This is a genomic window from Candidatus Nitrohelix vancouverensis (assembly GCA_015698305.1).
Classification (GTDB): Bacteria; Nitrospinota; Nitrospinia; order Nitrospinales; family VA-1; genus Nitrohelix; species Nitrohelix vancouverensis.
Window position 1 is genome coordinate 929,926 of record CP048620.1, and the last position, 115,343, is coordinate 1,045,268.

A 115,343-nucleotide genomic window follows, 5' to 3' on the forward strand; every position below is an offset into this window, starting at 1 on the left:
AGCGGGCAACTTGAGGATCTGGTCAAGACCCGTACGGAAGAACTAATCCTTGAGAAGGATCGAGCTGAAAAAGCCAATCAGGCGAAATCAGATTTCTTATCGCGAATGAGTCATGAGCTGAGAACTCCGATGAACGCGATATTGGGTTTCACGCAGTTATTGGAGATGGACACCAAGCATCCTCTGGCGGATTATCAAATGAATGATTTGGCCAGAATTTCAGCGGCAGGAGAGCATCTTCTGCAACTCATCAACGAGGTACTGGATCTTTCAAAAATTGAATCAGGAAACCTGGATCTGGAACAAGAGACCGTCGACATGAACGGAATTGTGGAAGATGTGCTTGCTCTCTCGCAACCGCTGGCAGACAAAGGGCATATCGTTCTGGATTATCTAAAACCGGCAGAGAGGCATATCTATGTTGAAGGCGATGCTCTGCGACTGCGGCAGGTGGCGTTGAACCTGATTTCAAACGCCATCAAATATAACAAGCCTGCGGGTCGCGTGACAGTGGCCTTCGAGACCCCGCAGGCGGGGAACCAGGTTCGTCTCGGTATACGCGACGAGGGCATGGGGATTCCGGAAGAAAAGCGAAGCGAACTATTTAAGCCCTTTTGCCGGTTTGATGAAGATGCAAATCAGATTGAAGGTACGGGCATTGGTTTGACGATCTCGCGTCAATTGATCGAGCTGATGCACGGAGCGATCGGTTATGAAAGCCTGGTGGGTAAGGGCAGTTATTTTTATATTGATATTCCGGTCGCCCATGATTCGCCAAGGCCAGGCGGAGCGGTCGGAGAATCAATCCCGGCTGTCGCGACGATGCAGAGTCATAAGAAGGCGCTTTATATCGAAGACATCACAGCGAACATGGAACTGGTGAAGAAAATATTGAAGACCCGGGCAGATGTCGAACTGATATGGGCCGACAATGCGGTCACCGGTATTGAACTGGCGAAGTTGCATCGGCCGGACCTGATCCTGATGGATATTCACCTGCCCGGGAGGGATGGCTTGACCGCCTTCAAAAAACTGAGAGAGGATGCCGCAACCAAAGACATTCCGGTGATCGCCGTAACGGCGGATGCAATGAGCGGTGATTTGAAGCGGGCGATGGATATGGGATTCAAAGCTTATGTCACGAAACCGATTCATATCCCCACGTTTCTGAAAATCATTAATGAAGTGTTGGATTAAAAAAAGCCGCTCTGGATCGACCATGCGACTGAGAAGTCGTTGGTCGGTCCGAGCGGCCTGTCTTCAGGAAATCATTCGGGGCGGGACAGGAAAGGATCTAACATCGCGAATGATTCCCTTCAGACCTTTCCGAATTAAAACGATTCACTAATCAACCGCAATCAATGACCAAATGGCCTTCGCCGCCAGAGACGTTAACCACTCGAGCGTCTGAAATTTTAACGCCTTTGCCATTTTCCCATCCGCTGGACATATAGTCTGCAGTCAGAGAATATTCCCGGGTTTCTTTGGGTTCCAGTTGATCGAAGGAATAATGAACTCCGTTTCCTAGAATCACCTGCACGCTTGCCAAATCATCCGAAGGATTTTGGATTCGCATGCTGTTGCTACAGATAGTTGTGTCGCCCGGTTTCAACAATGTCATTCCATTTTCCGGCGAAGAGAAAAACCAGGACGGCATTTCGGCCGACGCCGTTTGCGCCGAACCAAGTACAAGCGCAAATGCAAGGGCTACGAACCCTGCGAAATAACTCCCCCGTTTTGCAGACGCTCCCCTCCCGTTTTCTACCAGTCTGTTAGTTTTTGAAGCGACTACATTAATGTTTTTCATTTAAAAAACCCCCAAAAAATATAAATTAGTAATTTGAAACCGAGCTCCGCGAAGCCCGGTTCAATCAATGTGTATAAAGGGAGGATTAGTCTCGCTATGAATTGCTGTCAATAGATTGCAAAATTAATTTTGATTTATTACAAAAAATTAATCATCCCGCGTTGTAACGAAGGCGGTAACGGGTTTGGGTGGGCGTTGAGAACAAGGCGCAATGCGCGATTGAAATAATGCTACCGGGCGCTGCGTTGACTGGGGGGCGTGCGAGGAGGCGCGCTTTGACGCTGAGCGCGGGCTCCGTTTCGATCATTGAAAGGGCGGCGCTGTTGAAACCGTTCTGGCTCCTGGCGGTTGTTGCGTCGCTCGCGCAATTGCCGGCGAAACTGTTTGCGCTCGGCTGGCGAAAGGGAACGGAATTTTTCCCTGATTTGTTCGCGGCGTTCCACAGGCAGTTGTTGAAAGCGCTCGCGCGAGGCGCGCAGGCGTTGTCGTTCTTCTTTTGGGAGTTTGCGAAATTGTTCGAAGCGTTCTCGGATTCTTTTTTTTTCGTCAGGCGTTTTATTCTTCCAGGACTGGAATCGTTCCTTCGCCGCCTTCCTTTCTCCATCGCTCAATGCGCTCCATCGTTCCGCGCCTTTCAACAAGCGTTCGCGTTTCTCCTGCGGGAGCAGGCTCCATTTGTTTTTCATGGGCGCCAGTAACTGTTGTTGCTGAGGGGTTAGCGCCTGCCAGGCGCGGGTCGATTCCTGCGCGCCCAGAGAGAGCGGAAAGAACAGAGCGATCAGGAAGATTGTAAGAAACATTTTATTTAGATTCATCATTGCTTTCTTTTTCATCAGTCAATGGCAGAGATGCGAGTTCTGCGGGGTCGAGCCAGTCGCCTTCTTCGGTCTGCCACTCGCCCAGAAAATCCAGAAACTCGATGGAAGGTTCCTCCGTCGGGTCCGTTTCGGGCGGCGCCGCGTCGACGCTCTCCTGGGCGTTTGCCGGGCTTGAGAGAAACAGCCATATTCCCATCGAGAGAAGACATAAGCGCTTAGCCCGCATCGACCTGTTCATCCGCAACCCATGCGTAAAATTCAAGATCCTCATACAAATCCAGCGAATCTTCAGACGCCAGCAGGTCCAGATCTTCAATGCCGGTCATCGACGTTTGCGGCTGTTGCCAGTACAGAACGCCGACCAGCAAGGCCAGAGCCGTCGCCCAGCCGGTCGCCTGAACCGGTTGCCAGCGGAGCCAGCGCCAGGGCGATGCGCTTTGTTTCACCGCATTGCGACGAACGGCGCTGAGCCGCGAGCGCGTATCGGCGTCCATAGTGTCGACGCCTTCGTTCAGCGCGTTCTGAATCTGTTTCAATAATTTGGAATCTTGTGAGTCGTTCATCTTATTGATGATCCTTCAATAATGATCTCAATTTTTCCGTGGCGCGGGAGTAATGCGTTTTCACGGAACCCTCAGAAATTTTCATAGCCCGCGCCGTTTCTGCGATGCTGAGTTCTTCCCAGGCGCGTAGCAAAAAAACCTGTTGCTGGCGCAAGGGCAACTGGCGTAAGGCGTGATGAACCGCTTCGACCGAAGCCGCTCCCATCAAGGCATCGCCGGGGTCGCGCGCTTCGGGATCGGCATACTGTGCAATGGGGTCTTCGCTTGCCGTTTCGCGCTTCCAGCCAGAAAACAGGGAAATGATTCCGTTGCGGACTTTGGCGCGTCGATGCCAGTCGCGTATACCATTTTGCAATATGGTGAAAAATAACGGTCTCCATTCCTGCTCCGATTTTTCTGCATAGCGCCTTGCCAGGGCGATCATGGCGTCCTGCACGATATCCAGCGCCTCTTCTGAATTGCCCGTCGCTATCTCCGCGATTCTGAATGCCCGCCGCTCTACCGATGCTAGGAATTGTTCCATTCGTATCCTGATTTAATAGAGAGCGGCTTGAGCTGGCGTCGCTCCCTGCGCCTGTGAAACGCGCCAGACCCATCGACCTTAACGACGATTTGCCCGACGATTCTGCCGCGCTTCGCGTCGATTTTCCCGTCGATCCTGACGGTTTTCCTGAAGCTGATCGCGTCGATCCCCGCGTCGTTCCTGCCTTGCTTCGCGTCGGTTTTCCCGCCGATCCTGACGGTTTTCCTGAGCGTGTTCGCGTCGATCTCCGCGTCGTTCCTGCCTTGCTTCGCGGCGGTCGTTGATGCGTTCGCCTTTATTGTCCAGGCGTTCATCTATGCGGTCGCCTCGTTGATCCAGTCGATCCGCGCGCGCGTCCCTGCCCGCTTCCCGCGCCTGGTCGGCTCTACGGTCCAGCCGTTCGTTGATTCGGTCGCCCCTGTTGTCGAGGCGATTTTCAATGCGGTCTCCCCTGTCGACCGTTTCGCCGGTTTGCGCGTAGGCGGAGTTTGCAAAGACCAGCGCCAGACTTGTGATCACGATCATTTTTTTCATTAGCTGTCTCCCTGTCAAATTGGAAATTGCGTTCATACCCTGTACAACGCAAGACGCCGCCTTCAGGTTGACAGAAAAGCAGATTTGTTCTGGTTCTTTTTGCCAATGCTATTGAAAAACCACGATCTTTAGCCAGACAAGGACTAGCCCTTGCTTTGCAGAAGGCTCGCCGCTCGGGCCTCAGCGATTTTTGCAAGTTGGGTCGCTTTAAGGTATAAATAAAATTTTAATCCTACAAAAATTCATCGAAACGGTTTCTATGAAAACAGGCGTTCTGTTCACAATATGTTTCTTCCTTTTTATTGTCGTTAGCGCCTGTACGGAAAACCGTTCTGCGCCCGCTCTGTTCAATGTTCCTTCCGCCTATTCCGTAGGCAAGAAACCGTCTTCGCTGGTTGCGGAGGATTTTAACAGCGACGGCTACCCGGATTTGATGGTTTCCAATTCCGCAGGCGATTCGCTGACCTATCTGGCGGGTACTGGCGACGGCACCTTCATGGCTCCTGTAACCATGAAAACGGGACGCGAGCCCATGGCCCTGGCGACCGGCGACTTTAATGGAGACGGCTTGCCGGATGTCGCCGTCAGCAATTATGGCGACGGCGAGGTTTCGATCATCCTCAGCCAGAAAGACGGCATGTTCCGCAAGAAGACAAACGTCGAGGTCGGACGCCTGCCCATCGCGCTCGCATCGGGCGATTTCAACAACGATAAAATAGCGGACCTGGCGGTGACTCTGCGTTTTGATAAATTACTCATCCTGCTTGGCGTGGGGGACGGAACTTTCAAATTAGCGGAGTCCTATCAGGCAAGCGGGACGCCCGCCTACATAACGGTCGGCGATTTCGATAACGACAAGAATATGGATATCGCCGTCGCTCTCAATTCGGTGAAGGCCGGTCATATTAAAGTTTTTTACGGCAAAGGCGACGGAACGTTTTTGAGTCCGCGTAAATTGAAGGGCGGCAAACAATCGTCTTTCATCACCCAGGCCGACGTCAACCGAGACGGTTATCTGGACCTGATGATCTCCAACACCATGTTCGACAGCCTGACGCTTTTCCTCGGCGGCGATAACCGACACTTTACGCGCGTGGAAGATTTCGCCGGAGAAAAGGGCCCGGAGTTTATCGTGCCCGGCGAATTCACCGGCGACGACAAACTGGACATGGTGGTGTGCAACAAGCGCGACGGTTCGATTTCCGTAGTCGAAGGTCGCGGCGACGGCTCCTTCGTTTATCCGCACTTCAACTATGCGGTGGGAAGCAGTCCGCGCGCAATGGTGGGGGCGGACTTCAATCAGGACGGTCTCACCGATCTGGCCGTACTGCTTTATGACACGCAAGTCCTGCAAGTCATCATGCGCAGCGCCGAAGGCGTTTCCAGAATAGACGGCACGGAAGACACTTGATCTGCACAGCGGTGTTTCGGCAAGCCAGGATGGCTGTTTGTGAATCTATAGATGGTTTTTTCAATCGGGGATGCCGTCATTCCTGTCCCGGTTTTCTCAGTCCGGAAGACTTTGACAAAATGAATACGGCTTTATTCATAGCCCGCTCCTAACAAGAAGATCAACGGGCCAACAATAGGATGAATCCAGTGAATCAGAAATCGCTTTACGAACGCCTTGGGGGTTACGATGGTCTCACTGTTTTTGCAAATGATTTGCTCCCACGTTTGCAAACAGACGCTCAATTAGGCCGCTTTTGGCAAAATCGCGGGGACGATGGCATCGCCAGGGAAAAACAATTACTGATCGATTATTTATGTGCAGTGACCGGCGGACCCATGTATTACACGGGCCGGGATATGAAGACAACGCATAAAGGGATGAAAATCAGCGAAAATGATTGGGCCCTATTCCTAGAGCACGCCGGAGAGACGATGAAGAACTTAAAGGTTCCAGCGCAAGAATGTGATGAGGTCGTCTCCTTCGTACTGAGTCTGAAACCAGATATCGTTGAATCATAATCTGGACCCACAAATAAAATTAATCTGACTCATGCGGGCATCGCCCGCAGGATAAAAGCCGAAACGTTTCGATTGCGCTCTGGATGGGTGCATAGCAAAGAGAAGTTGAGCGCTAGAAACCCCTCTCATTCACTATCAATCCCCATACGTTCCGACATCTTAGAAACTTGCTGTAGTCTGGTAATTTAACGGTTCGATAATACCGTTGAATAATGAATTCTAGGGTGATACGGATAATATTTTGATATTATTAGAGGGGTATGTGTCTTAAACAACCGGGGCCCGGTGAATGGATTATTGATCTGCTCGTTTGAATTAAACTGTCCAAAAAAGTAAATGAATAATGGGATTGCCGATTTAATCTCAAAGAATATTAAAATGCCAAAAATAAATCAGGAAATATTAATATGGGCACGGGAAACCAGTGGGCTCACTGTCGAGGAGGCAGCTAAAAAACTACAACTTAAAGACACCAGTGCGGCTACAGGTGTTGAAAAGTTGCTAGAGTATGAGAGCGGGAAAGAGCCGTCTCGTTCCCTGCTGGTAAAAATGTCCAAGCAATATAGAAAACCTCTTTTAGCATTTTATTTAGAAAAACCGCCTAGAAAGGGAGATCGGGGTGAAGACTTTCGAACTCTTCGTGAAGGTTATAAACAAGAAGAGAATGTATTGGTGGATGTTTTAATCAGAGATATTAAGGCGCGGCAAAGTGTGTTACGAGAAATTCTCATAGAGGAGGACGAAGCCGAAGCTCTTCCATTTATTGGTTGTACTAATCGTCAGCAGGGGATTTCCAACATTGCGAATATGATTAGGCAAACATTAAACTTTAACTTAGGAGAATTTCGAGGTAATAGGGATCCTGACGATGCATTTAAATATCTCCGAAATATTGCTGAGGAGATAGGTATATTTGTTCTACTGGCAGGGAATCTCGGATCCCACCATTCTAATATAGATACCGAGATATTTAGAGGCTTTGTTCTTGCTGATAAAATTGCTCCTTTTATTGTAATTAATGATCAAGATTCAAAATCGGCTTGGTCTTTCACTCTTCTGCATGAGATTGCTCATTTATTGTTAGGTCAGACTGGTGTGAGCGGTTCCTTTTCTGAAAACATGGTAGAGCAATTTTGCAATGATGTTGCCAGCGAGATTTTACTTCCCTCTGATGAATTAAATGATTTTAAACCAGATATTTTAGATTTTGAAAAATTGACTCAGCAAATTTCTTCTTTTTCTAAAGAACGTAATATCAGCAGTAGTCTTGTTTCGTATCGTCTGCTGAGAAAGAGTTACATTAACCAAAGACTATGGACTGAGTTATCTAAATTTTATGAAGCATATTGGCGTGATTTAAAAACAAAAGAAAGAAAACGCAATAAGCAGCAAAAAGGTGGGCCAAGCTATTTTGTTTTGCAAAGAAAAAAACTAGGTAATGCTTTGGTTCGAATTGCTGAGCGTATGATGCTTTCCGGAGCTCTTACGACAACGAAGGCCGGGTTGTTGCTAGGAGTCAGACCAATAAAAGTTCACAAACTCTTCCATTCTGGTAGGGCAGTATAGGGGATAGTCATTGCTATATCTGCTAGATGCAAACACATTGATTGATGCAAAAAACCAATATTATCCTGTGAAACGGGTGCCAGAATTTTGGGATTGGCTAGTGTATCAAGGACAACGATTTCGAATAAAGATTCCAATCGAGATTTATGAAGAATTCAAAGATACAGAGACAAGAGAAGGACAAAAGGACGATCTTGCCCAATGGGCAGGAATAACTGAAGTAAAAAAGGCGCTACTATTTAACGAAGAGTCAGAACCAGACCTTGTTTCTCGCGTTGTTTATGGGGGATACTTTCCAAATCCTGGTGATGATGAAATAGAGAAACTCGGGCGTGATCCTTTTCTCATCTCTTATGCCCTTAAAGATAGTAATAACCGTTGTATTGTTACCACTGAAGTATCCAAACCAAAACGAAAAGGGGTGAATAAAAAGATACCCGACGTGTGTGATACTTTGGGTGTTCGGTGTATTAATAACTTTCAATTGATCCAAGAGTTGGATTTCAGTACTGCTTGGAATGCCGATACATAGCGTTTGTAATTATAAATATTACCAGATGAACGCTTCCCGTCTCAATTCAACATCTGCTATAGACGAATACGTCCCTCACAGCTCATCTTTCTCTCCGGCTTCCACATCCCAGTCCGTGGCGGTTCCTCCCGCGATGCGATAGTCTCCGTCGATCCATTTTCCCAGATCAATCAGCTTGCAACGCTCGCTACAAAATGGAAAAAAGGCGCTGTCCTTGGCGGCGTATTCCTTTTTGCAAATGGGGCAGGGCGCTGAATTTTCCGGTCGAACACTCATCTCGTCTATCCTGAAAAAATCTGTTTGCGCAATCATAGCATAAGCCGGGCAGACTAAAAATAGCCTCGTAACTAGTTGATTTTTATTTACTTTATGGCTAAATATTTGTATATTAAGGCGTTATTTTACATGTCCTGAATAGATCAAATAATCATTGATTTTACAATAAGTTATGAAGACTCTCGCTCGCCATCCCGACCTCTACGAAATTCTGAACGTTGCGCCCAATGCCACGCAAAAGCAGATCAGTATCGCTTATTCCCGGCTCATCAAGCGATTGGATACGGGAGAAGGCGGCGAAGCTGAGGGCGCTCCTGCGCTCAAGGAAAAAATCGCGCTCTTGCAGGAGGCTTTCGACATTCTCTCCGATGAGAGGAAGCGCAAGGCTTACAATTTGTTGAGAGAAGATGAGGGCGGCGGCATCGATGAAGCGGTCAAGCAGGCGCGAACGACTCTCAATCAATCGCGTAACAGTCGGAGCGATGAGCGCAAGCCTTTGAACGTTTACGAGGATTATTACGGCTTTTCAGAAAAGCCGTTCGATCTGACTCCCGACCCGAAATACCTCTACCTCAGCCCGAAGCATAAGGAAGTGCTGGCGCATCTGGTTTATGGTCTGCAGGAGAACAACGGCTTCCTGAAAATCATCGGCGAGGTGGGCACGGGCAAGACTACCATTTGCCGCAGTTTCCTCAAGGAGCTGTACGCCGATTTCAGCATCGCTTATATTTTCAATCCCTGCATCAACCAACTGGAGTTATTGCAATCTATCAACGCCGAACTGGGTCTGCCCTCGGAAAGCACGAGTCGCAAGCAGTTGATCGATACCCTCAATCGCTTTTTGTTTGCGGAGCGCGAAAAGGGTCATCGCGTTGTGGTCATCATCGACGAAGCCCAGGACTTGCAGGCGGATGTGCTGGAGCAATTGCGTCTGCTATCCAATCTGGAAACGGAGACGGAAAAACTCATTCAAATCGTATTGATCGGGCAACCGGAGCTGGATGACTTGCTGGCGGAAGATCGTTTGCGGCAGTTGCGCCAACGCATCACCATCAGCTGGGAATTGCTTCCCCTGAATCTTGAAGAGACGCGCGGCTATATTCACCACCGCCTCAACGTCGCGCTGGGCAAGGGCAAGGTCAAATTCCTTCGTCCGGCGGCGGAATGGATTTTCCGTTACTCGCACGGCATCCCGCGCATGATCAACGTTATCGCCGACCGCGCGCTTCTCATCGCCTACACGCTGAACACCAAGACCATCACGCCCAAAGTGGTGAAGATGGCGATCAAGGACATCGGCAACCTCAAACCGCTGACGACGAAAAGCGATTTTTTCTGGCGGACCCTGGCGCCGATCGGACTGGGCTTTGCGGCGCTGGCGATGGGACTGCATTATTTTGTCTTGCCCGATTTCAATCAAACACCGGAAGACGCCGACCTGAAAAAAATCGTCGCGCAAAATCCCCTGCCGTTGAAAAGTCCTGTGCAGTCTCGCATTCCTGTAGCCGCGCCGCAGACGCAAACGCCTGCGCTCGCCAACGACTCCAGCGATGAAACGCCGGAGCCGACTGCTTTGCAGGCGCGTCGTATTCCCAGCGCCGGACCTTTATACATCACGCAGGAGGACAAGCTGGTGACCTATCTTTCCAGTCTGTCCCTCGGCGAAAGCAAAATGGAAGCGGTCAAGTGGATGGTGAAAACCTGGGAGATCGACGCCGACACTTTTTCCGCGTTTGGCGATTCGGCTCTTGAACGGGCGCGCGACGAATACGGATTGCGATCCTACGCGCTGACCGCCAATTTCGAAAAACTGGCGTCTCTGAATTATCCGGCGATCATTGAACTGGCCCTGCCCAATGCGCAAGGCACCAAGTATCTGGCGCTGATGTCTCTGCAAGGCGACCGCGGCGTTTTCGGTTCCGTCGACCAGATGGAGATTCCCTTATCTCTGCTCGATTCAATGTGGACGCGCAAGGCGATCATTCTGTGGAAAGATTTTGAAACGCTTCCGGAAGATTTCGCTTCCGGCTTTCGCGGCAAAGAGTCCATCTGGTTGCAAAAGAATTTAAGATTGCTCGGATTGTTCAAAGGACGCGAGGCCTTGACCTACGGACCCAAGACGATCAACGCGGTGATGGAATTCCAGCGCAAGAATCAGATCCCGGACGACGGACGTTTTGACGACGAAAGCAAAATGGCGCTCTACAATCTTCTCGATATCTACCCGACGCCGAAGTTGATCCCGCAAGGCGCGCCCGGTCTGGACCGGACCGATCAGGGCTGAGGGCTGTCATGAGCACCATCCTGAAAACGCTGAAGAAACTCGAAAAAGACAAGAGCGAGTTGCAAAAGGATCTGGACCTGAAGGAGATGGTCATTCATAGCGAAGGTCCGTCTTACCTGCGCATGCAGGAAAAGGAATTGAAGAAGGCCTGTTATTTCGCGGGTCTCGGCGTGTGCGGCGCCTTGATGGGCGCCAGCATCATTTACCTTTTTACGCAAGGTTCCTCAGAAGCGCCGGATCTGCGCGACCCCGCGCCCATCGACCGTCCGGCGGCGCAGAAAACTTCCCTGACCTCAGCTCCTCAGGTGTTCCAGCCGGGCTTTTCTCTCTCGGATATACCCGAAGATTCGCGATTTCAGGAGCGCGAAGATGATGCATTTTCGACTGCGCCCCCGGCGCAATCAGAGGCTCCGCGACCCAAACCGATTTCAAAAAAACCGGCTGTGCCGGAACCGACCGCGCCAGACCGGGCCGCGCCAGACCCGGCTCCGGCAAAAGAGATTCAGGCTCATTTGAATCCAGCGCCCAGGCCGGAAGCGCGGCGCCCGGCAAGCCCCGCTCCAACTCAGGCGACTCAGCAAACGCCTTCTGCTGCTGGCGCGCCGAGCGCTGGAAGCATCAGCGGTCTCAAGATCAAGGGTATCATCTTCTTCAGCGCGGGCAATCGCGCCAATCATATCTTTGTGTCGACGCAACAGGACAGCAATAAAAAATTGCGCCTGGGCGATACGGTGCAGGGTGCGGTGTTGGAGAGCATCGAACCGAGCCGGGCGATTTTTTCCTACGGCAATCGCTCCATCGTGGTCGGCCTCGGCGAATAATTTTCTAAGAGCAAACGGGGCTTTACAAAAAAAATCAACGCCGATAGTTTTCCCATTATAGCTGGGTAGCGCGAATAATTTTCCAAGAGCAAACGGGGCTTTACAAAAAAGATCAACGCCGACAATCTTTCCATTGCGATTGAGCAGAACGACTCAATTTGAAAGGGCCTGTCAGGGCCTTATTCGCTGATCGACAGTTCGATAGAAAAATAGGCGCTGTCCCCCGGCGCCAGTAGAAGCGGCCAGCTTGCGAACAGGCAGGAGCCTTGATAGGAACTTTCAAAACCGTCTTCAGACTGCGACACGGTCTCCACAGGGTAGCGCCACAGCCGCGCGGGCGAACCCAGCGCCAGATTCACCTGAAAGCCCGACCAGTCGTCGCGCATGCCGAAGGATTCCACGTCCTTTAAATCCTCTGAGCTTATCAGTCGCGCATCCTGCAAGCGTCGTCCGGGGCAGACGTAGTATCGGTCCGGCGCGTCTCCCGCCAGCAAGGTCAGATTCAATTCCACGCCCCAGCGCAAATCAATCTTCTCGTCGCCGTCATTGCTCAGCAGATAATGCGCAGAGAGGAAGGCGCCTTCGTTCGGAACAAAAAAAGTTTTCTGCAAGACGACCTGTGTTTGCTTGCCCTGAGGCAGACTCAGGCGAGCCGTTCGTTCCAGTTGCAGAGACAGGGCGTTTGGTTTTTTGGGCTGAATCGTATAAGGACGCCCTGCAAAATCGCCCAGCTCTTCATAGCGACAGGTCTTGAAGTTTTCAAGGTCGACTGTGGGATCAAGGAATCGGTCGAGAAACGAATAGCGTCGCCAGGGATCATAGATCAGCTTGTCTTGCAGATTATCTTCCTTGCATCGCACGCGGTCGTGAATGGATTGAGGCGTGGCGTCGGCGTCGGAGCTGTCATGCCCGATCTTGGCAATAGCATGATGATAGCTTTCGGGTCGACGACGCAAAACATCAGACAAATTAAAACAGCCCTTGCGGTGATCCAGTTCAAACAAGGCGCCGCCGTAAGTCGGAGAGAAGTAAGCGCTCAGGGACTGCTGGCGCATGAGAATTTCCGCTCGCCCGTCCAGATCATAATCCCTAGTTTCCAGAGCGGGTCCTTCGCCCATAACCTGATCGACGAGGGTCTCCGCCGCGATCAAATGCCGGTAAAGAGCGTGGCGCAGATAGTTCAGGTACAAACCGCCAAACAGTCCGTGCCACAAGGCGCAATTGCATTGACCCTGATACAGTTCGCGCAGGGCCTCAGCTTTTTCCGGAGCGTCCGCCGGAAGCGCGGCGACGCGTTGACTGACGTAGAGGATTTTTTTGTGCAGGAGATTGCTCTCGTCGTATTTGGTCAAAAAATTATTCCAGATACCGCCGCGCAGGAAAGGCAGGGCGGCGGAGCAGGAGTCGTCGGTGCGACCCTGCAAATCTTCTTTAACCGCATGCAATCGCTGGCTCGCAGATACGGGCAAGGCCCATTCCATCATTTCATCGTAAGAGGCCGGAGGAAGATAGACCCGGTCGGTCGGCGGGCCGGCGTCGAGGCGTTCGGAGAAGGTCGCGGTCTGCAACCAGTCCTGATTGTCTTCGAGAGCCGTAAAGAAACGCTTGAGCCATTCTTCTTCGTAGACCCATTGATAAGTCTCCGGCCAGACGCCAAATTTTTCTCCATCGTCGGCATAGACCAGCGCCGTTTTACCGCGCTCTACAGCTTCGCGAAACAGCGCCAGGGTTTCTTCCGGCTGTTTGAAGGGGATGGCGTAGCGAAGATATTTCTGAATCGGGAAGACCTTGAGAGCGACGCCCTTATGCTCGGTGATGTAGTAACCGTCGAGACTTCCCTCTTCCAGTCCGGCGTAATGAAAATGCGCGTCGTCCACAACCGTGTATTCCAGACCCGCCGCCGACAGGATTTCGGGAATCTCCGGTTCCCAGATGCGTTCCGTCAGCCATGCCCCGCGCGGTTTTGCGCCGATGTTCCGTTCGAGAAAATCATTCATCATTTGCAATTGGCCGACGGCGTCGCGGGTCGGAAGGATGGAAAGGATCGGTTCGTAAAAACCGCCCCCGAGCAATTCCAGTCGCCCGGCCTGAACCAGTTCGCGCAGGAGGTCGAGAAAGTCGGGTTGGTTTTTTTGTATCCATTCCAGCAGAGGGCCGGAAAAATGCGCCGCTGTTTTCAGCGCTGGAAAGGTTTTCAATATCTGAAAATAAGGTTCATAGGCGTTGCGAAAGCAGGCTTCGAAGACATGATCGAAATTGCCGACCGGCTGATGATTATGGACGCAGAAACTGAATTTTATGGGCGACATTTTTTTAATAAAGTTTGTGGTGGAAAGCAAGTTCCCGGCAGGCCGGGAAGCGTTTTCATGATGCGCTAAATCAGTTGTGTTGGCAAGGGGATCGGCGGCGCTGAACGTCGCTACTTTCTAACCGTATTCGAAACGTGGGGAGGATGCGTTGCGCCTACGTCTTTATTCCGCGATATCCGCTTCCAGTTGTTTGGTGGCGTAGAGGTGGTAGTAGAGATTTTCGTTCGCCATCAGGGACTGATGGTTGCCGACTTCGACCACATGGCCCTTGTCGATCACGACGATCTTGTCGGCGTGGTGGACGGCGCTCAGGCGATGCGCGATGACGACGGTGGTTCGTCCCGCTGTCAGCGTTTCGAGAGCTTCCTTGATCAAGGCTTCGGACTGGTTGTCGAGGGAAGAAGTTGCTTCGTCGAGCACCAGAATTTTTGGATTCTTCAAAAAGGCGCGGGCGATGGAGATGCGTTGGCGTTCTCCGCCGGAGAGTTTCACGCCTTTTTCGCCAACGAGGTGATCGTAGCCGTCTTCGAGATTCATGATGAAATCATGCGCGTTCGCTTGTTTCGCGGCGTGGATCAATTCCTCTTCTGTCGCGTCCAGTTTGCCATAGAGAATATTTTCGCGAATGGTGCCGCCGAACAGATGCGTCTCCTGCGGAACCAGAGCGAACTGATCGAGAAAAAATTTAAGATCGATTTGTTTGATGTCGGTTCCATCGAGTTTTACTGCGCCGCTGTCCGGGTCAAAAAACCGGAGCAGGAGTTGCACGATGGTGGTTTTCCCGGCGCCGCTGGGGCCAACCAGGGCCACGTTTTGCCCCGGCTTTATATCGAAGTCGACGCCTTTGAGGATGGGAGCGTCTTTATCGTAACCGAATTGAACGTTTTCAAATTGAAGGCCGCCGTGGACCACGGCGGGCGTAATCGGATTCTCGCAATTGCGGACTTCCGTTTCAGAATCGAAGATTTCATAAACGCGACGCACCGCGCCGAGGGCTTCCTGCGATTGCGTGTAGATGCGAACGAAGGTGCCGATGGGACCGGCGATCACCAGCGCATAAAGAAAAAACGCGGCGAGTTCGCCGGGCGTGGTGGCGCCTTGCATGACCTGCGTTCCTCCGTACCAGATGAGCAGGGCGGACAAAAGAAAAGTCATGCACAGGATGATGGGACCGAAAGAAGCGGATATTTTCAGTTTGCCCAGTGAAATATCGAAACCGTCGTTGATCTCTTTTTGGAAGCGCTGGTTTTCGTAAGGCTCGCGACCGTAGGATTTCACCACTTTAATGGAAGACATGGTCTCTTCGAGGACAACAGAGGCTTTCGCCATTTGGTCCTGCACGCCAGCGGCGAGTCCGCGCAGACGACGTCCAAAGATGCGCGCGCCAATCATCAAAGGCGGTAATACGAGCAGGATCAGGCCGGTCAGTTTCCAGTTCAGATAGAGAATGATAATCAATGCGCCGAACAGGGTGATGGTCTGGCGCAGTACGGCGACGGGAATCGCGACGAGCGCGTTTTCGATGGTGGTGATGTCGCCGCTCATTCGGGAAAGGATTTCTCCGACCCGGCGCGATTGAAAAAATCGCAGGGACAGCGTTTGCAGATGCGAGAAAAACTTGATGCGAAAATCGGCGGTGATGCGTTGACCGACAAAGCCGAATATATAGTTATGCGTTACAGAAAAAGCCGCCTGCAGAAGAATGATGGCGCCCAGCTGAAAAGTCAGCGTGTTCAGGACCTCGGAGTCTTTCAGAACAAGCACGGCGTTGATCATGTTTTTGACGATCAAGGGGAGTAGCAGATTGATCGCCGAGGTCAAGGTCAGACAGAAAAACGCAAAGGCGATGATTTTTTTATAGGGTTTGGCGAAGGCCAGAATTTTCGCAAAATCTTTCATTTATAGGTATCCGGCGCAGACGACGCTTGTTTGATCAAGAAACGCCGTAGTGCGTCTGCAAGGTTGCTTTTTCAGATTAAAAAATTATCCATCTTACCGGTTCCCCTGGGCCAATTCAAACTTTTAATCTGCAAAAAAGTTGATTTTCTTGTAGTTACCGGAAAAACAGGGGGATTTGGGGAAGTGGATTTTTGTAAAAAAATATTTTTTATTTCCTAAAGTTTTGCCGGGGCTCACCGTTAAGAAGGAAGCATAAAGTGCCTAAAAATCAGATCGGCAATAAAAGCGCCATAGAATCGCTTGGTTCGCCGACAGGTTTATTAATAACTTAGGCAATCGAGGGAGATCATGGACATTGAAGTAACAAAAACAACTGGAAACGCGCCTGTAGAGGCGCCTCGGCTCAGTTCGTCCACTGCAAAGCCCGCTCCGGCAAAGGCTCCTGCGGTGAATGTCCAAACTTCCGAAGTGGAAGACTCAGTATCTTTGTCTAAAGAAGCAAAAAATGCGTTGACCCAATCGGAAGTTAACAGGGCTGGGAAACAAGGTTCAAAAGAAGCGGTAAACACCGAATCAGGCAGTTCGAACACCCCCTCTTCGGTGGAGAGGAAACTTTCAGTCACGGATGACAATCAGGTCGTTTTAAAAATCATCGACGGCAAGACACAGAAGTTGGTCCGTCAAATTCCAGCTGAAGAAGTGGTGCGTCTTAAAGACGCGATGCGGAATTTTATCGATAGATTGTAGGCGGGAGCCGGTTCTGTCATTCAATCCAATGAAAGGGGTTTGTTATGGAAATCAATAGTTTGGGAAATTCCGCGTCGTTTTCGCGAACCAGCGCTGATGCGGCGAAAGTGGAAAGCGGCGAAGCCAAAAGTCTGAACTCTAACGTCAGCGAAACAAGCGGCGGCAACCGGGAAGCGGAGACCAGTCCGATTCCTCCGGTCAACCCAACGGCGAGCGCGCCCTCCGATGAAAGTTCGGTATCCAGTGAACAGGGCGGCAATGGCGGATTGATAGATATATCGGCCTGAAGAGCGCCGAAGCAGAAAAGCCCCCGCCGATTGGCGGGGGCTTTTTCATTTTCAGCAGGAATACTGAATCCCTGACGTTACCAGTTCTGAACGTTGCGGTCTCCGCCATACTTGGACTGCAGGTCAAAGATCAGCTTGATGTATTCTTTGATGCCTTCCTTACCCTGGAACTCGACACCCAGATCCTTGGCGGCCTGAGAACTCATCGGCACGCCCGCCTCGCCGCGAATGCCCTCGATCTCGCCGAAGGAATCGACAATCTCCACGATCATTTCGCCCAATTCCATGTTCTGGATATGACCGTCAATGAGGTGGTAGATCTTGCCCGAGGCTTCGGGGTTGCCCAAAACCTTGCAGATCGCCTGGCAGACCGAGTCGACGGATACGTATTTGGTGCTTCCTTTCAAATCCACGTTGTAGTTCGTCGCCAGATAATCCACGGTCTGGAACCATTCCGACTTGTCGATTTGTGGGCGCACCCCGTAGACCGTTACCGGACGCAGGATATTGATGTCGAACGCGCGGCTTCGGTAATAATGGAAGCAAAAGGATTCGATGGATGATTTGATGGAGCCGTAAAGCGATGCAGGTCGGACCGGATGGGTCTCGTCCAGCGGGTTCTCTTCGCTGACCGTCGGCAGAATATCGCCGAAGACGGCGCAAGCGCTCATGAAGACAACCTGTCGCACGCGCGCACGTTTGGCCTCTTCGAGCAGATCAAAACTGCCGTTGACGTTGACGCGCACCAGCTCGTCCGCCGTTTGCACCGGACCGGGGAAATGCGCCAGATGGATCAGCGCATCGACGCCGTCGACCAGTTTGGTGAGCGATTCGCGATCTTCCAGCCCGCCGATGACGTAGTCCACATCTTCATAAGGTTTCAAATGGTCGAGCAGGCTTTCCTCGCGGATGAGAGCGCGGATTTCGTGGGGTTCCCCTTCGCCTTCCGTCAACTGCTTGATCAGATGTGAACCCACCATGCCGGTGATTCCCGTTAAAGCGATTTTCATTCCTTCATCTCCCTAGAAATATGATGGTATTCCGCAATGTTCCGGTCGTCTGGAATCTGGAAAATACAATGTCTCAGCGAATTCCCTGTTTGCGTCGCATCTGCAATTGCATGACAACGACGAAAATTTAATGAATAGAGCATTATGAAAACAGGGGCAGGGGAAGTCAAGGCCTTTGACCATTATTTCAGCGAACTTCCGGCAATTCCTGTATCTGTTCCATTCTGGCGCGTTCCCTATACTCACGGGCCTGTTCGAGAGAGGGGTTGAGATCGAGAGCGGCTTGAAACTCTTTCTCAGCGAGTTCCCACTCCCCCACAGTGTAGTAATAGCCGCCCAGACTCAGGCGTCCTTTGGCGTAATAGGGGTTGATGCGCACCGATTCGCGAAACTGTTCGCCCGCTTCCTCAAAGCGTTCTTCGCGGAAATAGGCGACGCCGAGATAGTCGTGCATCAGATAATTGTTCTGAGTGACCGCCAGGGCTCTTTGAAACAGGCTTTCGCTGTTCTTCCAATAGCTCGCCTGCTTCTGCGCCATCAGCGTCAGGCACAGGAGGATCGAGAGACTGAACGCGGCGATCCATTTTTTAGATCGCGCTTCGAGTTCCGCCAGACGACCGAGCGACCAGCACAAGGGGATGGACAGGCCGATATAGGCGAGGTAGCTGTAACGGTCGGCGATGGAGTGAGCGCCGATTTTCACCAGACCGACGACGGGAAGCAGGGCGATCAGAAACCAGAGCCATCCCGCCAGTGCCCAGGGAAATGCGCGGGCATAACGAAATGCGGCGAAGGTGATCGCGGTCAAAGCGGCGAGCGCAAGCAGGGCCAGCGGCGCCGAGTATCCGGCCCGAAAGGGATAGAGCGGGGCGAGTTGCAGGGGCCAGAAAAACTTTTCAATATAGTCGGCGTAGTTGAGAAGCACATGCGCGAGGCGACCGACCAGGGGCAGATCGGTCACCGCTCCGGCATGGCTCTGGGCGTACATGGCGAGCGCGGAGCCGATGATCGAAAGAATGAAGAGAGGAATTTTTTCTACGAGACATTTGAGAAAGAAACGGCGCATCTCCGGCGACTTCCACGATCTGTCCGGGTAACGGTTCAGGGGCCAGAAGTCGAGAATCAATAAGATCAAAGGAAGAGCGATCAAGGTCGCTTTGGCCATCAAGCCAAGCGTCATGCAAAAAAAGACGACGGCTTGCATCCCTCTGTTCGGCTGACGGGCGTATCGCGCATGGGCGATCATGGCGAGTATCCAGAAAAAGGAACTCAATAAATCTTTGCGCTCCGAAGCCCAGGCGACGGATTCCACATGCATGGGGTGGACGGCGAATAGTATGGCGACACCGAGGCTTTCGTAAAAGCGGCGCGTGGCGGAATAGAAAAACAGGAAGAGCAACGAACAGTTGAACGAATGCAGGGCCAGGTTGACGGCGTGCGTCGCGCCGGGTTCCAAGCCGAATAATTGCGTGTCCAGCATATGCGACCACCAGGTCAGCGGGTGCCAGTTGCCCTGCTCGAAGGCGTTCCAGCCCCAGCTGAAACCTTCCCAGGTCAGACCCTGCGCGACGAAAATATTTCCATAAACATAGACGGGATCGTCCCAGCCGACAAAATCGTGTTGAACGATTTGAAGGAAAACGATGAGCGTGAGGGCGAGTAGAATGCTGAGAGCGCGGATCACGGGGGAATCCTGCATGGGCGGAGAAATTTTCTCTGCCGTCGTTAAGGGGGCGTTGTTACAAAATCAAATACGGAAGATCGTGAACTTTAAATGATAGCTCGCTTCCTGCCGATTATTTTCGGAGGCCCTTGACCTTGTCGAGTCGGGCTTTGTTGAAACTGGCGCCCAGGGTATTGGCCGCAGTGAAATCGGCTCCGGTGAGATCGGCTCCAAAAAAAGAAGCCGCTCCCAGTTCGGCGGCGCCCAAATTTGCCTGCTTCAGATTGGCGAAGGACAGGCTGGCTTTTTTAAGGTCCGCGTCGTAGAGGCTGGCGCCGGTCAAATTCGCCTTGCTGAGATTGGCGTTCCTCAGGCAAGTCCGGTTGAGCTGGGCGTTTTTCAAATTCGATTCGGAAAGATCGGCGCCGGTCATGTCGGCCCGGTCGAAACAGGTCTCCGACAAAAAGGCTTTATTGAATTTTGCGTTGACCAGGGAAGTGTCCTTGAAATTCATGCGGTGCAGGGTCATTCCGCTGAAATCAAATCCATCGAGGTCGAGGCCGGAAAAATCCTTGCCCACCATATGTGGACGCTCGCCGCGCAACATTTCGCGGACTTGAGCTACTGATACGCTTGCCATGTCTAAATTTATCTATTGAAGGTCAGTAGTGACAAAAACAGGTCATTAATTTAACAAGGCTTGCAGGCAAAAACAACTTTATTGCAAATCGCCCTTGAGGCCTGTCTTCTGTCTCTGGCGCCATTCCCAAATGAGAACGCAATAAAAGGGCAGGTACTCGAACCAGGGAATCCAGGCGACATAGGCGTCGAGATTCTGATAGTCGAAATAAAAATCCAGATAATAAAAACCGACCAGACCGGTGAGAAGGAGTCCCGAACGCAAGGGATAAAAGCACAGGAAAGGAACCGACCAGCACAGGTACCAGGGGTTTTGCACCGGACTCAAAAGGAACACCAGCGCCATGATAACGAACAGGGATTGCAGGCTCGCTTCGGTCGAGGTTTTTCCCCTTTTGAAAAAATAATATCCAACGGCCGATAGCAGAAGGATGGCGACGGTGAGCTTGGCGGCGAATTCCGGGAGTCGGTATTTTTCGAAGAGCAGGAGCTTCGGGTCGAGTTGGATTGCGTCGCTGTAAAACCATGCGATCAGCGCGAAGATGCTGTCGTTGTTTTGCCAGTAGGCGGTGAAGGTGTTCAAGCCGGTGAACATCTTCATGCCAATGTCCATGAAGGGCAGATAGCCGAGCAGGACGATGAAGCCGAACAGACTTGTGAGACCGATAACGCGTTTCCAGTCGACCGTCTCGCTCCATGCGAATCGTTTGAGGTAAAGCGGCAGTAAGATCACCGGGTAAAGTTTGCCGAGTACGCTGAGACTGAGAAAGGCGATGGATGAGTATGCGCGCCGGGCGATGAAAAAATAAACCGAGCCGCAGAGAAAGGCGATGCCGATGATGTCGAGATGCGTCGAATTGAAGGTTTCTTTAATCACCAGAGGGCACCAGAAATAGACGGCGCACCAGTTGACGTTGCGTCCCAGCGCCTGCAGGGTGCGGATGATGAAGAACAGGGCCATGAGATCGAAGATCAGAAAGGCGCCGCGCAGAAGATAGATAGAATCTTCTTTCAGCATGGCGACGCCGCTGAAAACGAATTGCGCCAGCGGCGGGTAAATCGTCGGCACATCGGGATGGTTGATGCGATCAAAGTAAATCAGCGCGGTTTCGTTCGACCAGCGCAGAGTGTTGAGAAACTCCAGCTCCTTGCGGCTCGTTTCGTCGTAAGTGTTGCGGAAGGCGATGGGGTGACGGATGCGAAACTCAGTCGCGTAGCTGATATCTTCAGGCGAAAACTTGAAAGGGTTGATCTGATTGGCGAAGACCTTGCCGTCCCAGAGATAGCGATAGACGTCGTCCTCCTGAATCTGCTGGGCGGGAAAAATCGCGGCGCGAAAGATCAGACCGAAAGCGATGATGAGGCCCAGCATGCGCGCGTTGCCCGCCTCTTCGCGCAGACGCAGACAGGCGGCGGCGTAGAGCGCGAACAGCGTGAAATAAATCGCAAGGTAAGCGAGGATGGGTCGATCGGCATAACCCTCGCCCCAATTGAATTGCAGGGAAAGATACCAGACGGCGAGATACAGCAGGGTCGATGCGAAGCCGATCGCCAGGAAAAAGCGCGGGGTCTTCATGAGATCACGGAAGATGGATGGGGGACTTGTCAACGCTGGCGTCAGGGATTTTTCTGGGCCAGAGTGCCCTGACGTTCAATTTGCTCCACTTGCTGTTTTTCATTTTCAGCCAGCCGCTGGTAAATCTCAAGCAGACTTCGATGCACCTGAGGTTCGTCGTCGTTGATTGAAAGCGCGGTCCAGTAGCGGGTCAACGCTTCCTGATACATCTGAGTTTTTTTGTATAAATCGCCGAGGCGAATATACATATCCTTGCGATCCGGTTGCAAGGCCGAAGCGGCTTCGAGCAAATTGATCGCTTCCATGAGTTCATCGCGGCGTTCGTATTCGAGCGCCAGAGATTCCAGAAACGCCGGTTCCTGCGGGTCCAGCTCCACGGATTTGAGCAGGGCGGCATAGGCGTCGTCGTGGTTGGCGTTGCGCGCATGCAGGAGTCCCAGCCGGTTCCAGTTCCAGGCATGGTTGGGTTCCCGTTGCAAGGCGGCCTTGAATTTTTCTTCAGCCTCTTTGAGTTTGTTCTCGCGCGTCAGGTAATCGCCCCAAATGCCGAGCGGGTTGGGATTGTGCGGATTGCTGTCAGCGGCGGTTTCCAGTTCCTTGAAGGCACCGTCGACGTCTCCGCGCGCATAGAGGATTCCGGCGATGTTGATGCGCGAATTGGCGTCTTCGCCTTTAGCGAGAATGTTCCGATACTGTTCCAGCGCGGCCTCGGGTTTACCCGCATCCTGATAAGCGACGGCGAGGTTGTATTGCGCGAAGTAATTTTCGGGGTCGTCCTTCAGCGCAAGTTGGTATTCGGCGATGGCGTCGGTGTATTTTTGCTCGTCGTACAATTGCACGCCGCGGTTGTAATGGCTTTCGATGGGCGCGGGCACAACGACGCAGGCGTTCAGCGTCAGCGCCAGTCCTGCGCAAAGCATGTAATTTGAAAACTTTTGTTTCATCATATTACAAAATCATTCGTCCGTGGATGCGGATCAATTTGCAGGCGTTTTATCCAGTCGACGCATGCGAAGTTCTTTCTGTCCGGTAACCGGCGGAACGTAAGGCGCGGCCTTGGGCGGCGCTTCGTCGCCCTTGCGCACCAGTTTCCAGGGATTGCGTTGCAATTCGTCCGTCAGCTCTTTCATGTTCACCGATGTGGCCCGCAGATTATTCAACAGCTCTTTCAGGTTGCGTCGATTCTCCACCACCACGTGATTGCTTTGCTGAAGGGTTTCTTCCAGACTCGCCGTGGCCGAACTGATGTTCATGCTGATCTCATGCGTGTCGGTTTCCATGGTGCGGATGAGCCGGGTCACGCCGGGTCGATTGTCAGCCAGAAAGACCTGCATTTCGCGGGTCAGCTCCAGCGTTTGCTTGATGATGGCTTCCAGATTCTTGCCATTGTCGGACAGAATTTGTTTGGCGCCGGTCGAAGCCGAAGCCATTTCGGTGATGATGTGCTGTATATCTTTTTCGTTGTTGGTGAGCAGACGTGACAGGTCGTCGGAGGCCCGCGAAATGTTTTGCAGACTGCTACGAATCGCCGGACGGTTTTCGCGCACCACTTGATTGACGCTGTCCACGGATTTCTGCACGGCCTCCAGCGTCTTGCGCGAATCGCTGGCAAGCGCGTCGGTGATCTCGATGAAGCGAGCGACCTGCAGAACCACGTCGCCCATCATATCGCCGATCTTTGTGAACTCGAAAGATTCGACGCCGTTGAGGTATTCCTTGTCGCTCAGCGGCGGAGAACTTCTGGTTCCCGAACGGATGTCGATGTACATGCCGCCCATCAGGCCGGAAGTCTTGATCGAGGCGGTGGAATTTTTCTTGATGATGATTTTGGGGTCGATCTCCGCCACCACCATGACCCGGTCCTCGCCTTTTTCATCGGCGGTGTTGAACAGGTCGATATCGACGACCTTGCCCACGTCCAGACCGGAATAGCGCACCGGGGCGCCGAGCGCCAGCCCGCCGGTGAAGGGGAAGCGAATGCGCAGGGTTTTCTTTTCATGAAACATGTCCTGCAGGTTGCCCAGCGCAAAGATCATGGCGATGAGCGCAAGAATGCTGATGAAGATGAACAAGCCCGCTTTAACTTCGGATGATTTGTATTCCATATCTCAGGATCAGGTGAATTCCATTTCTTTCAGTTCTGCGCCGTAATCTTTCTGCGATTTGCTGAAGGGAATGGGGCCGTCGGGACTGCCGTTAATGAATTGCTGGACGCGCGGGTCCTCGCTTTGTCGTATGTCTTCCGGCGTTCCGGAAGCGATGATCTTTCCTTTGTACAGCATGATGATCTTGTCGGAGATACGCATCGCGCTGGGTATCTCGTGCGTGATGACCACGGAGGTGATGCGCATCTTCTTGCTGAGGTCCATGATGAGCTTGTCGATGACGCCGATGGAGATCGGGTCGAGTCCGGCGGACGGCTCGTCGTAGAAAACGATTTTTGGGTCCAGCGCGATCGCCCTCGCCAAAGCGATGCGCTTGATCATTCCGCCGGACAACTGCGCCGGTTTCAAATGATCCGCCCCCCGCAACCCCACCATCTCCAGCTTCATCTTGACCATGATCTGTATCGTGCTCTCGTTCAACTGCGTGTGTTCGCGCAGGGGCAGAGCGACGTTGTCCTCGACGGTGAGCGAATTGAACAGGGCGCCGCTCTGGAACATGATGCCGAATTTTTTTCGCACCCGGCTCAGGCCCTCGTGGTTCAGTTTAGTGATGTCCTCGCCGTCGATGATGATCTCGCCCTGATCCGGCTTGTAAACGCCGATGAGGTGCTTGAGAACGGTGCTTTTGCCGCTTCCGCTTCCGCCAATGATCGAGGTGGTTTTTCCCGTCTCAAAATGCGCGCTGAAATCGTCGAGAACGACCAGTTTCTTGTCGCCTTCGCCAAACGATTTATGTAAATGATTGACTGTAATCATAGAAGAGCGCGCCCGTCAGGTAAAGAAAAAGAATAATGCGGTGAAAATCAGGTCCGCGATGATGATTAAGATCATCGAAATGACCACTGCGGTGCGGGTGTTTTGTCCGACTTTTTCCGCGCCGCCTTCGATGATGAAGGCCATGTAACTGCCGATCATCACGATGATGATTGCAAAGACGCCGCTTTTCACCAGCCCGGTGACGACGTCCTTGACCTGCATGGCTTCCAGCGAGCGGTCGTAATACGCTATCGGGTCGATGCCCAGCGTGGTGACGCCAACGACGAAACCGCCGAGAATGCCCATCACGTCCGCCATGATCGTCAGACAAGGCAACATGATGAGGATGGCCAGAAAGCGTGGGGTGATGAGGAACTTGACGGGATTCAACGCCATCGTTTCGAGGGCGAGAATTTCGTCGGACACTTTCATGGTGCCCATCTCTGCGGTGAACGCCGCGCCCACCCGCCCGGCCATGACCAGCGCCGTCATCAAGGGGCCGAGTTCGCGCGTGACGGAAACGCCGACCAGCGCTCCGACGTAATCCAGAGCGCCCAGGCGTTCCAACTGCGACGCGGTTTGAAAGGCCAGGATCACGCCGATCAAAAAGGAGACGAGAAAGACGATGGTGGTGGACTTGACGCCCACCTCTTCCATCTGGGTCCAGACCGGTCGCCATTTATTCGGCTTGCCGCGAAACGGTTCGATGAAGGTGCAGTAAACTGTGGAACGGGTCAGATAATAGACCCCGCTGATTTCTTTAAAAAATTCTTCTGCCGCGCCCCAGCTACGGAATGCGCTCCGTCCAATATAACCAAAAAACGCTTTCACAATGATCGCCCTTCAAAAATTTGCAAACTCCCCTGGCTCAAGCTCCCTGCAGGGCCTCCTCCTTGGAGTCAAACACTTCAAAAACCGTCAACAGTCGGGCAATTTCAAAAACATCTTTTACGGTGGGACTCAGATTGGACAGGCGAAACTTTTTACTGCTGTTGTGGCTCCATTGCAATCCTTCGACCAGCGTCGCGATGCCGGAGCTGTCAATATAGGGGACTTTGGACAAGTCAACGATGATGGAGCGATCCATTTTGAACAGCGGCGCCAGAAAGTCGCGAACCTTGGGCGAGGCGCTCATGTCGATCTCTCCTTCGATGGAGACGGTGATGACGCCGTTGGTCTCTTCCTGCTCAAGCTGTAGACTCATGAAGCTAAACCACCCTTTCCCGTGTAGCGGACATTTCTTTTTTCATGTCTTTGGTCATTGTCAATAAGGTTCCCTTTTCCCGATTGGTGCAATAAGTCACGTTGTCCATGATTTGGTTGATGAAGAAAGTGCCGAGTCCCCCCGGTTTGACGTCGTCCAGACACCTGGGTTTGAACTCGGAGGCGTCGCATTGCTTGCCATAGTCGCGGATGCTGACCTCAAACACATCGTCTTCAATTTTGTAGCATATCTCGATGGAGTGACCGGTCTCCCCTTCGTAGCTATATTTGATGACATTGGAGCAGGCTTCGTCGACGCAGAGCGCCAACTTGCCAGCCAGTTCTTCAGGCGCTTCATAGCATTTGAGAATTTGCTGGAGCGCCTTTCGATTGACGCATAAAAAGCGCGGATCGCTTGGGATGGTGAGTCGTATGGGTTGTTTCATAACCATTCCTGAGAGATGGGAGTCCTGATTGATAGGGACTCCTTTCCGATAATTTTAAATTATTTGCGCGCCCTAAAAGTTTAATTTTTTCAAATAGTTATGTCAATCATTTTCGGGGAATCGTCAGCGGGCGGTTTTCAGCAGACCCACAGCCGCAAGGGCCAGCATGATGAATCCTGAAAAGGTATAAAGGTACAATCCCGTTGTGGTGTCCCCCAAAATATCGACAAAATAGGAGCGATTGAAGACAAAGCCCCAATAATAAACAAACATATACGATATCAGCAGGCCCAGGCGAAACCTCATGAACAGCATGCACAGGCAGATCAGAATAACAAAGATCAGAGCCTGTCCCATCGGCACCGACATGGTTTTATCCGCCAGAAACGCGGTGAGCGGGTCTCGAAAATCAATTTCATCCACATTGTTCACAGGCCGACTCCTTTGAACGGGTTTATGGTAATTCTACAAGCGTCGGTTCAATCGCTTCGCCTTCCAAAGCCTTCATAAATTCGACCAGGTCCGCTTTTTCCTGTTTGGACAGTCCCAGCGGGGTCATCATCGGCGAGCGGTTGGTCTCGACGTCGCCGCCGCGATTGTAAAAATCAATCACGTCCTCCAGCGTCGCCAGACTGCCGTCGTGCATGTAAGGGGCCGAGCGGGAGACGTGACGCAGTCCCGGCGTTTTGAAGGCGCCCTTGTCGTCTGGATTTTTAGTGACGTTGAAGCGACCCAGGTCTTCTTTCAACGGACCCTGATTTTTGATGCCAAGATTATGAAAGCCGCTGTCGGTGAAGTTCGGGCCATTATGGCAGAAGGTGCATCGGGCCTTGCCAAAATACAACTCCATTCCGCGCACGGCAGACTTCGACATGGCTTTCTTGTCGCCCTTCCAGTATTTATCGTAGGGAGAATTTTTTGAAATGATGGAGCGTTCATAGGTGGCGATGGCTTTTCCTATATTCGTCGGCGTGATTCCGGTTTTGCCGAACACGGTGTTGAATTTCTTCACATAGCCGGGGATCGCTTTCAATTCCTTGATCAACTCATCCATATTCTGATTCATCTCGACCTTGGAAACAATGGGACCCAAAGCTTGTTCTTCGAGCGTTTTTGCTCGACCATCCCAGAACTGAAAGTCAAAATAAGCGCTGTTGATGATGGTGGGACTGTGTCGCCCCAATTCTTTTTGCATGTCGCCAAGGGCGCGAGGCAGGCCGTCGCCCCAGCCCAAGCCCGGATTGTGGCAGGTGGCGCAACTGATCCAGTTGCTTCCAGAAAGTCGGGGGTCGAAATAAAGAGCCTTGCCAAGATTTTCTTTTTCCTGCGACCATGCGTTGTCGGCAGGGTGCGTCACTTCGGGTAGCGCTTGATAAACAGAATCCTCTGCGAATGCAAAGTTGGGCGCGATCAGGCAAATGACGAAGACAAAAATACTTTTCAGGTTCATTATTTTAACTCCAGAATGGATTTATATCTTTGTATTAGCGATGCTGATTTAGATTTATGTATGCTTTTATTCTAACAATTATTATGATGGACTTTAACGATTAATTTACCGCTTGCAGTGAATAATTTCACTCAACGGATTCGAGTCAGGAAATTTGAGCATGTCGTCTGAACCCCCATTTGAACCCCCATTTGAACCGGAATTTGAACCGGAATTTGAACCGGAATTTGATTCCATGAAGGATTTGCTTCTGGATATGGCTCAGGAGCGAAACTGGGACTCCTTGAGACGTTTGATTGAGCGACGTTTGTTAGAGAGACCCAAGGTGGCGATGGTGCGCCTGTGGCGACTGAAACCGGGCGATGATTGCGAGCGTTGCGCCTTGCGCGACGAGTGTCCGCAACATGTAGATTGCCTGCAACTGGAATCGTCTGCTGAAACATCTTCGCTGGAATCCGAGTGCGCGAAGGTCCCGGAGTTCTGCGAAGATTTGTATCGCCGCGTGCCCCTGGGGCGCCGGATGGTTGGGCGGGCGGGAGAGAGTCAACAGCTCCAGAAACTCATCAACATGCAAAACGACGCGCGCTGCGAAGACAGTCGCAACTGGGCGCGTGAAAAAAACGTTAAAGGGATGCTGGCCTTTCCTCTGGTTTTCAAGGATCGGCTGTTGGGCGTGTTTGCCATATTTCTTGAAATCGAACCCGAAGCGGACGGTTTGTCTGAAGGGCAGGTCTGGGGCCGCATTCTGGCGGATCATCTGGCCGCGGCGATTGCAAATGCCGAAGCCTTTCAGAAAATTGAAAGCCTGTCCCGCTTTGTTTCGGACAACCCCAACCCGGTATTTCGGGCGAATCAGGACGGCGCATTGATCTACGCCAATAGCGCGGCGCAAGCCTTGTTCGACAACTGGCAGGGCGAGTGCAATGATTTGCCGAGCGGCTTCTGTGAACCGCTGTCGAAAGCGTTGAAGTCTGGCAGGCAGGTGGAGCTGGAGTCGCGCAACCGGGGACGCATCTACAGTTTCGATATGACGCCGATTCAGGAGGAAGGCTACGTCAACGTTTACGGCAAGGATATTACCGAAGCCAAATTGGCGGAAGAGAAGTTGAGAATCATCACCGCCGAAAAAGAAAGCATGGAAAGTGAATTGCGTCTGGCGAGTCGCGTTCAGAATGATTTTCTTCCACAACATCCGCCATCGTCTCCGAATTATCGCTTTGCGGCGCGAATGACTTCGGCAAAATTCATCGGCGGCGATTTTTACGATTTCATTCGCCTGGGCACGCGTCTGGGAATCGTTATTGGCGATGTGGCGGGTAAAGGCGCCTCGGCGGCGCTGACAATGGCGAAGCTGTTGAGCGATCTGCGTTATGTTTCCGGCTCCGAAGACCCGTCGGATGCCTTGAATGCAGTGAACAAGGTCATGCTGGAGCGCTCCAGTCACGGCGTGTTTGCCACCCTGATTTTTCTGTATCTGAATCTGGAAACGGGAGCGATGAGGATTTCCAGCGCCGGGCACCTGCCTTTATTATTGAAGCGCGCCGGGCAAGGCAATATCGAAGAGTTTCCCGCGCGCGAGGTTCCCGTTGGCGTTTTGCCGGACACGGTCTACACAGTTCAGGAAACTGAATTGAGACCGGGCGATATGGCATTTCTTTTTACCGATGGCGCGATTGAAATCCAGAATCCCGCGGGCAAGCAATTTGGTATGAGTCGGCTTTCCGAATTGATGCATGGAAGCGTGGCGGATCCAGAAAGTTTTCTGGATTTGGTGAGCCTGCGTTTGAAAGAATATTCACGCGGAGGCGTCGCTCGCGACGACCAGACGCTGTTGGCGTTTCAGCGCCTGGCCAACTGACACTCAAGGTTGGCTGGTGTTGATGCCGCGCACGCTGTCGTGCGTGTCCCCGATAAATTCCATAGCAAAGCCGTTATTGCCCCCGGTTTCCGGGATGACGATGGCGCCCCAGATGCTGAGCAGGGTGACGTCGGGAAAGCCGCGTCCAGAAACGCCCGAGCTTCCGAGAAGCGATTTGGGGTTGGTTGCGATCGGGTGAACCAGAACCTGACCGCTCCCGTCGGACGTGCCGATCACAAAAGCGCCGGAGCTAATTTGCGTGGCGTTGACCGAGCTGTTGTTCGATCCGGTGATAAAGACTTGCTGGGTTTGCCCCGCCGATACTGTGAACTCCGCCGCCGCGCCATAGGCGCTTCCATCCCTCAAAACGGCGTGTACCTTGACGCCGATTACAGAATTCATTGAGTCGAGCGAAGGGTGCGAGACGGCGATGAAGGAGTAAGAGCTGTCGCTGGCCTGCCAGTAAGGCGAGATGACTTTGGCGTCGGGTCCCGCATCGTTAAAAAATTCAGTGGAGATGACGGAATCTCGAAACGCCGCCGTATTGGCCGCTGTCTGGTTGAGCGTTTTGCGATTGTCTGCGGCGCTGGCGTTGCCTTCGGCGACGCCCAGCACGGCGCCATTGTAGGTGGCGTCGGGGTTGGACCAGTATTGTATGCGCGTACAGGTGGAGCAACCGGTTTGCGTGCCCATGATGGTGCGGAAGTTATTGCTGGTGTCGATGTATCCATGATTGAAAGTGAACGGTGAGTTGTCCGTATTGTCGTTGGCCCGGTCGTGGCGCGCTCCCAAATTGTGGCCGATTTCATGCGTGAATGTGTGGTTGCTGATGCAGTCGTGATCGGTGACGGAGTAACCGAAGCTGGCGAAGGAACTGGACACGTTGGATTGCAGATAGGCCAGCCCGCACAGACTGTTGTCCCCCTGTATGAGAACGGCGACAAGGTCTGCGCCGAACTGGTTGCGAAGAGTGTGCAGGTTGCTGATGTTTCCCGCTTGCGCGTCGCTGAGTATGGTTGAAAAACTGGCTCCGTTTTCGTTGTAACTGAGTTCGGATTTGGCGACGACGCGAAGCCGAGGGACAATGCCGCTGTTAGATAATGAAGTATTGGCGAGGGATTCTGCCAGGTCGATCGCATTTTCCATCGCGGTGGTTCCGCCTGCATCGGCGCGGGCTTCCGGAGTGTAGACGACGAGAACGTCGATGATGGTGCCGTCGTCTTTTGCTGTCGATGGGGCGGCGTCTCCTGAAGATGCCGTGATGTGAATGGGTTCGCCGTCGCCGGAAAATCCATCCGCTCTCAGTTCTTCCACCCAGTGATTGGCGCCGTCATACTTGATTCGGTAAGAGCCTTGGGATGTTTCAATGTGCCCGATGGCAACGGAATCCTTGGCGACCATAGAGATCAGGCTTTTGGAATCGCCAGGCACATGCCCTCTCCAGGTCACGCTTCCGGACAGGTTCTCGTAAACGGAATCCAAAGCGCAGAGGATGGAGGTGTCGTCGAACAGGTTCAGGGTGACGTCGTCCATCGCATCCGACGAGGTTCCCGGCGGGGTCATGAGTTCCCAGTTGATCGAGACCGCGCGTGCGCGAGCGACTTCCGCCCCCATTTCTGGAAAGTCTCCGGAAATGTTGACGGCGGAAAATAAATCCGGTTGCCCGTGAGCAAGACTTGCCTGCGGAGCGGCGCCTGCCAGAAGAAACAGGCCGATTAAAATAAAATGTCTGAAAACAGAGGCTTTCGCGGCCATATCCGAATAAGTCAACAATAGAATAAAGAGATCTTATCTCTGTTATCGGATAAAAACTTCAGAAATGAACTGCTGGGGTGAAATTTTTTTCAGGGCGCGGGGATGGGCGCGCTGTCGGGCGGAAATTGGGAGGGGTTGATTTCTTCAATTCGGTGCGCGCCGTCTCCCAGATAGCGGATTCGGTACTGAATCGGGCCAAGGTAAACCGCGCCAACGAGAACCCCCTCCTTCATCGTGAGGGTGGCGTTGCCGGAAGATGGCGGCTCGATTCGGGCATTGACGATCCAGCCGCCGCCCTTGCTGGGGGTCGTTTCGGTCACGACGCAGGCGAGTTGAAGGTCTTCAAACAGATTGAGAGTGAATGCGGCGCCGACTGTGGGCGTCTGCGCATCGCCATTGAGGGCGGAGAATTGAACCTGCGCTGTGCGTGAGCGCAGGACTGGCGGAGCAAGGTCTTCTGCGCTTTCGATGGATAGGGGGTGGAACAGGGGCGCGGCGGCGGACGCGCTCTGGCAGGCGCTGAATAACAACAGCGTTGCGATCCACAGCCCGAGCCGCATGTGTCCCCGCGTAGTCATCTGTAATTGGTGAAGGACATGTGGATGCCGAAATCCTTGTCTTTAAGCAGGTTGATGGCTTCCTGCAAATCGTCCTTGTTTTTCCCCGTCACACGGACCTGATCGTCCTGAATCTGCGCCTGAACTTTTTTCAGACCCGATCCTTTAATGAATTTGATGATCTCTTTTCCCTTGTCCTGCGGGATGCCCTGTTGCAGTTTGATGGTCTGGCGCGCTGTGCCGCCGGAGGCCGCTTCCACAGCGCCGTATTCCAGCGCCTTCAAAGAGACGTTGCGTTTCACCAGTTTCCCCTGCAAAATATCAAGAACGGATTTCATCTTAAATTCATCATCCGAGGTCATGACGATTTCCTGGGTTTTTTGGTCGAGATTGATCTCGCTACAACTTCCTTTGAAGTCGAAACGCTGACGAATTTCCATCATCGACTGATTGATAGCATTTTGAACTTCGGCCAGATCGACCTCGGATACAATGTCGAAAGAACTGTTGGATGCCATGTAAGGAATATCTCCTGAAAAAATTTGATGAATGCAGATGCAAAATCGGCTAAGGTTTCAGCCGTTTCCAAAAAATGCAACGGGTTCAGCCCTGTGGGGTGACGGGTTTGATTATAAACCATCGACCTCAAATAGAAAATGATTCTTGAAACAAGAGCGCGCCGCGTTCGCGCGCATGGAGGATAAGGTATTTTGAAAATTTGCTTAACCGTCAACGCCTCGCCCTGGGCGGAGGTCAAGGGCGGCGGTCAGTTGGCCGTACATCACCTGGCCTGCGCATTGACGCGGCTGGATCAGGAAGTGCATGTCCTGTACTCGGCGACCCTCAAGGACATGGTCGCCCCCGATGTTCCGTATCGCATCCACTGGGTGCGTCATTTTGATTTTGCGACGCTCAACCCGGCGATCTTCACTTTCCCGCGCGCGCTGGAACTCCTGCTGGAAAAACGCCGCTTCGACGTGGTTCATGGCAATGGAGAAGAAGCGTTTTTTTTCGACCGGGTCTGTCGGCAGGCGGGCGCGCGATTTTTCTACACCTCGCACGCGCCCTTCATTCCGCGTCAGGGCTTTTTCAAAAGTCTGGCGAACCCCGTCTCGCTTTTGAAAACGCTCAACCCGCATCTGATGCGACAAGCGATACAGCGCGCCGATCAGGTGATTGTGTTCAGCGAATTTTCCAAATCCCTCATTGTGGACGCTCTCGGCCCGGCGAGCGCCGAACGCATCGAACTGGTATCGCCCGGCGTCGAACCCTCCTGGTTCGAGGTGAATCGCAACGGCGATACGGCGAATGATTTTATCTTCTGGGGCCGATTGGAAGCGGAAAAAGGCTTGCCGGAATTGATCGACGCTTTCAGCGCGATCTCGAAAGAAAACGACTCGGCGCGTCTGCATCTGGTGGGCGAAGGCAATTACGAAACCGCAAGTCGAGAACGGGTCGCCGCCCTCGGCTTGCAGGACCGAGTCTATTATCACGGCTGGATGCAGACCTGTCAGATCAAGGAACTGGCGAGCCAGTGCCGTTACGGCGTTTTCCCCTCCCGCATCGAGAGTTTTGGACTCGCGGTGGCGGAAGCGCAAGCCGCAGGACTGCCCAGCATCGCGACGCGGGCCGGAGCCTTGCCGGAATTCATCGAGGACAACGTCAACGGACTGTTGGTTGCGCCGCAGGACGCCGCCTCCCTCGCCGCCGCCATGCAAAAAGCCCTGCGCGAACCGGAAACGATGGAACGCCTCGGCGCCAGCGCCCGCGAACAGGCGAAAGAACGCTTCAACTGGGATCGCGCCGCCCAGCGCATTCTGGAACTCTACCGCGCCTCTCTTTAAGTCCTCTCTCGATTCATTTTCCTTCCGTAAATAAAGCCCGTCTAGTTTCATTCGGATCAGGAATTTAATCTGGAATCCGGCCTGATTGTATATTTTTATGGACTGCCAGGTTGAGTTAACCGGATGGTTCATTATATAATATCGAATAATCGATAATAGGACTTGATTACTTGCCCCAGTGGCGCTCCAATGGAACCAGAGTAAGGCGCTGTTCCAAGCTAGGGGGTCTCTTTGAACGGAGATCGTATGGCGGTTTCTGAGGGAATGGCGGCGCTGGAGAATTAAAGTTTGATTTTCGGGAGTTTCAGATTCATGTGAAGTAAGAGAAACACAAGACTCGTGTCAGGCGGGATAGTTACCGAAGTCAGTTTATTTTCGGTTTATATATGCGGCTTGACCGATAATATCAGGATGAAGGCATATCCCAGGTTTTCGTGTTGAAAAATGGTTGCCGTGAATCATAAAAAAATACTGGACGCTCTTCCAGAACACGTCGCTGTGATTCGTCCAGATGGTGAAATCTCTTATGTAAACCAATCCTGGTCTACGTTCTCTTCTGAAAATGGCGGCGTTGAGGCGCGCACCGGAGTTGGCGCCAATTATTACAAGGCTTGTGAGCAAGAGGCAAAAGAAGGTCGTAAAATCATCGCAGGCATTCAGTCCGCCGCCCAATCCTCCAAAATTTTCAGTTACGAATATCCCTGCGACTCTCCAACCGAAATCCGCTGGTTCAATTTGAATGCGAAATTGTTGAACGGCGTAGGAAACGATATCATCGTTTCGCATATTGACATCACTCAAAGAAAACTGCTCGAACAAAATCTTGAGCAGGCCAACCGGTTAAAATCAGAATTTCTGTCGATGATGAGCCATGAACTGCTCACCCCTCTCAATTCGATCCTTGGCTTTTCCCAGTTGCTTGATAGAAACTTTCCACCCGATTCTGCCGATCCCTCTAGAAAAAGTCTTCAGGTCATCCTGAGTTCGGGGCAGTATTTGTTCGAGATGATCAATGATTTACTGGATCTGACCAAAATAGAATCGAACATCATGAGAGTGAAGATCGATCTGATCGAGTTTTATCCAATCATTGACGCTGTGCTGGAGATGATGCAGGTGGAGGCGGATAAAAAGAATGTTTCCATCATTACTAACTTCAGCATCCCGCACAATCAAATGATCCTGGCGGATGGCCTGCGCTACAAGCAGGCGCTGATCAATCTGCTTTCCAACGCAATCAAGTACAATATACGCGGCGGCAGGGTCGATGTGGAAGCGAAACAGACGGGTTCGACCTTGCTGGTGTCGGTAAAAGATACAGGCATTGGCATTCCCTTTGGCAAAGAGGGTGAAGTGTTCGAACCTTTCAACCGCCTGGGCAGAGAGAATTCGGAGATCAAAGGCGTCGGCGTCGGTCTGTCGGTAACCCTTCGCCTGATGATAGCCATGAACGGTTCCATTCGCTTTGAAAGTTCAGAGGGAGATGGAACAACCTTTTTTCTCTCCATCCCAACCTGCTAGATTTTCGGGAAAAGCAGTCGCGCCTTGCTCTCAGAATGACTCCCTTACAGATGCTTGATATCTGCGGAAATTTTCAATTCTTTCTGCAAAAAATCAGCGATCAGACTGCGGTGACAATGATCGGGTTTGACGCCGCTACATAGAAAGCAGGCTCCGTCCAGAGAATCGGCGCTCAGCGTTTTAGCCGCCTTGCGCTCCTTCATCAGCGCCAGATACTTTTTTTTATACTCCGGCCAGTCGATGCGGTCCTTCCTGTAGGATTCGAACAATTCCTTCGAAGGCGCGAGGCATTCCAGATGCTCGTAATCGATACCCGCCAGCGCTTGTAGAAAATATTCCAGATCGTTTTTCTTGGCGAAGCCGGAAAGCTGGGAGACGTTGTTGAAACGCACGTCGATGACTTTCCTGACTCCATTTTTTTGCAAACGCTCGAAAAAAAATTCCGCTGAAGATTTGGTGAAACCGATCGAAAATAGTTTGATTTTCTGTGATGTCATTCCGGATTTATAAAGGTCGGTCTATAAGTTGTTAATGCCGTTCGGGCGGTTTACTCCCCTTAATCAAAAATCGCCCTTTTTGATATGAAAGATATCCGGCGCGGACGGGTCTGCAATATAGGACAAGCGCAGAGTCAGGTTGGGCGGGGCTTCGCCTTCCTTTATCGTGGGATTGGTCAAATGGATCAGGACCATTCGACCTTTCTGATCTTTGCCGCGAAATACAATGATGTTTCCATTTTTCAAGTCGGCATTGATCAATAAACCGTCTGGATCGAAACGTTGTCTGGAGAAAAAAGAACTCAAGGCGTTTGCCGTGTCGAGGAGACTTTGAGGTTTCACTGTGTCGTCAAAAGGCTGTCCCCAAAGAATATTCACGTTCATCAGGCGCTTCGATTGATATCCCAGGCTATAGATGACCTGAGCCTGACCTGACTCCGGGAGAAGGTTTGAAACCGCGACCGAAAGATTGGTTGTTTTTTCCGTGGGATGAACCAGCCGTTCAATATTCTTTTTGCCAATTCCAAAATCTTTGGAGATCGCCTTCAGCACGTCCTTTTCATTCATCCCGAAACTGGCGGAACGAAAGCCATCGACAACCGCCCATGCTTTAGCCGATTGCGAGGCGCTGGAATCGGATTGAGCCTCGACAATTCCGCCGCCGAGAACAAAGCACAGCAGGACGGGCGCGGAATATCTAAAAAACTTATTTAGAAAGTTGCGGGACATGCTTGTTTTCTCCAAAAAATGCGACAAGGTTTCGTTGCCTCCGGCAATGAGCGAGGCCGCGATCATGTTGATCAGGAATCATGCCTACAGCGCTTTGTAAAACTATCATTTTCTATTCAGCGCATCAACTGCCGCCGCCAGACGACAGATGTTGAGTTGATTCCTGCCTGGCGAATTCTCCTGTACTTGCATATAAGCGTGAATTGAAACTTGCCTTATAGAGATCAGGAGCTTATTTTTATTGTATCGCTTCCCAGGCGAGAGCGTTCTTTAAAAGAGTGCGGTTTCTGTTTCGGGTGTCATGATGTCGATGGCATGGATGCGCTTTCATGAAAGCGGCGCCATTCGAAACGAATATCTGCGCGACTTGCGCTCTTGACGGTTATTCACCTCAAGCCAGGTAGATCATTATGGATGCCGCTAAATTGAAGGTGTTGGTTACAGGCGCGACCGGTTATGTGGGAGGGCAATTGCTGAAGCGTTTGAGTGCGTCGCAATTTGAAATTCGTTGCCTGGTTAGAGATCCGAAGAAAATTCGAGATCCCTTGCCGGGCTCCGTCTCCGTCGAGCAAGGCGACCTGCTTTCCTACGACAGCGTAGCGAAGAGTTTGCAAGGCATAGACGTCGCTTTTTATCTGGTCCACAGTATGGATTCAAAAAGCGAATTTCAACAGCTGGAATCTGAAGCGGCAGAAAATTTTGCCAAAGCGGCGGCGCAAAACGGCGTCAAACGAATCATTTATCTGGGCGCGCTGACCGCTGAAAATGAAGCCGACCTGTCCCCCCACCTTCAAAGCCGGAAAGATGTCGGAGATTTGTTAAGAAAGTCCGGTGCGCAGGTATTTGAATTTCAGGCGTCGATCGTACTCGGCGCGGGAAGCCTGTCCTATGAAATGATCAAAGCCCTGTCGGAACGCTTGCCGATAATGATCATGCCGCGATGGGTTTCGGTCAAGGCTCAACCCATCTGTATCAAAGACGCGCTGGATTATCTGGTCCAGGCGATCGACTTGAAAATGGAAGGGAATCAGACCTTTGAAATTGGCGGGCCGGATCAGGTGTCTTACAAAGAACTCATGCAGGAATACTCGCGCCAAAGAGGACTGCGCCGACTCTTCATTTCGGTACCGGTGTTAACGCCCTGGCTCTCCAGTTTGTGGTTGGCGCTGGTGACCCCGGTCTATGCCACGGTTGGAAAGAAACTGATCCTCAGCATCAAAACCCCCACACTCGTTAAAAACGATCGACCCCGCCAGATTTTTAAAAACATCGAACCCATGTCTGTGACCGACGCCATCGCCTATGCCCTGAAGTCCAATCCATCATAACGCGCATAGGCGGCGAAATCTCGACTCAACGCTAAAAAGAAAACCGAAGCAGATGAGTTTTTCGCATCGGCCATTACCCTCCGCGTAGGAGTGCGTCTGATACGCAAAATTTGAAGCGAAGCTATTGAACTGAAATGAATGTTTGAAGGTTTGGGCTAATTCGCCCTCCGCATAGGAGTGCGCCTGGCTGGACTCGAACCAGCGACCTACGGATTAGAAGAAGAAAAAAACCATAAACCGGAAGATTTTGATTTCGGGTCGGTTCCCTGTATCCCCTCTATTTTAAAAGGAATTTGGCAGGTCTGCCAATTCCATCCATTCCATAAATTCCACCCAGTTTGAAAATTTCTATCATATTTTTATCATAGTAAAGCCTACGTAAGGTTTTGCGAAGAGGCCGGATTTTAACCAAGTATGATAGTTTCTATCATAGAAATTAAAAATTTCCTCGACCTACGGAGGGAAGAGCAAAGAGGTTTTCTATGAAATTCAAACTATGATAAAAATTATCATAGTTTATCGACCTGTTGACTATTTAGATAATTGATCGAAGATGAAGTACTTGTCGTCGCAAAAGCAAGTGTTTGTGATATTCTTCTTCAGGCTTCGAAGATGGATAGTTACTATATTCTTCCGGATGGGCTTTTGTTAATATCCGATCTCTTGAAGGCGGGCAAATATGATCAACGCGGACACATGACAAAAGAGCAACAAATAGAAGAAGTCCTGATCGCCAAGCTGAAAGAGCTCAAATACAGCTATCGGGAAGATATCCGTGATCGGGTCGGGCTTGAGCAAAACTTCCGCGAAAAATTCGAAGCGCTCAACCGCGTTCACCTCACCGATTCAGAGTTTGCCCGTCTGCGTGATGAAATCGTCAACGCCGATGTATTCACCGCATCCAAAACCTTGCGCGAACGCAACTCCTTCGAGCGCGAAGACGGCTCGCCGCTGAATTACACGCTGGTCGATATCAAAGACTGGTGCAAAAACGAGTTTGAAGTCATCAACCAGCTACGCCTCAACACCGAAAACAGCCATCACCGTTACGATGTGATTCTGCTCATCAACGGCGTGCCCGTGGTGCAAATTGAACTCAAAACCCTGGACGTCAGCCCGCGCCGCGCCATGGAGCAGATTGTCGAATACAAGAACGACCCCGGCAACGGCTACGCCAATACCCTGCTCTGCTTCATTCAGTTGTTCATTGTCAGCAATCGCTCCAATACCTATTATTTCGCGAACAACCAAAAACAACAATTCAGCTTCAACGCCGAAGAACGTTTTCTGCCCATCTACCAACTCGCAGGCGAGGACAATGCAAAAATCACTCATCTGGATGAATTCACCGACCGCTTTCTCGCCAAATGCACGCTGGGCCAGATGATCAGCCGCTACATGGTTCTCGTGGCTAGCGAGCAAAAGCTCATGGTCATGCGTCCTTACCAGATCTATGCGGTCAAGGCCATTGTCGATTGCATCCATCAGAACCGGGGCAACGGCTATATCTGGCACACCACCGGAAGCGGCAAGACCCTCACTTCCTTCAAGGCCTCCACACTGCTCAAGGACAATCCAGACATCGACAAATGCCTGTTCGTGGTCGACCGCAAAGACCTCGACCGCCAGACCCGCGAAGAATTCAACAAGTTTCAGGAAGGTTGCGTGGAAGAAAATACCAACACCGAAACGCTGGTGCGGCGCATGCTCTCGGAAGATTACGCGGACAAAGTCATCGTCACCACCATCCAGAAGCTCGGCCTCGCTCTGGATGAAAACAGCAGAAAAGCCCAGCTACACAAGAAGAAAGGCAAACAAACCTACAAGGAACGGCTGGAACCCCTGCGCAATCAGCGCATTGTTTTTATTTTTGACGAATGCCACCGCTCCCAGTTTGGCGAGAACCACAAAGCCATCAAAGCCTTCTTCCCCAAGGCGCAACTCTTCGGCTTTACCGGCACGCCCATTTTTGAAGCGAATGCCAGCTACCAGCAATTTGACGGCTCCCTGGGCTCCTATAAAACCACGGAAGATATTTTTCAAAAACAACTGCACGCCTACACCATCACCCACGCCATTGAAGACAACAACGTACTGCGCTTTCATATCGACTACTTTGGCGAAAAGCCGAAAGACGAAAAAGGCAAAGCGAAAGCCGCAGGCAAAAAGAAATCGACGCCTGCGCCACAGGCCGTGGTGCAGGAGATTTTAAAAAAACACGAGGCCTCCACCAGCCAGCGCCGTTTCAACGCAATTCTGGCCACCGCCTCCATTAACAACGCCATTGAATACTACGAACTGTTCAAAGAAGCCCAGGCTAAAAAACGGATTGAAGACGACAACTACCGACCCCTCAATATCGCCTGCGTGTTCTCTCCCCCGGCGGAAGGCGATAAAGACGTCCAGCAACTGCAAGAAGACTTGCCGCAGGAAAAGCAGGATAACGAAACAGAACCGGACAGGAAAAAAGCCGCGCTGAAAACCATCATAGACGACTACAACCGCCAATACGCTTGCAATCACAGGATCAACGAATTCGATTTGTACTATCAGGACATACAACAACGCATCAAGGACCAGAAATACCCCAACAGCGATTACCCGCACAAAAACAAAATCGACATCGCGATTGTGGTCGATATGTTGCTCACCGGCTTCGACTCCAAATACCTCAACACCCTGTATGTGGATAAAAAACTCAAACACCACGGCCTGATCCAGGCTCTCTCGCGCACCAATCGCGTGCTCAACGACACCAAGCCCTACGGCAATGTGCTGGATTTTCGTTATCAGGAAGAAGCTGTGGACGAAGCCATCAGCCTGTTTTCCGGCGCGAATAAAGACAGCGCCCGAAAAATCTGGCTGGTCGATCCCGCCCCCACAGTCATCGAGCGCTTCGACGGCGCCGTCCACAAGCTGAAACAGTTCATGGATTCGCAAGGCCTGGCCTGCGCCCCAGAGCAGGTGCATCAGTTGAAAGGCGATATCGCGCGGAGCGAGTTCATCAACCATTTCAAGGAAGTGCAACGCCTCAAAACCCAGCTCGACCAATACACCGACCTGAACGAAGAACAGGCCGGGCGCGTCAAGACGCTCCTGCCCGAAGAACAACTGCGCGGCTTTCGCGGCGCCTATCTGGAAACAGCGCAACGCCTCAAGGCGCAACAAGGCAAACACAGCGAAGCGGAAGACCCCGTGCAACAACTCGACTTCGAGCTGGTATTGTTTTCCTCGGCCCTGATCGATTACGACTACATCATGAGCCTGATCGCCGCCTCCACCGAAGGGCAACAGGGAAGACAGACCATGACCCGCCAGCAACTGATCGAACTGATCGGCGCCAGCGCCAACCTGATGGACGAACGCGACGACATCGTGGCCTACATCAACAGCCTGCAAACCGGCGAAGAACTGGACGAAAAAACCGTTCGAACAGGCTACGAAACATTCAAGGCCGAAAAATCCGCCAAGGCGTTGGCCGACCTGGCGGAAAAACACGAACTGACCAGAGAGGCCCTGCAAGAATTTGTCGATCTCGTCATGGACCGCATGATCTTCGACGGCGAACAGCTCAGCGACCTGTTCGCGCCAAAGGACCTGGGCTGGAAAGCCAGAACAAAAGCCGAACTGGCCCTGATGGAAGATTTGATACCGCTGTTAAAAAAACTCGCCGAAGGACGCGACATCTCGGGGCTGGCGGCTTATGAGTGAGCCGAAAACAAAAAAGCTGGTCCCCAAACTGCGCTTCCCCGAGTTTAAGAATGCCGGGGAGTGGGAGGAGAAAAGGGTTTCTGCCCTAATATCTACGGTGACGCCACCGAAAAAGCTATCCACAGCAAAGTATTTAACCGAAGGTTCATATCCGATTATTGACCAATCGCAAAATTATATTTCTGGTTGGACCGATGATCGGGAAGCATTAATTACAGAATCTCTTCCATTGATTATTTTTGGTGATCATACTTGCTCCCTAAAGATTGCGACGGAACCATTTGCGCAAGGTGCCGATGGAATAAAAATAATCAAAACAAAAAATCTAGTCGATACAATTTATCTGTTCCAATGTTTACAATACAAGCCGATTGTAATGGAGAAGTACAAAAGACACTTTTCAACTCTTAGGGAAAAATGGATTCAATATCCTAGTATAGAAACTGGCGAACAACAAAAAATCGCCGATTGTCTGTCTTCCCTCGACAAACTCATCAGCGCACAGAACAAAAAAATAGAGTCATTGAAGGTTCATAAAAAAGGCCTCATGCAACAACTCTTCCCCGCCGAAGGAAAAACCCTCCCCGAACTCCGCTTCTCCGAGTTCAAGAATACGGGAGAGTGGAAAGAAAAAAGGCTGGAACAACTAGGAGAACTTGTGTCAGGGCTTACATATAGTCCTGATGACATAAGGGATCATGGCTTATTAGTCTTAAGGTCTTCTAATGTGAAAAATGGTGAGATTGTTCTTGAAGATAATGTTTTTGTCACTCCTGATATTAATGGAGCCAATCTCTCAAAACCCAACGATATACTTATATGTGTCCGAAATGGATCAAAAGCTTTGATTGGTAAAAATGCGCTTATTCCGAAAGGGATGCCACGGTGCACGCACGGAGCGTTTATGGCGATTTTTAGGGCAAAGGCGGCAAACTTTGTATTCCAACTTTTTCAAACCGAAGCATATACAAGGCAAGTTGCTGGCGATTTGGGAGCAACTATTAACTCTATAAACGGTCGACAATTTTTAAAATACTGTTTCGTAGTTCCTTCACCAGAAGAACAAAAAAAAATCGCCGATTGTTTGTCTTCCTTCGACAAACTTATCAGCGCACAGAGCAGAAAAGTAAAATTATTGAAAGCTCATAAAAAGGGCCTCCTGCAACAACTCTTCCCCTCTGTTGATAAGGTTGGCGCATGAGCGATCAAAGCACAGACTTTGCCGATTTGAATGCGCTGGTTAGACATATGCGCAAAAAGCTGAACAATAAAAACTATATACTCATGTTTGCTTACAACGGAGTCGGCAAAACACGCTTGTCTATGGCGTTCAAGGAAGCGGGAAAGAACGGCGGTACGGAAGAGGAAGAAAAAAGGGACACCCTGTATTTTAACGCTTTTACTGAAGATTTGTTCAGCTGGGATAACGATCTTGAAAATGACGCCGAAAGGGTGTTGAAGCTCAATTCAAAATCGAAATTTTTTTCAGGTTTGCAAGATGTGGAAATGGATAACCGTATTCGCCCGCTCTTGCAACGCTATGCAGATTTTGATTTTAAAATTAATACAGATGACTGGACAGTCAGCTTTGAGCGCGAAATTGTTAAGGGTGAAAGTAGCGAAATGGTTGAGCATATTAAAGTTTCTCGCGGAGAGGAAAATATTTTTATTTGGTGTTTTTTTCTCGCCGTCGCGCAACTCGCTATTGATGAGCAGGAAGCTTATAGTTGGGTGAAGTATATCTATATTGACGACCCGATTTCGTCGCTGGATGATAATAATGCCATTGCCGTGGCCAGTCATCTGGCGCAACTGCTCAATGATCAAGGCAGAATCAAGGTGGTGATTTCTTCGCACCACACCTTATTTTTTAATGTGATGTGCAATGCGCTTAAAAAACCCAAGAAATATTTTTTATGCAAAGATGAAGCAACCAGGATGTATTTGTTGAAAAATACGGGCGACACGCCATTCTTCCATCATGTCGCCTTATTAAGGCAACTGCATGATGCGAAGGAATCAGGACAATTGTATACTTACCATTTTAATATGTTACGTAATATTTTAGAGAAAACCGCCAGCTTTCACGGTTTCAATAACTTCTCGGCCTGCATTAAGCAGGATAAGGGCGAGTCCGATGATATAGTTCATGCCCGGCTGATCAATCTGTTAAGCCATGGTGATTATTCACTGTTTGAACCCAGAGAAATGCTGAAGGATACCAAGGATAGCTTCATTAAAATATTAGATGATTTTATGAAGAATTATCGATTCAACCCTGAATTATTTCCAGAGAAGGAAGAACAGGAATCGGAAGAGGCGACCTCGTAATGACCGAGAACGATCAAAAACAATTAGGAGCCACCCTCTGGGCCATTGCCGACCAGTTGCGCGGGGCGATGAATGCGGACGACTTCCGCGATTATATGTTGTCGTTTTTGTTCCTGCGTTATCTTTCGGATAATTACGAAAACGCCGCTAAAAAAGAACTGGGTAAGGATTATCCCAAACTGGAGGCAGGGGACAAGCGCGCTCCCCTGGCGCTGTGGTACGCGGCCAATGCGAAGGACGTCGCCGATTTTGAAAAACAGATGCGCCGCAAGGTGCATTATGTGATCGAGCCTGCGCATTTGTGGAGCAGTATCGCGGAGCAGGCCAGAACGCAAGACAACGAACTGCTGAATACTTTACAGCAGGGATTCAGTTACATCGAAAACCAATCCTTTGAAAATAATTTTCAGGGCTTGTTTTCGGAAATCAATCTGAATTCTGAAAAGCTGGGCAAAAATTACGCCGCCCGAAACGCCAAACTCTGCACCATCATCACCAAAATCGCAGAGGGCATTGCAGATTTTTCCACGGATAGCGACGTGTTGGGCGACGCTTATGAATACCTGATCGGTCAATTTGCCGCAGGTTCGGGCAAGAAGGCGGGCGAGTTTTATACGCCGCAGGAGATTTCAACGATCCTTTCCGGAATTGTCACCCTGGACAGTCAGAACCCGGCCAGCGGCAAGAAGAAGAAACTGAGAAAAGTTCTGGATTTTGCCTGCGGCTCCGGCTCCCTGCTCCTGAACGTGCGTAACCAGTTGGGCGCGCGCGGTATTGGAAAATTCTACGGGCAGGAAAAAAACATCACCACCTACAACCTTGCGCGTATGAACATGCTGTTGCACGGGGTGAGAGATTCGGAGTTTGAAATTCATCACGGCGATTCCCTGCTGAACGACTGGGACACGCTGAATGAAATGAACCCAGCCAAAAAACTGGAATGCGATGCGGTGGTGGCCAATCCGCCCTTCAGCTATCGCTGGCAACCCAATGAAGCGCTGGGCGAAGACTTCCGTTTTAAAAGCTACGGTCTGGCGCCCAAGTCTGCCGCCGATTTTGCTTTTTTACTGCACGGCTTTCACTTTTTGGGCGATGAAGGGGTGATGGCGATCATCCTGCCTCATGGGGTTTTGTTTCGCGGCGGCGCGGAAGCGCGCATTCGCACCAAATTGTTAAAGGACAGCAATATAGACACGGTGATCGGTTTGCCCGCCAACCTGTTTTTCTCCACGGGGATTCCTGTGTGCATTCTGGTCCTGAAAAAATGCATGAAGTTCGACGATGTTTTGTTCATCAACGCCAGCGAAGGCTTTGCAAAGGGCAAGCGACAGAACCGCCTATTGCCGGAGCACACCGATAAAATTATTGATACTTATCAGTATCGCAAGGAAGAGGAACGATTTTCGCGCCGGGTGTCGATGAAGGAAATTGAGAAAAATGACTACAATCTGAATATTTCCAGGTATGTCAGCACCGCCAGGCCAGATAAAAAAATAGCCTTGCAGGAGGTGAATGATGAGTTGGTGGAACTGGAGAAAGAAATCGTTTCCGCCACTATCCGTCACAATGAATTCCTTGATAAGCTTGGCCTGCCCCCCCTGCCGATTGACAAAAAAAAGATTGACGCAAGTTAAATCTCAAAGGCTTTACTGTGAAGTTGAATAGGGACCATTTGAGATAAAAACCCATTAATTATTTTTTTCAAATCATCTACTTAAAACGGGGAATCCTTGTATTGATTCCTCTTGATTTTAATTTCTACTAGAATTACAATAACAGTTGATAGCTTATTACTGACTGTTTGGTTGGGTAATTTATCATTTTTTGGGTGAATGGAAGCTAATTATAGAGCCTCGCCCTTCAGGTTTATATAACGGGAAAGTCGTACAGGGATAGTTATGGGTATTGGAAAAATCAGTCTCACTACCTCGTTAGAGCCGGATATTCCCAAGCTTAGGGAGTTGGGGGTCATGAAACCGGATAATCTGCGGAGGAAGTTTTACAAAAACTTCTGCAAGCTGGATTGTGCCGTGGTGATGTGGCAACCGCATCAATTCGGCGCGGTCACGAATTTTGGAATTCCCTATACCAAGGTCGATATTCATTCAAAGCATTTTGATCGTTTCCATGAATTGAAAGATTATCTGCTCGACCTCTTCCCCGATAGCCATGAAATCGATTTGAATGATTTCAACATTTCGCGGATTGAATTGCATTCGGATATTGAAAGCCTTCCTCTGGATATCGTCCTGGCCCGTCTCTGGGTGATAGGTTATCGCCGGGAGAGTGTGAGCTTCTATAAGGGCAAGACCATCTACATTGGAACTGATCCCAAAATCCGCATTTTCAATAAGAATTCCCAATTACTTCGGAAATTGGGCAAAACCGGGAAGCTGACCGAAAACGAATTGCAGTTAATGAATGGAAAACCAATCACCCGCTTTTCGATCGAAATCGGTCAATTGAAAATGAATTTGAATCAATTGGTAAATGATCCAAAACAATTGGCTTCCTATTTTGATCGATTCAAATTCTACAATTTTGAGGATGATGAATCGATCAATCGCGTGGGCGGTTTTCAAATTTTGATGTCCAAAATTCGCCGGGAACATCGCAAATCATTCGATCAATTCAAAGATCGTGAGCTGGAGCGATTGATTCAACGAAATTTCAAATCATCAATCCGCGCATGGTTCAAAAAGGAGGCAATCGAAAAGCCAATCAGCATCAAGGCAAAATTGATTCAGGAAGCGAAACGATTCAATCGGATACTTTCAACGGGGATGATCGAATGACAGCGTTCTTGTCAGTGATTCAATTATCCCGGTTTCTGGGAGTCAAACCCAAAACCCTGTATTCGTGGGTCAGTAAGAAAGTGATTCCGCATTATCGAATAGAGGGATTGATTCTTTTCAAGAAACAGGAAGTCGAAGCATGGATTGAAACGCGCCACCAAAACCCGGAAGACCCTCGAAACCCCAAGGCGAATGAGTTTGAGGATGAATATAGCCTTTGATAGAATATTCCATACAGATACAGGGAAACCCGACCTGCGATCAACTTCCTTAAAGGAGGTTGAATATGGCCCTTTATAGACAGAAGGGAAGCAAGGTTTGGTGGATGAGTTACTCACTGGGAGGACGTCAACGCCGCAAATCAACGGGAACGGATAACAAGAAGATTGCCGAGTCGATCTATTTCAAAGTCAAAACCCAGATTGCGGAAGGACGGTATTTTGAAAACAGTAAGGGCAAGGATAAAACCCTGCGCGATCTGTTTTCACGATACATCAAGGAAGTGACGCCGCAGAAAAACCCGGTCGCTATGAATGACGAGAAGCGCATTTCCCGAAGGCTTCTTGATTTTCTTGGCAACCTCAAGTTGGCGGAAGTCACAACCGACCACGTTGCCCGGTATGTAACGCATCGAAGAAAGAAGATTGCGCCCGCTACCATCAATCGGGAACTGGCTTATTTATCGGCAACGTACAATCAGGCGATAAAAGTCTGGGGATGGCATCGGGACAACCCGGTATCCCGCATCAAGCGGGAGAAAGAACAAAAGCGGGTGAAGTATTTCCCGGAAAATGAGTTTCAGGAAATATTCAACCTGCTTGCAGAATGGGTAAAGCCCATCGTTCTTTTAGCGAAAAACACGGGGCTACGGCTTTCCAATGTAGTGTTTCTGGAATGGTCCGAAGTGAACATCAAAACTCGGTTGATCGTACTGGATGCCAAGAAAGTGAAGAATTCTCACTCGCTAGGCATACCCATGACGCAACAGGTTTTTGAAGTTTTAACGGAGCAGGAAAGAAAACGAAGGTCTGGCAGTCCTCATGTTTTTATCAACCGGGAAGGCAAGCCGTATACCAAGTGGGGCGTTTATCGGGCGTTCAAGAAAGCCTGCAAAACGGCAGGGTATCCAGATTACAGGTTCCACGATCTCCGACATGATTTTTGTTCCAAGTTGGTTCAGGCCGGAGTGGATATCTACACCGTGAAGGAACTGGCAGGGCATAAGAACATAGCCACCACACTAGGTTATGCGCATTTGAATCCGGAAAGGTTGAAACAGGCGGTATCAGTTCTCGATTATCATAGTTCTATCATAATCGACGAAAAAGGGCTTGCTGCGAAAGATGTAAACCCTTGATATAAAGTGCGCCTGGCTGGACTCGAACCAGCGACCTACGGATTAGAAGTCCGTTGCTCTATCCAGCTGAGCTACAGGCGCGCGTTATTGAATTGTTGGGAGGATAATCTGGAAGCGGGTTCCTTTTCCCGGTTCGCTTTCGACCGTGATCGTTCCGCTGTGTTTTTCCACGAGTTGTTTGACGATATACATTCCCAGTCCGGCGCTTTTCTCTCCGCGCGTTCCCGCTTGCGATGCGCTGGTGAACTTGTCGAACAGAACGGGTATCTTGTTCGCCGGTATGCCAATGCCGTTGTCTTGCACTGTGAGTTGCATATTTGTATCGTCTGGAGCTTCTAAAATCAAGCGGATTTCTCCGCCTTCGGGGGTGAACTTGATGGCGTTGGAGAGAAGATTGGTGATAACGCGCCTCAGCGCGGCGGCGTTTCCATTGATTTGCAGAGAGGTTTCCTGATATTCGATCTGGATATTTTTGTTCACCGCCAGTTGCGCAAGCGACTGGATGCTTTCTTTCACCAATGATGAAAAGGCGAAGATCGATTTGTCCAGTTCGCGCTCGTCCTGCAAGTGACCAAGATCGAGAAGATCGTTGATCAACTCTAGCAGGTATTGAGATGTGCTTTGAATGACTTCGAGATATTCTTCGGTCTCCTCTTCCGATACCTGGCCTTCGGCGATGAGTTCGGCGCTGAGTTTGATATTGCCCAGGGGGTTGCGCAGATCGTGCGAGGCGATGGAAAGGAATTCGTCTTTCAGCTTGCTGAGTTTTTTTAACTGCTCCACTTTTTGAACCAGTTCGCGATTGAGTAAGAGTGAATTGATATGAACGCGGATGCGCGCTATCAATTCCTCTCTGGCGAAGGGTTTGCTGAGGTAGTCGGTGATGCCCGCATGGTACAGGCGCAGGACGTCGTCCTTGTTGGCGGAACCGCTCAGCAAAAAAATGGGCAGGTCTTTCTGGTTCAGATCGTGGCGCAGGGCTTTGCAGAGTTGCAGTCCATCCATTTCCGGCATGACCAGATCGGTCAGGACCATGTCGAATTTCACTTCCTGCTCCTGAAAAATCCGAAGCGCTTCTTTGCCGTTGTTCGCGGGAATGGCGGTGATACCCTCGCCCTTGAGGATATTCAACAACATCGAGCGGATGGTCGGACTGTCGTCGACGACCAGTAGCTTCAAGCCCTTGAATAAATTTTCGGGATACAGGATGCGGTGAATGGAGTTGAGCAATTCGCCGGAGACGAAGGGTTTGGTGATGTAGTCGGCCCCTCCGACGTCAAAACCCTGGCGCCGAACCTCCATGGAATCGTCGCTGGTGATGAAGATAACGGGCGGGTTGCCAACATTCTCGGGCGAAGTTTCGGCCTGCTTTTCGCGCAGGCGGCGCACGGTTTCGAATCCGTTGATGCCGGGCATCTCCAGGTCCATCGTGACCAGATCAACGACCTCTTCTTCCAGAATTTCGAGGGCGGATTCGCCGTCGAGCGCTTCAAGAATTTCAAAATCGCCTTTCGCCAGCTCCATGCGGGCGATGGCGCGGAAGGTAGAACTGTCGTCTACTATGAGGATTCGCTTCATGTTGGGTGAAAGGTCGGCGACGGTTCGTTATAAATTGCGTCAAATTTTGAGAGTAATTATAACCTTTACCTTCAGTATAAAGAATAGAATTTTCAAAGTCAAAGCAGGGATTGAGGAAAAGGGATGAAAAAACGCAATCTACCGCACGCCCTGGATTTTTCCGTCGATCAGGTCGATGGACTCGGCGCGCGGCGTGCGCGGCAAACCCGGCATGCGCAGGATTTCTCCGGTGAGGGGGATGAGGAATCCGGCGCCGGCGGAGATGAGGATTTCGCGCACGGTGATGGGGAAGGGTTCGGGTCTGCCGAGAATCTTGGGATCGTCGGTGAACGATGCTGGCGTTTTAGCGATGCAGACGGGGAGTTTGTCGTAACCGTGTTTTTCAATCGTGCGCAAATCGCGTTCGGCTTTGGCGGCGTACTTGATCTCTCCGGCGCCGTACATATTGTGCGCGACCTTCCAGATTTTCGTTTTAACGTCTTCGCTCCAGTCGTACAACGGGCAATAGGGGTCTGATTGTTTCTCTGCATGTTCTCGCACCACTCGCGCCAGTTCGCGTCCGCCCGCCCCGCCATTGGCAAAGACGTCGCTGACGGCGAAGGGGATTTTCAAAACGCTTTCGCAATGTTTGCGAACGACGTCGATTTCTTCGTCGCTGTCGGCGGCGAAGCGGTTCAGGCAGACGATGGGCGGCTCGCAGAATTTCCTGATGTTCTCGGCGTGGCGGTCGAGGTTGGGCAGTCCCTGGCGCACGCGCTCCGGGTCGGGTCGGTCGAGTTCGTTGGCGTCGGCTCCGCCATGCAGTTTGAGGGCGCGGCAGGTGGCGACCAGCACGACGGCGGCGGTGTCGAGTCCGGCGCTTTTGCATTTGATGTCGAAAAATTTTTCAGCGCCGAGGTCGAAGCCAAAGCCCGCTTCGGTGATGACCCAGTCGGAGGTGGCGAGGGCCATGCGCGTTGCGAGTACGGAATTACAGCCGTGCGCGATGTTGGCGAAGGGGCCGCCGTGGATGAAAGCGGGCACGCCTTCGGATGTTTGCGCCAGGTTCGGTAACAGAGCGTCCTTCAGTAGCGCGGCCAGAGCGCCGGTGGCGTTGAGGGTTTGCGCGGTCACCGGTTCTTCGTCGTAGGTGAAGGCGAGCAGGATGCGGTCGAGTCGTTGTTTGAGGTCTTCGTAATTTTCTGAAAGGCAGAGGATCGCCATGATCTCCGAGGCGGCGGTGATGTCGAATCCGGTTTCGCGCGGCACGCCTTGCATAACCCCGCCCAGGCCGATGACGATGTTGCGTAGCGAACGGTCGTTCATGTCCATCACGCGGCGCCAGTGAATTCGGCGCGGGTCGATTTTGGACAGGCCGGAATGGTAGATGCGATTGTCGAGCAAAGCGGCGAGCAAATTGTTGGCGGAAGCGATGGCGTGAAAGTCGCCGTTGAAGTGCAGGTTGATTTCATCCGAAGGTTCTACCGTGCTTTTGCCGCCGCCGGTCGCACCGCCTTTCAAACCCATGCAGGGACCCATCGAGGGTTCGCGGAGCGCGAGGCAGACGGACTCGCCCAGTTGCGCGAAGCCCTGGCCGAGGCCGATGGTTGTGGTGGTTTTGCCTTCTCCCGCCGATGTGGGGGTGATTGCGGAGACGAGAATGAGCTTTCCCTTTTGCGGATGACGATTTAAAACATCCAGTCGGACTTTGGCTTTGTATTTTCCGTAGGGGATCAGGTCGGCATCGCTCAATCCCAGCTTGCCGGCAATCTGGTCAATCGGCTCCATCTCGTTTCCTCCAGGTTTCGATCGTTTAAAACGACGCTAAATTTGTTTGACGAGTTTTGCGGTCGGCGAAAAGAATGTTTTTAAATGCGGATCGGATTTGGGCAAGGCTCCGGTGGCGCCTTCCCAAACCTCGCGGGTTTCCATGCACAGATACACGCTCAGGGATTCGGCGCGTTGTTTGACGTAGTCGCGAATGGTTTCATAGGCTTGATTCCTCAGCGGGCGCAGGTAGCGAAACTTGCCGTCCTTGCTGGCGACATGTTCGCTGGAAAACAGAAGCGTTTGCGGATTTCTTTCCTTAATCATTTGCTTGAGGCCCGAGCGGTAACGGAAACTTCCGAGGCTGAGCCATTCGATGGCGTCTGGATTCAGATTGAGAAAAATTTCTTCGACCAGGTCTTTGTAGGCGCGCTCCCAACCGGGGAACAGGATGATCGGATCGAGGTGAATGCCAATGCGATAGCCTTTTTCCTGACAGCGTCGCGCGGCGGCGAGTCGTTTCTCCAGCGCGGGGGTTCCGATCTCTTCGCGGTCGACAATTTCACGGGGATTCAGCGACCAGGAGACGATGACATTTTCAGTGTTTTCCTGGGTCAGTAAATTTCCGATTTCGTCGGATTTGGTTTTGAGTTCGAGAACGGCGTTGCTTTGCCGATTGAAAAAAGGAATCAGGGCCTTTGAATAGGGCAGGCCCGCATCGTGCGCCAGGCTGTCGGTGATTTCGCCGGTGCCGACGCGAAATTCCTGGTCGGGGTGCGCGTCGAAGCTCGCTTGCAATTCAGATAACAAATCCTCTATATTGACGAAGGCGACCAGAAGCGGGTTGTTTTTCAGAAAATCCTGAAGGAAACAGTAAGAGCAATCGTAGACGCAATTTTTCATCAGGTTGACGACGAAATAATTGCAACACACCATGCCGGGACTGACTCCGGGACACTTCTTCAAAAAAGAACCTTTAAATCGGGCGAGAAACAAACGGCGTTTGCAGGCGCCAAACCAGTCTTCTTGCGTCTGCTTGATCGCTTCCACGGCTTGCGCCGGATCCGCGCAGGACTCGACGGGAACGGATGGAAAACGCTCAAGAACCTCGCGCGTGAAGGCTTCGTTCTCGACGCCGGGTTCGATATAAATCAATTCTGGAACAAAAGTCATAAAATCATTCTGCGGACTTGAGATTATAGCTCTAATCTGCGATAATCATAAGCTGTTGAAAAGTAATAGCTTATAAGAGGCGTTGGGGACATTTGGAACGGCCCGCCTCGTTTGTAGACAGCCAGCTTTCAATATCTCAGAAATTCTTCAAATATTCACTAAAACTTTTCCCACTTTAAAAAAATGCACGATTTCTCAACGCTGAACAATCAAATGGTGGAAGCCCCGCGCAAGAAAAGATTACGGACCCTGTTTTTTCTGATTTTATTCATGTCGCTGGGCGCGAATGTTTATTTTGTTTACTTTCAGGAACCGGAAATCGTTGCGCAGGAAACATCCGCGCGGGAAGAGATCAACCCGCTCATTTCCAATCAGCAAGAGACCGAGGTCGCGCATACGGTGGTGAAGACGGCGGTGATTTCTGATGAAGCCGAGCCGAACGAGCCTGAAGAATTGCAAATCGCATCCTTCCCGCGTTCGATGGATTCGGTCGATTCGACTGTCTTTCAGGTGCAGACAAAAATTCGCAATTCTCTGAGCTACTCCGTGTGCAAGTCGATCTCCAGCAAGGATGAATGTCAACCGCTGGCGGCGCATATCGCGCGTTTATTGTCCTGGTTCTTCGACGTCAACCGAAGCATGCGCAACGGCGATACGCTGGAAGCGCTCTACGAAAAACCGGGCGATGCCGACAGCATCAATGTCCTGAAGATGACTTACAAGAGCCGCCGCTTCAAGAAAACCTTTCAGGCCTATTTTTATAAAGGTCCGAATATGAAGTACGGCGCTTATTTTGACGAGACGGGAAAAGAGATCGCGCATCGTTTGAACGACGACCATGCGCCGATTCGCGACTACATGGAGATCACCTCCCTGCCCGGCGATTTTCGATCAGGCTCCCGCGGTCATTCAGGAACGGACTTCAAGGCGGAAGTGGGAACGCCGGTATTTTCCAGCTTTGACGGCGTTGTGAAACGCACGCAATGGAACATTCGTAACAACGGATACTGCATCGAAGTCGATCATCCCACCAAGGGATTGATGACGCGCTATCTGCACATGAGCCGGGTGCTGGTGAAACCGGGTCAGCGCGTGAAACGCGGCGATAAAATCGGCGAATCGGGGAACACCGGGCGAACCTTCGCGCCGCATTTGCATTATGAAGTGTTAACGCGAAGCAAGGCGCGCAAGATACTCAATCCATTCGAATCCAAACATTTCACTTCTTATCAGCGTCGTTTGTCCGATGCGGATATGTCCTCCTTCGAGCAGTGGGTGCAGACCTTTTCCGAGTTGCGTCAGGGTTGAAGCGGGGGATGAATCTCGGAGTCCCGCGTTATCACGCCTTCTCTCCATGCGCGTAGCGAGCGCCACTCAAGCCACATGATTAAAATTGAAGTTTCGCGGGCCATGCAAAACAAAATCCGCAAGGGCTGGCCCTGGGTGTTCGACTACCAGATTGTCCAGCAAAGCGGTCGGGGAGTGGCGGGCGATCTTGGCGTGGTCTACGATTCGCAAAACAAATTCCTCGCCATCGGTTTGTACGATCCTGATTCGCCGCTTCGGTTGAGCATCCTGCAAAGCCGCAAACCGACCTCTATCGACGCCGCATTTTTCCGCCGTCAACTGCAAACAGCACGAGAGCGACGCCTGCCTTTACTCGAACAGGAAACGAACGGCTGTCGCTGGATTCATGGCGAGGGAGACGGTTTTCCCGGGCTGGTTTTGGACGGTTACGCAGACACGGGCGTTTTGAAAATCTACTCCGCCGCCTGGTTCCCTCACATGGAAACCTTGCGATCTTTGATCGAAGAGATTTTTAAATTCAAACGATGCGTTCTGCGTTTGAGCCGCAATCTTCAAGACAGGGAATCCCTGTCGAAATACGACTTCATTGAAGGGCAGATGTTATTCGGTCCGGCGGTTCAGGGGGCTGTGCTGTTCAAGGAAAACGGGCTGGTCTTCGAGTGCGATCCGGTGAGAGGACAGAAGACGGGTTTTTTTCTCGACCAGAGGGACAATCGCGCGCGCGTGAAACAGTTGGCGAAAGGCAAGAGCGTGTTGAATGTGTTCAGTTATTCCGGCGCATTTTCCGTCTATGCCTTTTCCGGCGATTGCCGATCGGTTTTGGAAATTGATTTGAACCGTTTCGCGCTGGATGCGTCGCGGCGAAACTGCTTGCATAATTTTGACGAGTCTATTCTCAAGGCGAAAGGTTTAGAGCAGATGGAGGGAGACGCTTACGAGGCTTTGAGTGAGTTGCAGGCGCAGAAGCGGACTTTTGATTTGGTGATACTGGACCCGCCAGCTTTCGCTCGCAGTAAATCCCAGGCGCCCAAAGCGCTGGCGGCTTATTCACGACTGTCTCAACTGGGTTGCGCCGTGACGGCTCCTGGAGGCGTCTTGATTGCGGCTTCATGCTCGAAGCCAGTCGGGGGTGACGAATTCTTTCAAGCGGTGTTGAACGGAGCCGAGGGACGCGTGACGGCGGAATTAGAGCGTACAGGGCATGCTCTGGACCATCCGGCGCCCTTTGCCGAATGCGAGTATCTCAAAGCGATTTATCTGAAGCTATCCTGAGGGGGAAAGAAAGGCCTGAACGAAGCCGGTCTTTAAAATCGGATTTTCACAAGGCGGTCTGTCTAAAGATTTCTTAAGGGAGGGAAGAAAGGCCTGAATGAACCCGGTCTTGAAAGAATTGGGGCGCTGAAACGAAAGACGGGGTTTTTAATTCCATTGTTACAAACTCCAACGGCGCCTTGCCGATTGTAAAATAAGCAGAGACGCCGTTGGGAATTTTCAGGGTGTTTTCTTTTTTGGAGCTGCCTTTTTTTTCGCGGCTTTTTTCTTCACGGCTTTTTTCTTCGGAGCCGCTTTCTTTACCGCTTTTTTCTTCACGGCCTTTTTCTTCGGAGCCGCTTTCTTTGCCGCTTTTTTCTTCACGGCTTTTTTCTTCGGAGCCGCTTTTTTCGCGGCTTTTTTCTTCACGGCTTTTTTCTTCGGAGCCGCTTTCTTTGCCGCTTTTTTCTTCACGACTTTTTTCTTCGGAGCCGCTTTCTTCTTTACGGCTTTCTTTTTTGGAGCTGCTTTTTTCTTCGCTGCTTTTTTCTTGGTTGCCATCAAGATCTCCTTTTAAATATTCGGTGTTCGTTTCAGCGCCCAAATATTTAAAAAATATTTTATGCGATACCCATTTAATGTCAAGAAAATATTCTTTGATTTAGTTTTGAAAACGGCGCTTGCGCGTGCGTTTTTTTTATTTAAAATAAATTTTTATGATTACCTTTAAAATTTTAGAAGAAGAAAAAAAAATACTGCATGGAACGAGCCTTCGGGAAAGCTATGCCCAGAGCGGCTCAACTCGACGTTATAAAAAAATCGATTCGGACGCGCCGCGTTTAGCTAAACAACGCGAATCTTTTTGCAATGACATTTACGATGCAAAAAGGGGAACATTTTTTTTGATGAAACAAGTGCATGGAGATGCGATTTATTTTTTAAAAAATGAAGACAACGACCCGATGGCAACGCGTGAAATTTGCGCCGACGCGATCGTAACGCATCTTGTTGAACGACCGGTCGGCGTGTTGACCGCCGATTGCATTCCGGTTCTTGTCTTCGATCCGAAGCTTAAAATTTGCGCGGCGATTCATGCGGGGCGCAAGGGAAGCGGCTTGCGTATTTTTTATAAAACCGTTCGCGCTATGCAAAAAGAATATGGATGCGCGTCGAAGAGTTTGATCGCCGCTATCGGACCGGGAATCTGCGGCGCGTGTTACGAAGTTGAGGAGGATTGTCTGCAGGCGTTCAAGGATAACTTTGACGACTGGACGCGTTTGGCGAAACGACAGACTAATGGAAAATTTCTTCTGGATCTGGTTCAGGCCAATCGCGAGGATGCGCTGGAGGCCGGGATTCTGGAAGATCGTCTTTCTCTTTCCGGTCATTGCACCGCGTGTCGAACCGACATGTTTTATTCCTATCGAAAGGAAGGCGCAACGGGGCGTTTGCTGACAGCGGCGATGTTGTTGACGGATTAGGCGCTTGTAGCATTGCGGATATTGATTGCCGAATACTATCCTGCGCAGAACGGATAGTCGACCTTTATCGAGTGAAGATTGAGGTTGCTTATCCGGCTTCAAACTCGTAATAATTCATATAACATTCCTGAACCTACCTATTAATAATGAACGAGTCATCACAAAGCAACGCATCGACGGGATCTCCGTTTCCTGTGGACTGGATATACTCCCGACCGCGCGAGGTGGAAAACCTGCTTTCTTCCATGTCTGTGCAGGAGCAGGCGCAGGAAATCCTGAGCATGCCCTTGCGTTGCAAAGTGGATGCGCTGACCTTGTGCGAACGCGCCGAGGAAGTCATTCAATTGTTGCCGGAAGAGGAAGTGTATCAGATGGTCAAAGAGAAGGGCGAGTCGGACTCGCTGGCGGTGCTTGCGATCGCGACCCCGGATCAGTTGCAGTTCATGTTCGACGTGGAATGGTGGCAGGGCGACAAGTTCAAACCGGATCGGGCCATGGAATGGGTGGAGATTCTGGATCAGGCGGAGGAGTCCAAATTCATGGAATGGATTCTGACCGAAGAGTTCGAGCAGAAGGTCATGCTCATGCAATCCCTGATCAAGGTGTACAAGCAGGACGAGATGACGGATTCCTATGAGGGCGTGGAAGGATTGGATCATTTCTCGCCGGACGGGGTTTACGATATTTTCTTCAAGACGGAAGACTATAGCGCGATCAAGAAAGCGATTTTGCGTTTGCGTGAAGCGGAAGAAGGGGTTTATTTTTCCTTGATGGAAGCGGTGATCTGGTATCCCGTCACGCAGACGGTGGAACGCGCTTACCATTGGCGTCAGGTGCGCTCAAGCGCGCACGGCATCCCTGAGTTTGAAGAGGCGATCCAGGTTTACAGCGCGCTCAAGCCGGAAGCTTTGCGGGAACCGGCGCCGGACGCCTCGCATTTTGAACGAAGCGACGCTTACCTGCCCCCGGCGTATCCTTTGATCGACGGGGGGGACCATTCGTTCTACAAACAATGCCTGGGCGTGATGAAAGCGGGCAGTCGTTTCGATGCGATTCGCTGGGAGATGGTTTACCTGGGCAACAAGGTCATGGTGGCGGATCAGTTGGACGCTTCGGATGCGGAGTCGCGCAAGAAAGTTCTTCAGAAAGTCATGGGCTACGTCAATATCGGTCTGCAACTGGGGGCTGAAGGTGATCCGGAAAAAGGCGCGCGCATATTGGAAAAAACCTGGTTGCAACCTTTGTTTCAGGTCGGTTACGAACGATTGTTTCAACTCAAGGCGAAGGCGCAACAGTTGATCAGCGAGCGCGGCAAGGCGCTGGAATATCTCATGCCGCCGGTGGACAAGGAGCGGATCGCGGCCCTGATGGGACGCTTCCCGCAAATCTGGAGTCTGGAAACGGTCGATACAGCGATTGACTGGCGCGATTTTCAAGACCTTGAGGAAGTTGTGGCAATGGAAGACTTTCTGGATCGACAACGATTTCATGCGCGCCTGGCATCTACGGTTTTGTCGCTGAATGAAATTGGGCTGGAGCAATTGACTCAGGACTCGACCTTTCCTGAAAGCAAGGACGCGATGAATATCGTCTGCATCGTCTCGACGGCGCTTGCGGGTCATATCCTGTATCAAGGGGTGCAATGCGAGCCGCTTGCCGATAGCGCGGCGCGGAGTTTTTTGAAGATGTTCTTTCTGCCGAATGTGTATCAGGGCGACGCGAAAGAGCCGAACCCGGATTTGATCGCGAGTTTTAAGGAAGCCTTGCAGAATCAACCGATGGCCTGGGTCGATAGCGACAAGCGTTACCTTGATGAGTTGTTGGATTTTTGTGTTGCGCAATTGAAGGAGCAATTCGGGCAATTGAACCCGAACGCGGCGATTGACTGGAAATACACTCAGGGACTTTGCCTCAAATTGTAATTCAGAGCTTCGGTTTTTTTCTATTTTAAATTAGAATAAAAAATAGTACCATTTGCCAATCCATCTAGGTATTATCGGGCGTTTTGCAAGATATACAGAACGTTTTCACTTATTAAGGTATTTAATCCAATGGTTGAACAATCCAAGGTTGAGCAAACCAAATCGACGGAAGAGCAAAAGGCAGAGCCGAAAGTAAAACCCGAGGACGTAAAGCCCGAGGATATGGGCATGCTCGATTCTTATGGCTCCTTTCCGATTTGGCTTCTTAAGGGAATACAGTTGGTAACGCCGGAGTTTCTGATTTCTAAAACCCCTCCTCCTAAACCCAAAGTACGCAACTAATCGATTCAATGAATAAGATTCAACGGGCGCTGATCAGCGTCTCCGACAAGACAGGTGTGGCCGACTTCGCCAAAAAATTGAGCGCCCTGGGCGTGGAAATCCTTTCGACGGGCGGCACTGCCCGGCTGTTGAAAGAAAACGGCGTTGCCGTGGTTCCCGTTTCAGACGTTACGGGCTTTCCGGAAATGATGGACGGACGCGTGAAAACGCTTCATCCCAAAGTGCATGGCGGCATTCTGGGTCGGCGCGATATTCCCGAACATATGGAGGCGATGCGTTCGCACGGCATTGGCGCCATTGATATGGTGGTGGTCAACCTGTACCCCTTTGAGGAAACGATTGCGAAAGAGTCCTGCGATCTTGCGGAAGCGGTGGAGAATATCGATATCGGCGGCCCGGCGATGGTGCGTTCTGCGGCCAAAAATTTTCAGGACGTTTCGATTGTGGTGAACCCTTCTGATTACGCAATCGTGCTCGCGGAAATGGCCGAAAACGACGGCGCCACAACGCTGGCCACGCGCATGCGTTTGAGTCGCGACGCCTATGCGCATACGGCGCGCTACGATTCCCTGATCGCCACTTACCTGACGAATCAACTGGGTGAAGAGTCGGCGTTTCCGGCGTTGTTTCAGCCCCCCTTCGAAAAAATTCAGGACCTGCGCTACGGCGAAAACCCTCATCAGAGCGCGGCGTTTTACAAAGAACCGAACCCGCAGTCGGTGGATGTGGTGTCGGCAAAGCAATTGCAGGGCAAAGAACTGTCCTTCAATAATATTCTCGATTTGAACGCGGCCTGGGAACTGGCGGTTGAGTTTGATGAAACGGCGGCGGTCATTATCAAGCACACCAATCCTTGCGGCGTGGCGCTCGACGACGATTTGACTCAAGCCTTCATCAAGGCGCGTGAAACCGACCCGACTTCCGCCTTTGGCGGCATCATCGGCGTGAATCGTCCTGTGGACGGAACGCTTGCGGATGAAATCACAAAAAATTTCGTGGAAGCGGTGATCGCTCCGGGTTTTTCACCGGAAGCGCTGGAAATATTTTCAGCCAAAAAGAATGTCCGGCTCATGGAAATGCCTCCGATCGACAAGACGCGACCGGCGCAGGGAGATTTTGATTTCAAGCGCGTCGGCGGCGGGTTCCTGGTGCAAAACTGGGATCGGGCGGTGTACGACGAGAAGAAACTCAAGCCTGTGTCCAAACTTTCACCGACGGATGCGATGATGGACGATTTGAAATTCGCCTGGCGCGTCGCCAAGCATGTCAAGTCGAACGCCATTGTCTACGCAAAGAACAGGGAAACCCTGGGCGTGGGCGCGGGTCAGATGAGCCGCGTGGATTCGGCGAAGATCGCCGTGTCCAAGGCGAACAAATCTCTTGAAGATTGCGTGATGGCTTCCGATGCGTTTTTCCCTTTTCGCGATTCCATCGACGAAGCGGCGAAATGCAATGTCAAAGCCGTGATTCAGCCGGGCGGTTCGATCCGAGACGACGAAGTCGTTCAAGCGGCGGACGAACATGGCATGGTCATGGTGTTCACGGGCATGCGGCATTTTCGCCACTGAGTTGTCCTTTTTTATTTTTCCCCATTATAATTAAAGAACCGGGTTCAAGCGCGGGCCGAGTTGCGCCGATAAGCAGTTGAGGCGTTATGGCGTCGAGTTGCGTTTAATTTTGGGAGTCGAGTTCTATGGGCGGGTTCGGGAAATTTATCTTTTACTCTTTTCTGGCGTCGATTGCGGGCGGCTATTTCGCATGGAAGACCTATGCCCCTGCAGTCAAGGCGGAGTGGAACGAGTTGAAGGACAAGCACCCGGAGAAGCACGCCAAAATGGCCGAAGAACTGAAGTCGGGTAATTTGCAAAACGCGAAAACCCTGTATCACGAAATCGACGCGATGACTTACGAGGAGGTGCTGAACCTTCGTTACAAGAAGTTCGATAAAAAACGTCGAACCAACAAAGAATTTCGCATGAAAGAGTGGGGCAAGGAACTGGAACTACGCGCCACAACGCGGGATGAACGCGCTTCTGTGCATGAGACTAAATTGCAGGAACTGAAGGCATTGAATGAAAGCGACGACCCGACCACCGCACAGGTGGTTTGGAAGGGCATGTCCTCTTTGGAAAAGGGCGCGGCGCTTCGCTCCAACTGCGCGAAATACCTCGATCTGGAGCGCCGCGAACAACTGCGCAGGAAGTCTCTCGGACTTCCCGCAACCGCGCCGTTACTGAACCTCCCCAACCGACCCGAGATATCCTCGGCGACCTACTGTTCCCACCTGATTTCCGACACCTTGAATCCGCAACAGGTCGAGGCGGTCATCCTCGCTCTGAAAAGCAAGCTGAATTATTTTTATTTTGTAGAGATGTTACGCGAAATTGGCATCGATCCGAAAGCGGTCTTCTCTGACACGCAACAACTCAACTCGATGGCCGGGGATTACGTCGATTCCTGAGTCGCGCTCGATCAGACCTGGACGCTGGATTTTTCTTTGAGTTGTTCGCGCAATTCGGTGATGGCGGTGGTGAGTTGTTTCAACTCAGTGTTGCTGTTGAATTCGGGAGGATCGATTTCGCTTTGCAGGCTGGCGTATTCAATCATCCTGTTCAGCGGGCGAATGATGAGGCTGAAGGTGTAGGCCGCGCCGATGATGGAGACCAGACTGCCGACGATGGCGACGCCGAGCATCTCGTCTTTCAACTGCTCGGTGGAGCGGGTGACCCGGTTTTTGAGAACGGTCATTTGTTCCGCCGTCATGCTTTCCGGGTTGATGGTTTGCACGATGCGGTCGACCTGCCCCAACTGCACAAACAAAAAGAAGGCCATGTAGCCCAGACAGGAAATGGAGACGATGTAACCCGTCATCAATACATTGATGATGCTTTTTTTCTCGCCGGGCAACTCGTCCCGGAAAATTGGATTTTTGCTCATGGTTTCGGAGAGACAAACGATACAAAGCGTTTGGCGAGTAAAGGATATTGCGCTGAATTTTGATAACGTCCCATCGCCTTGGTCAGGCTTCCATAGCGGTTTGAAAAACTGGGGTGCGTCTTGTTGAATACGGATTGTTTCGATTCCTGCGACTGACCCAGTATCTTCAAGGATTCGAGCAGACCCTTGGGGTGATAGCCGAGACGATAGGCAAACTCGGTTCCGTATCGATCGGCTTCATATTCGAGTTTGGGATCGAGGCCCTTCTCAAAGATCAGTTGCGAACTGAAAGCGATCAACTGATCGAGCAGGTCGAGCTTCTTCCCGGATGCGGCGTTGGCGATGGAGCCGATGCCCTGCAGTTTACGATTTTCTTCAATGGCGGACAGCGCGTGCTTGTTGCTGACATGGGCGATTTCGTGGCCCAGAACGCCCGCCAACTGCGCTTCATTTTGCAACATTTCGATCAAGCCGCGGCTGATTAACACATAACCGCCGGGCGTAGCGAATGCGTTGGGATACTGGGTGTCGATGATCGCGAAATGATAGTCGATGTCGGGGCGGTTGGACACTTCCGCCAGATTTTTGCCGATCAGGTTGACGTAGCGCTCCAGTTTGGGGTTCGCGTAGGCGCCGCCAAATTTGTTGAAGGCTTCCACCGCCAGCATGCCGCCGATTTCTTTTTCTTCATCATAGGTCAGAGGTTGTAGTTTTTGAAATCCCTGCAAACCCTGTTTGATGCGTCCTGTGGTCTTGTTGTCGACGCCGAACAAGGCGCCGCCGAGATCAATGAGTCCGGGTTCTTCGCCTTCGGCGTCGTTATGATTTTCTGTTTGCGACGGTTGTTTGGCGGGTTCCTGTTGCTTGGGTTCTTCTTGCGGGGCTGGTTTCTTTTCCAGTTTCTCCAGCGTGCGTCCCAGATCGCCCAGAGAAAAAGCATAGGCAAAGGGCGCGTAACCCAGCAGAAGTATCAGCGCCAATCGGCGTATCCAGCGGCTTGATGTGTTCATTGCGCGTACTCTCCCAATTGGCCTTCCTGTAAAAATTGATCCAGATCGTTGTTTGAAATTTGATAGCTTTCCATTGCCTGAACCGCCTGCACGCTCTCTTTGGGAATTCCCTTTTTCTGAGCGAGTTCCTGCGAAGTCGGGCTGAGGCCGCGAATGCTGGAACTGGAGCCGGTTTCGTTAGCGGCGACTTTTTGCCTGCCGCCGAGGCTTCCGAGCAGATCGGCGTCGCCTCCTCCTCCACCCGCCGGGGCTGAAGAAGAAAGATAAAATTTGAAAACCCATCCGGTTTTTCCGCCGGTGGATACTTGATAATACTTGCCGGATTTTTTCAGGATTTCAACGGAGGCGCCTTCTTGCAACTGGGCCACCACTTTGGACTTCGAGGAGTCTTCGGCCATCAGCTTGACGCCGGGTTTTTTGACGTACATGGAAACGGCTTGAGCCGTTCCAGCGAACAAAACCCAAAAAAGCGCAGCGCTGAAACAAAGCGACAGACCCTTGTTGACTGAGGATGAATTTCGATTCATAGCGATAGGATTGAATTATTATTCGATAACTAAAAGCTAACCTTAATGATCGGGCGAGGTCAACCTATTTTTAGGATAAACGGACAGTTCTTTTGCCGTTTGGATTCGAGAGAGTTTGTATTCGCCGTCCTTATGGAAATTTTTTAGGAAATGACTTTGCCCGCCTCATTTTTTCCTGAACGCGCGTCGCAGTCTTGCCCAGTCGAAGGCGGAACCGGGATCGTATTTGCAGGCCACCTTGTCGCCTGATCCGTTTTGCACATGAGCGTGCCCGAGTATGCCTGCGAAGCTGGAAAAATTGTCGATGCGGTCCAGGGGCGTGCGTCCTGTCGCCGAATCGAAGGGAACCTCAAGTTCAATGCGCGGCAAAGCGCGATGGATGGCGCGGCAGAGCGGAATGAGGGCTTGATACTGGGCTTCGGTGAAGTCCCACATGCGCACCATTTTGCCGTTGATCTTTCGGCTGAAATATCCGCGCGTGGCGTGGGCGCGGGCGGAACAGGCTCGAAACGATGGGTTTTGCATCGTCTTTCTGTATTTTTCAGGGAGTTGCAATTCCCATTCGCCGCGCTTGAGCTGATACTGGTCTGCGCTTGCCTGATACAGTTCCGATTCGTCCGCCAAGGCTTCCCAGGCGAGGTTGGACATTTCAATATGAACGGCGCGCTCGTTGCCCTGTCGGTCGTCGGCGGGCGCCGTGTTGGTTTTCCAGTAGAGATCGCAGGTCTGGTAGATCGTTCCATCCAAATCGAGATAAAAATGACTGCCTTTGAAGTCGCTGTTCTCCATCCATTCGTGGCAATGCCGTGAACAATAGGATGCGTCGTAGTGGAGAACGAGTTGATGCACCGTTTGGCGCAGTTCTTCCAGCGCGCGCGTCGGGTTGTGGATGAGGTAGTCATTGTGCGGTCTTGTTGGCGCGTCGTTGAGTGTTGCGTCGTGTTGGCTGGGGCGCGCGCGTCCGCGTTTGTTGGGGCAGGCGTAGCCGTTCTTGTCGGTCCAGAGGATGATCGGAACTTCCGCTTCGATACGCTGACCGCAGACGACAAGAGCGCTGTTATCGGCGGATGCTTCGCTTGCCTGCTCAGCCATTTTTCTGGCTTTTACTACCCCAGTTGAGTTTTTCGCGCAAAATCTGGTAGTAGGTTTTGTCCGAGGCTCGAATCAGTTTGAGACTGGTCTTGGCCTTGTGCACGATGACTTCGTCGCCGCGCCGGATTTCGCAACCCTCCTGTCCGTCCAGCGTCAGTCGAACGTCTTCGTTCTCCGAGGCGAGATGGATGCCGATTTCCGAATCGTCGGGGATGATGATCGGGCGGTTGGTGAGGGTGAAGGGGCAGATCGGGCTGAGAATCAGATTGTGAATGCTGGGGTGGATGATGGGGCCGCCGGCGGAGAGCGAGTAGGCGGTGGAACCGGTCGGCGTGGCGATGATCAGCCCGTCGGCGCGGTAGGAAGTCATGTACTTGCCGTCGACCATCACTTCCAGATCGACGATGCGGGCGAGCACGCCTTTGTTGATGACGAGATCGTTGAGAACGTGAAAATCCTGGGTTTTTTCATTGGGTCGCGTCACGCGAACGCTCAGCAACATGCGTTTTTCGATCTTGCAATCCTGGTTCAGCACTTTCTCCATGGCTTCATAGAGATCGGATCGCGGCACGTCGGTCAGAAATCCCAGATTGCCCATGTTGACGGCGAGCAGGGGCACGTTGAAACGGTGCATCTGGCGCGCCGCGCTCAAAAGCGTGCCGTCGCCGCCGAGAACGGCGATCATGTCGGATTTTTGCGCGATCTGCCCCGGCGTTAAGGCCGAGGTTTCGTCGATCATGGCGGCGGTGTCCGTGTCCATGAACACTTCCAGTTCCTTCTGGCGGAGCCAGTCGACGAAATTGCGAACGCTTTCTTTATTGGATGCGGGTTTGGTCTTGGCAAAAATGCCGATGCGCTGGACGGGAAATTTCAATGTAGGGGACGGAGTAAAAGCCGGACTAATTTACTTAACAAATCCCGCCGGGTTGGGAACAGGCGTTGTATTGCCCTGTCCGCAGGGGTTAGAGTTTGCCAAAATCCTGGGGTTTCAGTTTGTCGAGCCAGTCTTTCCACTGTTGACCTTCGTCCTTTTTGGATTTTTTCTCAGGCTCCGGCAGATCCAGGTGCTTCGCCGCTTCGATGACTTCTTCTTCGACGTAAATTGGCGATTCGACGCGCAGGGCCAGCGCGATTGCGTCGCTCGGGCGCGAGTCCACCGTCAATTGGGTCTCGCCATGCGTCAGCGAGATCACGGCGTAAAAGGTATTGTCTTTGAGTTGGGTGACGAGGATATGGTTGACCTTGGCGTTCATTCCCGACACCAGGTTTTTGATGAGGTCGTGCGTCATGGGACGCGGGGTAGAGACCTTTTCCATTTCCAGGGCGATGGCGTTGGCTTCAAAATATCCCACCCATATGGGGAGAGCTTTTTCCCCTTTAAGGTCTTTCAATATGATGATGGGCATATTGGTCAGGGGATCCAAGGTAAGTCCTTCTACCTTCATTTCGATCATGCTGGCCTCTCTTTCGTTGCGTCCGCCTTGCCGAATGCCGATGGGCAAGTGATTTCAACAAATATAGTGAATGCGCTGATTTTTGTCAACGCTGGTTTGGTTCCGATTCGAGCCGGATAACCTGTTTAGTTTTCCAGCTTTTGCTGCTTCAAAAACTCTCTTAATTTTTCCTGAACCATGTCGGGCATTTCGATCTGGTTCAAAGTATCTCTGCACACGGTGGTGGTCGATTTGTAGGTGTTCAGAAACGCAACGCAGGGCGGGCAGTCCTGAAAATGTTCCTCGAGACTGGAATGGGTGTCCAGGTCCAGTTTGCCGTCCAGATAATCAAAGAGGAGATCGAGACACTCCTTGCAACACATCATTTCCCATCCTCCCCGGTTTGATACTCCTGAAAAAAAGAAGAAAGCTTCTTTCGTAAAAACAGGCGAGCGCGATGCAGGCGAGATTTTACGGCGGGTACGGTGAGGTCGAGTATCTCCCCCACTTTTTCTGTTGAAAGTCCTTCTACATCTCGCAACAAGAAGACCACCTTTTCCTTTTCGGGCAACATGTCCACCGCTTTTTGAATGATGGAACGTGTTTCATTGGCAAATAACAGCGATTCGGTATTCTCTGACCAGTCCTGCACTTTTTCCTGCTGAAAACCGGAGCCGTTGAAAGTGGGCAACAGTTCGTCAATCGAGATGCTCTGGTCTTTTTTGCGGCTTCTCAATTTCATGTAGGCCGCATTGAGCGTGATGCGATACACCCAGCTGGAAAACGCCGATTTCCCCTGAAAGGTGTGTATCTTTCTGAACAGGGTCAGCAAAACATCCTGGGTCACATCCTGCGCGTCCATCGTATTGCGCGTCAAATTGAAGCTGAGAGCGTAAATCTTCTTCTGGTAGCGTTCGACGATCTGGTCGAAGGAGTCCATGTTGCCGGACTGCAATTCCCGGACGAGCGCTTCTTCAGCTTCCTTTTCCTCTTTAGGGTCGGTAAACGTCGTTTGCTCCTCTGCAGACTTCTCAGATTTGCTTTTATCGCTATTTGAGTTTTCCGCTTTGGATTCCGTACGCTTGACCCGATTTATATAGGATGTTTTAGACATACGATCGTTTCAAAAATTAAAGGACTTTTCCTGCAAACAGGCGCAATTATTTTGCGCTTAAGCAACTTTCCCCAGACCGGAGCCTGAAAAAAACGAATTATGCCTGTTTTTCTGTTGAAGCTGGAGCCGCGACTTCTTCTTCCGGTGCGGCTTCCGCTTGCAACGGGTCGTTCGCTTGAGGCGTTTCGTCGAGTTCGGACGGTCCGGTTTCGATCGCATGCGTCTCAGACGGAGGGATTTCAGCGTTTTCCGCTTCGTCGCCTTCTCCCGCTTCCTTCATGGATTTCTTGAAATTCTTGATGCTGTTCCCAAAAGCGCTGCCAATCTCTGGCAGTTTGCCAGCTCCAAAAATGATCATGATAATTACCAGAATGATCATTAGTTCCGGCAAGCCGATTCCCATCATAATTTAGGTTCCTTCCTCATGATTAAATATTGATTTTATGATAATTGAAGATTGTAGCGCTTAATGCAGACGTTGACAATTCGATTCCTTTTAGTTGTTCAGGGAATGCGATTCCTGAATAGCCGAATGGGGTCTGCCGCTATTCCGATTCAAGGGTGATTCAATCAACACTGTGTCATTTAATGGCATGGGCGCCGGCAAAAAACAAGGTCATTCGTCGAATGCATTGATTTTTTTCGTTAAAACGCTTTCAAATCAGGCTAAATATGATACAATTCCACCGATCTTGCGCGTCTGCAAAATGAGTGAATGCGTATGGAACTAACTGTATAGATAAGGATTATATAGATGAGACGTTGGAAATTTGTTTTTGCTTTCATAGCGGCTTTGATGAGTTTTGAGACGCTGGGCGCGCAGGCGCAGGATTTTTCTTCCCGTTTTGCTAAAGGCGAATCGTCTTTTGGCATGCAGGCGGGTTATGGCTATACCATCGATCTTCCGCCCGGACGAGAACGACCCGACCTGGGCTTTGCGTTTTTATTCCCGAACTACCAGAAAAATTTGACCGGCGTGATCGGAGACGGCTCTTTTTATGAGGGCGCTTTGTACTGGCATGTCGAAGCGGGACTGGCGCAGATTCTGAACCGCGACGACGAATACCTCGTCGGCTTTTCTCCGCTCATGGTGGAGTATAAATTTCTCGATTCGAAACGAAGCTGGGCGCCGAATGTTCTACTGGGAGCCGGTTTTGCCTACACCGACTGGAAAGACGTTGCCGACCATGAGTTGGGCACGGAATTCGAATTCCTCCTCCATGCGGGCGCGGGTATCGAATTTTTTCAGGAAGGCTCTCGATCCTATTCCATCAATTACCGATTGTTTCACGTTTCCAACGCGGGTATCGAAGCTCCCAATATTGGACTCAACGCGCACGTGTTCAGCCTGGGTATGCGATTCTGATTTTGTCCGCTCCGGCGTCGCTTCTGCGCGCGCCGGGGCGTGATTCCTCCCTTTTGTTTGCCTCTCTTTTGACGCCGCTCCGAACGCGGTTTTGTTCTGAAACTTTCCGACTTTTGACCGGCTCATGACCGATTCTGTAACGCCGTCTTCGAACCATTCTGCCGGGATCATCGTTCGCCTGTTTCGTGCGCTGGCGCGCTTTGTCTACTCGCGTCCGACGCTGGTGGTCGTTTTGTGCTTCGTCGCGGCGGCCCTTTCGCTGTGGATCACGGCGGAGCGTCTGACCTTTCACACCAGCCGCAGTGATCTGTTGCCGCAGGACCGCGAATACATTCACCTCTATGAGGCCTACCGCGAGGAGTTTGAAGACTTCGACGGCATGATCATCGTCGTGGAGGGCGCGAACAAAAATCAGATGAAGCGGGCGACTGAAGCGCTGGTTCAGAAGATGCAAGCGACGCCCGATACCTTCCCCAATATTTTTTACAAGATCGATACCGAAGCGCTGAAGAAAAGCGCCCTCCTGTATATGGACGCCGAAGAATTGCAGGACCTGGCGGCTAAAATTCGCGAGCGTCAGTTGTTCCTCGAAGACCTCAACGCGCGCCCCGGACTCAATCAACTGCTCAAGGGCGTCAACGCCGAAATCAGCTCGGGCATGGTGGACAGCCTGCTCTCGGATTTCATCGGCTCGGATAATGAGACCGATAAAGACGACTCAGCCGATCTGTCCCTCTTGATCGAAATCGAAAAACAGATGATCGAGCGGTTACAAGGCAAGGCCGACTACCGCTCTCCCTGGAAAGCCTTCCTTGCGGGCGATGCGGAAGGCCTGAAGGACGAGGGCTACCTGACCTCCGACGATGAATCCCTGCTTTTCATCTTGATCGTTCCAAACGAAGAGACCTCGGAGTTCACCGGCTTCAAGGATTCGATGGAACAGGCGAGAGCGCTCATCAAGGAAGTCGCGCTGGAATACCCGGAAGTCGGAATCGGTTTGACCGGCGAAGACGTGATCGCCTCCGACGAGATGGTGGCGACGGAAGCGGATGTCCGTTTCGCCTCGATTCTTTCACTGGTCGGCGTCGCCCTGCTCTACATCATTTTTTACGGCGGCGTGCGCAAACCCTTGCTGGCGATCGTCAGCCTCATCATCGGCATCAGCTGGTCGCTGGGCTACGCCTCGCTGGCGGTCGGGCATTTGAACATCCTGTCCGTCGTGTTCACCACCATCCTCATCGGGCTGGGCGTCGATTTTGGAATCCACCTGCTCGAACGCTACCGCGAAGAACGCGCCGCTGGACGCGACGCTCAAAGCGCCCTGGAAATTGCCATGAGAAGTTCGGGCGAGAGCAATTTTGAAGGAGCCGTCGCCATCGGCATCGCCTTTGGAGGATTGACGATCACAGACTTTATCGGCATCGCCGAACTGGGCTGGATCGCAGGCGGCGGCGTGTTCCTGTGCATGGTCTCGATGCTGGTCTGCCTGCCCGCCCTCATCGCGCTCGAAGAAAAATTTTTCAAACCGGCTTACGCCGTTTCGTCTTTTGAGCGCGGCAAGAGCGAATTTTTGAATCGCCTGTTTTCCCGCTATCGCCTGTTGATCGTCGTGACCCTGATCGCAACGGTCGCGCTGTCCAGCTTCATTCCAATGACGAAATTTGATTACAACTTGCTCAACCTGCAAGCCAAAAACGCGGAAGCGGTGCAATACGAATTGAAGATTCTGGAAAAAGCCAACCGCTCCACCTGGTCCGCCGCTGTTGTCGTGAACACGCTGGAAGAAGCGGAAGAAGCCATCGAAATCATTGAGCGCCTGCCGTCGGTCGGGCGGGTGGAAAGCATCGCGTCAGCGGTGCCTGAGAATCAGGAAGAGAAAATAGAGATCGTGAAATCCATGGCGCCGCTATTGGAGTCGCTGGAACCCGAGGGAGAAGACGCGATCTTTTCATTTGAAAAGCTGGTCCGCGTCATGAAGAAAATCAGCTTCAAACTGCGCGACCGCGAAGCCGACGACGGAGACGAAGACGTGCGCACGGCAGGGCGCCTGGCGCGCGATTTCCTGAAGCTCGCCGAATCGTCCGATGCGCAGAAGGCGCAGTCCGCGCTGAGCGCCTTTTCGAGCGAGTTGATGATCGACTACCGCGAACAGGTCGCCGACCTTCAACTGGCGGCGCATCCAAAAATGATTTCGGTGGACGATCTGCCCTCGCTACTGCGACAACGCTTCATCAGCAAAAATGGAAAATACCTCATCTCCGTGTTCCCTAAAGTCAATATCTGGGAACGCGAAGGCATGACGCAGTTTCTCACCGAACTACGCGGCGTGGACCCCAAGGTGACGGGCAACGCCGTGCATGTTTACGAGTCGAGTTATCTGATGCGCGAAGGCTATGTCACCGGCGGATTGTATGCGCTCGTCGGCATCATCATCTACTTGTTTTATATTTTTCGGAAACCGGGAACGGTCTTGCTCACCCTGCTTCCCGTCACTCTCGGTTCGCTGTGGACAGCGGGCATGATGCCGCTGTTCAACCTCGATTTCAACCTCGCCAATCTGGTCATCCTGCCCTTGATCCTCGGCATCGGCGTGGTCGACGGCGTGCACATCATTCATCGCTTCCGCGAAGAAGGCGAAGCGCGCAAGGAACCGCTGGCTCGGAGCGTCGCCAACGCGGTGACCCTCACCTCGCTGACCACCATGATCGGCTTCGGCAGTCTGATGACCGCAGACCACCAGGGCGTTTACAGCCTCGGCATGATCCTCGCGCTCGGCGTCGGCAATTGCATGATCACCTCCTTCACCCTCCTGCCCGCCTTGCTCAAACTCTGTCTCGAACGCGGCTGGAAGGTTTAGTAAGCTAATAAGGCTTTCTTCCCGCATTCTGTTTGATTAGAGCGTTATACCGTTTGGCGGCTTTTTTGAGTCGCTTTCCTGCGGGCAGGGGTTTGAGAAGTGCGCATGCAAATAGCTGGCTGTCTTTTGCTGTTAATTTCATAAGTTTCCCCCTTTCATAATCCTGCTGAATCCCTTGTTGGAAGTCCTCTAAAAATTTAACGGATACTTGAAAGTCTGGGGAGCCGTAAACTTATCTCGGGCTGGCGGCGATGTTGCCGCCGTCGATGGTGAGCACGCTTCCCGTCGTTTTCTCGGCGAGGGCCAGATTCAAAAATCCCTGCGCCACGTCGCTGTCATAGACTTCCTCGTTCAATAAATTGTTTTTGAAATAATCGTCGGGCGTCAGGTTGCGCGCGGCGGCGCGTTGTTTGATGACGTCTTCGGAGAAAATTCCCGTGCGCACGCGGTCGGCGTTGACGGCGTTGGAGCGAATGCCGTCGCTTCCGTAATCCAGCGCGTATTGCTTCATCAGCGCCATGACGGCGGCTTTGGGGAGCGCATAGGGACCGAAATTCTTGCCGGGATTGAAAGCGGCTTTCGAGGCGTTGAAGAGAAGAACGCCTCCGGTCTTCTGCATCAGGAACAGGCGCGTGGCTTCCGACGCGGCGGTTTGATGGGCGAAGAAATTCAACTCGAAACTGCCGCGCAGGGTTTCCGCATCGACTTCGCCAATAGGGCCTTGCACGGCGTTGCCTGCGTTGGAGATGAGGATGTCGAGTCCGCCGAACTGGTGGACGACTTCCTTGAAGCTGGCTCTCACCGCTTCGGCGTTGGTGACGTCGAGGGCCTGGAACAGTACGGTTCCTTTGGTTTCATTTTTGATGCGTTGCGCGGCGTCTTTCAGTTTGTCTTCGTTCAGATCGGTGATGAACAGGTTGGCGCCTTGTTGCGCGAACAGCTGCGCGGTGGCGTAGCCGATGCCGGAAGCGGCGCCGGTGACGTAGACCACCCTGCCCTGTAGCGGAGCGGGTTTGGCCTTGCCCAGCTTGGCCTGTTCCAGCGACCAGTATTCCATGTCGAACAGGTCGTCGTCTTTCAGCGGGACGTAATCGCCGATGCTGAAGGCCTTGTGAATGACGTCGATGGTGTGCTGGTAGACGTCTGCGGCGATGCGCGTTTCCTTGGCGGTTTTGCCGATGGTGACGAGTCCGAGTCCGGCGATCAGCAGAACGCGCGGCAGGCGGTCGAGTTCTTTTTTATCGACGCCCTTGGCCTGCTTGTTGCGTTCGAAGTATTGATGATAATTGTCCATGTATTGTTCGATCGCGTCGGCAAGTTCCTTGCGCAGGGCTTCGGCGTCGTCGATATTTTTCGGGTTGAGCAGGAGCGGTTTCTGTTTGGTGCGAATGACATGATCGGGCGTGACGGTGCCGATCTGCGACCAGACGGCGCATTCCTTGCTGGTGGCGAACTCGCGCGCTTTCGGGTCGTGTCGGTAATGCAGGACCCAGCTTTGCCCGGAATGTTTTTTATAGAGACCGCGCAGGATCGGCGCGACGGCTTGCAGAACCGCGTCGTCGGAGGAATCGGTTTCCACCGGGGTCAGGGGTTTGGGTGTGTGCGTGGCTATGTATTCTTCCGCCAGCGTCACCGCCTCGATGTGTCGGTCGTAGCTTTCTTTGGCGCTGTCGCCGAAGGTGAACAGGCCGTGATTGATGAGCAGGAGTCCTTTGACCTTGGGATGCTTTTCATAAACTTCGGCGGCGGCCTTGGCGAGCAGAAAGCCGGGCATGATGTAAGGCACCAGGGCGATGGTGTCGCCGTAGATTTTCTTACACAGCGCTTCGGCGTCCGGTTGATTGGCGATCACCAGCGAAGCGTCGGCGTGCGAATGGTCGATGAATTTATGCGGCAGAAAGGCATGCAGGAGCGTTTCGACGGAGGGGTTCGGAGACGAGGCGTCGAGCAGATGCGTGCGTTGTTCGTTCACCATGTCCTCGTCGCTCAGGCCATCGAGCTTGCGCAGTTTGAGCAGGTAGTCGAGAGTCACGCCGGGCAGTCCGGCGGGTTCGAGGGTGTCGAGGTCCCAGCCGCTTCCCTTGACGAAGAGCGTGTTGACTTCTTCCCCGGCCTTGTTGACCGCTTTCGATTTCACCGAGGTGTTGCCGCCGCCGTGCAGGACGAGGGCTGGGTTCTTGCCGATCAGGCGCGAGGTGTAAACGCGCAGGGCCACGTCTTCGCAAACGTCCTTGTAGTGTTGAATCGCCGCCTTGGCGTCTGCATCTTTCCATTCATTTTGCATGTGCGTTATCCATAAAAATTGAAAAAAATTTATCGCCGCCGTCAGGAGCGCTTGTCAGCGTTCAGTCGCGACCTCAATTGAAAACCAAAATAGAAAATCAGAATTCCCAGCGCCAGGGGAGGACCCATCGTCATCAGCGCGGGATAGCCGAACAAGCGCATATAATACCACCAAACATTCGGCGCGTTAACCGCCAGTCCCCATTTTAGCGCTTCCTCCACGCTTTCCGAATCGAATCGCGTTCCGGCCCGCGCCATTTCAACGCGCTGTTGCATCGCTTGCGCGTCGCTCAGGTTGCGCGCGACTTCGGCAACCTGCCGGAACTGGCCGATCAGGGGCGAATGTTTCAGGGTGTGAACGGAGAGTCTTTCCGCCTCCCCGCCCCATTGGACCTGCATCTGGTAATGGTAACGGCTCATATTCACCAGCGAGGCGGGAAGCTGGATGAGGACGCCGAGGACGATGCAGGCCAGAACCCGGCGACCCGGCGCGCGTCCGCTTTCCAGAAGATAGCCTGCGGGCAAGACAGCGAAAGGGATGACGCATAAGAGAAGGCGCGGCCCCCAGCTCAGGCCGCCGTACCAGCTATGCCAGAAGGAAAACAGCATGAGATGCGACAGAACAATCCATCCTAATAGAAAAGCCAGTTGCGCGCGCTTGCGGAACAATGCGGAAAGGCCAAAGCAGGCGGCGATCAGAACGGGATTGTAGAGAAAGACCGATTTCCCCGGCGAAAACAGCAAACCGCTGAGGCCGCCCCAGAGGTCGGGGGTCAGGCCGTGCTCGTAACCCGTTTCCGTAAAACTGCCGAATCGCGCCTCGTTATACAAGCCGATCAGCAAGGCCGCCGCAATGATCGGAACGAAGAAGCGGGCGCCGTCGGCGAGGCGATGAAGCATCGACGGGCGGGCCGTCCACAGGATGAACAGTAGAAAACCGGGCAGGGCCATGATCGAGGCGATGCGACAGGTTAGGGCGATGGCCATGAATGCTCCGGCGATCCACAAGGCGGAGCTTCTTTTTTCGCTACCGGTTTGTGAAACGAAATAGGCGGAGCCGATGAGGAACAAAGCCGTGGCCGGTTCGCTCATGAATTCTTCCGAATAGGCCCAGGCGATGGTGGACAGCCCGAATCCAAGACTCAGGATGCAGGCGGTTCGCCGCGAAAAACCCAGACGCCGGACGCCGAACAGATACACGAAGACGCAGACGCCCGGCGTGATGAAGGCGTTGAACAGACTGACAAAAAAGGTGGTCGCCCAGGCCGAGTCGATGCCCAGCGCTCCGCCGACCGCCTTGCCGATGAAATACAACGGCAGGGCCAGCGCGCTCATTCCCAGACCGTATTTGGAATATTCCGTTTGCTCCGGCCCGGCGATATTGAAGCTGAAGCGTTCCGCCATGCTCTCGGTCAGGCGGTACATGATCTTGCCGTCGGCGGACTGGATGGAGCCTTGCGCAAAGAGCAGGTAGAAGCAGGCAAAGAAAAGAAACAGGCTCAGGCAGAAGGCGGTTTCGTCGGAATGGGAGTCGTCGTGAGGCGTCATTTGATTTCAGGCAAGGAACGGATTGGGTGGAGAGGAACGCAATGCCGACAAAAGCTTATTTATCATACTATTGAGTTTAAACCAACGACGTGGCGGAAAAATATTAGTCATTTACGATCAAAGGGTTTGCCGTTTGCGTTTCAGATATGCTAGTCTTCTGGGCAATATGTTGGCCCAAATACACGTTACCTTAAAAAATGGCGTTCTCGATTCCCAGGGAAAAGCGGTGCATCACGCCCTCTCCGACCTTGGCTTTAACGAGGTGAAGGACGTTCGGGTTGGAAAGTACATGGAGGTCCAGCTCAAGGACATCACCGAGGTGGAAGCCGAGGCGCTGGTGAAAGAGATGTGCGAAAAGTTGCTGGCCAATACCGTGATCGAGTCGTACCGGTTTTCTCTCGTCCCCAATAGTTAAATCCCCCTTCGAATGGTGTTTGCATGAAGTGCGGCGTTATTGTCTTTCCCGGATCCAATTGCGACCGGGACTGCTTCCATATTCTATCCGATGTCATGAAGCTGGACGCCGAGTGGGTCTGGCACAAGGATGAAGAGCCGCTGGATCGATTCGACTTCATTGTTCTGCCGGGCGGTTTTTCCTATGGCGACTATTTGCGCGCGGGCGCCATCGCCAAATACTCTCCGGTGATGAAATCCCTGTGTCGTTACGCCGAATCCGGCGGCGCGGTTCTCGGCATTTGCAACGGATTCCAGATACTCGTCGAAGCCGGTTTATTGCCCGGCGCCTTACTGCACAATCAATCGCAAAAATTCATTTGCAAGAACGTTCCCCTGCGCGTCGAAAGTTCCGACACGCCCTTCACGCGCGGCGCCGCGACCGGCGATGTGCTGACGATTCCCATCGCGCATCATCAGGGCTGTTATTATGCCGATCCCGAAACGCTGGCGGATCTGGAGGCGAACCAGCGGGTGATCTTTCGGTATTGCGGTCCGAATGGCGAGGTGGACGAAGCCCACAATCCGAACGGTTCCTCGAACAATATCGCGGGCATCTGCAACGCGCAAAGAAACGTCGTGGGCATGATGCCGCATCCCGAGCGATGCGCCGATCCTGCTCAGAACGACGGCGACGGCAAAATCATTTTTCAATCCATTCTCAACGTTCTGCAATGATCCTTCACGGCAAGCATTCATCGCTATTCCATAGAAGCGTGTCGCAAGGTCTGGGCGCGCAATGAGCCATCCCAATCCATTGACGACGGCGAAAGACGCCAAGGAACACGGATTGACCCGCGACGAATACCGTCGCATTGTCGATCTGCTGGGTCGAATCCCCAACCTGACCGAGCTGGGCGTGTTCTCCGTGATGTGGAGCGAGCATTGCAGTTACAAAAGCTCAAAACCCTTTCTTAGAAAATTGCCGACCGAAGGACCGCGCGTGTTGCAGGGGCCGGGCGAAAACGCCGGGGTCGTGGACATTGGCGACGGACTGGCGGCGGTGTTCAAAATCGAAAGCCACAACCATCCTTCTTTTGTCGAACCGCGACAAGGCGCGGCGACGGGCGTCGGCGGCATCATGCGCGATATTTTCACGATGGGCGCGCGACCGATCGCTCTGCTCAATTCGCTTCGCTTCGGTCAGCCGGAAGACGCGAAAACCCGCTTCCTGCTCAACGGCGTGGTCGACGGCATTTCCAGTTACGGCAATTGCGTGGGCGTGCCCACGGTGGGCGGCGAAATTTATTTTGACGCCTGTTACAACGGAAATATTTTAGTCAACGCCTTCTGTCTGGGTCTGGCGCCTTCCGACAAGATTTTTCTGGGCAAGGCCGCGGGCGTGGGCAACTCGGTGATTTATTTTGGTTCCAAGACCGGACGCGACGGCATTCACGGCGCCAGCCTGCTGGCGTCCTCGGAGTTTGACGAGACCACCGAAGAGAAGCGGCCGACGGTTCAGGTCGGCGACCCCTTCGCTGAAAAACTGCTGATTGAAGCGACCCTGGAATTATTGCAGAACGAATGGGTGGTCGGCATTCAGGACATGGGCGCGGCGGGACTCACTTCATCGAGCTTTGAAATGGCGGGCCGGGCCGGGACTGGCGTGGAGCTGGACGTTTCGAAAACGCCTCTGCGCGAAGACGGAATGACGGCGTATGAGATTTTATTGTCGGAGTCGCAGGAGCGCATGCTGGCGGTGGTGGAGCAGGGCCGCGAAGAAGACGCGCTGGCAATTTTTAAAAAGTGGGATATCGACGCCGCCGTGGTCGGCAAGGTCATCGACGAACCGGTGGTGCGGGTGATTCAGGACGACGAGGTCGTCGCCAACCTTCCCGTGACAGTAGTGGTGGATGGCGCTCTGGATCTGCAACGCAAGATCGCGCGTCCCAAGTATCTGGACGAGGTCGATCATCTGGATCTGACGCAATTGCCGGAACCGGATCGCGGCGACGCCGCGTTGAAACGTCTGCTGGCGTCATTGAATATCGCGAGTAAAGAGTGGGTCTACGAGCAATACGACCACATGGTGCAAATCAATACGCTGGTTCTGCCGGGCTCCGACGCTTCGGTTCTGCGCGTTCCCGGAACCCGCAAGGGGCTGGCGCTTTCTGTGGACTGCAATTCAAGATACTGTTACCTCGACCCCTTTCAAGGCGCGCAGATCGCCGTTTCCGAGTGCGCCCGAAACCTGGTGTGTTCCGGCGCGGAGCCGATCGGCCTGACCAATTGCCTCAATTTTGGCAACCCTGAAAAACCTGAAATCATGTGGCAGTTCGAGCAAGCCGTTCTCGGCATCGCCGAAGCCTGCAAGTTTTACGACATTCCGGTGGTCAGCGGGAATGTCAGCTTATATAATGAAACTAAAGGCGAATCCATTTTTCCAACGCCCACCGTTGCGGTGGTGGGACTCATTGAAGACGTTGAACGGCATACCTCGCAGTGGTTCAAGCAGGAAGGCGACGGCGTCGCGCTTCTGGGTTTGACCATGGAAGAGCTGGGCGGGAGCGAGTATCTGAAAGTCTTGTTCGACGCGACTCGCGGCAAGCCGCCCTATCTGGACATGGCGGTGGAGCGCAAAATCCAGCGCTTGTGCCTGGAATTGATACGCTCCGATTTACTGCAATCCGCGCACGATTGTTCCGATGGCGGTCTGGCGGTGGCGCTGGCCGAGTCCTGCATGACGGGGCCGACCCTTTTAGGGCTGGATGCGCAGATGCATTCGACCTTGAGAAAAGACGCGCTCTTGTTTGGCGAATCGCAATCGCGAATTCTGGTTTCTTTCAAGGAAGAAAATCGGGACAAGGTGGAACAGGCGGCGTCCCGTCTCGGCGTCAATTATGAATACCTGGGCGTCGTTGGCGGACAAAAATTACGCGTGGCGGTGAACGACGAAGAGTTTATCAACGTTGACGTGTCCATTCTTCAATCCATTTGGAAACAGGCCCTGGGGGACTATGCTCGACGAATTACATGAAGAATGCGGAGTGATGGGCGTGTTCGGCAATCCCGAAGCCGCAAATCTGGTGTACCTGGGGCTTTATGCGCTCCAGCATCGCGGTCAGGAGAGCGCCGGAATCGTTTCGAGCGAGGATGGGAAATTGCATCTGGAGCGGGGCATGGGGCTGGTGGCCGACGTTTTCAACGGCGACCGTTTGAAGAAACTCCCCGGCGACATTGCGATTGGCCATAACCGTTATTCGACCACGGGCGACAGCGCGACGGTCAACGCTCAACCCTGCCTGATCAAGTATGCCATCGGGTCTCTGGCGCTGGCGCACAACGGCAATCTGGTGAACTCTCTAAAAATCCGCAAGGAACTGGGCGATCGAGGTTCCATCTTCCAGTCGACCAACGACAGCGAAGTGATCGTGCATTTGATGGCGCAGGCGCGCGGATCGTTCAAGGATCGAGCCGCCGCCGCTCTCGGTCAGGTCAAAGGGGCTTATTCGCTCCTCCTGCTTTCTGAAGACGCGATGATCGCGGCGCGCGACCCCAATGGTTTTCGTCCGCTGTGTCTGGGTAAAGTTGGCGACGGTTATGTGGTTGCTTCCGAATCCTGCGTGATGGACCTGATCGACGCCACCTACATTCGCGAGATCGATCCGGGCGAATTGTTATTGATTGATAAAGACGGCCTGCATTCGTTCTTCCCTTTCGAGAAGGCTCCGATGCGGCAATGCGTCTTCGAGCATATTTATTTTGCGCGTCCCGACAGTTACCTGTTCAGCGATCATGTGTACACAATACGCAAGGAAATGGGCAAGGCGCTGGCGGAAGAAGGCGCGGTGGATGCGGACGTGGTGATACCGGTTCCGGACTCCGGGGTGATTTCTTCGATGGGTTATTCGGAGGCTTCGGGCATTCCCTTTGAGATGGGTTTGATCCGTAACCATTATGTCGGTCGGACTTTCATTGAACCGCAACATCAGATTCGTAATTTTGGCGTGCGCGTGAAGTTGAGCGGCGTGCGCAGTCAGCTGGAAGGCAAGCGAGTCGTGGTGATCGACGATTCCATTGTTCGCGGCACCACCAGCCGAAAAATCGTCAAGATGTTGCGCGAAGCGGGCGCCAAGGAAGTTCATGTCCGCATTTGTTCGCCGCCAATCCTGCATTCCTGTTTTTACGGCATCGACACGCCGACCCGTTCAGAACTGGTCGCTTCGGCGAACGACACCGAGGCGATCTGCAAGTTCATTGAAGCCGACACCCTGCATTACCTCAGTCTGGAGAGGATGATGAAAGTGTTCGGAAAGAATTCCGAGAATTTTTGTTCGGCCTGCTTCGATGGAAACTACCCTGTGGAAGTGGTGGACGCTATACAGGAAGAGCCGCAGTTGGACCTGTTCCCCCTTTCAGAATAAAAAAGCCCCAAAACAGAAACGACCGACGCCGCATTATTGCGGCGTCGGCGTTGGTTCGACTCGCATTTCTCCGGAAATTTGCAGTCTGCCGAGAGAACGTCCCAGCGTTTCCAGATTCTCGCGATTGCTTGAAAGCGTTTGCTCCATAGTTTTCTGAGCCGCGAGCGCCTCTTCGATGATCGTCTTGATCTTTTCGAATTCCTTACGATTCAACACCACCTTCTCGTCGGATTCCGGCGCGACATTTTTAGTCGTGCCCGCGACCTCGCTCTGCTCCTGGTGACTGAATCCTGGGAGCGCCTGCCCGTTCAGGTCGGGAAAAATTTTCCTCAATGCCTTATCCAGGTTGGATTCCATGGCGATGCGGTCTTCGTAGCTGACGATCACGCGCTTTAGCTCCGGGATTTTCCCCGAGTCTGATTTCAGGTACAAGGGGCGTACATACAGAAGCGATTCTTCGATAGGAATGACCAGCAGGGTGCCCTGGATGACTCTGGAGCCGCGTTGATCCCATAGCGAGATCTGTCGCGAAATTTCAGCTTCCTGATTGATGCGGGCGACGATCTGGCTAGGCCCATAGATCAGCTTCTGTTTGGGGAAGGTGTAGACCTCCAGCTTGCCGTAATGCTCGCCGTCGCTACGCGCCACCATCCAGGCGGACAGGTTGCTTTTGCCGCGCGGCGTGAACGGTAGCATCAGAATGTATTCCTCTCCCTCCTTGCCGGGCAGTTTCATGATGGTGTAATAAGGCTCCATTGTTTTGCCGTCGATTTCGGGAATCTCCCACTGATCTTCCTTGTTATAGAAAACCTGCGGACGCGTCATGTGATAGGTGGCGTAGATGAAGGTTTGAATCGAAAATAAATCGGACGGATAACGAATATGTGATTTCAAATCCTCGTCCATTTCGCTCATCTCTTTGAACAGATCGGGGAAAATTTTCCTGTAGGTTTGAATGATCGGGTCTTCCGGGTCCGAAATGTAATAATTCAGATTGCCTTCGTAAGCGTCGATGGAGATCTTGACCGAGTTGCGGATGTAGTTGCCGAAGCCGGTCAACATATGCGAATAGGGGAACTTGTCGCTCACTGTATACGCGTCGTACATCCACACCAGTCGCCCTTTTGAGATGACCAGATAGGGGTCGTTGTCGAGGCGCAGGAAGGGGGTGATTTTTTGCACGCGGTCTTTGATATTTCTGAACATCAGCACACGGCTGTCGGTTTGAATGTCGTTGGAGAAAAATATCTTCGCGGTTTTTAAGTGGAAGGTCAGCAGAACTTTCCTCCAAAACGAATCGACCGCAAAGCCGCCCTGTCCTTCATAATTCTTGTAAACATTTTTCTCGCCTTCGGGGTAGTCGAATTCTTTCGTTCCGGTTTTAACGAACACATAGTCGTTCGCCAACTCGCCAAAGTAAATTTCCGGTCGCTCCACTTTCAGATCGATACTCGATTGCGGCGGAATGTCCTTGATGAACAGAACGGGCAATCCTTCCGGTGTGACTTCGTTGACCGGGCTGAGCGACACGCCGTAGCCGTGGGTGAAGGTCAGATGCTCGTTGATCCAGGTGCGGTTGGGCAGACTGCTGGTCATCAATTCTCGCGGCGAGAGCAGAGTCTGCCGCAAGGCGCCGTCGATGAAGTAACGGTCGTTGTCGATGGAATTGAACTGGTAATAGGTGCGGATCTCCTGGATTTGTCCGAGAGTGTCGAGCAAAGGCTCCTGATCCCAAAGGCGGATGTTTTCGATCGTCGCGGAATTTTTGATGATGCTGTCGGCGTCGAGAGACGCTTCACCGGTCAACACGTTCACCTGGGTCCGGTCCAGTCCGTAGCCCTTGAGGGTTCCGGCGATGGTGTTTTCGATGTATGGAGTTTCCTTGATAAGCTCATTGGGAGCTACGACAAATTTTTGCAGGAAGATTGGATAGAGATTGCTGGTCACGTAGACCGCGCCCATGCCGATGGCCGCAACCATGATTTTTTTGATCCCGAATTTCCAGATATTGAGAAAACAAATGACGGCGCCGATCAGGCCGACCACGCACAGGGTATTCAAGAGCGGTAGCTTGCCGTAATCTCCGGCAAAGGTGATCCCGGCGACCACGCCGCTTCCTTTCAGCAATAGCGAGTAGCGTTGCAGAAAGAAGTCGGAGGCGAAGAGCAGAAAGAACAGTCCGGCGATGATGGAAAACGTGGGTCGGGCTTCCGGGAGCAGGACCACGCCGTTGCCGTCGATATATAAAAATCGTTTCAGGAAAAACACCAGCCCGGTTCCAATCGCAAGCACGACGAGGACTTCCCAGAACAGAGATTTGACGAGGAAGGCGACGGGAAGCGTGAACACATAAAACGAGTAATCCATCTGGAACATGGGGTCGACTTCGCCAAAGGGCACGGCGTTGAGGTACTGTAAAACTTTTTCCCATTGTGCGCCCGCCGCCAGACCGGACATGGCTCCGAGGGCCAGAGGCCCAAAAAAGAAGATCGGTCTCAGATTGGTCGAGAGAAAATGTAGAATGGGCACGTCGCGCCGGACTTCATCCGACAACAGAATGGGCAGGTGCGCGGTTTTGTTGTAAAGACGATTCAGGGGCAGATAGATCGCAAGAAACACAAACACGGCGGCGCTGAAACCAACGCTGAGCTGGGCGCTCATGGTGGTCCAGAAAACGGAATCCAGGGACAGAGCTTCAAACCAGACCCAGTCGATATAAAACGATGTGATTTTATCGGCAAAAATCGAACCGATAAAAAAAATGCCCGCGAGGACGACGAGTGATTTTCTTAATTTATCCATAAAGAGTGTTTGTTGAGACTCGATTGAAGGTTTGTGTTTGATGACGAATCCATGCCGACCCGATGACGCGTCAGATTCATGATTTCCATTTGATCGAGCATCCCATCGAGGCGATTTGCTCGCTTGCAACTTCCTTGTCAGAAAGAATATTTTCTATAGCGTCGCGTAAATTGCGCTGGCTGATGTTTTCAGGTTCCTTCCAGTTATCGTCGATGCGCCCGCGATAGAGCAGAGTGCGGTCGGGGCCGTAAGCGAAAATATCCGGGGTGCAGAGGGCGTCGTAGGCCTTTGCGATTTCCTGAGTTTCGTCGAATAAATAGGGAAAGGAAATTTTTTTCTCCGCGGCGCATTGTTTCATGGCGTCCATGGAGTCGTCGGGGTAGCGAATGGCATCGTTGCTGTTGATGCCGACAATTTGAGCGCCTTTCGGCCCCAGTTCGTTTTGCAGGTCGATCAGGCGTTGCAGGACGGCTTTCACATAGGGGCAATGATTGCACATGAAGATGACGACCAGCGCTTTTGCGTTTGCAAAGCTGGAAAGCGAATAGATTGTGTCGTCGGTTCCCGGCAGACTGAAGTCCGGAGCCGGGGTCCCCAGTGGAACCATTGTGGAATGCATGAGAGCCATTGACTCGCCTTTCTGATTCGATGAAATAGTTCAGGTTACGATCAGAAAATGCTAACACATCCCTTTGCCCGAAGTCTACGAGAGTCGGTCCTGGGATCAGGATTTGCAGGTCATGCCGGTGACTCTGCAGGTGTAGCAGGCGGAGTGGGCCAGCGGAAAGGGCCGGAGGGTGTCCTGGATCGTTTCACCCATTTTGGCGGAGGGTTCCTCGACCAGAATGGGGCAGACGTAAACGCCTTTCGCCGTCGCCATTCGAGAGGTCGCGCATTGCAGTTGGGTGATGTCGTAATTCTCAAAACAGCTTGCGGTGACGCGCTCTTCTTCCTGATAGGAACGTTCGTTTTCCTCCAGACGCCCGAGCAAAAATCCGGGCAGGACTTTGATTCGCGGTTCGGGCACGTTTTGCGTTTTCAGGAATTCGAGAAATTGCGTTTCCATGACGGCGTCGTCGGCTTCATCCCAACTGCGGGTGATGGTGAGGATGGGAGAGAAAGCTTCCGCGGCCAGATTGCGCAGACCCGTGAGGGCTTTTGCGTAGGAGCCGGAACCGCGCACCTTGTCGTTTTCAGCTTCGTCGAAATGCTCCATGCTGATGCGAAATTGCAGGGGATGTTCAGCGGCGTCGCGAATGCCTGCGAGTTGTCGCGCTTTTGCAGGCGTGATGAGCGTCGCGTTGGTGAGGACGTTGAGCGGTCCGTATTCCAGAATGGCGGCGAGAATCTCAAAAATCTCCGGGTTGATGAAAACTTCGCCGCCGGTGATGTAATAATCCTGCACGCCCTCTTGTTTTGCCTGTTCGAGGTAGCCGCGCACTTGCGCCAGACTCATCATGGCGTGGCTGTGGTTCTGCGGCCCGCAACTGATGAAGCAATGCGAGCAGGACAGATTGCACAGGGTGCCGCCGACCTGCATCCACAGAGTGTCCAGAGATTTCAGCGGAACCTGGGGAACGGCTCTTGTTTGAGTTCGGGTTTTATCGTCCATGATTTACGTTATCAAAATGAAGAGTTGTTTTCAATGGAAGTCGGCGCAAGAAGAGTTTCCTTACAATTCCAGGCCGGGAATCAGAGTCCGGCGGATTCGAAGGAGTCGCTGATATCGCGAATTCTCAGCTTGCGGCGGAAGGCGGCGAAGCCTTCGGAAGTTTTCTTTCCCAGCGTCGACATGTACAAAGGCTTGATGGTGATCTGCGCCGGGGAGCCTTCGACGTAAAATCCATAATCGAGAGGGGTCATGTAACGGCTGTTGGGGTAGAGCCATTTCAGATTGAGCTTGTTCTTCGCGGCAACATCTCCAAGGTGCCGGGCAACTTCCTGTACTTTTAAATAATCGTCGGCCTGGGCGATGCTGGGCGGCTGTAACTTCAACAGCGGGATGACGCCTTTCGCGGCGATGTCGGAGATCGCATTTTTGAGCAGTTCGGTTTTGCCCGCCAGAGCGAGTTCGGTCCACACGGCGCCTTGCGGAAAAACGCCTGAAGCGTATTCAAGCGCTTTGAGAATCTGTTCGAAAGGGGTTTCCTCGCTGATCGTCGCCGCCCCGGCAAAACCTCCCAGCGGCAGGTTGAGAATGTCGATGCCGCAGGCGTACATCTTATCGAGAGCGTGCAGGTCTTTCGGCGGCAGGGCTTTGAGAGCGACGAAGGCGCTGTAGTTTTTCTTGATCGCCTCGACCAGAGGAACGAGGCTTTTGAAGGCCCGGTTGGGGTCCTTGCTGAAATCCATATTGAGCTGGATGAGATCGGCGCAACCTTGATTGAAGGCGGAGCGGATGATCTCCAGCACGGAGTCGGGTTCCAGATTCAGCCGTAGTTTCTGGCCCAGCGCGCGTAGAAAAAAATTCAGGCAGAAGCCGTCCATGCAGATGTTGTCCGACATGGGAGAGCGCGGTTCCTGACTGCGAATGAATCCGGGATGCGGGATCACCGCGATATCGAATTCGGCGTCATTCAGAAAGAGCCGGGTTTTTCCGTCGATGGATTTTAATTGCGGCAGACCGACTTTGTTCTCTTCGAGCGGAATTTTGACGATGAAGTTTTCCGCCAGTTCCAGTGCGATCTCTTCGCCGGGCTGGAAGGCCATCATGCCGCATTGAATGGCGGGCGCCTGACGGTCTTCTTGCGCAATGGAAATGCCGCCTTTGATGAGTGCGTATTTTAATTCGCCGAGAGTTCGCATGAATTATTATAGTCGATTTAACAGGCGATTGTGTATGTCATCGAAACCGCCGGAGGACATGATGAGAACGACGTCTCCGGGCCTGCAGTTCTGCGTCAGATGCTGGATGAGGTCTTCCGTTTCGGGCAGATAGAATGCTGATCCGCCATTTTGATGGATCGCATCGACCACGGCCTGCGGATCGAGTCGCTGATCGACTGGAATTTTTTCGGGCGCATACAGTTTGGCGATGAGAGTTGCGTGCGCCGGGGCGAAACTCGCGGGAAACGCATCTTGAAACGTGTTGCGCCGGGATGTGGCGGAACGCGGTTCGAAAACGGCCCAGACCCTTCCCTGCGGAAAACCTTCCTGAACAGCCTCAATGGTTTTGCGAATGGCGGTCGGGTGGTGCGCGAAATCGTCGATGACGACGACGCCGTTTTTTTCGCCACGCACATCCTGCCGACGCTTCACGCCTTCAAATGTGGCGAAACCTTGGGCGATGTCCTTTGAATCGGCGCCGAGCTTGAGGGCCATGGCCGCCACCGCCACCGCGTTGTCGGCGTTGTGTCGCCCCAGCATGGGCAATCGAAATTCATTCGTGGCCTGCCCTTTATAGGAAAGTTCAAACTGGATGCCTTGCGGCGTCGCCTTGTAGTTCGACCCGGCCCAGTCGGCTTCGGGCGTGAAGCCGTAAGTCTCAACCGTGCAGGGAGCGGCGGACAGAATTTCGGGATCGATCTTCTGCGTCGCTTCTGCCAGCAGAAAGCCTTTGGGGTCGATCAAGGCTGTGAACTTTTTGAAGGCGGCGCGGAAATGGTCGAAATCTTTGAAGATATCCGCGTGATCGAATTCCACTCCGGTGAGAATGGCGGCGTGTGGTTGATAGTGTAAAAATTTGGGTTCCTTGTCGAAGAAAGCGGTGTCGTATTCGTCGCCTTCAGAGACGAACAGGTCGCTTTCCGGCAGGCGGTAATTGCCGTCGAAATTTTTCAGCCAGCCGCCGATCATGAATCCGGGGCGCAGTCCGCATTGGCTCAGGGTCCAGCTGAGCAGGGAGGCGGTGGTGGTTTTGCCGTGCGTTCCGGCGACCACGAGCGAGCGTCTCCCTTCAAGAAAAAAATGCGCGAGGGCCTGCGGGAAGGACATGTAGGGAAGCCCTTTTTCCAATACGGCCTGGACTTCCTCATTGTTGCGCGAAACGGCGTTGCCGATGATGATGAGATCGGCGTCATCCGGAATATTGTCTTTTTTCCAGCCCGGACGCACGGCGATGTTCGCCCGCTCCAATAGAAGGCTCATCGGTGGGTAGACGTTGAGGTCGGAGCCTTCCACGCGATAGCCGGACTCTTTCAGCAGACCGGCGAGCGAGGCCATGCCGGTACCGCAAACGGCGATCATGTAAATGGTTTTAATTGAATCAGGGCGTGCGAGAGAATTCATGAGAGGAAAAATTGTAGGGTTCCGCCTGCCTTATGTCAAGAATGGATACGCTTTGACTTCGAATTCAGGTGAAAGGTTCATACCGGTTTATTGAATGATGCGGCGCAGTTCGGACAGATCGTCGATCACAAAATCGGGTGGGAACTGGGGGTTGGAGCCTGGGTCGCAAAAGCCGAAGCTGACGCCAACGGTGGCGACGCCTGCGCGTTTTCCGGTTTCCATGTCAACGTCGCTATCGCCGACCATGACGACTTCGGCGGGAGAGACTCCGTGCTGATTCATGATATGCCGGAGGCCTTCGGGGTCGGGTTTGCGCGTGGCAAAGGTGTCTCCGCCGACCACAGAAAGGAAGGGGGAGCGGAAATTCAGGCCATCCAGAATTTGCTCGATAAAACTTTCGGGCTTGTTGGACAGGATGCTTTGTTTTTTGTGCGAAAAATGCTCGACGATTTCGCGGCCGTTGGGGTACAGGCGCGTGTGTTCGAGAAGATGATCTGCATAGTGTCGTTTGAACAGGGCGACGGCGTTTTCGACGTCTCCATTTCCCTCCAGCGCGCGCGTCATGAGGTTGACGACGCCTTTGCCGACGAATTTTCGGATCGTATCCGTCGGATGCGCAGACAGTCCCAGTTCGACCAGAACGGCGTTCACGGAGGCGGCGATATCGTCCAGGGTGTCGACCAGCGTGCCGTCAAAATCATAAACCACCAGCGCAACAGACTTCATTCGATCCATGCGGCGGCTTAAGGTGTGTCGTTTGTAGAGGTGTAGCGATAGGCTTTGACCCGGTTTTGTTCGCTGAACAAAATCACCAATCCCTTGGACTCGGGTTTCCCGATCAGATTCCAGGTGTCTTTCTGGTAAGTCCACATTTCGTAGCCATTTTCCCGTCCTTCTTTAAAAGGAATGCCAAACATATCCAGAATTTCAGCCTGGGTGGTTTTGTTTTTCTGAATTTTGTCGACAAGAAGAGTATCAAAGTCTCTTCCCACGGTACCGCAGGCGGTCAGGAAAGCGGCGACCAAAAGCAATGAAAGGAGATATCGTTTCATAACAGGCTCCAGCTGAAAAGGGGTTGGTTCGGGTAGCGCTGGCGTTCATCTTAGCAAAAATCGGAGCCGGTTTAAATGAGCGTTTTCAAACAAAAACGTCTTGATGGAGCCGAAGCGATTCAGCTCAATGATGGCGAAGCATTTCGATGGCAAATTTGGTGCGGTTGATATTCTCCGTCGCCGAGGCGATGACTTCTCCGGTCGCGACATCGGTCAGGATGGCGTGCACATCGATATTGGTGCCAAGGTCGGTGATTTTTCCGGTGAGTACGGCTTGCGATTTTAACGCCGCTCCAAGGTTCTCCAACTCGGCCCGGGTGTAAACGAAGGCGGGTTGCAGGTTCAATTGCATGAGCGCCTGGTTGACTTCGCCCTTTTGCGCCACCCGGAACAGTTTGTTCGTGGTCATGGCTTCGACGATTCGGGAAGCGAGGTATTCGCCAAGGATGGGCGCCTTGTTGCCTTCGTCGGTCAGGTCGATCACGCCGACGCGATTGATTTCGTAGTCCTGTACATGTTTTGTCAGGTTTATTACGAGGTCATCCATCTTCCCCTTGTAGTAATCCGAGTCGGACTGTGTTCGGAATAATTGCGACCAATACTCGGAAGGCGCCATGTGGACTTCACAGGCGGACAGGAGCGTTAAGGTCGCTAGCAGACAAAGAATTTTTTTGATTTTCATGGTTTTCTGTCAATTAGTTTGCATTCATAAAACTAAAAGCAATTTCGGCGCCATTAAAATTGCCATGGGCGCGTTGTACTGAGCATCGCCTTATTTTATACGGTATTTTTAGATTCGCTCATTAGGTTTACCGTCATATTTTTTTATTCTATGAGGAAATACCCCGAATTGCATGTCAAATTTTTGAATGCAATCAAGGGGCTTGCGACCTTGAAATAATAAAATAGAGCTATTTGGGCGAGCCTTTGGAGGCGTGTTGAGGTAACTCTAATCGCCGTGATTTTTCTTTTGAAGCGCTTCCTCTTTTTCAAAAATCGCAAAACGCTTTCATTTATAATTACTTAGGGGAATATTTTGCTTGCCAATCTAATGGAAATTCCCTTATTATATTTGTGTAACAAGATGGGCGTGTCATCAGTTTTTTCGCGCAAGCTAAATATTCAACGGAAATTCAATGATTATTAAAAACTTGAAAATTTGGAGCATCGTTTGACCATCGCCTGACTGGGTCATACCGTCGTTTCATTGATTCAAGTTTGATTTATTTGCCATTATGCTGAATCCAGATCAAGTCCAGTTAATATCAAATCAACTTGATATCTTGAAGGACCAATTGAATCTGTGCGTCGAGAAATTAAAAAACGTGCAGACGATTGAGCCTAAGGACAACAGCCCTGAAGAAGAGCGGGCGCGCTTGATCAATGTGATTCAGAAGCAGATCCCCAAACTGCCTCTCGCGCTGAACGAAGTATACGAAAAAATCTCCAAGCAGGAAACCGACCCTAAAATCAAAATCCGTAGTCTGCAAAACATCGGTGAACTGTTTAAAAAAATGAAGCAGGAAATCGCCCGGATTTCTGAGGATCAATACGAAGCAAAGCTGGAAATTTATCGCCAGGAAATTTTCAAATCCATCGACATTGTCCTGGACCCGATCGATTTTCTTGTCCCAAACGTCCGACATGAAATTGCGCATCTGGAGCGCTTTTATTCGCAGGCTTCAAATGCGGATAACCCCATTCTGCCCGAGCTTCTGGATTTGATCGAAAAAGCTGAGGGACGGGACATCACCCTGAGTCAGTTTCTGAATGGATATGAGGAGAAGGGCGCGCGGGTGCGCGGCTATAGCGAAATCCGGGTGCTCAATCGTCAGTTCTCTCCTTTTCAGTTTTATGAGAATTCGCCGGACGCCTATTGGCCCGTCAACTCCAGTTACAACCAGATGTGTAAAACCATCGAACCATTACTGCAGGAAAGAAAAGCGGAACCGGAGTTGGGGAAATTTTTGTATCGGGTAAAAAACAAGGAATTGTCGGTCGTGAAAATGAACGACATTTTCAAGGTGAACAAATTCCTGAGCGAACTGGTCAAGAAAACGGGAAAGAAATATTCGTATCGCAAAGAGGTAAAAAAAATCAAGTCGATGTTGCAGGATTTTGTAGCGCTGCAAAAATCCTTGATTGTTTACAACGATGATGAGTTGGAGAAAAAGGAAAAAATCATTCTCTATCGCCTGTCGACGGAAGCGGAAAAATCGCGCCTGAATATCATTCTGGATGAGGCTAAAAAATATATCGAAGCGAAAGAGTTGTCTTTTGCGCGACTCGACATGATTTTCTCCAAACTGTTCAACAAGGATTTCAATATTGTCGTTCAGGAGAAGAGCGCGGAGGACATCACCATTTCCATCACGCCGCATCACGAAAACAAATACGGACGAGACATACTGGAGCGCATCAACATCATCGTTCAGGAGATTGATTATTGGTACCCGGACGAGACGAAGCAACTCTTGTTTCAGAACCTGTCGCAGATAACGAAAAAAATCCAGGCGGATGAACCGATCGATAAAAAAGAATTTTTGTCCTTGATGAAGAAATACGATCAGGAGATCGAGACCAATATCCGCAATACCTACCCTGATAAAATCCGCGAGCTGAACACCGTGTTTCTGGCCTTCCAGAAAATGTTTGGCGGCAAGATGGAACGTGAACGGCTGGAGAAACGTCTGGAGGATAAAAGTTTGTGGGCGTTTATCACGCCTATGGTCAAAAGTATCTCGCGCAATTTATCGGTGCTGGCGTCAGGCAACGCTTCCCTCAAAAAAAATGTCAATAAATTCACTTTTCTGCAACCTGCCTCGGAAGAGTTGAATCAATTGATTTACGATTTGGCAATGCAGATGTTTGTGCTGTTCGACGGGGTGGAGGGCAGGAGCGTGACGAACATGACCAACATCCTGTCGACCTTTAACGACTGCCATGATATTTCGGCATTGTGGGCTTCGTTTGTGTATTATAGTAAAAAAACAGCAATGCCGAATCTGGCGGTGAATGAACGGGTCGTGATCCAGATGAGTCAAAATCCTCGCTGTAAAACCTTGTTGGCAGAAATGTTCCCCGAGTCCTGACGGTTCTCCTTCCCTCTCGTTCTTGCGGCGAAATTACTGCGACGTCAGAGGCGTTTTATATCGCTGTCTGTTTTGCTTGCGTTGTCGCCTTGTAGTTTTGCGGTGATGAAATCGAACGAATAACGACGCGCACAAGCTCGTTTTGATGTATAAATAGAGAAACACATTTTATTACAATTTTTTTCAAGGGATCGTTTCATGAGTCGAGGGATCGTTGTCGTTTTGGGTTTTTCAATGTGGTTTGCGCTGTCGGGATGCGGCGACGAACAGGAAGAGCAGGCTCCGTTGAAATTGATTGAGCGCGAGGTGACCTGGGTTAAGGAAAAACCGGTTGAGACCACTCATGAAGAGGTCCTGGATGGCAAGGAGCCGCTCCGTTCGTCCACTCCCGTTGACCCGGAGTTGGCGGCGCTGTTGAGACGCGGTGAAACGATCAAAACCAAAGTGCAGGATCGCGCATCCTGCCTCAAGCAAGTGGAGGCGTTGGATAAGACGCGCACTGCGGTGCAGGTGAATGGCGGCTTGTGGACCTGGTTCGAAAAACACGAAACCCTGCGACCTTACTCGGATAAAGGGATGCAGTTGGACAGCAACACCAACAAGCTGGTGTTTGCGTTGCGCCATCTTTGCGAAACTTCGCAAGGGGTGCCGATCGCTCCTTTTGTGCGTCAATTGAATGCGAGAGTGGACGCGAGCGGTCTCGAAACGGTGCGGCAGGAATTGCTCGATCTTGGCAAGGCTCCGGCGGATGTCGAAATCTGGCTGAATTTTTCCGAGCGTTCGCGCAAGAAGAAAAACCGGGTGGTGGAGTATCCGGTGATTCAGTCCTTGATTGGCAAGGGCTCGGCGCTGGTAAAAAAATACGACGAATTATCGAAACGAACCGTGAGCAAAGACAATCTGGACGCGGCGCTCTCTGAAGCGCAGACCTTGTTGACGGTGCTGAACGAATTGTTGGGAGAGAATGAAACGCTGGTGATGGCGCTCGACGAGGACGTCAAACTGCCTTATTTCTTTCCGTCGGATATGTAGGGACGCGGGGCCACCGCGTTTTCATGATTCCCCTCTGTAGGCTTTCCTGAAGGGATTTTCTTTAAGAAGACTCAGTTGAACGAGTTGACGCTGGGGCTGGTCCGTCGTTCTCTGGTTTTTCGCGCCGGGGTTTTCTTGCGCGCGGTTTTCTTCTTCATGACCTTGTATTTCCCCTGAAACGCCAGTTCGATCACTTCATCCATCGTGGTGACGGGGTGGAACTTCATGACTTTCCGAATACTGGCTGGAATTTCGATCAGGTCTTTTTCATTATCCGCCGGGATGATGATGTTGAATATTTCTTCCCGGTGCGCGGCCAGCGCTTTTTCCTTCAATCCGCCGATCGCAAGCACTTTTCCGCTCAATGTCAATTCGCCGGTCATCGCCAGGTCTTTGTTGACCGGAGCGCTCGTCAAGGCGGAGACCATTGCCGTGGCCATGGTGATGCCTGCCGACGGTCCATCCTTGGGCACGGCGCCCTCGGGGATGTGGATGTGAAAATCGTTCTTGTGGTAAAAATCTTTCGCCAGTCCCAGCTCTGCGGCGCGCGAGCGCACATAGCTCATCGCGGCTTCGGCGGATTCTTTCATCACGTCGCCCAGCTTACCCGTCGGCGACATGCGCCCTCTTCCCGATACCACGAGCGCTTCAATGGAGAGAATCTCTCCCCCCACTTCCGTCCAGGCAAGGCCGGTGGCGACGCCGGGGGCTTCTGAAATATCCTTGCGGCGTTTCTGGTATTTGGGAACACCCAGGTGTTTTTCAATCGCGGCTGGAGTGGTGGTCAGGCAGGCCTTCTTGCCTTCTTCAATTACTTTTTTGACGGCTTTTCTGCATAAATTGGCCAGCTCTCTCTCCAGACTGCGAACGCCCGCCTCGCGTGTGTAATCGTGGATGATTTTATTCATCCCCGCTGACGATACGTTGAGATTGTTGGGGCTGAGTCCGTGGTCCTTCAATTTCTTGGGCAGGAGAAAGTTCTCTGCAATTTTGGTTTTTTCCGAATCCGTGTAACCGGCCAGACGAATCACTTCCATGCGGTCGAGCAAGGGACCGGGGATGGTGTGCAGTACGTTGGCGGTGCAGATGAACAGGGCCTGAGACAAATCGTAATCGATTTCCAGGTAATGGTCGTTGAAATTAGCGTTCTGTTCGGGATCGAGGACTTCGAGCAGGGCCGAAGCCGGGTCGCCGCGAAAATCAGAACCCATCTTGTCGATTTCGTCCAGCATGAAGACGGGATTGACGGTTCCGGCTTTTTTCATGCCCTGAATGATGCGACCGGGCAGGGCGCCGATGTAGGTTCTGCGATGTCCGCGAATTTCCGCCTCGTCGCGAATGCCGCCCAGCGATACGCGGACGAATTTTTTGCCGGTGGCGCGGGCGATGGATTTGCCGAGCGAGGTTTTACCGACGCCGGGAGGGCCGACCAGACAGAGGATCGGGCCTTTCATTTTCTTGACCAGTTTGAGGACGGCAAGGTGTTCGATGATGCGTTCCTTGATTTTCTCAAGTCCAAAATGGTCTTCGTCGAGAACTTTTTGAGCTTCGTCGAGCAGGATTTTATCCTGACCGGCTTTCTTCTTCCAGGGCAGGTCGGACAGCCACTCGATGTAGGTGCGGGCGACGGTCGCTTCGGCGGACATGGGTTGCATCAACTCCAGTCGCTTGAGTTCCTTGAGCGCGCGCTCGTGGACCTCTTTCGGCATTTTGGCTTTTTTGATCTGCGCTTCCAGCTCGTCGATGTCGGATTTGAACTCGTCGCGTTTGCCGAGTTCTTTCTGAATCGCCTTGATTTGTTCGTTCAGATAAAATTCTTTTTGACTGCGCTCCATCTGCTTGCGCACGCGACCGTGAACGCGTTTCTCAATCTTCAAAATTTCCATTTCCGATTTGAGAATGCCGAGCAATTTCTGCAGGCGGTCGGCCGGGCTGTAGGTTTCCAGCAAATCCTGTTTGTCGGGAGTCTGGAAAACCATGTAGGCGGCGATGGTGTCGGCGTAGCGATGCGGTTCGGTGATTGCCGATGCCGCAGACACCGCTTCCAATGGAATTTTTGGATTCAGCTTGACGTATTGCTCAAAGGACTTGCCGACGCTTCTCATGAGCGCGGTGACGTCCTGGGTCGCTTTCGCTTCTTCTTCAATTTTTACGATTTCAACTTCATAGAAATCGGGGTTCTCGTAAAAAGACTGGATGCGCCCGCGTTGCAAACCTTCGACGAGAACCTTCATGGTGCCGTCGGTGAGTTTCAGGATTTGCAGGATATTGGCGAGCGTGCCGGTGGCGTAGATGGAATCCGGCTCGGGGTCGTTGTCCGCGGGATTGCGTTGCGCGGACAGGAAAATATTCTTCTGTTCGGCCATGGCTTTTTCCAGAGCGCGAACGGACTTCTCCCTGCCAACGAACAAGGGGATGACCATGAATGGGAATACAACGATGTCCCTCAGCGGAAGCAGAGGGATTCCAGTTTTGTTTTCGTTCATCCTAGCTGGCTTGTTTCTGGTTCAGGTAGACCATGAGAGGGTTTTCTTTTTTCAAAATAACGTCTTCGCTGATGACGATTTCCTCGATGTCCTTGCAGGATGGGAGATCGAACATGATATCGAGCATGGCGTCTTCCAGCACAGCGCGCAAACCGCGCGCTCCGGTTTTTCTCTTGATGGCGTTTTGAGCCACCGCCAGAATCGCGCCGTCGGTGAAGCTGAGCTTGACGTTTTCAAATTCGAATAATTTTTTGTACTGCTTAATCAGGGCATTCTTGGGTTCGGTCAATACGGTCATCAGGGATTTCTCGTCCAGCTCTTTCAAGGTGGCGACGACGGAGAATCGACCGACAAATTCAGGGATCAGGCCATAGCGCAGGAGGTCTTCCGGCTGAACCTGTTCGACGATGGCGTCGACGTCGGCTTTGGATTTGGAAACGATTTCCTGTCCGAAGCCGAGATTTTTCTTGCCGATGCGGTTGCGGATGACGCTGTCCAGACCGACAAATGCGCCGCCGCAGATAAAGAGAATATTCGTCGTATCGACCTGCAAGAATTCCTGATGCGGGTGCTTGCGGCCTCCCTGCGGGGGAACGCTTGCGGTGGTGCCTTCAATGATTTTCAGGAGCGCTTGTTGCACGCCCTCGCCGGACACGTCGCGGGTGATGGAGGGATTCTCCGATTTTCGCGAAATTTTATCGACTTCATCAATATAGATGATGCCGCGTTCGGCTTTTTCGACGTCGTAATCGGCGCTCTGCAGAAGTTTGAGGATAATGTTTTCAACGTCCTCGCCGACATAGCCGGCTTCCGTCAGTGTGGTCGCATCAACGATGGTGAAAGGCACGTCGAGCATCTTGGCGAGAGTCTGCGCCATGAGGGTTTTTCCCGAGCCGGTCGGACCGATCAGGAGCACGTTGCTCTTTTGCAGTTCCACATCGCCCATGTCCACATTGGAATCGGCGCGCTTGAAATGGTTGTGCACCGCGACGGACAAGATTCTTTTGCAACGATCCTGCCCAACGATGTACTGGTTCAGGTGCTCAAAAATTTCCTTGGGTTTTAACAGTCTTTGGAAATCTTCGCTCTTCTCTTGCGCCCATTCTTCGACCATGATCTCGTTGCAGAGTTCAATGCATTCGTCGCAGATATAGACGGTGGGTCCGGCGATGAGTTTTTTGACTTCTTCCTGGCTTTTGCCGCAGAAAGAACACCTGAAATTATTATTGGCAGAATTTTTTTTAGCCATGAATCTCCCCGTTCAATTCAAATATAAGGCTTCCGGCGCGGGCCGCAAGTGGTTCATCATTGCTACGTATCTGATTATACAAATAGTTTAACAGAGTTTAGAGGCGCGTCGTTATTTTTTTGACGCGCCGCCTTTTTTCTGAACTTCATCGCGATGGCGGATGACATGGTCGATCAGGCCGTAGGCTTTGGCTTCTTCACCGGTCATATAGTTGTCGCGTTCGGTGTCGAGATGGAGCTTGTCGACGGGTTGGCCGCAATGCTCCGCCATGACCTGCTCGAGAATGGTGCGAACCCGGTTGATTTCCTGGGCCTGGATCTGGATGTCGGTGTGCTGTCCCTGAAAGCCGCCACTGGGTTGATGGATCATGATGCGTGAATGCGGCAGTGCAAAACGCTTGTTCTTGGCGCCTGCAGTGAGCAGGAAGGCGCCCATGCTGGCGGCCTGTCCAAGGCAAATGGTCTGAATTTCGGGCTTGATGTACTGCATGGTGTCGTAAATCGCCAGTCCAGAGCTGACCTGCCCGCCGGGGCTATTGATGTAGAGATAAATGTCCTGATCGGGTTCGTCGGATTCAAGAAACAGCAATTGTGCGATGGCCAGATTGGCGACGTTGTCGTCGATGGCGGTGCCGAGGAAAATGATCCGGTCTTTTAAAAGACGGGAATAAATATCGTAAGAACGTTCCCCACGACTGGTTTGTTCAACAACAATGGGGATGAGTTGGTTTGCAATGGGCGTCATGAGATTCCTATATTTGAGGAGAGTGTAAAGATAAGCCTGTCTCCCGAATCGCTTTTAAATAAGTCCTTATAAACAAAGCAAATAGGGAAGGCCGACTGGTTTCAATTATCAGAAATTATTGTTTTTCTGTCAACTAATTCTTCCTTGAGCGACGCGGTTTCCAAAATTGCGTCGAGGGTGCGGTTGCGTTTCATTCGCGAATGGAGTCGTGCCAGCAGACCGGATTTCATCCATTCTTCCTTTAATTTTTTGATATTTCCGCCGCCGAGCATTTGGGCGATGCTGGCGACTTCTTTATCGATATCGGCTTCCGAGATTTCAATTTTCAGCTGGCGTGAAATTTTGTCCAGCAGAAATTCTTCGCGCAGAATTTTCACGGCGCCATCGGTGTGTTTCTCGCGGTCTTCGGTCGTCAGCGCTTCGGCTTCCGGCGCGGCGGCGCCCGCTTCTTGTCCCGCTTCCTTCTTTTTTTCTTCTTGCTTCATGAACTGGATTTGCTCGTCGAGCAGTCCGTCGGGCAGATCAATGGGGTTCATTTCGACCAGCTTCAATGCCAGGTCTTTTTTGGCGCGTTGTTTGGCCTGCTCCCGTTCCATGTTCTGGAGTTCTTCGCGGATGCGGGTTTTCATGTCGGCAATGTCTTTGAAGTTTTTCTCCGGGTCGGCTTTTTGAGCGAACTCGTCGGTCAGCTCCGGCATGGTCTTGAGCTGGATGCCTCTCAGGGTCACGCTGAAATCAACCGGTTTGCCGGCGATGTTCTTGTTGGGGTGCGCTTCCGGCAGGTCGACGGTGATGGTTTTTTGCTCGTTGATCTCCATTCCCAGAATGGGCGCTTCCATGCCTTCGATGAGCTGGCCGGTTCCCAATTGAACGATGTAGCCGTTGGCTTCGCTCCCTTCGAAGGATTCGCCGTTATAGCTTCCCTGAAAATCCAGTTTGACATAGTCCTTGTCCTGAGCCGCCCGGTCGGTGACGGGTTCGCTGACGAGGTGGCGCTGACGGTACATGTCGACGGCCTTGTCGACGTCTTCATCGGTGATCTCGCCGACTTTCATATCCAGCTCGATGCCGTTGTAGTCCTTGATCTCGAATTCCGGAATGATTTCGACCGAAGCGCTGACGGTGATGTCGGTGCCTTCTTCAGCTTGCACTTCAAGCAGGCTGGGCTGAGAGATGGCGCGCAGTTCTTTTTCCTCAATCGCGGCCATGACGCGGTCGCTGATCAACTGGGTGAGAACCTCTTGCTTCACTTCGGGACCGAAGCGTTGCTCGATGATAGATAGAGGAACCTTTCCGGGACGAAAGCCGGGCGCCTTGAAATCTTTGCCGACTTTACGAAGGTAGGCGTCTACCTGGGATTTGTAGTCGGCATAAGGAATCACCAGAGTAATTTTTTTGTGCGTCAGGTCAATGTCTTCGATTTGAATAGTCATAAATCCGGTTTGCTTTTAAATTCGTGTTTTTAATAATGCGAGAGGGGGGACTCGAACCCCCACGGTTGCCCACTGGATCCTAAATCCAGCGCGTCTACCAATTCCGCCACCCTCGCGTGCCGCCGTGTACCACGGGGCGATTCAATTTCCAAATAGAATAGATGGGATGTTATATCAGATTTGCGACGAATTGATAAAACTGAATTGCGGATTGCCCAATGGCCTGCAGTACCATGATGAAAAAAGCGCCGCCCACCACCAATGCCAGCCCGAAGGAAACTTTTTCCGAGAAACTTTCCTCATGAATGTTTAAGGGTTTCTCTTCGGGGATGGGGTCTCGCTCATAGGCCAATTTGCGTTCGTAGGCTAATTTTCGCTCGTAGGCTATTTTAGTTTTTTTACTCAAATCCACCCTCTCCTGTGACTTGGATTTTTTATTATACTATTGATCTTGTATTTTCGTCTTTCTTTCTTTTGGCACAATGAATGATTTTGGCGGGTAAAAGCCCTTGCTCACCGTGGTGTTGGGATAAACCCAGGAGCGGCGACCCAATAGCGTTCCGGGGCAGAGGGTGACGTTGCAACCGAGTTCGGCATGATCGCCAAGCAGGGAGCCGAGTTTCTCAACCTGGGTTTGGATCTTATGGTTGCCGCTTTCAAATTCTATAGGATGAATGAAGCCTCCCAGCTTTTCTTCGGCAGTTCTAAATTGCAGATTGGCGAGACGCGATCCGGCCCCCATATTGACGTGCGAGCCAAGAATGCTGTCGCCGATATAATTGAAGTGACCGGCTTCGCTGTGGTTCATGATGATTGAATTTTTTAATTCGGTGGCGTGTCCGATCACGCAGTGCTCGCCGATGAGCGCATTGCCTCGAATGTATGCGCCCTGGCGCACGGAGGTGTGGGCGCCGATCACCGCAGGGCCTTTAATGATGGCGGTGGGTTCCAGCAGAACCCCGGCGTCGAGCCAGACCCGGGCCGATTCGAAAAATACAGGCCGATCCAGTTCGACCCAGCCTTGCACAAAGACACCGTTGGAAGAAGCGTCGATGCCTTGCCACTGTGCGACGGCGTCTTTTTTTTTGTCTGTCAGAATGCGGTTCAGAATGCTTTCCAACTGCGGCAAAACTTCCCAGCTGTATTTAAAATCTTGCAGGTGCGGAGCGTATTTAAAAGACGCGGGGTCTTCAAAAAATGCGCCGCTGAACAGGCTGAAGTCTTTAGTTTTTGGCATCTTGTCGTGCTTTCCGGGTCATTTTTTTCTTTGCGTCTAAATGGGAAATTCAGTTCTGGCGTTTTCTGGAGACGAAAGTGAAATTATATGTTTGGACGTCATCCGCGTCAACCTTGGGTTCAAAGAGTTGATTTCATAGCATAACAATAGTTGCAATTTTATTCATTTTTCATGAACATAGAAGGATAGCGGATATTGGAGTTGGGATGAGGCGCGACTTGTGGTTGTTTTGATTCGGCCTTGCGCTAGAGAGAAGCCTGATCTGAAAGTGAAATTTATATTCGGTTCTCTCTCATTGCAAGTTTTTGCTAGAGTCGTCTGTTGCGAAAAAATGGATGACGTTTTTATTGTTAACTCATTTTTCTATGGTCTCTAAAAAATATGATTTCTGAAGATGAAATTCTGAACGCTAGGCTTTTAATCGTAGACGACGAGCCGAACAATGTCTTCCTTCTTGAGCAGGGCCTGAGTAAGGGCGGTTTTAAAAATTTGAGATCCACAACCGACCCTCGGGAGGCGCTTGAAATCTACCCTGAGTTCAAACCGCATTTGGTTCTGCTGGATTTGAAGATGCCGCATATGGACGGTTTTCAGGTCATGGAAAAAATCAAGGAAATTGAGGAGAACGGTTATGTCTCGGTCCTTGTATTGACGGCCTTTATTGACCGCGCAACCCGCCTCAAATCGCTACAGCATGGCGCGCGTGATTTTCTGACGAAACCGATTGATTTGATGGAGACAATTTGCCGCGTTCGCAATTTGGTGGAAGTGCGGCTGTTGAATGAAAGTCTGGAAAGCAAGGTGCGCGAGCGCACCGAAGAATTGAACGCGACTCGCATCGAGATCATTCGCAAGCTGGGGCGCGCGGCGGAATACCGCGATAATGAAACCGGCATGCACGTGGTGCGCATGAGTCATTTTTCCGCCTCACTGGCGAAGCACATGGGTTTCGACGAAGCGCATTGTGAATTGATCCTGAACGCCAGCCCCATGCACGATATTGGCAAGATCGGTATCCCGGACGGGATTCTCCTGCATCCTGGCAAGCTGGAGAGCGAGAAGTGGGAAAAAATGAAGACGCATACCGAAATCGGCGGCTTGATACTCGATGGCAGTCAGCATGAGTTGCTTCAACTGGCGCAAAAGATCGCCTTGTCTCATCATGAAAAATGGGATGGATCCGGCTACCCCGAAGGCTTGAAGGGGGAGGACATTCCCATTGAAGTGCGTATTATTTCCATCTGCGATGTTTTTGACGCTCTGACTTCGGAGCGGCCCTATAAAAAAGCCTGGCCGGTGGAAGAGGCTCTGGATTTCATTAAAGGGCAAAGAGAACTTCACTTTGACCCCGAAGTGGTGGATCGTTTCCTGGAAGTGATGCCGGAAATTTTGGAGATAAAGGATAAGTTTCGCGATTGACCGGCGGGTCAATTCCCCGCTGAAAACTGTTGTCTGGCACGTTTCACTCATCTCTTATCGACCTTGCTCAGCGGATCAGGTAAAAAATGAAGCCGAAGGTTTTGTATGTTGAAGATAATAAGGCCAACCTGGATTTGGTCAAGGCGATCTTCCGCCGTCGCCCGGAGCTGGAGCTTATTTCGGCGACCGACGCCACCGTGGGAATCGAAATGGCTCAAGACCAGCTTCCAAGCCTGATTCTGATGGACATTAATTTACCGGGCATGAACGGCATGGACGCGTTCCAGCGCCTGCGGGAAATTCAGGAAACGCAGGACATCCCCGTCATTGCGCTCAGCGCCAATGCCATGCGTTCGGACATTCAGGCCTGCCTGGACATGGGCTTCGCCGCCTATATCACCAAGCCCATCCAAATCAAAGAGTTTCTTGATAAATTGGACTCCATCCTCAAGCCATAAAGTCTGGCATTGGTTTTTCCAAATGTGAACAAATCGCTTTGTGGAAAACTGAAAATATGCTAGAGTGACCGCCTTTCCAACTTAAATTTTCTTTTTTGCCCCAAACTCTGGCGAATGAACCCACAGGACAATCCCGATCATCGCATTGTCATTACTGGCATTGGACTCACCGCGCCCAATGGCAATAATCTGACTGAGTTCCGCAGAAGTCTGCTGAACGGCGTTTCTGGCGTACAGAAGTTTGAGACGCGCTATATTGGCGAAACCCTCGCGGGCGTTTGCCATTTTGACGAGTTGAAGTATCAAAAGAAGAAGGAAGTTCGGCGTGGGACGCGCGCCGGTTCGGTCGCGATCTATTGTTCGCGCGAGGCGGTGAATGATTCGGGCCTGGACTGGGAAGCTGTGGACCGGTCGCGGGTGGGGGTGTATCTCGGCGTGACCGAGCATGGCAACGTAGAGACCGAAAACGAAGTTTATAATCTCAGTCAGTTCAATCACGACGTCAAATTCTGGTCGCATCACCATAACCCGCGTACGGTGGCAAACAATCCGGCGGGTGAGGTGACTTTGAACATGGGCATCACCGGGCCGCATTACACCATCGGCGCGGCTTGCGCGGCGGGCAACATGGGCATCATTCAGGGCGTTCAGATGTTGCGCCTGCGCGAAGTGGATATGGCGCTGGCGGGCGGCGTCTCGGAAAGCATTCATACCTTCGGGATTTTTGCCAGCTTCAAGAGCGAAGGCGCCCTGGCTTCGCATGAGGACCCGACCAAGGCCTGTCGTCCGTTCGATACAAAGCGCAACGGCATCGTCTGTTCGGAGGGCGGTTGCATCCATGTGTTGGAGCGTTTGTCGGACGCGAAGAAACGCGGCGCGAAGATTTATGGAGAAATCGCGGGCTACGCCATCAATTCAGACGCGACGGATTTCATCCTGCCCGAACCTGCAAGGCAGGCGCAATGCATTCGCCAGGCTTTGAAGCAGGGAGGATTGAAGCCGGAGGACATCAATATATTGAACGCGCACGCCACCGCCACGCATCTGGGAGACATTCAGGAAGCGACGGCCTTGCGCGAGGTTTTTGGCGATCTGGACACGGTTTCTATCAATAACACAAAAAGTTTCATCGGGCATACGATGGGAGCGGCGGGGGCTTTGGAATTGACCGGCAACATTCCGTCCTTCGACGACGGCTATGTGCATCCGACGATCAATCTCGACGAGATGGATCCGAAATGCCATCTCAAACAGGTGGTCGCCAACACGCCAAAGAAAATAGAAACGCCCGAATACATTATGAATAATTCGTTTGGAATGTTTGGCATCAATTCGGTTTTGATAGTCAAGAGATACCAAGATTAAAGTTGAAATTGGTTGTTGTTTCACCTAAAATCAAAAGAATCATCCAATTTGGAGGGGACTTGATGACAAAGGAAGAAGTAAGACAGGCGATTATGGATATTCTTTCCGAAATCGCTCCAGATGAGGACATCAATTCGATCAATGATGACGGAAAATTGCGGGACCAGATTGATCTGGATTCCATGGATTTTCTGGATATCGTGATGGAATTAAGAAAACGTTTTAATATTGAAGTGCCGGAAAAGGATTATGAGTTTCTGGCGACAATGTCAAGTTGTGTGAACTACCTTCAACCTTTGCTGGGCAAACGTCAACTCGCCAGCTAAGGTTCGCGCCCGCCTCTTAGAAGAACCCCTGAATAGAGAAAACGTGAACCGCCTTGGAGGCTTCCTCCTTGGCGGCATTGTTTTTTTATAGCGGGTTTTACCCGCTCAACGGGTTTCCCTGATCCATGAAATACGATTCGATAATCATTGGAGCCGGTTTGTCTGGCCTTGCGGCGGGCATCCGCATGGCGCTTTTCGACAAAAAAGTGGTGATTGTCGAAAAGCACACCGTGCCCGGCGGCCTCAATTCCTTTTACGCGCGCAAACACCGCACTTTTGACGTGGGCCTCCACGCCATGACCAATTATTCCCCACCCGGCGACCGCCGCTCTCCTTTAGGAAAATTACTCAAACAACTACGCTTTCGACACGAGGAGTTCCGTCTGCGTCAGCAGGAGATGTCGGAGATCCGTTTTCCCGGCAAGTCCTTGCGCTTCAGCAATGACTTCGAATTTTTCAAACAGGAGATCGCCGAGCAATTCCCGGAGCAGATGGATGGCTTCCAGAAATTATTGCAGATCATACAATCCTACGACGAAGTTTCCCTCAATTCCGACGACGGCCCTTCCGCCAAAGAAGTGATGGGGCGTTTCCTGAGCGATCCCTTGTTGATAGACATGTTGTTCTGTCCGTTGGCTTATTACGGGAGCGCGCGCGAACATGATATGGATTTTTACCAGTTCGTCATCATGTTCAAGAGCATCTTCATGGAAGGTTTCTCCAAGCCCGAAGGCGGAATGCATTATATTTTGCAATTGATGGTGGACAAGTACCAGCGCCTCGGCGGCGAGATGATAATGGGCGACGGCGTGAAATCCATCCCGGTACGCAACGGCGTTGCGGGGACGGTCGAACTTGAAAGCGGTCGCGAGTTGCAGGCGGACGCGATCCTGTCCTCCGCCGGTTATATCGAAACCCTCAAACTGTGCGCCCCGGAGCTGGATATCGCGCAACAAACGACTCCCGGACAGATGACCTTCATGGAATCCATCTTTGTTCTGGACCGTAACCCGAAGAGCCTGGGCTATGATCGGAGCATCGTGTTTTACAATCTGACCGAACGATTTCGTTACCAGACTCCCGATCAGGCGATTGACGTGGACAGCGGTGTTCTTTGTTGCCCTAATCATTTTCAGTATGAAACGCCTTTGTCAGAAGGTATCCTACGTCTCACCAATCAGGCCAACTACGATTACTGGAACGGCTTGATTCGAAAGGACTATATCGCCGCAAAAAAAGAATGTAGAGCGAAGGCATTGGAGCGATTGGCAAAATTTTTCCCAGAATTTAGCGAAACTGTGGTATTTTTGGACACATTTACGCCCAAAACGATCCATAAATACACGGGTCACCTCAACGGAGCGGTGTACGGCGCCCCTGAAAAGTTGAAAAACGGCGAGACGCCGATTCAAAATCTATTTATTTGTGGCACAGACCAGGGGTTTTTGGGTATCATTGGAGCAACATTAAGCGGTATTTCAATGGCCAATCTGCATCTGTTGAAACCTTGATACGGATTGGCATTTTACTGAATAGTTTCATTCTCAAACCAGCGAGATACTATGTCCCGAGACTGGCTTAAAGGAGCAAAAACCAAATACGACACCGTCATCATCGGCAGTGGTCTGGGCGGTATGACGGCGGCGAATGTTTTGGCTAAACTGGGCCATAATGTTCTACTGGCGGAGCATCATTACAATCTGGGCGGAATGGCGACCTGGTTCAAGCGTAAAGGCGGCCATGTGCTGGATATCTCTTTGCACGGCTTCCCCATTGGCATGATAAAGACCTTCCGCAAATACTGGACCCATGATATGGCGGGTAAGGTCATCCAGCTCAAGAACATACGTTTCGACAATCCGCAGTTTGAGGTGAACACCACCTTCGACCGCGTCGATTTCACCCGCCTGCTTTGCGACCGTTTCGGGATCATGCGAGACACCATCGAAGAGTTCTTCGTGACCGTCCGCAATATGAATTTTTATGATGAAATCGTCATGTCCACGCGCGACCTGTTCGAGAAGTTTTTTCCGGGTCGAAAAGACGTCTGGCGTTTTCTCATGGAACCGATCACTTACGCCAACGGTTCGACGCTGGACGACCCGGCTCTGACTTACGGCATCGTGTTTTCGAACTTCATGAGCAAGGGCGTCTACACCTTTCAGGGCGGCACCGACGATCTCATCAAACAGATGAAGAAGGAAATGCTGAGCAACGGCGTGGACATTCGCACCCATTGCATGGTCGAAAAAGTGTATGTGGAAAATAAAACGGTGCGCGGCGTTCGTATCAACGGCCAGGACATTGCCTGCGACACGGTGCTTTCAAATTCCAATATCATGACGACCGTACAAAAGCTTGTGGGAGAAGAGCATTTCGAGCCGGAATTTGTGAAGAAAACCCGCGAGGTTCGCTTGAACACTTCCAGTTGCCAGGTGTATATCGGCGTCAAAAAAGGCGAAAAAGTCGATTACGACGGCGATCTGCTTTTCTCATCCGTCGCCGACCAATACGATACCGGGAAAATTCTCGATAAAGACGTGACGAGCCGGACCTTTTCTTTTTACCACCCCTTCATACGACCGGGGCAAAATCGCTATTCCATCGTTTCCTCCACCAACGCGCGTTACGAAGACTGGGCGAACCTCAGTGAAGCGGACTACGAACGCGATAAGACATCGTTGATCGAGACGACGCTGGACGCTCTGGAAAAATACGTGCCCAATATCAGAAAAATTTCCGATCATCTGGAAGCCTCGACTCCGGCGACATTCAAGCGATACACATTGCACCCTCAGGGAACTTCCTTCGGAACCAAGTTTGAAGGTTTGCAGATCAGCCGCGAATTGCCCGATCAAATCGCAGGTCTGTTCCATACCGGTTCCGTGGGCATCATCATGTCCGGCTGGCTGGGCGCCGCGAATTACGGCGTCATCGTGTCCAACGAAGTGGACAAATTTCTACGCAATTTGAAAACGCATCCGCCGCTCGTCGCCGCATCCGTCTGATTTCAACGACACTCATGCCGGAAAGCCATCTTAGATTCGATTTTGAAGGTCAAACCGCGATCGTCACCGGGGGAACCCGGGGCATCGGTCGCGCCGTCGCCGAAGCCTTTCTGAATGCAGGCGGTCGAGTCGTCGCCGTTTACCGATCCAATACGGAAGAGGCCGACGCGTTCAGCAAAGCCAACCGTCGCTTTGGCGATAATCTTCAGATCCGGCAATGCGACGTTTCCAGTTCCGAAGAAACCGAAGCCTTCTACAAGTCCCTTGAAAATGACGACATCGTTTTCCAGACGCTGGTGCACTGCGCCGGAATTCGCGCCGATTCCATCGTCGGCCTGATGAAGGAAGAAGACTGGCGCAATGTTCTCGATGCCAACCTCACCGGCACCTTTTATATGTGCAAGGGAGCGGTTCAGCGCCTGACGCGAAAACGTTATGGACGCCTGATCCTCATCACCTCGCCGGTCGGTCGCATCGGTTTCGCCGGGCAGTCCAATTACGCCGCGACCAAGGCCGGACAGGTTGCGTTCATGCAGTCCCTTTGCAAAGAAGTGGCGGGACGCAAGATCACCGTCAACTGCGTTTCTCCGGGATTCATCGACACCGATTTCATCGCTGATCTGCCGGACGAACAGAAAAAAGCCTATCTGGAAATGGTTCCCCTGAAACGTTTTGGCGATGCGAAAGAAGTGGCGTCCTGCGTTCTGTTTCTGGCGTCGGGAGACGCGTCCTATATCACCGGCTCCGTTCTGGAAGTGACCGGCGGCATTTAAGGTCGACTGCCCGCTCATGGATTCCATACACGATCTCATCCCGCACCGCCCGCCCTTTTTATTCGTTGACGAAATTCTTTCTGTGGATGAGAACCGCATTCATGCGACGCGCCTGATTTCCGAAGAGGAAGATTTTTTCAAGGGACATTTCCCCGGCAAGCCCATCATGCCCGGCGTTTTGATTTGCGAAGCGATTTTTCAGACCGGCGCCTTGTTGATGAGTCGCCGCTCGGACGCGCCCAAAGATCATGTTCCCGTCATCACCCGCATCAATAACGTAAAATTAAAACGCGCCGTACGGCCGGGGGATCGACTTGAAATGCAGGCGGAAGTGACCGAGCAAAGCGGCGCGGCCTGGTATATGAAAGGCAAGGCGAGCGTTGCGGGACAAACGATCCTGACCCTTGATTTTGCGGCGATGCTGGTGGAAGATGCGCAATGAATAGCGAATGGAACCGGAACACGGAGCGCTGATGGATTTTCTCGAATTGCAGGGTAAAAATTTTCTCGTCGCTGGCGTCGCCAATAAAAAAAGCGTCGCTTACTTCATTGCCAAAACTCTGGAGCAGGCGGGCGCTCGCGTTTTCTATAGCGTGCGTTCGGAGGCCAGAAAAGAATCGCTGAAACGCCTGCTCGGAGACGCCCCGGTTTTTGTCTGCGATTTCGAGAAGGAGGGCGAAGTCGAACGCCTGCGCGCGCAAGTGGGAGAACAAGTCTCTGTTCTGCACGGCATTGTGCATTCCATCGCCTTTGCGAATTACTCGGAAGGCATGAAACCCTTCCACGAAACGATCAAAAAAGATTTTCTGCAATCCATCGACATCACCTGCTATTCGCTGATCGCGCTGGCCAACGCCTTTCGCGATCTGCTCGATGAAAATGCTTCCGTGGTCGCTGTGTCCATTTCCACCACGCGCATGGCGGCGGAGAACTACGGTTTCATGGCTCCGGCGAAAGCCGCTTTGGACTCTTCGATCTGTTTTCTTGCGAAATCCTTCAGCGCCTTTTCCCAGGTGCGTTTCAATTCCGTCAACGCGGGATTGTTGAAGACCTCTGCATCGGCGGGAATTCCGGGTTATATCGACTCCTACCTGTACGCGGAAAAAGCCACCTTACGCAAAAAGGCGCTGACGACTCAGGAAGTCGCCAACGCCGCAGTGTTTTTGCTCAGCGAACGCTCCAGCGGAATCAACGCGCAAGGCCTGACGCTGGACGCCGGGATGTCGATCAATTATTTTGACCAGGACATCGTGCGTAAATCCACGCGCCCGGAATAAAACAGACCGTCCTTATTTTTCGTCGTCGTGCCAGGTCTCCTGGAAAATCGCAAAGGCGCGATGCGTCAGGTGACACTTCTTGCAACCTTCGTTGCCGATCACGCCAACATTGCTCCAGAATTTACCCGCATTCGGCGTTTTTTCCATCAACTCAGCCGACATTGCTTCCAGAGCTTTCTCGACAGGCTTGCCGACAAAGAATTGTTTCACCGCCTGAGTGGTGTGGCATTTGGAACAGGTCGAGCGCAATTCCAGAAAACGTTTTTTGAAATCGCCCAGAGCCTTTGCCGAACGGTCGTACTGACCTTCGCCAAAATTTACCGTGACTCCCTTGAAAGTATTGGAAAGGCTTTTCATGTATTTTCCGTAAGCGATTTCCTTCTCGTCAACCGGATCCATGATTTTGATTTTCTCGACGGAAGGCCAGTGGTATTTGGTCCACACAGCCACCTGATTCTCCGCATGACATTTGCCGCAGGTTTTTCCCAGTGGGCCGGAGGCTTCGCCAATTTTTTTGCCGTCTTTGGTGTGAACCGCGGCGGCAAAATCTTTAGCCGCTTTCAAATCGAAATAGTCCTCCCATTCGGGAACCATTTTAGAAGCCTTCTCATAAGTCGTCGCCAACTCGTCCGCGTGTTTGATCGCGTTGTCCCAATCATTCTCGCGCATATTAATAAACACGCCGCCAAAATGACCGCTCATCTGATGCATGATGCCGGTCCAGTCAGCCGTTTTGGAATGCGGCGGATAGTGTTTGTCCAGTGATTTTGGAGGTTCCTTCAGGACGACGTCCTTCGCCATTGCAGAAGACGCTGCGAAGACGCACAGAAAGATGCCGGATAGAAGCAGGGTTGCTGTAGGTCGAACTATCATTTCATTCTCCTTGAAAAATTAACCATTCGAGCCGTCCTCAGGGAACGAGCGACTGAAGACCAACTGATTTTCTTTGCTCCAGGCGGGCTTGTATTCCACCCGAACCGTCGCCGCGCTCGCATTGGATACAAAATAATGATACCTGACTTGTTCTTTGAATGGCAAGGCCGTCTTGAGTTGCGGAGAAACGATTTCTTTAAAGCTATCCAGTGTTTCTCCCTTTGAATCAAAAAAATCAGAGTACACAAACAGGCGCGGGTCTCCGTTATCCGCCGTCGGCAGGTGATGCGGTACGGTCAGGTTCTGCAGAGTCAGAACGACGCCGCGTCCCTTGAATTCTATTTTAATATCAATGTCCTTTTCGGAAAACTCGCCATGCGGGAAGGAATGATCGGCGACCTTGCGCTTTTTATGAAGCAGGTTTAACGGAAGTTTTTGCGTCAAACGCCCGAGGCTGGACGGCATGTGGCAGGACTGACAGCTGTCCTCTTCCCCCGTCTCTTTCCATTCCTTGTAAGTGGTCTCGTGGCAACTTCCGCAGAACAGCGCTTTTCTGTAGTCGGCAACCTGACGGGTCGGGTGCGGTGGCGCCAGTAAATCGTAAGGGCCGCGAATCTCTCCATCTTTGAGATGACAAGGCGCGCAGAAAATCCCTTCATCACGATGGTCGAGTCGGGGTTCCGGTTTCGAGCCGGGGTTGACCACCGCAGGGATGTGGCAGGGCAGGCATTTTTCCTTGCTGCGATCTTCGGAATCCTTGATGTAAAACTCGCTGACCCAGGCTTTCGAGTGACGGCTTTTTTTCCAGGCGTCGAAAATCACCTGATGGCATTCAGAGCAGGTTTCCGATTTTGGGTTGTCCGTAATTTTGGCATCGCGGACGACTTCCAGCAGAGGTTTTGGGATGAGTCCCGGCTGATGGTTGATGATCCAGTAACTCCCGGCAATAGCGCAAATAGAGGCTATGAGTAGCAAAATTGACAGCAGGAGCAAATTCGCTTTTAGAAATTTCACTCACACCTCACATGAAGGGGTTTTAAAAAAATGGTTGAAAATATTGAGCTTCCAAATTATTATTCGGATTATCATATTTACAATTATATAAAATGTTTAAGGGAAGGCTCGATATTTTTTGCGCGGAGTCCGACAGCTTTCGAAAACTTTAGAGGGGGCGCTATGAAAATCTGGGCGAATTTAAGTCTCATATGGAAGCAGGTGGTCATGTACTTGCTGGTAGGAATCATTCCCATCATCATTGTGTGGATGATTAGCATGAATGCCTTTAAGGAAATAGAAAACCTGAACGCATCGAGCCTCAAGCAAATCGCTCAGAATATCTCCGATAAAATCGATCGCAACCTGTTCGAGCGTTATGGCGATGTGCAGGCCTTCGGTCTGAACAGCGTCATTCACGAAAAAAAATACTGGGGGCAAGCGGAAAGCCCCATTGTCGATGCTATGAACCAGTACATCGATACCTACGATATCTACTATTTCACTCTGCTGGTCGATCTGGATGGCAAGGTGATCGCCATCAATTCTAAAAACGAGAATGGAAAAGCAATATCTACTGAAGAATTCTACCTAAGAAATTTCAAAAATGAAAGTTGGTTCCAGAATGTGCTGAATGGCAAATTTTACACGAGCCAGAAAGGCAATGTCGGCGGCCCCTCTGCGTTTTCGGGGACGGTTATTCTGCCACTGCATGTCAATGAAGACGTTAAGAAAGTGTATCCGGGAGACGCAGGGTTGACCTTGGGTTTTGCCGCTCCCGTTAAAGACGCTTCGGGTCAGGTGGTCGCCATATGGCAAAATTATGCCCGCTTTTCTCTGGTCGAAGAAATATTCCTGCAATCCTACGCATCCCTGAAACAAGACGGTTTGGGCGGCGCTGAGATGACATTGCTCAACGAAGCCGGAGACGTGATCATTGATCTGGACCCGACTTACGGACGTGGAACGGAGGACCGGATTCTCCATGATTTTGACGTCTTATTTAAATTGAACCTCGTTCGGCAAGGCGTTTCTTCTGCGATTGAAGCGACGCAAAACCAGGCGGTGGGTTTTGGTTATGCAATGCACGCGCGCAAGAATACCGTACAGGCCTCAGGCTATGCCCATTTTCAGGGCGCATTGGGCTTTCCGGGCATGAATTGGTCCACGCTGGTGCGCATTCCCGATGAAGAGATCAACGCCCCCATCATCGCTATTGAAAATTTCATGCTCGTGATTTTTATCGTGATCGCGATCGCCGTCAGTATCTTCGGTTATGTGGTGGCGCGTGGGCTGGCAACTCCGATTGAGGGTCTGGCGACTTCGCTGGAGAATTTTTCAAAAGGTCAGCTGAGCGTCTTGTCGAAACTGGAAATTCGTTCCGGGGATGAGATCGGGCGCCTTGGAGAGGCGTTTAACAATTTACTGGATAGCGTCAAGGTGTTTTTTCAGGAGTCCACGCATTTGCTGGACGGTGAAATCAAGGAAGGCGAATCTTTTGGCCTGCATGGTGAATTTGAAGAAAACCTGCAAGGCATGAAAAAATCAGCGCAGGACAAGCAAGAATCAGAACTGGAAGCAGCGCGCGTGCTTTCCATTGTGGAAAATATGCCGATCAACGTGTTGTACGCGGACAACGACAATATCATGCGCTATATGAACCCGGCGTCGTTCAAAAGGTTCAAGGAACTGGAGACGCTTTTGCCTTGTAAGGTGGATGAGATGATCGGGCAGTCGATTGACATCTATCATAAAAACCCGTCGCACCAGGCCCGGTTGATTGAGGATGCGCGCAACCTGCCTTTCAGATCGCAAATTCAATTGGGGCCTGAAATCCTCGACCTGGAGGCCAGCGCTATTCTGGATCAGAAGAAAAATCGCATGGGCACCATGGTGGCATGGACCGTGATTACGGATCAGGTGAAACGGGAGAAAGAGGTCGCGGAGCTAACAGAGCGCGACCGGCAACAATCGGAAGAGTTGAAGAATAAAGTAGATTCCATGCTCGCCGTGGTTTCCGCCGCGGCGCATGGGGATCTGACACAGGAAATCACCATCACCGGAAGCGATGCGATCGGGCAGATGGGAGATGAACTTGCCAGATTCTTTGCCAACCTGCGGCGCAGTATCGGCTCTATAGGCGATAACGCAGAAAAACTGTCGCTGTCTTCAATGGAATTGACGGGAGTCAGCCAGCAGATGGCGAGCAATGCGTCGCAAACTTCGAGTCAGGCGGGACTGGTTTCTTCATCGTCCGAAGAAGTGAGCCAGAACGTCGACACGGTAGCGGCGGGGACCGAAGAAATGAATGCCAGTATCAGTGAAATTGCCAAGAACTCTCAGGAAGCGGCCAAAATCTCTTCGACCGCCGTGGAGGTCGCGACGCGAACCAATCAGGCCGTGACTCAATTGGGAATCAGCTCGGCGGAAATTGGCGAAGTCATCAAAGTCATCACTTCAATCGCGGAACAGACCAACCTCCTCGCGCTGAACGCGACGATTGAGGCGGCGCGCGCCGGTGAAGCGGGCAAAGGATTCGCCGTCGTCGCGAACGAGGTCAAGGAGCTGGCCAAGGAGACCAGCCGCGCTACGGAGGACATCAGTCAGAAAATCGAAGCGATCCAGAACGACACCACCAAATCGGTGCAAGCGATCGAGGAGATCAGCAACGTGATCAATCGCATCAGCGATATCTCCACCACCATCGCCGGGGCGATTGAAGAGCAGTCCGCCACCACTTCTGAAATGGGTCGCAATATTTCCGAAGCGGCGCGACGGGCGCAAGACATCACCCGCAATATCCTTGAGGTGGCGAAGGCGGCGGACGACACCACCCAGGGCGCACAGAACACTCAGGCTTCGGCGGGGTCGCTGTCTGAAATGGCCAGCGAGTTGAAACGTCTGGTGGGAACTTTTAAATACTGAGGGCGTTCTACAGCGCGTCGATTTACAAATAGCCCGTTTCTTGCGGAAGCGTCAAAGCAGGCCCCCCCGGCGCTTAATCCGCAGGGAACGGGTTTTCAGTCCATCGAAATCATAACGCCGGGTCGGCTAACCGATCCGGCGTTTTCATTTCTGATTGAACCTTATCGAAATACGGCCACAGCCATCATGCCTGCGGCGTAAATCACGCAGAACACGCAAGCCATAAAGCGCGGGCTGGAAAGTTTTTTAAACATGAGAAAATTCTCCCGGCAAGGGTTTGCCTTCGATGCGACGCTTCGACGAGACGCCGTCGTTTGTTCGGGAATATGGATTCCCCGATCTCTCCATTATACCGTAAAACAAGCCTTGTTTTAAATTTCGGTTTTTCACACATCCCCCATGTCTCTGGACGCATGTATTCCCTTCAAAGGGTCGCCAGAATTTCGCCGATTCAAATCATTATAAATAAATGATTTTTATGGTTAATGGCAATTATTTGACGTTATCTGGAAAATTTTTCCGGCCTTTTGACGGCTTTTTGCTAAGCCGATTTTGTCCAGATACCGATAACTCTAGTGATAGCCCGTTTTAGGGGATCGCTATGCCTTATTGAGGTGAATGGCATAGTCCTTGCTTTTATTTTCTTTGGATAGAAGCGCTCAGTCGCGTGAAATCAATGAAATATGCGCTCTGAAAGGCCCGAATTTGCTTGAAAATCGCCATGAAAGAAAAACGCGCGGTTTATCAAAGTATTTATTAAATAAAGAGTTATGGGAGTTTACTTCCCCGATTCTTTGCCGTTAAACTAATGAGATCGAGTCAAACGCTGAAAAGGCTACTAACATTCAAGCCGGATTTATCTGGGGTTTTGAGAAACCTCACGATACTGTTCGCAGTCGCCGGGATAGTGATGCCAGAATTCGCACAAGCACAAATCAGCCAGCAGGGAAGAAGCCAGACGCGCCAACAGGCCGACCCTGGACGCTTTGAGCAACGATTCGAAGCCCCCTCGAAGCCCCGCTCGACGGTTGTTCCGGTGCAACCGGACAATCTCAAACCGGCAGAGCCTGAAGAACTCAAAAAAATCCGTTTCTTTTTAAATAAAATCATCATCTCCGGCGCCACGGTCTACTCGGAAAAACAATTCGCTTATTTATCCCGAAATTTTTTACGCCGGGAGGTTTCTCTCGCCCACGTCTACCGCATGGCCGCGGCGATCACCGCAAGGTACCGTAACGATGGATACATCCTGTCGAAGGCGGTGGTGCCTCCGCAGGAGATTGTCGACGGGGTCATCCGCCTGCGCATCATCGAAGGCTATATTGACGAAATCAACGTCAAGGGCGACGTGCAAGGCCCCAAAAAATTAATCAACGCCTTTCGCAAAAAATTACTGTCGTCGCGTCCCCTGCATTCCAGCGATCTGGAACGCTACCTGTTATTGGCGGACGATTTGCCGGGTGTCACGGTCAAATCCGTCATCACCCCGTCGCGCGACCGACCGGGCGCTTCGCGTCTGGATCTGATCCTCGAGAATAAATCTTACGACGCCCAGGTCTCGCTCGATAACCGCGGCACCGACTTCAACGGCCCCGTGCAATTTTCGATGGGGCTGACGGCGAACTCGCCGCTGAAAATGTACGACCGCATCGGCCTGCAAAGCGTCATCACCTCGCAGACGGATGAATTGAAATTCATCAGCGGCTTTTACGATACCCCTCTCAACGGAGAGGGAACGCGGTTTCAGATTTCCGGTTCCTACGCCAACTCGCAACCGGGCGACACTCTCGAATTGTTTGAAGTGGACGGCACGAGTACGAGTCTGGGCTTTCGCGTCACGCATCCCTTCATTCGTTCGCGCGGAGAAAACCTGACGGCCTTCGCCGGACTCAACGTGAAAAGTTCCGAAACCGACATACTGGAAACAGCGGACTCAGAAGATCGTCTGCGCGTTTTTGAACTGGGAGCCAGTTACGATTACGCGGATTCGTTTCGCGGCGTCAATCTGTTCTCGATCAGCCTGAGCAAAGGATTGAATATTTTCAACGCCACCGAGTCGGGCTTTGAACGCCTCACGCGCGAAGCGGGTCGAAGCGATTTCACCAAACTCTCGGGACAGATGATGCGCCTGCAGGAGATCGCGCCGTCGTGGATGCTTCAAGGTTCTTTCGCCTGGCAATACGCTTTCAACCCGCTCCTCGCATCGGAAGAGTTCGGATTCGGCGGCTCGCGTTTCGGTCGCGCCTACGATTCCTCGGAAATCACCGGCGACACAGGTCTCGCCTTCAAAGTGGAATTTCAAAAAGCCATTGGCGTGAACAAACCCTGGTTGCAAGACTTGCAGGCCTACACTTTCTTCGATTACGGAACCGTTTGGACGCGCGCCCGCACCGTCAACGGCGAGAAGCGGCAGGACCGTTATTCCGCAGGTATCGGAACGCGCTTCAATCTGAACTCCTATATTTCAGGTTATGTTGAAATGAATAAACCCCTGGATGAAGTCGTCAGTTCCACAGGCGACGACGATCCCAGATTCTTCTTTGGTTTGACGGCGAGGTATTGATCATGAATTTGATGAGGCAGGGCGAACAGATTTTGCGCAGTAATCCGGCATTGGCAGGCTTGCCAACGCCGCCGCTTGCGCCGAAAGCGCCGAAGC

Annotated in this window: 102 protein-coding genes, 2 tRNA genes and 2 pseudogenes (2 of these 106 only partly in view); 47 read left to right on the forward strand and 59 right to left on the reverse strand. The window is 51.8% G+C overall.

Annotated elements, in window-relative coordinates:
- On the forward strand, positions 1–1,197 hold the 3' portion of the coding sequence (locus G3M78_04550) for a response regulator (GenBank protein QPJ64698.1). 720 nt of this gene lie to the left of the window's left edge; only the last 1,197 of its 1,917 coding nucleotides appear in the window; the start codon falls outside the window, past its left edge; it ends in the stop codon at positions 1,195–1,197.
- 151 nt (positions 1,198–1,348) lie between these two features.
- Here G3M78_04550 and G3M78_04555 read toward each other — a convergent pair whose 3' ends face one another.
- The 6 genes and pseudogenes from G3M78_04555 to G3M78_04580 all read right to left on the reverse strand — a co-directional run bounded on the left by G3M78_04555 (position 1,349) and on the right by G3M78_04580 (position 4,245).
- Positions 1,349–1,621, reverse strand: a complete 273-nt coding sequence (locus G3M78_04555) for a hypothetical protein (protein ID QPJ64699.1) — start codon at positions 1,619–1,621, stop codon at positions 1,349–1,351.
- A 416-nt stretch (positions 1,622–2,037) separates the two neighbouring features.
- Entirely contained in the window at positions 2,038–2,640 is a 603-nt protein-coding gene (locus G3M78_04560; protein QPJ64700.1) for a DUF3106 domain-containing protein, read from the reverse strand.
- Entirely contained in the window at positions 2,609–2,821 is a 213-nt protein-coding gene (locus G3M78_04565) for a hypothetical protein (GenBank protein ID QPJ64701.1), read from the reverse strand. Before G3M78_04565 ends, G3M78_04560 begins: the two co-directional genes overlap by 32 nt.
- Positions 2,822–2,840: 19 nt before the next feature.
- Positions 2,841–3,188, reverse strand: coding sequence for a DUF3619 family protein (locus G3M78_04570; GenBank protein ID QPJ64702.1), 348 nt, complete (start codon positions 3,186–3,188; stop codon positions 2,841–2,843).
- Between the two features lies 1 nt (position 3,189).
- Positions 3,190–3,711 (reverse strand): RNA polymerase sigma factor, encoded by a 522-nt coding sequence (locus tag G3M78_04575; GenBank protein ID QPJ64703.1) that lies wholly within the window; start codon positions 3,709–3,711, stop codon positions 3,190–3,192.
- A gap of 171 nt (positions 3,712–3,882) precedes the next feature.
- Positions 3,883–4,245: pseudogene (locus tag G3M78_04580) on the reverse strand (hypothetical protein).
- A 259-nt stretch (positions 4,246–4,504) separates the two neighbouring features.
- On the opposite strand from G3M78_04580, the gene G3M78_04585 reads away from it, so the two are divergent.
- The 4 genes from G3M78_04585 (at position 4,505) to G3M78_04600 (ending at position 8,314) form a co-directional block, all read left to right on the forward strand.
- Entirely contained in the window at positions 4,505–5,656 is a 1,152-nt protein-coding gene (locus tag G3M78_04585; GenBank protein ID QPJ64704.1) for a VCBS repeat-containing protein, read from the forward strand.
- Between the two features lie 188 nt (positions 5,657–5,844).
- Positions 5,845–6,216, forward strand: coding sequence for a group 1 truncated hemoglobin (locus G3M78_04590; GenBank protein ID QPJ64705.1), 372 nt, complete (start codon positions 5,845–5,847; stop codon positions 6,214–6,216).
- A gap of 378 nt (positions 6,217–6,594) precedes the next feature.
- Complete coding sequence (locus G3M78_04595) at positions 6,595–7,782, forward strand: ImmA/IrrE family metallo-endopeptidase (protein QPJ66765.1); 1,188 nt, start codon at positions 6,595–6,597, stop codon at positions 7,780–7,782.
- A gap of 10 nt (positions 7,783–7,792) precedes the next feature.
- Complete coding sequence (locus G3M78_04600) at positions 7,793–8,314, forward strand: DUF4411 family protein (GenBank protein ID QPJ64706.1); 522 nt, start codon at positions 7,793–7,795, stop codon at positions 8,312–8,314.
- A gap of 75 nt (positions 8,315–8,389) precedes the next feature.
- Here G3M78_04600 and G3M78_04605 read toward each other — a convergent pair whose 3' ends face one another.
- Complete coding sequence (locus tag G3M78_04605; GenBank protein QPJ64707.1) at positions 8,390–8,590, reverse strand: DNA gyrase inhibitor YacG; 201 nt, start codon at positions 8,588–8,590, stop codon at positions 8,390–8,392.
- 172 nt (positions 8,591–8,762) lie between these two features.
- On the opposite strand from G3M78_04605, the gene G3M78_04610 reads away from it, so the two are divergent.
- Positions 8,763–10,874 (forward strand): AAA family ATPase, encoded by a 2,112-nt coding sequence (locus tag G3M78_04610; protein QPJ64708.1) that lies wholly within the window; start codon positions 8,763–8,765, stop codon positions 10,872–10,874.
- Between the two features lie 8 nt (positions 10,875–10,882).
- Positions 10,883–11,695 (forward strand): hypothetical protein, encoded by an 813-nt coding sequence (locus G3M78_04615; GenBank protein ID QPJ64709.1) that lies wholly within the window; start codon positions 10,883–10,885, stop codon positions 11,693–11,695.
- Positions 11,696–11,874: 179 nt separating this feature from the next.
- Here the strand turns inward: G3M78_04615 and G3M78_04620 are convergent, their stop codons facing one another.
- Positions 11,875–14,004: a DUF1926 domain-containing protein gene (locus G3M78_04620; GenBank protein ID QPJ64710.1), complete on the reverse strand. Its 2,130-nt coding sequence runs from the start codon at positions 14,002–14,004 to the stop codon at positions 11,875–11,877.
- A gap of 162 nt (positions 14,005–14,166) precedes the next feature.
- Complete coding sequence (locus G3M78_04625; protein QPJ64711.1) at positions 14,167–15,903, reverse strand: ABC transporter ATP-binding protein; 1,737 nt, start codon at positions 15,901–15,903, stop codon at positions 14,167–14,169.
- 348 nt (positions 15,904–16,251) lie between these two features.
- Between G3M78_04625 and G3M78_04630 the strand changes: the two genes are divergently transcribed.
- Together G3M78_04630 and G3M78_04635 are read left to right on the forward strand one after the other, a co-directional pair.
- Positions 16,252–16,650: a flagellar protein FlaG gene (locus tag G3M78_04630; GenBank protein ID QPJ64712.1), complete on the forward strand. Its 399-nt coding sequence runs from the start codon at positions 16,252–16,254 to the stop codon at positions 16,648–16,650.
- A 44-nt stretch (positions 16,651–16,694) separates the two neighbouring features.
- Positions 16,695–16,937 (forward strand): hypothetical protein, encoded by a 243-nt coding sequence (locus G3M78_04635; GenBank protein QPJ64713.1) that lies wholly within the window; start codon positions 16,695–16,697, stop codon positions 16,935–16,937.
- Between the two features lie 77 nt (positions 16,938–17,014).
- Here the strand turns inward: G3M78_04635 and G3M78_04640 are convergent, their stop codons facing one another.
- The 12 genes from G3M78_04640 to G3M78_04695 all read right to left on the reverse strand — a co-directional run bounded on the left by G3M78_04640 (position 17,015) and on the right by G3M78_04695 (position 27,845).
- Complete coding sequence (locus tag G3M78_04640) at positions 17,015–17,947, reverse strand: NAD(P)-dependent oxidoreductase (protein ID QPJ64714.1); 933 nt, start codon at positions 17,945–17,947, stop codon at positions 17,015–17,017.
- Between the two features lie 187 nt (positions 17,948–18,134).
- Entirely contained in the window at positions 18,135–19,646 is a 1,512-nt protein-coding gene (locus tag G3M78_04645) for a tetratricopeptide repeat protein (protein QPJ64715.1), read from the reverse strand.
- A gap of 97 nt (positions 19,647–19,743) precedes the next feature.
- Complete coding sequence (locus G3M78_04650) at positions 19,744–20,250, reverse strand: pentapeptide repeat-containing protein (GenBank protein QPJ64716.1); 507 nt, start codon at positions 20,248–20,250, stop codon at positions 19,744–19,746.
- Positions 20,251–20,328: 78 nt separating this feature from the next.
- Complete coding sequence (locus G3M78_04655; protein QPJ64717.1) at positions 20,329–21,825, reverse strand: hypothetical protein; 1,497 nt, start codon at positions 21,823–21,825, stop codon at positions 20,329–20,331.
- 41 nt (positions 21,826–21,866) lie between these two features.
- Positions 21,867–22,772: a tetratricopeptide repeat protein gene (locus G3M78_04660; protein ID QPJ64718.1), complete on the reverse strand. Its 906-nt coding sequence runs from the start codon at positions 22,770–22,772 to the stop codon at positions 21,867–21,869.
- Positions 22,773–22,802: 30 nt separating this feature from the next.
- A complete protein-coding gene (locus tag G3M78_04665) occupies positions 22,803–23,930 on the reverse strand; it encodes an MCE family protein (protein QPJ64719.1) in 1,128 nt (375 codons plus the stop codon).
- A 9-nt stretch (positions 23,931–23,939) separates the two neighbouring features.
- The gene (locus G3M78_04670; GenBank protein ID QPJ64720.1) at positions 23,940–24,746 is read right to left on the reverse strand and encodes an ABC transporter ATP-binding protein; all 807 of its coding nucleotides are present in this window, start codon (positions 24,744–24,746) and stop codon (positions 23,940–23,942) included.
- A 15-nt stretch (positions 24,747–24,761) separates the two neighbouring features.
- Complete coding sequence (locus G3M78_04675) at positions 24,762–25,556, reverse strand: ABC transporter permease (GenBank protein QPJ66766.1); 795 nt, start codon at positions 25,554–25,556, stop codon at positions 24,762–24,764.
- Between the two features lie 58 nt (positions 25,557–25,614).
- A complete protein-coding gene (locus G3M78_04680) occupies positions 25,615–25,950 on the reverse strand; it encodes an STAS domain-containing protein (protein ID QPJ64721.1) in 336 nt (111 codons plus the stop codon).
- A gap of 4 nt (positions 25,951–25,954) precedes the next feature.
- Positions 25,955–26,395 (reverse strand): ATP-binding protein, encoded by a 441-nt coding sequence (locus tag G3M78_04685; protein ID QPJ64722.1) that lies wholly within the window; start codon positions 26,393–26,395, stop codon positions 25,955–25,957.
- A 123-nt stretch (positions 26,396–26,518) separates the two neighbouring features.
- Entirely contained in the window at positions 26,519–26,827 is a 309-nt protein-coding gene (locus G3M78_04690; GenBank protein QPJ64723.1) for a hypothetical protein, read from the reverse strand.
- A gap of 22 nt (positions 26,828–26,849) precedes the next feature.
- Positions 26,850–27,845, reverse strand: a complete 996-nt coding sequence (locus G3M78_04695; protein ID QPJ64724.1) for a cytochrome-c peroxidase — start codon at positions 27,843–27,845, stop codon at positions 26,850–26,852.
- Between the two features lie 160 nt (positions 27,846–28,005).
- Here G3M78_04695 and G3M78_04700 point away from each other — a divergent pair, with 160 nt between their 5' ends.
- Positions 28,006–29,703: a PP2C family protein-serine/threonine phosphatase gene (locus tag G3M78_04700; GenBank protein ID QPJ64725.1), complete on the forward strand. Its 1,698-nt coding sequence runs from the start codon at positions 28,006–28,008 to the stop codon at positions 29,701–29,703.
- Between the two features lie 3 nt (positions 29,704–29,706).
- Here G3M78_04700 and G3M78_04705 read toward each other — a convergent pair whose 3' ends face one another.
- The 3 genes from G3M78_04705 to G3M78_04715 all read right to left on the reverse strand — a co-directional run bounded on the left by G3M78_04705 (position 29,707) and on the right by G3M78_04715 (position 32,533).
- Positions 29,707–31,458 (reverse strand): hypothetical protein, encoded by a 1,752-nt coding sequence (locus G3M78_04705; GenBank protein ID QPJ64726.1) that lies wholly within the window; start codon positions 31,456–31,458, stop codon positions 29,707–29,709.
- Between the two features lie 89 nt (positions 31,459–31,547).
- Positions 31,548–32,018 (reverse strand): hypothetical protein, encoded by a 471-nt coding sequence (locus tag G3M78_04710; protein ID QPJ64727.1) that lies wholly within the window; start codon positions 32,016–32,018, stop codon positions 31,548–31,550.
- Positions 32,019–32,032: 14 nt separating this feature from the next.
- Positions 32,033–32,533, reverse strand: a complete 501-nt coding sequence (locus tag G3M78_04715; GenBank protein ID QPJ64728.1) for a YajQ family cyclic di-GMP-binding protein — start codon at positions 32,531–32,533, stop codon at positions 32,033–32,035.
- Positions 32,534–32,725: 192 nt separating this feature from the next.
- On the opposite strand from G3M78_04715, the gene G3M78_04720 reads away from it, so the two are divergent.
- Both G3M78_04720 and G3M78_04725 read left to right on the forward strand, forming a co-directional pair.
- Complete coding sequence (locus G3M78_04720; GenBank protein QPJ64729.1) at positions 32,726–33,859, forward strand: glycosyltransferase family 4 protein; 1,134 nt, start codon at positions 32,726–32,728, stop codon at positions 33,857–33,859.
- Positions 33,860–34,312: 453 nt separating this feature from the next.
- Positions 34,313–35,380, forward strand: coding sequence for a PAS domain-containing sensor histidine kinase (locus G3M78_04725; protein ID QPJ64730.1), 1,068 nt, complete (start codon positions 34,313–34,315; stop codon positions 35,378–35,380).
- Between the two features lie 44 nt (positions 35,381–35,424).
- Here G3M78_04725 and G3M78_04730 read toward each other — a convergent pair whose 3' ends face one another.
- Together G3M78_04730 and G3M78_04735 are read right to left on the reverse strand one after the other, a co-directional pair.
- A complete protein-coding gene (locus G3M78_04730; GenBank protein QPJ64731.1) occupies positions 35,425–35,877 on the reverse strand; it encodes a DUF488 domain-containing protein in 453 nt (150 codons plus the stop codon).
- A gap of 63 nt (positions 35,878–35,940) precedes the next feature.
- Positions 35,941–36,672 carry a hypothetical protein gene (locus G3M78_04735; protein QPJ64732.1) on the reverse strand — a complete coding sequence of 244 codons (732 nt, stop codon included), beginning with the start codon at positions 36,670–36,672 and terminating at the stop codon, positions 35,941–35,943.
- Positions 36,673–37,016: 344 nt separating this feature from the next.
- Between G3M78_04735 and G3M78_04740 the strand changes: the two genes are divergently transcribed.
- From G3M78_04740 to G3M78_04775, 8 genes are all read left to right on the forward strand, one after another.
- Positions 37,017–37,934: an NAD(P)H-binding protein gene (locus G3M78_04740; protein ID QPJ64733.1), complete on the forward strand. Its 918-nt coding sequence runs from the start codon at positions 37,017–37,019 to the stop codon at positions 37,932–37,934.
- 696 nt (positions 37,935–38,630) lie between these two features.
- Positions 38,631–41,645, forward strand: a complete 3,015-nt coding sequence (locus tag G3M78_04745; GenBank protein ID QPJ64734.1) for a type I restriction endonuclease subunit R — start codon at positions 38,631–38,633, stop codon at positions 41,643–41,645.
- Positions 41,638–42,846, forward strand: coding sequence for a restriction endonuclease subunit S (locus G3M78_04750; GenBank protein ID QPJ64735.1), 1,209 nt, complete (start codon positions 41,638–41,640; stop codon positions 42,844–42,846). The genes G3M78_04745 and G3M78_04750 overlap by 8 nt, the downstream gene beginning before the upstream one ends.
- Positions 42,843–43,976, forward strand: a complete 1,134-nt coding sequence (locus G3M78_04755; GenBank protein QPJ64736.1) for an AAA family ATPase — start codon at positions 42,843–42,845, stop codon at positions 43,974–43,976. Before G3M78_04750 ends, G3M78_04755 begins: the two co-directional genes overlap by 4 nt.
- Entirely contained in the window at positions 43,976–45,610 is a 1,635-nt protein-coding gene (locus G3M78_04760) for a type I restriction-modification system subunit M (protein QPJ64737.1), read from the forward strand. Before G3M78_04755 ends, G3M78_04760 begins: the two co-directional genes overlap by 1 nt.
- A 336-nt stretch (positions 45,611–45,946) precedes the next feature.
- Positions 45,947–46,771, forward strand: a complete 825-nt coding sequence (locus G3M78_04765) for a hypothetical protein (GenBank protein QPJ64738.1) — start codon at positions 45,947–45,949, stop codon at positions 46,769–46,771.
- Positions 46,768–46,992 carry a helix-turn-helix domain-containing protein gene (locus G3M78_04770; GenBank protein QPJ64739.1) on the forward strand — a complete coding sequence of 75 codons (225 nt, stop codon included), beginning with the start codon at positions 46,768–46,770 and terminating at the stop codon, positions 46,990–46,992. Before G3M78_04765 ends, G3M78_04770 begins: the two co-directional genes overlap by 4 nt.
- 65 nt (positions 46,993–47,057) lie before the next feature.
- Positions 47,058–48,128, forward strand: coding sequence for a tyrosine-type recombinase/integrase (locus G3M78_04775; protein QPJ64740.1), 1,071 nt, complete (start codon positions 47,058–47,060; stop codon positions 48,126–48,128).
- A 7-nt stretch (positions 48,129–48,135) separates the two neighbouring features.
- On the opposite strand, the gene G3M78_04780 is transcribed toward G3M78_04775, so the two are convergent.
- The 4 genes from G3M78_04780 to G3M78_04795 all read right to left on the reverse strand — a co-directional run bounded on the left by G3M78_04780 (position 48,136) and on the right by G3M78_04795 (position 52,625).
- Positions 48,136–48,209 (reverse strand) — tRNA-Arg (locus G3M78_04780).
- A gap of 3 nt (positions 48,210–48,212) precedes the next feature.
- Positions 48,213–49,706 carry a response regulator gene (locus G3M78_04785; protein ID QPJ64741.1) on the reverse strand — a complete coding sequence of 498 codons (1,494 nt, stop codon included), beginning with the start codon at positions 49,704–49,706 and terminating at the stop codon, positions 48,213–48,215.
- Positions 49,707–49,844: 138 nt separating this feature from the next.
- Complete coding sequence (locus tag G3M78_04790; GenBank protein ID QPJ64742.1) at positions 49,845–51,473, reverse strand: formate--tetrahydrofolate ligase; 1,629 nt, start codon at positions 51,471–51,473, stop codon at positions 49,845–49,847.
- Positions 51,474–51,509: 36 nt separating this feature from the next.
- The gene (locus tag G3M78_04795) at positions 51,510–52,625 is read right to left on the reverse strand and encodes a radical SAM protein (GenBank protein ID QPJ64743.1); all 1,116 of its coding nucleotides are present in this window, start codon (positions 52,623–52,625) and stop codon (positions 51,510–51,512) included.
- Between the two features lie 183 nt (positions 52,626–52,808).
- On the opposite strand from G3M78_04795, the gene G3M78_04800 reads away from it, so the two are divergent.
- Together G3M78_04800 and G3M78_04805 are read left to right on the forward strand one after the other, a co-directional pair.
- Positions 52,809–53,933 carry a M23 family metallopeptidase gene (locus G3M78_04800; protein ID QPJ64744.1) on the forward strand — a complete coding sequence of 375 codons (1,125 nt, stop codon included), beginning with the start codon at positions 52,809–52,811 and terminating at the stop codon, positions 53,931–53,933.
- Between the two features lie 75 nt (positions 53,934–54,008).
- Positions 54,009–55,205, forward strand: coding sequence for a class I SAM-dependent rRNA methyltransferase (locus tag G3M78_04805; protein QPJ64745.1), 1,197 nt, complete (start codon positions 54,009–54,011; stop codon positions 55,203–55,205).
- 73 nt (positions 55,206–55,278) lie between these two features.
- Here G3M78_04805 and G3M78_04810 read toward each other — a convergent pair whose 3' ends face one another.
- A complete protein-coding gene (locus G3M78_04810) occupies positions 55,279–55,788 on the reverse strand; it encodes a hypothetical protein (protein QPJ64746.1) in 510 nt (169 codons plus the stop codon).
- Between the two features lie 112 nt (positions 55,789–55,900).
- On the opposite strand from G3M78_04810, the gene pgeF reads away from it, so the two are divergent.
- The 5 genes from pgeF to G3M78_04835 all read left to right on the forward strand — a co-directional run bounded on the left by pgeF (position 55,901) and on the right by G3M78_04835 (position 61,390).
- Positions 55,901–56,665, forward strand: a complete 765-nt coding sequence (gene pgeF, locus G3M78_04815) for a peptidoglycan editing factor PgeF (GenBank protein ID QPJ64747.1) — start codon at positions 55,901–55,903, stop codon at positions 56,663–56,665.
- A 146-nt stretch (positions 56,666–56,811) separates the two neighbouring features.
- Entirely contained in the window at positions 56,812–58,587 is a 1,776-nt protein-coding gene (locus G3M78_04820) for a hypothetical protein (GenBank protein QPJ64748.1), read from the forward strand.
- A gap of 129 nt (positions 58,588–58,716) precedes the next feature.
- Positions 58,717–58,929 carry a hypothetical protein gene (locus G3M78_04825; GenBank protein ID QPJ63873.1) on the forward strand — a complete coding sequence of 71 codons (213 nt, stop codon included), beginning with the start codon at positions 58,717–58,719 and terminating at the stop codon, positions 58,927–58,929.
- An 8-nt stretch (positions 58,930–58,937) separates the two neighbouring features.
- Entirely contained in the window at positions 58,938–60,497 is a 1,560-nt protein-coding gene (gene purH / locus G3M78_04830; protein QPJ64749.1) for a bifunctional phosphoribosylaminoimidazolecarboxamide formyltransferase/IMP cyclohydrolase, read from the forward strand.
- Between the two features lie 125 nt (positions 60,498–60,622).
- Positions 60,623–61,390: a hypothetical protein gene (locus G3M78_04835; protein QPJ64750.1), complete on the forward strand. Its 768-nt coding sequence runs from the start codon at positions 60,623–60,625 to the stop codon at positions 61,388–61,390.
- Positions 61,391–61,401: 11 nt separating this feature from the next.
- Here G3M78_04835 and G3M78_04840 read toward each other — a convergent pair whose 3' ends face one another.
- The 9 genes and pseudogenes from G3M78_04840 to tatA all read right to left on the reverse strand — a co-directional run bounded on the left by G3M78_04840 (position 61,402) and on the right by tatA (position 67,448).
- Positions 61,402–61,800 carry a hypothetical protein gene (locus G3M78_04840; GenBank protein ID QPJ66767.1) on the reverse strand — a complete coding sequence of 133 codons (399 nt, stop codon included), beginning with the start codon at positions 61,798–61,800 and terminating at the stop codon, positions 61,402–61,404.
- A gap of 62 nt (positions 61,801–61,862) precedes the next feature.
- Positions 61,863–62,876, reverse strand: a complete 1,014-nt coding sequence (locus G3M78_04845; GenBank protein QPJ64751.1) for a M48 family metalloprotease — start codon at positions 62,874–62,876, stop codon at positions 61,863–61,865.
- The gene (locus G3M78_04850) at positions 62,873–63,403 is read right to left on the reverse strand and encodes an SH3 domain-containing protein (protein ID QPJ64752.1); all 531 of its coding nucleotides are present in this window, start codon (positions 63,401–63,403) and stop codon (positions 62,873–62,875) included. The genes G3M78_04845 and G3M78_04850 overlap by 4 nt, the downstream gene beginning before the upstream one ends.
- 165 nt (positions 63,404–63,568) lie before the next feature.
- The gene (locus G3M78_04855; GenBank protein ID QPJ64753.1) at positions 63,569–64,495 is read right to left on the reverse strand and encodes an N-acetylmuramyl-L-alanine amidase; all 927 of its coding nucleotides are present in this window, start codon (positions 64,493–64,495) and stop codon (positions 63,569–63,571) included.
- Positions 64,488–65,369 (reverse strand): NAD(+)/NADH kinase, encoded by an 882-nt coding sequence (locus G3M78_04860; GenBank protein ID QPJ64754.1) that lies wholly within the window; start codon positions 65,367–65,369, stop codon positions 64,488–64,490. Before G3M78_04860 ends, G3M78_04855 begins: the two co-directional genes overlap by 8 nt.
- An 88-nt stretch (positions 65,370–65,457) precedes the next feature.
- Positions 65,458–65,949, reverse strand: a complete 492-nt coding sequence (locus G3M78_04865) for a bifunctional nuclease family protein (protein QPJ66768.1) — start codon at positions 65,947–65,949, stop codon at positions 65,458–65,460.
- A gap of 125 nt (positions 65,950–66,074) precedes the next feature.
- Positions 66,075–66,314 carry a zf-HC2 domain-containing protein gene (locus G3M78_04870; protein ID QPJ64755.1) on the reverse strand — a complete coding sequence of 80 codons (240 nt, stop codon included), beginning with the start codon at positions 66,312–66,314 and terminating at the stop codon, positions 66,075–66,077.
- Complete coding sequence (locus G3M78_04875; protein ID QPJ64756.1) at positions 66,311–67,042, reverse strand: sigma-70 family RNA polymerase sigma factor; 732 nt, start codon at positions 67,040–67,042, stop codon at positions 66,311–66,313. The genes G3M78_04870 and G3M78_04875 overlap by 4 nt, the downstream gene beginning before the upstream one ends.
- Before the next feature lie 238 nt (positions 67,043–67,280).
- Positions 67,281–67,448: pseudogene (gene tatA, locus G3M78_04880) on the reverse strand (twin-arginine translocase TatA/TatE family subunit).
- 348 nt (positions 67,449–67,796) lie between these two features.
- On the opposite strand from tatA, the gene G3M78_04885 reads away from it, so the two are divergent.
- Positions 67,797–68,408, forward strand: a complete 612-nt coding sequence (locus G3M78_04885) for an acyloxyacyl hydrolase (GenBank protein ID QPJ64757.1) — start codon at positions 67,797–67,799, stop codon at positions 68,406–68,408.
- A gap of 124 nt (positions 68,409–68,532) precedes the next feature.
- Positions 68,533–71,265: an MMPL family transporter gene (locus G3M78_04890; GenBank protein QPJ64758.1), complete on the forward strand. Its 2,733-nt coding sequence runs from the start codon at positions 68,533–68,535 to the stop codon at positions 71,263–71,265.
- Positions 71,266–71,497: 232 nt separating this feature from the next.
- Here the strand turns inward: G3M78_04890 and G3M78_04895 are convergent, their stop codons facing one another.
- Positions 71,498–73,549 (reverse strand): bifunctional aldolase/short-chain dehydrogenase, encoded by a 2,052-nt coding sequence (locus tag G3M78_04895; protein ID QPJ64759.1) that lies wholly within the window; start codon positions 73,547–73,549, stop codon positions 71,498–71,500.
- A 41-nt stretch (positions 73,550–73,590) separates the two neighbouring features.
- Positions 73,591–75,096 carry a hypothetical protein gene (locus G3M78_04900; protein ID QPJ64760.1) on the reverse strand — a complete coding sequence of 502 codons (1,506 nt, stop codon included), beginning with the start codon at positions 75,094–75,096 and terminating at the stop codon, positions 73,591–73,593.
- A 166-nt stretch (positions 75,097–75,262) separates the two neighbouring features.
- On the opposite strand from G3M78_04900, the gene purS reads away from it, so the two are divergent.
- The 4 genes from purS (at position 75,263) to G3M78_04920 (ending at position 79,913) form a co-directional block, all read left to right on the forward strand.
- Entirely contained in the window at positions 75,263–75,511 is a 249-nt protein-coding gene (purS, locus tag G3M78_04905) for a phosphoribosylformylglycinamidine synthase subunit PurS (protein ID QPJ64761.1), read from the forward strand.
- Between the two features lie 23 nt (positions 75,512–75,534).
- On the forward strand, positions 75,535–76,227 hold the full coding sequence (gene purQ / locus G3M78_04910; protein QPJ64762.1) for a phosphoribosylformylglycinamidine synthase subunit PurQ: 693 nt from the start codon (positions 75,535–75,537) through the stop codon (positions 76,225–76,227).
- A 61-nt stretch (positions 76,228–76,288) separates the two neighbouring features.
- On the forward strand, positions 76,289–78,526 hold the full coding sequence (gene purL / locus G3M78_04915) for a phosphoribosylformylglycinamidine synthase subunit PurL (protein QPJ64763.1): 2,238 nt from the start codon (positions 76,289–76,291) through the stop codon (positions 78,524–78,526).
- Positions 78,507–79,913: an amidophosphoribosyltransferase gene (locus G3M78_04920; protein QPJ64764.1), complete on the forward strand. Its 1,407-nt coding sequence runs from the start codon at positions 78,507–78,509 to the stop codon at positions 79,911–79,913. Before purL ends, G3M78_04920 begins: the two co-directional genes overlap by 20 nt.
- Before the next feature lie 33 nt (positions 79,914–79,946).
- Here G3M78_04920 and G3M78_04925 read toward each other — a convergent pair whose 3' ends face one another.
- From G3M78_04925 to G3M78_04960, 8 genes are all read right to left on the reverse strand, one after another.
- On the reverse strand, positions 79,947–82,715 hold the full coding sequence (locus G3M78_04925; GenBank protein ID QPJ64765.1) for a UPF0182 family protein: 2,769 nt from the start codon (positions 82,713–82,715) through the stop codon (positions 79,947–79,949).
- Between the two features lie 76 nt (positions 82,716–82,791).
- Complete coding sequence (locus G3M78_04930) at positions 82,792–83,343, reverse strand: thioredoxin family protein (protein ID QPJ64766.1); 552 nt, start codon at positions 83,341–83,343, stop codon at positions 82,792–82,794.
- 96 nt (positions 83,344–83,439) lie between these two features.
- On the reverse strand, positions 83,440–84,327 hold the full coding sequence (locus G3M78_04935) for a radical SAM protein (GenBank protein ID QPJ64767.1): 888 nt from the start codon (positions 84,325–84,327) through the stop codon (positions 83,440–83,442).
- A gap of 80 nt (positions 84,328–84,407) precedes the next feature.
- Positions 84,408–85,520, reverse strand: coding sequence for a hypothetical protein (locus tag G3M78_04940; GenBank protein QPJ64768.1), 1,113 nt, complete (start codon positions 85,518–85,520; stop codon positions 84,408–84,410).
- A gap of 6 nt (positions 85,521–85,526) precedes the next feature.
- Positions 85,527–86,942 (reverse strand): UDP-N-acetylmuramate:L-alanyl-gamma-D-glutamyl-meso-diaminopimelate ligase, encoded by a 1,416-nt coding sequence (gene mpl, locus G3M78_04945; GenBank protein ID QPJ64769.1) that lies wholly within the window; start codon positions 86,940–86,942, stop codon positions 85,527–85,529.
- 87 nt (positions 86,943–87,029) lie between these two features.
- On the reverse strand, positions 87,030–87,668 hold the full coding sequence (locus tag G3M78_04950) for an HAD-IA family hydrolase (GenBank protein ID QPJ64770.1): 639 nt from the start codon (positions 87,666–87,668) through the stop codon (positions 87,030–87,032).
- A 17-nt stretch (positions 87,669–87,685) separates the two neighbouring features.
- A complete protein-coding gene (locus G3M78_04955) occupies positions 87,686–87,994 on the reverse strand; it encodes a hypothetical protein (protein QPJ64771.1) in 309 nt (102 codons plus the stop codon).
- A gap of 124 nt (positions 87,995–88,118) precedes the next feature.
- Positions 88,119–88,676, reverse strand: coding sequence for a hypothetical protein (locus G3M78_04960; GenBank protein QPJ64772.1), 558 nt, complete (start codon positions 88,674–88,676; stop codon positions 88,119–88,121).
- A gap of 601 nt (positions 88,677–89,277) precedes the next feature.
- Here G3M78_04960 and G3M78_04965 point away from each other — a divergent pair.
- Both G3M78_04965 and G3M78_04970 read left to right on the forward strand, forming a co-directional pair.
- The gene (locus G3M78_04965) at positions 89,278–91,086 is read left to right on the forward strand and encodes a hypothetical protein (GenBank protein QPJ64773.1); all 1,809 of its coding nucleotides are present in this window, start codon (positions 89,278–89,280) and stop codon (positions 91,084–91,086) included.
- A 198-nt stretch (positions 91,087–91,284) separates the two neighbouring features.
- Entirely contained in the window at positions 91,285–92,118 is an 834-nt protein-coding gene (locus G3M78_04970) for a hypothetical protein (GenBank protein QPJ64774.1), read from the forward strand.
- A gap of 71 nt (positions 92,119–92,189) precedes the next feature.
- Here the strand turns inward: G3M78_04970 and lon are convergent, their stop codons facing one another.
- The 7 genes from lon to G3M78_05005 form a co-directional block, all read right to left on the reverse strand.
- The gene (gene lon, locus G3M78_04975; protein ID QPJ64775.1) at positions 92,190–94,604 is read right to left on the reverse strand and encodes an endopeptidase La; all 2,415 of its coding nucleotides are present in this window, start codon (positions 94,602–94,604) and stop codon (positions 92,190–92,192) included.
- A gap of 1 nt (position 94,605) precedes the next feature.
- On the reverse strand, positions 94,606–95,853 hold the full coding sequence (gene clpX / locus G3M78_04980) for an ATP-dependent Clp protease ATP-binding subunit ClpX (GenBank protein QPJ64776.1): 1,248 nt from the start codon (positions 95,851–95,853) through the stop codon (positions 94,606–94,608).
- Between the two features lie 111 nt (positions 95,854–95,964).
- The gene (gene clpP, locus G3M78_04985; protein ID QPJ64777.1) at positions 95,965–96,597 is read right to left on the reverse strand and encodes an ATP-dependent Clp endopeptidase proteolytic subunit ClpP; all 633 of its coding nucleotides are present in this window, start codon (positions 96,595–96,597) and stop codon (positions 95,965–95,967) included.
- A gap of 101 nt (positions 96,598–96,698) precedes the next feature.
- Positions 96,699–98,030, reverse strand: a complete 1,332-nt coding sequence (gene tig, locus G3M78_04990) for a trigger factor (protein QPJ64778.1) — start codon at positions 98,028–98,030, stop codon at positions 96,699–96,701.
- 36 nt (positions 98,031–98,066) lie between these two features.
- A tRNA-Leu gene (locus G3M78_04995) sits at positions 98,067–98,146 on the reverse strand.
- A gap of 53 nt (positions 98,147–98,199) precedes the next feature.
- On the reverse strand, positions 98,200–98,436 hold the full coding sequence (locus G3M78_05000; GenBank protein QPJ64779.1) for a hypothetical protein: 237 nt from the start codon (positions 98,434–98,436) through the stop codon (positions 98,200–98,202).
- Positions 98,437–98,472: 36 nt separating this feature from the next.
- A complete protein-coding gene (locus tag G3M78_05005; protein ID QPJ64780.1) occupies positions 98,473–99,267 on the reverse strand; it encodes a glucose-1-phosphate thymidylyltransferase in 795 nt (264 codons plus the stop codon).
- Positions 99,268–99,648: 381 nt separating this feature from the next.
- On the opposite strand from G3M78_05005, the gene G3M78_05010 reads away from it, so the two are divergent.
- The 9 genes from G3M78_05010 to G3M78_05050 all read left to right on the forward strand — a co-directional run bounded on the left by G3M78_05010 (position 99,649) and on the right by G3M78_05050 (position 107,893).
- Positions 99,649–100,686: a response regulator gene (locus G3M78_05010; protein ID QPJ64781.1), complete on the forward strand. Its 1,038-nt coding sequence runs from the start codon at positions 99,649–99,651 to the stop codon at positions 100,684–100,686.
- A gap of 86 nt (positions 100,687–100,772) precedes the next feature.
- Entirely contained in the window at positions 100,773–101,144 is a 372-nt protein-coding gene (locus tag G3M78_05015) for a response regulator (GenBank protein ID QPJ64782.1), read from the forward strand.
- Positions 101,145–101,258: 114 nt separating this feature from the next.
- Positions 101,259–102,509: a beta-ketoacyl-[acyl-carrier-protein] synthase family protein gene (locus G3M78_05020; protein ID QPJ64783.1), complete on the forward strand. Its 1,251-nt coding sequence runs from the start codon at positions 101,259–101,261 to the stop codon at positions 102,507–102,509.
- A 62-nt stretch (positions 102,510–102,571) separates the two neighbouring features.
- Positions 102,572–102,835: an acyl carrier protein gene (locus G3M78_05025; GenBank protein ID QPJ64784.1), complete on the forward strand. Its 264-nt coding sequence runs from the start codon at positions 102,572–102,574 to the stop codon at positions 102,833–102,835.
- A 125-nt stretch (positions 102,836–102,960) separates the two neighbouring features.
- Positions 102,961–104,346, forward strand: a complete 1,386-nt coding sequence (locus G3M78_05030; GenBank protein QPJ64785.1) for an NAD(P)/FAD-dependent oxidoreductase — start codon at positions 102,961–102,963, stop codon at positions 104,344–104,346.
- 51 nt (positions 104,347–104,397) lie between these two features.
- Positions 104,398–105,843, forward strand: coding sequence for an NAD(P)/FAD-dependent oxidoreductase (locus G3M78_05035; protein QPJ64786.1), 1,446 nt, complete (start codon positions 104,398–104,400; stop codon positions 105,841–105,843).
- Positions 105,844–105,857: 14 nt separating this feature from the next.
- A complete protein-coding gene (locus G3M78_05040; GenBank protein QPJ64787.1) occupies positions 105,858–106,616 on the forward strand; it encodes an SDR family oxidoreductase in 759 nt (252 codons plus the stop codon).
- A 16-nt stretch (positions 106,617–106,632) separates the two neighbouring features.
- On the forward strand, positions 106,633–107,058 hold the full coding sequence (locus G3M78_05045; protein ID QPJ64788.1) for a beta-hydroxyacyl-ACP dehydratase: 426 nt from the start codon (positions 106,633–106,635) through the stop codon (positions 107,056–107,058).
- A gap of 31 nt (positions 107,059–107,089) precedes the next feature.
- Positions 107,090–107,893 carry an SDR family oxidoreductase gene (locus G3M78_05050; GenBank protein QPJ66769.1) on the forward strand — a complete coding sequence of 268 codons (804 nt, stop codon included), beginning with the start codon at positions 107,090–107,092 and terminating at the stop codon, positions 107,891–107,893.
- 12 nt (positions 107,894–107,905) lie between these two features.
- Here the strand turns inward: G3M78_05050 and G3M78_05055 are convergent, their stop codons facing one another.
- Together G3M78_05055 and G3M78_05060 are read right to left on the reverse strand one after the other, a co-directional pair.
- Complete coding sequence (locus tag G3M78_05055; protein ID QPJ64789.1) at positions 107,906–108,766, reverse strand: cytochrome c; 861 nt, start codon at positions 108,764–108,766, stop codon at positions 107,906–107,908.
- A gap of 18 nt (positions 108,767–108,784) precedes the next feature.
- A complete protein-coding gene (locus tag G3M78_05060) occupies positions 108,785–109,780 on the reverse strand; it encodes a hypothetical protein (protein ID QPJ64790.1) in 996 nt (331 codons plus the stop codon).
- Between the two features lie 162 nt (positions 109,781–109,942).
- Here G3M78_05060 and G3M78_05065 point away from each other — a divergent pair, with 162 nt between their 5' ends.
- The 3 genes from G3M78_05065 to G3M78_05075 all read left to right on the forward strand — a co-directional run.
- Positions 109,943–112,684: a HAMP domain-containing protein gene (locus G3M78_05065; protein QPJ64791.1), complete on the forward strand. Its 2,742-nt coding sequence runs from the start codon at positions 109,943–109,945 to the stop codon at positions 112,682–112,684.
- A gap of 910 nt (positions 112,685–113,594) precedes the next feature.
- Positions 113,595–115,247, forward strand: coding sequence for a ShlB/FhaC/HecB family hemolysin secretion/activation protein (locus G3M78_05070; protein ID QPJ64792.1), 1,653 nt, complete (start codon positions 113,595–113,597; stop codon positions 115,245–115,247).
- 2 nt (positions 115,248–115,249) lie between these two features.
- On the forward strand, positions 115,250–115,343 hold the start of the coding sequence (locus G3M78_05075; protein QPJ64793.1) for a filamentous hemagglutinin N-terminal domain-containing protein. The gene runs 6,557 nt beyond the window's last position; only the first 94 of its 6,651 coding nucleotides appear in the window; its start codon is at positions 115,250–115,252; its stop codon lies beyond the right edge, outside the window.

Coding starts and splice junctions, on each gene's coding strand:
- G3M78_05005 (QPJ64780.1), bottom strand. CDS start 99,267: ATGCCAAAAACTAAAGACTTCAGCCTGTTCAGCGGCGCATTTTTTGAA.
- purH (QPJ64749.1), top strand. CDS start 58,938: ATGAATAAGATTCAACGGGCGCTGATCAGCGTCTCCGACAAGACAGGT.
- G3M78_04565 (QPJ64701.1), bottom strand. CDS start 2,821: ATGGGAATATGGCTGTTTCTCTCAAGCCCGGCAAACGCCCAGGAGAGC.
- clpP (QPJ64777.1), bottom strand. CDS start 96,597: ATGACGCCCATTGCAAACCAACTCATCCCCATTGTTGTTGAACAAACC.
- G3M78_04625 (QPJ64711.1), bottom strand. CDS start 15,903: ATGAAAGATTTTGCGAAAATTCTGGCCTTCGCCAAACCCTATAAAAAA.
- G3M78_04955 (QPJ64771.1), bottom strand. CDS start 87,994: ATGAAACGATATCTCCTTTCATTGCTTTTGGTCGCCGCTTTCCTGACC.
- G3M78_05025 (QPJ64784.1), top strand. CDS start 102,572: ATGACAAAGGAAGAAGTAAGACAGGCGATTATGGATATTCTTTCCGAA.
- G3M78_04970 (QPJ64774.1), top strand. CDS start 91,285: ATGAGTCGAGGGATCGTTGTCGTTTTGGGTTTTTCAATGTGGTTTGCG.
- G3M78_04765 (QPJ64738.1), top strand. CDS start 45,947: ATGAAACCGGATAATCTGCGGAGGAAGTTTTACAAAAACTTCTGCAAG.
- G3M78_04710 (QPJ64727.1), bottom strand. CDS start 32,018: ATGCGGCTCGGGCTGTGGATCGCAACGCTGTTGTTATTCAGCGCCTGC.
- G3M78_05045 (QPJ64788.1), top strand. CDS start 106,633: ATGGATTCCATACACGATCTCATCCCGCACCGCCCGCCCTTTTTATTC.
- G3M78_04865 (QPJ66768.1), bottom strand. CDS start 65,949: ATGATCGAAATGAAGGTAGAAGGACTTACCTTGGATCCCCTGACCAAT.
- G3M78_04940 (QPJ64768.1), bottom strand. CDS start 85,520: ATGCGAACTCTCGGCGAATTAAAATACGCACTCATCAAAGGCGGCATT.
- G3M78_04850 (QPJ64752.1), bottom strand. CDS start 63,403: ATGAATCGAAATTCATCCTCAGTCAACAAGGGTCTGTCGCTTTGTTTC.
- purQ (QPJ64762.1), top strand. CDS start 75,535: ATGAAGTGCGGCGTTATTGTCTTTCCCGGATCCAATTGCGACCGGGAC.
- lon (QPJ64775.1), bottom strand. CDS start 94,604: ATGAACGAAAACAAAACTGGAATCCCTCTGCTTCCGCTGAGGGACATC.
- G3M78_04560 (QPJ64700.1), bottom strand. CDS start 2,640: ATGAAAAAGAAAGCAATGATGAATCTAAATAAAATGTTTCTTACAATC.
- G3M78_04895 (QPJ64759.1), bottom strand. CDS start 73,549: ATGCAAAATGAATGGAAAGATGCAGACGCCAAGGCGGCGATTCAACAC.
- G3M78_04620 (QPJ64710.1), bottom strand. CDS start 14,004: ATGTCGCCCATAAAATTCAGTTTCTGCGTCCATAATCATCAGCCGGTC.
- G3M78_05065 (QPJ64791.1), top strand. CDS start 109,943: ATGAAAATCTGGGCGAATTTAAGTCTCATATGGAAGCAGGTGGTCATG.
- G3M78_04570 (QPJ64702.1), bottom strand. CDS start 3,188: ATGAACGACTCACAAGATTCCAAATTATTGAAACAGATTCAGAACGCG.
- G3M78_04735 (QPJ64732.1), bottom strand. CDS start 36,672: ATGATCGCGGCCTCGCTCATTGCCGGAGGCAACGAAACCTTGTCGCAT.
- G3M78_04655 (QPJ64717.1), bottom strand. CDS start 21,825: ATGAAGACCCCGCGCTTTTTCCTGGCGATCGGCTTCGCATCGACCCTG.
- G3M78_04790 (QPJ64742.1), bottom strand. CDS start 51,473: ATGGAGCCGATTGACCAGATTGCCGGCAAGCTGGGATTGAGCGATGCC.
- G3M78_04665 (QPJ64719.1), bottom strand. CDS start 23,930: ATGGAATACAAATCATCCGAAGTTAAAGCGGGCTTGTTCATCTTCATC.
- G3M78_04635 (QPJ64713.1), top strand. CDS start 16,695: ATGGAAATCAATAGTTTGGGAAATTCCGCGTCGTTTTCGCGAACCAGC.
- G3M78_04610 (QPJ64708.1), top strand. CDS start 8,763: ATGAAGACTCTCGCTCGCCATCCCGACCTCTACGAAATTCTGAACGTT.
- G3M78_04715 (QPJ64728.1), bottom strand. CDS start 32,533: ATGGCATCCAACAGTTCTTTCGACATTGTATCCGAGGTCGATCTGGCC.
- G3M78_04760 (QPJ64737.1), top strand. CDS start 43,976: ATGACCGAGAACGATCAAAAACAATTAGGAGCCACCCTCTGGGCCATT.
- G3M78_04875 (QPJ64756.1), bottom strand. CDS start 67,042: ATGTCTAAAACATCCTATATAAATCGGGTCAAGCGTACGGAATCCAAA.
- purS (QPJ64761.1), top strand. CDS start 75,263: ATGTTGGCCCAAATACACGTTACCTTAAAAAATGGCGTTCTCGATTCC.
- G3M78_04920 (QPJ64764.1), top strand. CDS start 78,507: ATGCTCGACGAATTACATGAAGAATGCGGAGTGATGGGCGTGTTCGGC.
- G3M78_04795 (QPJ64743.1), bottom strand. CDS start 52,625: ATGACTTTTGTTCCAGAATTGATTTATATCGAACCCGGCGTCGAGAAC.
- G3M78_04925 (QPJ64765.1), bottom strand. CDS start 82,715: ATGGATAAATTAAGAAAATCACTCGTCGTCCTCGCGGGCATTTTTTTT.
- tig (QPJ64778.1), bottom strand. CDS start 98,030: ATGACTATTCAAATCGAAGACATTGACCTGACGCACAAAAAAATTACT.
- G3M78_04855 (QPJ64753.1), bottom strand. CDS start 64,495: ATGGCTGAGCAGGCAAGCGAAGCATCCGCCGATAACAGCGCTCTTGTC.
- G3M78_04575 (QPJ64703.1), bottom strand. CDS start 3,711: ATGGAACAATTCCTAGCATCGGTAGAGCGGCGGGCATTCAGAATCGCG.
- G3M78_04640 (QPJ64714.1), bottom strand. CDS start 17,947: ATGAAAATCGCTTTAACGGGAATCACCGGCATGGTGGGTTCACATCTG.
- G3M78_04595 (QPJ66765.1), top strand. CDS start 6,595: ATGCCAAAAATAAATCAGGAAATATTAATATGGGCACGGGAAACCAGT.
- G3M78_04785 (QPJ64741.1), bottom strand. CDS start 49,706: ATGAAGCGAATCCTCATAGTAGACGACAGTTCTACCTTCCGCGCCATC.
- G3M78_04800 (QPJ64744.1), top strand. CDS start 52,809: ATGCACGATTTCTCAACGCTGAACAATCAAATGGTGGAAGCCCCGCGC.
- G3M78_05015 (QPJ64782.1), top strand. CDS start 100,773: ATGAAGCCGAAGGTTTTGTATGTTGAAGATAATAAGGCCAACCTGGAT.
- G3M78_04555 (QPJ64699.1), bottom strand. CDS start 1,621: ATGACATTGTTGAAACCGGGCGACACAACTATCTGTAGCAACAGCATG.
- G3M78_04820 (QPJ64748.1), top strand. CDS start 56,812: ATGAACGAGTCATCACAAAGCAACGCATCGACGGGATCTCCGTTTCCT.
- G3M78_04695 (QPJ64724.1), bottom strand. CDS start 27,845: ATGAACCTGAAAAGTATTTTTGTCTTCGTCATTTGCCTGATCGCGCCC.
- G3M78_05040 (QPJ64787.1), top strand. CDS start 105,858: ATGCCGGAAAGCCATCTTAGATTCGATTTTGAAGGTCAAACCGCGATC.
- G3M78_04890 (QPJ64758.1), top strand. CDS start 68,533: ATGACCGATTCTGTAACGCCGTCTTCGAACCATTCTGCCGGGATCATC.
- G3M78_04840 (QPJ66767.1), bottom strand. CDS start 61,800: ATGACGGGTTACATCGTCTCCATTTCCTGTCTGGGCTACATGGCCTTC.
- G3M78_04705 (QPJ64726.1), bottom strand. CDS start 31,458: ATGGCCGCGAAAGCCTCTGTTTTCAGACATTTTATTTTAATCGGCCTG.
- mpl (QPJ64769.1), bottom strand. CDS start 86,942: ATGAATTCTCTCGCACGCCCTGATTCAATTAAAACCATTTACATGATC.
- G3M78_04835 (QPJ64750.1), top strand. CDS start 60,623: ATGGGCGGGTTCGGGAAATTTATCTTTTACTCTTTTCTGGCGTCGATT.
- G3M78_04660 (QPJ64718.1), bottom strand. CDS start 22,772: ATGATGAAACAAAAGTTTTCAAATTACATGCTTTGCGCAGGACTGGCG.
- purL (QPJ64763.1), top strand. CDS start 76,289: ATGAGCCATCCCAATCCATTGACGACGGCGAAAGACGCCAAGGAACAC.
- G3M78_04755 (QPJ64736.1), top strand. CDS start 42,843: ATGAGCGATCAAAGCACAGACTTTGCCGATTTGAATGCGCTGGTTAGA.
- G3M78_04770 (QPJ64739.1), top strand. CDS start 46,768: ATGACAGCGTTCTTGTCAGTGATTCAATTATCCCGGTTTCTGGGAGTC.
- G3M78_04685 (QPJ64722.1), bottom strand. CDS start 26,395: ATGAAACAACCCATACGACTCACCATCCCAAGCGATCCGCGCTTTTTA.
- G3M78_05010 (QPJ64781.1), top strand. CDS start 99,649: ATGATTTCTGAAGATGAAATTCTGAACGCTAGGCTTTTAATCGTAGAC.
- G3M78_04740 (QPJ64733.1), top strand. CDS start 37,017: ATGGATGCCGCTAAATTGAAGGTGTTGGTTACAGGCGCGACCGGTTAT.
- G3M78_05030 (QPJ64785.1), top strand. CDS start 102,961: ATGAAATACGATTCGATAATCATTGGAGCCGGTTTGTCTGGCCTTGCG.
- G3M78_04775 (QPJ64740.1), top strand. CDS start 47,058: ATGGCCCTTTATAGACAGAAGGGAAGCAAGGTTTGGTGGATGAGTTAC.
- G3M78_04585 (QPJ64704.1), top strand. CDS start 4,505: ATGAAAACAGGCGTTCTGTTCACAATATGTTTCTTCCTTTTTATTGTC.
- G3M78_04745 (QPJ64734.1), top strand. CDS start 38,631: ATGACAAAAGAGCAACAAATAGAAGAAGTCCTGATCGCCAAGCTGAAA.
- G3M78_05035 (QPJ64786.1), top strand. CDS start 104,398: ATGTCCCGAGACTGGCTTAAAGGAGCAAAAACCAAATACGACACCGTC.
- pgeF (QPJ64747.1), top strand. CDS start 55,901: ATGATTACCTTTAAAATTTTAGAAGAAGAAAAAAAAATACTGCATGGA.
- G3M78_04950 (QPJ64770.1), bottom strand. CDS start 87,668: ATGAAGTCTGTTGCGCTGGTGGTTTATGATTTTGACGGCACGCTGGTC.
- G3M78_04930 (QPJ64766.1), bottom strand. CDS start 83,343: ATGGCTCTCATGCATTCCACAATGGTTCCACTGGGGACCCCGGCTCCG.
- G3M78_04645 (QPJ64715.1), bottom strand. CDS start 19,646: ATGCAGGATTCCCCCGTGATCCGCGCTCTCAGCATTCTACTCGCCCTC.
- G3M78_04750 (QPJ64735.1), top strand. CDS start 41,638: ATGAGTGAGCCGAAAACAAAAAAGCTGGTCCCCAAACTGCGCTTCCCC.
- G3M78_04700 (QPJ64725.1), top strand. CDS start 28,006: ATGTCGTCTGAACCCCCATTTGAACCCCCATTTGAACCGGAATTTGAA.
- G3M78_05070 (QPJ64792.1), top strand. CDS start 113,595: ATGCCAGAATTCGCACAAGCACAAATCAGCCAGCAGGGAAGAAGCCAG.
- G3M78_04825 (QPJ63873.1), top strand. CDS start 58,717: ATGGTTGAACAATCCAAGGTTGAGCAAACCAAATCGACGGAAGAGCAA.
- G3M78_05020 (QPJ64783.1), top strand. CDS start 101,259: ATGAACCCACAGGACAATCCCGATCATCGCATTGTCATTACTGGCATT.
- G3M78_04845 (QPJ64751.1), bottom strand. CDS start 62,876: ATGAACACATCAAGCCGCTGGATACGCCGATTGGCGCTGATACTTCTG.
- clpX (QPJ64776.1), bottom strand. CDS start 95,853: ATGGCTAAAAAAAATTCTGCCAATAATAATTTCAGGTGTTCTTTCTGC.
- G3M78_04900 (QPJ64760.1), bottom strand. CDS start 75,096: ATGACGCCTCACGACGACTCCCATTCCGACGAAACCGCCTTCTGCCTG.
- G3M78_04605 (QPJ64707.1), bottom strand. CDS start 8,590: ATGAGTGTTCGACCGGAAAATTCAGCGCCCTGCCCCATTTGCAAAAAG.
- G3M78_04730 (QPJ64731.1), bottom strand. CDS start 35,877: ATGACATCACAGAAAATCAAACTATTTTCGATCGGTTTCACCAAATCT.
- G3M78_05055 (QPJ64789.1), bottom strand. CDS start 108,766: ATGATAGTTCGACCTACAGCAACCCTGCTTCTATCCGGCATCTTTCTG.
- G3M78_04680 (QPJ64721.1), bottom strand. CDS start 25,950: ATGAGTCTACAGCTTGAGCAGGAAGAGACCAACGGCGTCATCACCGTC.
- G3M78_04935 (QPJ64767.1), bottom strand. CDS start 84,327: ATGGACGATAAAACCCGAACTCAAACAAGAGCCGTTCCCCAGGTTCCG.
- G3M78_04670 (QPJ64720.1), bottom strand. CDS start 24,746: ATGATTACAGTCAATCATTTACATAAATCGTTTGGCGAAGGCGACAAG.
- G3M78_05050 (QPJ66769.1), top strand. CDS start 107,090: ATGGATTTTCTCGAATTGCAGGGTAAAAATTTTCTCGTCGCTGGCGTC.
- G3M78_04870 (QPJ64755.1), bottom strand. CDS start 66,314: ATGATGTGTTGCAAGGAGTGTCTCGATCTCCTCTTTGATTATCTGGAC.
- G3M78_04885 (QPJ64757.1), top strand. CDS start 67,797: ATGAGACGTTGGAAATTTGTTTTTGCTTTCATAGCGGCTTTGATGAGT.
- G3M78_04630 (QPJ64712.1), top strand. CDS start 16,252: ATGGACATTGAAGTAACAAAAACAACTGGAAACGCGCCTGTAGAGGCG.
- G3M78_04805 (QPJ64745.1), top strand. CDS start 54,009: ATGATTAAAATTGAAGTTTCGCGGGCCATGCAAAACAAAATCCGCAAG.
- G3M78_04650 (QPJ64716.1), bottom strand. CDS start 20,250: ATGGCAAGCGTATCAGTAGCTCAAGTCCGCGAAATGTTGCGCGGCGAG.
- G3M78_04615 (QPJ64709.1), top strand. CDS start 10,883: ATGAGCACCATCCTGAAAACGCTGAAGAAACTCGAAAAAGACAAGAGC.
- G3M78_04960 (QPJ64772.1), bottom strand. CDS start 88,676: ATGAAAATCAAAAAAATTCTTTGTCTGCTAGCGACCTTAACGCTCCTG.